Raw genomic sequence first — 89,296 nt, 5'->3', positions numbered from 1 at the left:
ATCGATACCTAAAATGTGGATGGTAGACATATGGTTCACCTCGTTTTGAGAGCCTACTCTAAGCGTAGGGCTTGAGAGTGAGGCGGACCATATAATTAAGGCTGCATTGTGCAGCCTTTTATCGTTTTAAATCGCGTAAATGAGGATTACGCTTCTTTTGCTAGAATCGCAAAACAGCGATCTGCTGCTTCTAGAGTTGCTTCAATCTCTTTGCTGCCATGAGCTAGAGAAGTAAAGCTTGCCTCAAATGCAGAAGGCGCTAAGTAAACGCCGTGATCCAGCATTAGGTGGAAGAAGCGCTTGAAGCGTTCAATATCACACTTCGTCACGTCTTCGTAGCTAGTGATTGTCTCTTGCTCAGTGAAGAAGAAGCCAAACATACCGCCAACCTGATTAACCACTAGTGGAATACCATGATTATCGGCCAGTGTTTTAAAGCCATCTGCAAGTTGTTTTGTCTTTGACGCTAGGCGTTTTTCGTTACCTTCTTCTTTTAGAAGGTTCAAACATGCAAAGCCTGCAGCCATTGCTACTGGGTTACCTGAAAGTGTACCTGCTTGGTAAACTGGGCCTGTAGGTGCGATGTATTGCATCACTTCTTTACGACCACCAAACGCGCCCACTGGCATACCACCACCGATAACTTTACCCAGAGTCGTTAGGTCTGGCTTGATGTTGTAATAGCCTTGCGCGCCACCTAGAGCAACACGGAAACCTGTCATTACTTCATCAAAGATCAGCAGTGCACCTTCTTCATCACAAATCTGACGAAGACCTTCGTGGAAACCTTCTACTGGTGGAATACAGTTCATGTTACCGGCAACTGGTTCAACGATAATACAAGCGATCTCACCTTTGTTTGCTGCAAACAGCTCACGGACAGAGTCTAGATCGTTAAATGTTGCTGTTAGAGTGTGCTTAGCAAAATCAGCCGGAACGCCAGGAGAGCTTGGCTGACCTAACGTTAGAGCGCCAGAGCCTGCTTTTACCAATAGGCTATCTGCGTGGCCGTGGTAGCAACCTTCGAATTTCATGATCTTGTCGCGGCCAGTGTAGCCACGTGCTAGGCGGATTGCGCTCATTGTTGCTTCTGTACCAGAACTTACCATGCGGATTTGCTCCATTGACGGTACTAGTTCAGAAACAAGCTCAGCCATAGCGATTTCCATCTCTGTAGGCGCGCCAAAGCTTAGACCACGTTGAGCAGCATCAATCACAGCTTCACGAATTACTGCATGGTTGTGACCTAAAATCATAGGACCCCAAGAGCCTACGTAGTCGATGTACGCTTTGCCGTCAGCATCAAAAATCAATGGGCCGTCTGCACGCTCAACGAAAATTGGTGCGCCGCCAACACCATTAAAAGCACGTACAGGAGAGTTCACCCCACCTGGGATTGTCTGTTGTGCTTTTTCAAATAGATCTGCTGATTTGGTCATGGGATATCCTCTTTTGATTGCTCGGACCAATTTGGCTCGCATTGTACCTGCCCAACTCGTTTCAATAAAACGCTTTGACCCACATTCTGAGTACTTTGACATCAAATAGAAGAGAAAATGCGTAAAAATTGGCTTCAAAAGTGGCGAATACTTGAACGCTTCACTCAGGTATTAGATAATCGACCTAATATTAGAAGATAAAACTCCAGATGGTTAACGCGGTCTGGAAGTAGACGACTGAGAGAGGTCATCCGTGAGCGACGCAAATATCCCACTAACATTTTCAGATGCAGCCGCTAATCGAGTAGGCGCTTTGATTGCTGAAGAAGAGAACCCAGAGCTAAAACTGCGTGTGTATATCACAGGTGGTGGCTGTAGTGGTTTTCAATACGGCTTTACTTTTGATGAGAACGTAAACGAAGGTGATACCACTATCGTCAACAGCGGCGTGACGCTAGTCGTAGACCCAATGAGTCTGCAATACCTTGTCGGTGGTCAGGTTGATTACACGGAAGGCCTAGAAGGCTCACGTTTCTTCGTAAATAACCCGAATGCAACAACAACTTGTGGTTGTGGTGCATCATTCAGTGTTTAATCACTGTTAATTATGACTTTCTAAGGCTGCTTTCTCGCAGCCTTTCTTTTACCTGTCCATTTTTCCTTGAACTCTGCTTAATTCCAGAAATTGAGACCTAACCTAGATTACTGTCCAACTGTATTTTATTTTTGGTTGGTTAATTTATATTCTGATATGTGACAGTGATTTAACTTTTTGTCGCAATAAATACAACGGATGATTGCTTAGCGATATCTAACTCGTAATCGATAACGCGCAGCAACACTAAGGACAGTTATGGCTAGTTTCTCTCCACTGCGATTCTTCGCAGTTCGCCCCTATTTGGTTTCTCTTATTCTGGTCGTAATCCTGACTTGGTGGCTAGGCATGGGAATGCTCAATGCAGAAGAGGCCCCTGCCCAAAACAAAACGGAAGCGATTCCTTTAGCCAAAGTGGCTTACACCACCTTTACTGCTCAGCCGACACATAAGTCGATTGACCTTTACGGTCGCACTGCACCAGATAAACAGGCCAAACTTGGTGCTGAAATCGCGGGGAAAATTATTCAGCTTAAGGTACGCAAAGGCGACAGTGTCAAACAGGGGCAAGCCATTGCTTATATCGACAAAGGCGATTTAGAGATTCAGCTACAACGCGCTGAAGCAATGCTGAAAGTAAAACAGAAAGAGTTTAAAGCCGCACAGTCTTTGAAGAGTAAAGGGCTTCAAGGTGAAGTGGCTTATACCAATGCACAAGCTGGTCTTGTTGAAGCAAAAGCCATGGTGAGCAATGCCAAGATTGCGCTTCGAAATACCGTGGTGACGGCTCCGTTTACTGGCATAGTTGATCATCTCTTTATCGAAAAGGGGGATTTCGTCGGTGTGGGCGACCCTGTGGCGAGTTTGCTGGATCTACAAAACATCATTATTGAAGCGGATGTCAGTGAGCGTCATATTCAAGATCTTGTGCTCAATCAAGAGGCGAGCGTGCGCTTTATTAACGGCCAAGAAGCGACAGGTAAAGTGCGCTACATTTCTCGCGTTTCCTCCTCCTCAACCAATACTTTCCCAATAGAGATTGAACTGCCTAACCCTGAGCAAAAAACGCCAGCAGGGATTAGCGCGGAAGTCACTCTGAACTTGCAGGATCAACAAGCGATCAAAGTAACGCCAGCCATGCTTGCACTTGATGAGGCGGGGAATTTAGGTGTGAAAACATTAGTCGGTGAAACAATTGAGTTTGTGCCAATTCAGTTGGTGAAAGCAGAGCAAGACGGAGTTTGGCTAACGGGATTAGGGAGTAGCGTCAAGATCGTTACGACTGGTCAAGGTTTTGTGCGCAATGGCGATCAAGTGATCGCGGTTGAGCAGCAAAAGTAGGGGGCTGAACCAATGTTTGCACTGATTGATGCGGCGCTGTCTCGTACTCGGACCATGATGGTTCTGCTGATTTTTATTCTGCTTGCTGGTGTCGGGACCTATATATCCATCCCGAAAGAGTCTAGCCCAGATATTACCATCCCAATTATCTACGTATCGGTAGGTCACCAAGGTATCTCTCCATCTGATGCTGAGCGATTGCTTGTCAGGCCGATAGAACAAGAGTTGCGAGCGATTGAGGGGGTGAAAGAGATGACTTCGACCGCTTCTGAGGGGCATGCTTCGGTGATGTTGGAGTTTAGCGTAGGCGTTGATCTCAACAAAGCGATGGCCGATGTGCGTGAGGCGGTTGATCTGGCTAAGCCGAAACTGCCAAGTGACAGTGATGAACCAACGGTCAATGAAGTGACTTTGGCATCAGAAGAGCCGGCGTTGTCTGTGGTCCTCTACGGTACTGTACCTGAACGCACGATAGTTCAAATCGCAAGGCAGTTGAGAGATAAGCTTGAGGGTTATCGTCAGATTCTTGAGGTCGACATTGCTGGTGATCGCGAAGATATTGTTGAGATCATTGTCGATCCACTACTCATGGAGAGTTATGGGCTCGATCAAGGTGATATCTACAACCTCATTGCGCTCAATAACCGAGTAGTTGCAGCTGGTTTTGTTGATACAGGCTATGGGCGATTTTCAGTAAAAGTCCCGTCTGTTTTTGATTCATTGAAAGATGTGTTGGATTTGCCTGTTAAGGTCGATGGTAAACAGGTTATTACCTTTGGCGATGTTGCGACGGTTCGGCGCGCATTTCGAGATCCTGAAAGTTATGCTCGCCTTGATGGCAAGTCAGCAGTAGTCCTAGATGTGAAAAAGCGAGCTGGCGAAAACATTATAGAGACAGTTGAGCTGATTAAAGCGGTGTTGGTTGAAGCTCAAAAGCGCCCTGAATGGCCAAATAACTTGTTGGTTAAGTACACTTGGGATCAATCGAAAGATGTCAAAGTGATGCTTAACGATCTGCAAAACAACATCTTGTCGGCAATCATTTTGGTTGTCATCGTTATCATTGCTATTTTGGGTGTACGCACGGCATTTTTGGTTGGTGTTTCAATACCTGGATCGTTTTTAACGGGTCTATTGGTGCTTTCCGTGTTTGGCTTGACGGTCAATATCGTCGTTTTGTTCTCCTTAATTATGGCCGTTGGCATGCTGGTGGATGGTGCCATTGTGGTGACCGAATTCGCTGACCGTAGGATGCAAGAGGGCACACCTCGCCGAGAAGCGTATCGAGATGCGGCCAAACGAATGGCTTGGCCGATCACTGCTTCGACTGCAACCACGCTGGCTGCATTTGCGCCGCTGCTGTTTTGGCCGGATGTCACTGGCGAATTTATGAAGTATCTGCCTTTAACCTTGATTGCGACCTTGAGTGCTTCTCTTGCAATGGCGTTGTTGTTAGTGCCGGTTCTGGGTAGTTTGATTGGCCGCCCTCAGCATGTGACTCGCTCTCAGCGTGAAAAAATGGTCGCGTTACATGAAGGGGATTTTTCGAAAGCGACGGGGTTAACCAAGCTCTATTTCCACACTTTAGATATTGCGTTAAAGCACCCACTCAAAATCCTATTAAGTGCAATCTTGCTTGCGGTTGGTGTTGGCTTTACTTACGCCAAAGCGGGGCTAGGAGCTGAGTTCTTCCCAGAAGTCGATCCTCCATTCTTTACGGTGAAAGTGCGCTCTTATGGTGACTTATCTCTGGATGAAAAAGACGTCATCATGCGCGACATTGAATCGGTGATGATTGGTCATGATGAGTTTGAAAGTGTCTACACCAGAACCGGTGGTGATGATGAAATTGGTCAGATTCAAATTACACCCGTGGATTGGCAATACCGTCGCAAAGTAAAAGAGATTATTGAAGAGCTCAAACAGCAAACGGATGACTACGCAGGGGTAGAAATTGAGTACAAATTCCCTGATGCAGGGCCACCGGTTGAGAATGATTTGGTGATTGAGATGTCAGCTCGTATTCCTGACGAGTTAGACAGTGCCGCGAAACTGGTTAGACAATGGGCTGACAGTTACGACGCCTTTACTAACATCAGTGATACGTCGAGCAAGGAGGGGATAGACTGGCAGATAGATATCCGCCGTGATGATGCCTCTCGTTTTGCTGCAGACGCAACCTTGGTCGGTAATACTGTCCAGTTCGTGACTAATGGCCTCAAGATTGGCGATTATCTACCGGACGATGCCACTGAAGAAGTCGATATTCTGGTTCGTTACCCACAAGATAAGCGTGATATTGGCCGATTTGATCAGCTGCGAGTGAAGACGCCTGCAGGTCTTGTCCCTATCACCAACTTTGCCAATATTGTGCCTGAACATAAGCAAGACACGATTCGACGCATTGATGGCCACCGAGTGATTAACATTATGGCGGATATGAAAGAGGGCTATAACCTAGCGCTTGAACTACCGAAAATTACCAAAGCGGTAGCTCAACTTGGTTTGCCGTCGAGCGTTGAATTTAAGATCCGTGGTCAAAACGAGGAACAAGAGAACTCATCTGCCTTCTTGCAGAACGCATTCTTAGTTGCGTTGGTGGTGATGGCACTGATCCTGATCACCCAGTTCAATAGCTTCTACCAAGCATTTTTGATCTTAAGTGCGGTGCTGTTCTCTACTGTCGGTGTGTTTGTTGGTCTGCTTATTTTCCAAAAGCCGTTCGGCATTATCATGTCAGGTATTGGGGTAATAGCGTTAGCGGGTATCGTGGTAAACAACAATATTGTGCTGATTGATACCTATAACCAGCTGCTTAAGCGAGGTTTAGATAAACGCGAGGCTATTTTAAGAACGGGGGTTCAGCGTCTTCGCCCAGTGATGCTAACAACGGTCACGACGATTTTAGGTCTTCTGCCTATGGTGCTTGAGATGAATATCGATTTGATTAACCAGAAGATTGAGTTTGGTGCGCCAAGTACTCAGTGGTGGTCACAACTGGCAACAGCAGTGGCTGGAGGGCTTGCGTTTGCAACGGTGCTGACACTGGTGCTAACACCGTGTCTGCTGATGTTAGGGCGAGTGCAGAAAGTAGAAGAGCAAGCGAATACCGTGATAGAGGCAGAGTAGTTTCGTATCAATTAAAAAGACCCGCGATAGTGCGGGTCTTTTTATAGGTTAAGGAGTCGCGAGTAATTTACCGTAGCGATCCAGCTTCTCTAACCTCAACTTTGCATTGGCGATAAAGGTAGTCTTTGCTTTACCAGTCAGTGATTTAGATTGAGGTAGCTTCACTGTTCTTGGGTTCTTATGTACCCCGTTAACTAAGAATTCATAGTGGAGGTGAGGGCCTGTTACGCGGCCGGTACCACCTAAAGTACCAATAGTCTGCCCTTGTTTAACACGTTGACCGGTTTTAACGGTGCGTTTGGTTAAGTGCAGGTATTTAGTGATGTATGTATTGCTATGCTTGATGAAGACGTAGTTACCGTTAAATTGGTTGTAACTCGACTTTTGCACAATACCGTCACCTGCTGCCCATATTGGTGTACCGACAGGGGCGGCATAGTCAGTGCCTCGGTGCGCACGAACTTTACCCGTCACTGGGTGGCGTCTCGTTGGGTTGAAGTTAGAAGAGACACGACGGAAATCAAGAGGTGAGCGTAAGAAAGCCTTCTTCATAGCTCGGCCATTCTCGTCATAGTAATTGCCAGTCTTATCATCCAAAATCGCTTTAAAGGTATCGCCTTGGTTGGAGAAAATCGCAGCGATGATTTTTCCGCGTCCGACAACTTCCCCTTCGACGACTTTTTCTTGGTAGAGGATTTTAAAACTATCGCCGCTACGAATATCTAAAGCAAAGTCGATATCCCAACCAAAAATCCCCGCGATCTCCATAATTTGGTTAGCGGTAATCCCTGCTGTTATACCTGCGTTCCAGAAGTTAGAGGTAATATCTGCTTCAGCATAGTTATATTGGTAATGAACTTCTTTCTTATCAATCGAAGAGGTGTAGCCTTTATCTGACTTCGTTACCAAAAAGGATTCATAAGGGCTAATCTGACGTTTGATTTGAATGAGCTGGTTATCAGTATCAAAACCTAGTTGAAACGAATCCCCTGGTCTGACGCGAGTCAATTGGCGTGAAATCTCTTTGCTGGTGGACGTTAATTCATAGAGTAAGCGTGAAGAGAGCCCTGCACGTTGGAATAGCAGAGCCATGCTGTCACCTGAGCCTATGGTGTGTTTTTCCCAGCGTAGTACAGCCATGCTTGGTATCGGGGTTTGCTCAGTTAAAGCTTCAATATCAATTGGGAATGGGTAAGACTGACCTACCTGATAGTTGCTCTCCTCTGGACGAAGATCTTTTGGTGCAGGAAGAAACAGCGCGATGACGATAAATGCGCTAAAAAAAACGATAAGAGCTCGGTGCATCCATGGAAGTCGAGCGAAAAGAGACAACATCTTATGTCCGTTCTAAAAAATTCAGTAAAAAAGCTAAGCTGTTTAGTCTAACTGGTTTCAAAAAGCATCGCTATTCAAGTAAGATGGCAAACTAACAAATTTTTGCCAAATCTGTGGGAGTGAACAAGAATGGCGAGCATTGAAGCTGCACTAGCCGAGATTAAGCGCGGTGTTGACGAATTAATTCCAGAAGAAGAACTGATTGCTAAATTGAAAGAGGGTCGTCCTCTTCGCATCAAATTAGGTGCCGATCCAACAGCACCGGATATTCACCTTGGTCATACGGTTATCTTGAACAAACTACGTGCGTTCCAAGAACTAGGCCATGACGTGACTTTCCTAATCGGTGACTTCACTGGCATGGTTGGTGACCCAACTGGTAAGAACACAACTCGTCCACCTTTGACTCGTGAAGACGTACTGCGTAATGCAGAAACGTATAAAGAGCAGGTGTTTAAGATTCTTGATCCAGCAAAGACTAAGATCCAATTTAACTCTGAGTGGCTATCTGAACTAGGCGCTGAAGGTATGATCCGCCTAGCTGCGAACCAGACTGTTGCTCGTATGCTAGAGCGTGATGACTTTAAAAAGCGTTACACTGGCGGCCAGCCAATTGCTATCCATGAGTTTATGTATCCACTCCTACAAGGTTATGACTCAGTAGCAATGGAAACGGACGTAGAGCTTGGCGGTACAGACCAGAAGTTCAACCTACTAATGGGTCGTGAATTGCAAAAGGCACATGGTCAGAAGCCACAGGTTGTTCTAACTATGCCTCTTCTAGTTGGCCTTGATGGCGAGAAGAAGATGTCTAAGTCTGCGCACAACTACATCGGTGTAAGCGAAGCGCCAAGTGAAATGTTTGGTAAGATCATGTCTATCTCTGATGAGTTGATGTGGAGCTACTATGAACTGCTATCTTTCCGTCCTCTTGAAGAGATCGCAGAGCTGAAAGCTGGCGTTGAAGCAGGCAAGAACCCTCGCGACGTGAAAGTGGCGTTAGCGAAAGAGATCATTGCGCGTTTCCACAGCGAAGCGGATGCAGATGCAGCGGAACAAGAGTTCGTTAACCGTTTTGCTAAGAACCAAATCCCTGACGAAATGCCAGAATTTGATTTTGATGCAGATCTACCAGTAAGCAATATTCTTAAAGAAGCAGGCCTTTGTGCTTCAACGTCAGAGGCAATGCGCATGGTTAAACAAGGCGCAGCTAAAATTGATGGTGAGAAAGTCGCTGATTCTAAATTCGCACCAGAAGCGGGTACTTACGTATTCCAAGTTGGTAAGCGTAAATTTGCACGTATCACTATCAAATAATTGATACGAAAAGAATAAAATATTCTGTGATTAGAAGCGCCTTTTTAGGCGCTTTTTTTATATTTAATACCAACCTAAATAAATATTTGGTCATTCTTGCTGGCTAAAATCGTTCATAGCTTCGTTATAGATTTTGTAGGTAGGTCAACTAGCTAGCTGCAATCTATGCCTTGCTCTAAACGATTTTTTCTGCGCAATTATCTGATCACCTATTTATCCAGATTGGTATAAGAAACCATAACTGGGTCAAATATCGCAGATCTTGACCTTAAATTGACGGTTTTTTCTCGCCAATTTTGTTATTATCCCCGCGCTGTCAGTACGACAGTTTTTTCGGAGACTTTTATGAACAATATCGACCATCCTCCTAGTATCAAGGGAGAAAAATAGTCCACAACGGTATTGTCACTTCATGTCTCTGCCTTTGTGGTAGAGCAATCTTCTTTTCTTCGATTCCTCTCATTTTTCTCCATGAAAACTAGAACCTAAATACTGCTCGCTATAGTGCCCCTTTAGGCAGATCGCGCGGATGTGATTCTGCTCAGTTACATTTTGCCTATGCGGTATTTGATGGTCGTTACCTATTGCCAATCGGGAGATTCGCCATGACGGTAATGAACAATACTTTTATTGAAAATGCACCACACTTTTCACAAGAAGAGATTGGTGCCGCGCGCAATGCGTTTTTGCGTTATGACCAGCAACAACAAGTACACCTCTTAACGGTTATGCCCGTTGAAGAGGCAGTGGCTATTTTGCACCATTGCTCCGTCGGTTATGTGCAACAGCTTATTTCGTTATTAGAGAATGATGGATATGACAAACGTGCTCGCCATTTTGCGCATCAGCTTGGTTTTATCCATTCTGAGGTAGAAACGCCGAGCAGTTATCTTGATACGTCTGTTTTAGAGCATGTTAAACAACGCATCGGTTGGATTATTGCACTCGCTCTACTTGGGATAGTGTCTGGACTGATTATCGCTCAGTATGAAGATACCTTGAGTCAGCTTGTTCTGCTGGCGATCTATATGCCTGTTATCGCTGCAGCTGGAGGTAACACAGGGACACAAGCGGCGACACTGGTGATAAGGGCGTTAGCGACAGGTGAGCTGAAAAAGCGCCAGTGGTTAGCGGTGTTTTGGAAAGAGAGTCGTGTTGCGCTTTGTCTCGCTCTTGCGATTTCTCTGGTGATCGTGGGGCGTATCTTACTATTCAGTGACAGTAGCGCTGCAGGAGGCTTTGACCTGAATACCATCGCACTTGCAATTGCAGTCGCCTTATTTATTCAGGTCACGATGTCGACCACGTTGGGTGGTTTACTGCCTATTTTGGCGAGAGCTTTCAAGCTTGATCCAGCAGTGCTAGTGAGCCCTGTATTGGCCTCGATCGTCGATATCTCTGGTATGTGGATCTACTTTACAGTTGTGAACTACTTCTTAGGTATCGCCTGACTGAATTTGACGACATCTTTGTAAAACAAGGTTTCAAACCGAGTGATTGGGGCGACGGTAGGTTTATCGTCGCCCTTAATTTTAGGTGGGTGGTAGTCGGCGACAAATTGAACAAACAGCGTGCTTGGTTGGCCGTTTGCTCCTAATCCAAAGCCCGCCATATTTGAGCTGCCGTAAAGAGATCCGCTCTTGGCAATTAATTCTCCCTTTATTGGCGCTTTGCGCATACTGCGTCGATACTTCAGCGTCCCATCTGTGCCAGAGGTTGGCATCAAGGCGATTAAGCCTAATTGTTGCTCATTTTGCCAAATGTAACGCAGTACGGCAGCCATGTTTTGGCTCGTAAAACGGTTATTACGAGAAAGGCCTGAACCGTCGGCAAGGGGGGTATGTTCGAGGTCGATTCCTGTTTTGGCAAACAGTATCTGTTTAATTGCTTTCGTACCGTTACCAAAGCTGCCAGGCTGATGATAGAACTGAGCCCCAATGGTTTTTGTTAAATTGTCTGCGATGAGGTTATCCGATTTTTTGAGCATAACCTCAAGTAAATCAGGCAGTGGCGCGGATTGGTGACTGGCTAAAGTTTTACCTTGTTTGTTGTATTTCCCAATTTTGATTTGCCCAGCTAACTTGATGTTTTGCTGTCTGAGCAATGTATTTAGCACACGCTGAGTGTAAAGCGCGGAGTCTTGAACAGCGAACTTGAGCGGTAGAGGCTTGCTACGGCTCTGCAAGCAGCCTTGAAGCTGGTAGTGGTTATCAGGTGAGGAAAGAAGCTCTAAATCGCACTGAGTGCTCTCTTGCTCGATCTTAGATACGGATTTGGCCAGAGTAGTGACATAAATTGGTTGATGTTCAGGGACATAGACGCGAGTTTTACCGTTAGTTTCGGTATAGATTGACGCTTGAACGCAATTGTCATCCAACGAAATGGCACTGGCTGGCGCGCTGTAACAAACACCAAGAATATCCCATGGCCACCCTACTGCGCGGTCGTAACCCGTAAACGCACTGTTATCAAGCCAAAGGTCGCCTGTAATCTTACTGATTCCGCTTTGTTTTATTGTCGTCAGAAGCTGTTTTAGATTTGGCGTTGTTAATGTTGGGTCACCACTAAAACGAATAACGACATCGTCTTTGACAGACTCAATGGAGGTTTGGTAGCGAAAGTCATCGCCTAGTTCCAGTTTTGCGGCAAGCGCGGTGACTAACTTCAAGGTACTTGCTGGTGGAAAGAGCTGGGTTTGGTTGTCAGTTTCAGCAAAGTTGGTGTTTTGCGCCAACGCTTGAATCTTTAATGCCGCGCGGCTTCCTTGTGGCAATTCATTGAGAGGTGCATAGGCGAAAGACGCCTTAGAGCAAATAAGAGCGACAAAAATAAAAAGAGTAGAGGAGAGTGAGCGCATCATGATTTGCCATTTAAGAACAAGGAGATGTCAGTATAGCGAGTAAAAAAAACGCCCGCTAGAGAGCGGGCGTCTTAGATTCATGACATTAAGCCACAAATTAGAAGTCGTAACGTAGACCTAGTGCTAGCTCGTCTTCAGCATCTGTTTTAGAGATGTATGACTTGCTGTCATCTAGCAGGTTGAAGTTGTACGAGATGTAAGTGCGGAAGTTAGGCTTGAAGTAGTAAGTTGCATCGAATGCTAGGTTGTCAGCTGCGTCTTCTTTAACGCCTGCTTCTTTTGACTCTAAGTAGTTGTAAGTCATTGTGAATGCAGTTTTCTCTAGCTTGTATGCTGCTGCGAATTCGTAACCAGTTAGGTCAGTCTTAGTACCTAGATCTTTCTCTTCACCGTCAACGAAAGTACCTGCGAAGTAGAAATCGCTGATAGCGTAAGAAGCCGCTAGCATGTACTGGCTTTCAGATGCGTTTGCACCTGTATCAGAATCTGCGTAACCAGCACCTAGCTTAACGCCAGTTTCGCCGATTGCGTAGATTGCAGATAGAGAGTAGCCGTCTGTTTTGTTGTCAGAGTAGATGTCGTTGCCTTGTGCATCTGTAGTTTCGATGCGGTCAGCAAAGCGGTAGCTAGCTTTAACGCCTAGGTCAGCAAATTGGCCTTTGTATGAAACCATGTTGTCTGTGCGGTCTGCAACAGCAATTTTGTATGCCGCTGAGTTACCGTGGTAAGACATGATATCAGTAAAGTCAGTGATAACGCCTAGCGCACCGTCGTTTTTACCGTAAGTTACTTCACCGAAGTCACCGCCGATACCCGCGTAAGCGTAACGGTTGTCTAGTGAGTCAAATGTAACTTTGTTGCCGTTAGTGTCTGTAACTGTTGCAGGGTTAGTTACGAATTCACCTTCGTAGAAGCCAACACCGTACAGACCGTCAGTGATTTGAGTCTTACCTAGGAAGTTTAGACGTACACGAGTTTTGTCTTCAGCTTTGCCGTCTTTAAGAGATAGACGAGCTTCCGCACGACCACCGATCTCTAGAGAGTTACCGTTTGAGCTGTATACAGAAGTACCTTCGATACCGCCTGCTTGTTTACCGTCAGCCGCTACTGCGCCTGTCGCCACTGCTGCAGCTGAAACTGCTAGAGCAATCAGAGTTTTGTTCATCTTGTTAGTCCTAATTTACTGTCCATAAATAGTTGTTTTTGCGAGTAATGATCCACGAATGAGTCATCCTCTTATTATTACTTCGGTGAATCAATGTTCATATGTAAGACTTATGTCAAAAATATGAATGAATCTTAATTACGGCCGAGTAATCGGTGAGCAATGTTGTACCGCTAAAGTTCCATTACGAGGTAGTAAAACGATATAAAACCAACAAATGAACAGTGTTTTATTTCGTGTGAATAAATATCAAGTTGTTGTTTTTAAAGTGACATAAGTCATTTTTGGTAGTGCTGTGATTAATTTTTTTTTTATCTTTTTTTATTCATAACGCTTTGTTTGTTACGTTTTTTAGATTGGTTTATCTAATGGCTTTGTAGACAGTGATCACGCTTTTTTGAGGGGGATGGATTTAAGGTGATTTAGTTGCCAAGTTTGTTTACACTAGAAGAAATCGTTAGTTAACTCACTACCTAATCCAGCGGATTGGGTAGTTTTGTTTTGGCCAAAGATTGCTTTGGCAAAGAGGTACAAAATGGAAAAAGTCCCAATGACTCTACGTGGCGAACAACAGCTACGTGTAGAACTAGAACGCCTATTAAAGCTTCGTCCACAGATCTCAGAAGCAATTGCTGAAGCTCGAGAACTAGGTGACCTGAAAGAGAACGCTGAGTATCATGCAGCGCGTGAAGAGCAGGGCATTTGTGAAGCTCAAATCCGTGATATTGAATATAAGCTTTCAGTGGCTCAAGTAATTGATGTTACTAAAATGGATAACTCAGGTAAGGTTATCTTTGGTTCGACTGTGACTCTAATCGATGTTGATACAGAAGAAGAGAAGACTTACCAAATCGTTGGTGATGACGAAGCGGATATTAAAGCAGGTCGCATCTCGGTAAGTTCACCAATCGCTCGTGGCCTTATCGGTAAGATGGAAGGAGATGAGGTTGTTATCTCTACTCCGGGTGGCGATCGCGACTTTGAAATCGACAGCGTAGAATATATCTAAACCGATACAAGTCCCAGATATCAAAAAAGGTCGCAGCTGCGACCTTTTTTATTGCTCAACGAAGTAGAATTACTTACGTGGTAGCTCGATTTTACGCTCTTCGCTTTGGCGGAATAGTACGAGTGTTTTACCGATAACTTGTACTTTTTCTGCCTTAGTTTCACGAACAATAGCTTCAATGATCAGGTTTTTTGTGTCGCGGTCTTCAGACGCAACTTTCACTTTGATCAGCTCGTGGTGGTTAAGAGCAATTTCGATTTCCGCTAGAACAGCTTCAGTTAGTCCGTTAGCGCCCATAAGCACAACAGGTTTTAGACTGTGCGCTAGGCCTTTTAGATGCTGCTTTTGTTTGGTGCTTAGGTTCATTACGCGGCCAATTTTCTTTACTATTAGGGTTGAAAAATACCATTTTAACGCCATCTATCCCTGAAGACTATAATTTATTGGGTTAGTTGTTCCCTCTATCTATTAGGACACCAATGAGTAAACAGAAACACTCAGCCAGTTCAGGTCGCTGGTTAAAAGAACATTTTGATGATAAGTACGCCAATGAAGCTCGTAAAAAAGGCTACCGTTCACGTGCTTACTTCAAAATAGAAGAGATCCAAACTAAGGATAAACTACTAAAACCTGGTATGACTGTTGTCGATTTGGGTGCAGCTCCAGGTGGTTGGTCTCAATATGCTGCTAAGATATTAGGTGACGATGGGCAAATCATTGCATGTGACCTGTTACCGATGGACCCTATCGCTGGCGTGAGCTTCCTTCAAGGTGATTTCCGTGATGAGGCCGTTCTTGATGCATTACTTGAAAGAATCCAACCGTCGATGGTGGACGTAGTAATGTCTGATATGGCACCTAACATTGCGGGCAACAACTCTGTAGACCAGCCAAGAGCTATGTATTTAGTTGAATTGGCTTTAGATATGTGTCGACAAGTTCTAGCACCTAATGGTAGCTTTGTTGTAAAGGTTTTCCAGGGCGAAGGCTTCGATCAATTCGTGAAAGAAGTACGTGACACTTTCAAAGCTGTGAAAATCAGAAAACCAGACTCATCCCGAGCGCGCTCGAGAGAAGTCTTCGTTGTAGCCACCGGTTACAAAGGTTAACTATTTTAGCCTTTTACGGGCAAGTTAACACTATAGCTACAGGCTATAAACTGTAGTACCCTACCTTTAATTACAATTAGTTATCGAGAGGCTTGCACCTTGAGTGACATGGCAAAAAATTTAATTCTGTGGCTTGTAATCGCCGTCGTACTTATGTCGGTATTCCAGAGCTTTGGCCCTGGAGAGAGCAATGGCAGAGCGGTGGATTACACCACGTTTGTACAGGAAGTTGGCCAAGGCCAGATTCAGGAAGCAACTTTTAAAGACGGTGAGATTACTTTCACTCGTCGTGGCGGCGGCTCGCGTTATGTTACTTACATGCCGGTCTACGACCAGAAGCTACTTGATGACCTAATTAATCAAAATGTAAAAGTACAGGGCACACCTCCTGAGGAGCAAAGCCTACTTGGTACTATCTTCATCTCTTGGTTCCCAATGATCTTACTGATTGGTGTATGGATTTTCTTCATGCGTCAAATGCAAGGCGGTGGCGGTAAAGGCGCTATGTCTTTCGGTAAGAGCAAAGCTCGAATGATGAGCGAAGAGCAAATTAAGACAACTTTTGCTGACGTTGCTGGTTGTGACGAAGCAAAAGAAGATGTTAAAGAACTAGTAGATTACCTACGTGATCCAAGCCGATTCCAGAAACTTGGCGGTAAGATTCCAACAGGTGTTCTAATGGTTGGTCCTCCTGGTACCGGTAAAACCTTACTTGCTAAGGCTATTGCTGGTGAAGCGAAAGTACCGTTCTTTACAATCTCAGGTTCTGACTTCGTAGAAATGTTTGTTGGTGTCGGTGCATCTCGTGTACGTGACATGTTCGAGCAAGCGAAGAAAGCGGCACCATGTATCATCTTTATCGATGAAATCGATGCTGTAGGTCGCCAACGTGGCGCTGGTGTTGGTGGTGGCCACGACGAACGTGAGCAAACACTGAACCAAATGCTGGTTGAGATGGATGGTTTTGAAGGTAACGAAGGTATTATCGTTATCGCTGCGACTAACCGCCCAGACGTACTTGACCCTGCACTACTTCGTCCTGGTCGTTTTGACCGTCAGGTTGTGGTTGGCCTACCAGATGTGCGTGGTCGTGAACAGATTCTTAAAGTTCATATGCGTAAAGTACCTCTAGCTGGCGATGTAGAGCCTTCTCTGATTGCTCGTGGTACTCCTGGCTTCTCTGGTGCAGACCTAGCTAACTTAGTAAACGAGGCGGCGCTATTTGCTGCTCGCGGTAACAAGCGTAACGTTTCTATGGTTGAGTTTGAACTGGCGAAAGACAAGATCATGATGGGTGCAGAGCGACGCTCAATGGTTATGTCGGAAGAGACAAAAGAGTCGACGGCTTACCACGAAGCGGGTCACGCAATCGTTGGTCGCCTAGTACCTGAACACGATCCAGTATACAAGGTGTCGATCATTCCACGTGGCCGTGCACTTGGTGTAACTATGTACTTGCCAGAGCAAGATCGCGTGAGCATGTCTCGTCAGCACCTAGAGTCAATGATCTCTAGCTTGTATGGCGGCCGTCTTGCTGAAGAACTTATCTACGGTAAAGAAAAAGTGTCTACGGGTGCGTCAAACGATATCGAACGTGCAACTGATATTGCTCGTAAGATGGTAACGCAGTGGGGTTTCTCTGAGAAGCTGGGTCCTCTTCTTTACGCAGAAGAAGAAGGCGAAGTGTTCCTAGGTCGCGGCATGAGCCAAGCTAAGCACGTTTCTGATGACACGACTAAGCTTATCGACCAAGAGATTCGTACGCTTATCGATCGTAACTACGACCGTGCTAAGCAGATTCTTGAAGACAACATGGATATCATGCACGCAATGAAAGATGCGTTGATGAAGTACGAAACGATAGATGCAGGTCAGATTGATGACCTAATGGATCGTAAGTCAGATATCCGTGAACCAGCTGGTTGGGGTGACAACCCTTCTAATAAATCTGAAGCTAAGCCAGAAGCGAAAGCGGAAAGCAAGGATGAAGAAGAGAAGCCAGCAGAGCAACCAGTAGAAGAGAAAGCTTCTTCTGAAGAAACTCAAACTGAAGCGCCAGAGAAAAAAGACGCTGAGTAATTGACTGTTTAATACTAAACCCCGGGGAAACTCGGGGTTTTTGCATTTATTATGATCTTAAAAGCTAACAATAAAACACTCGACCTATCTAAGCCTCATGTAATGGGGATCCTCAATGTTACCCCTGATTCCTTCTCTGATGGCGGTAAATATAATACGCTCGACAGCGCCATGGAGCAGGTAGCTCGGATGATTGAGTCGGGTGTCACTATCATTGATATTGGTGGTGAATCGACTCGTCCTGGTGCGCCTGATGTGGCGCTTGAAGAAGAGCTACAAAGGGTTATTCCCGTTATTAAAGCCATCCGAGCTAAATACGATGTATGGATCTCGATTGATACCAGTAAAGCTGAAGTCATGCGCCAAGCCGCAGAGGCAGGAGCTGATCTTATTAATGATGTTCGTGCGTTGCAGGAGCCTGGTGCTTTGGAGGTCGCGGCAGAGTCTGGTTTACCTATCTGTCTGATGCATATGCAGGGACAGCCTCGTACAATGCAATCCAATCCGCATTATGAAGATCTTGTTAAAGAGGTGGGTGAGTTCTTACAAGAGCGTATTGATGCTTGTGAAAAAGTAGGTATCAAACGTGAGCAATTGATTCTAGATCCCGGTTTTGGCTTTGGCAAAACATTAGAACATAACTATCATATGCTTGCTCATTTAGACGCGTTCCATGAGTTTGGTTTGCCAATCCTTGCGGGTATGTCTCGTAAGTCGATGTTGTTTAAACTTCTAGATAAAGCCCCGGCTGAGTGTGTTGCAGCGAGTGTCAGCTGCGCCACTATTGCAGCGATGAAAGGTGCTCAGATTATTCGTGTTCATGACTTTGAACAGACGCTTGATGCTATGAAAATTGTCTCAATGGTCAAAGCGAACCAGTGAGAAAGAAAAAAGATAAAGGATTCATTATGTCTAATAAAAGACGTTATTTTGGTACCGATGGTGTACGTGGCAAGGTAGGTAAATACCCAATCACACCTGATTTTGTACTAAAGCTAGGTTGGGCGGCTGGTCGCGTTCTTGCGAAGCAAGGCACCAAGAAAGTAATCATCGGTAAAGATACGCGTATTTCAGGTTACATGCTTGAATCAGCGCTAGAAGCTGGTCTTGCTGCTGCGGGTCTAAAAGCAACGTTTACTGGCCCAATGCCAACGCCTGCGGTTGCTTACCTTACTCAGACCTTCCGTGCTGAAGCGGGTATCGTGATTTCTGCGTCTCATAATCCATACTACGACAACGGTATCAAGTTCTTCTCGTCAGAGGGGACAAAACTGCCTGATGATATCGAACTTGCGATTGAAGCCGAGCTAGACAAAGAGATTGAGTGTGTCGAATCTGCGCAACTTGGTAAGGCAAGTCGCCTAAATGATGCAGCAGGTCGTTACATTGAGTTTTGTAAGAGCACGTTCCCATCTGAGCTAAGCCTTGCGGGTAAAAAGATTGTTGTCGATTGTGCTCACGGCGCAACTTACCATATTGCACCAGCGGTCTTTGGCGAACTAGGTGCAGATGTGATTGCGATGGGCGTTGAACCAAACGGAACCAACATCAACCACGAAGTTGGCGCAACGGACGTCCGTGCGCTGCAAAAGCGTGTTGTTGAAGAAGGCGCTGAGCTTGGTCTTGCATTTGATGGTGATGGCGACCGAATTATTATGGTTGATCACCTTGGCAACAAGATTGATGGTGACCAAATTGCTTACATCATCGCACGTGATGCGTTGCGTCGTGGTGAATTAAAAGGTGGTGTTGTTGGTACGCTAATGACTAACCTTGGTATGGAAAATGGCTTAAAACAACTAGGCATTCCATTTGTTCGTGCCGCTGTTGGTGACCGCTATGTGATGGAGCAGTTGCTCGCTAAAGGTTGGAAGATCGGCGCTGAAAACTCAGGCCACGTCATTTTGCTAGATAAAGTGACTACAGGTGATGCGATTGTTGCAGCGCTGCAAGTGCTTGCATCTGTTGTAGGCAGTGATATGTCTCTGCACGACCTATCACAAGGTATGACACTTTACCCACAAGTACTTGAAAACGTACGTTTTGAAGGTGACTCAAATCCACTTGAGTCTGAAGCGGTTAAAGTGGCGACACAAGAAGTTGAAGCGGAGCTTGGTGAAAAAGGTCGAGTACTTCTGCGTAAGTCTGGTACTGAGCCGTTAATCCGCGTGATGGTGGAAGGCGAAGACGCCGAGCTTGTTCAATCTTCAGCGCTTAAGATTGCTGACGCTGTTAAGGCGAGCTTCTAAGTTATCCAGATCGTTTAATGATGTTATAGCGGTGTCTGCTTGTGTTAGCATGACACCGCTTTTTATTTTCGCGAACTACCAACTATGTCGAACCAAGAATTGACTTACCTAGATGAAATGGGGATTCAGGCCTACCAACTATCCCATCCTGACCGTTTGCACGGTTACAGTTTTGAAGGGATTACCTTACCTACTGAATGTAAGTTGCTTTTGGTTTCGCCTCAGTTACCTAGCGGAGCAACCGCTAAGCTGTTTGAAAATATTCTTAAGACGGTCAATCTGACGCTAAATGATGCTCGTCATCTTGAACCTGAACAACTTCCTCAGTTAAACAATCACAGCCTAGATTGGGTGTGGTTTGCCGATTGTGCGATTCAAGAAGGTTTGAGTGATAAGGTATTACACTCAGCAAGTTTAGCGAATATCGATGGTAATCAAGCCGAAAAGCGAGCCCTTTGGCAGCAAATTCAAGCGTTAAAATAGTATGTCTCTACGTATAGAATCTTTGGCTGAGTCTCATCTAGACTCGGTCTATTCCATTGAAACTCTGGCTCATAGTCACCCTTGGTCAGAGACCATGATCCGCGATGTAAACAGTCGAGGTGCATGCCATCATGTCTTACTCGATGGTGAGCAGGTTGTCGGCTATTTCTACGCACAAAATATTGTTGGAGAAGTCACTTTACTAAACATTGCGGTTTCCCCAAATATGCAAGGAAAGGGCTATGGAACGCGACTAATCGAGGCGTTTCTTGAGGTCTGTGAGCAGGCTCGTGCAGAAAGTGCATGGCTTGAAGTTCGAGAGAGTAACGTCCGTGCTGCATCATTATATGAAGCTGTTGGTTTCAATGAAGTGGATAGAAGAGTGAATTATTATCCTACTGAAACAGGCAAAGAAGATGCAATCATTATGAGTTACATCTTCTTTTAATCCAATCTCACCTTGTTTTACTTTTGTACAGCCTTAATGATGGTTAGCTCTTCGATAGGGTAGTAGTTTTGCTCGAATCGTTGGACTAGCTCTGAAGCGGGTAGCGGTTTATCAAATAGGTAACCTTGGAACTGATCGCACTTGAGATGTTTCAATGCTTGAAGCTCATTAGCGTCCTCGACACCTTCGGCAATCACCTCTAAGTTTAATCGTCTTGCGGTCATTATGATGGTGTCGACAATCGCTTGGTCACTTTCATCAAGATGAAGCTGAGTGACGAACGAGCGATCGATCTTTAAAACATCGACTGAAAGGTGCTTGAGGTAGCGCAGTGATGAGTAACCTGTACCAAAATCATCTATCGATGTTTTTAAGTTGTGTTCTTTGAGCTCCTTCATCTTTTGCACTGCCCCTTCTACATTCTCTAGAAGAAGGTTCTCTGTAATCTCCAGTTCAATATGTTCACCATCAATACCTGCTTGAGCCATTGAGTCGACAATATGTTCGACAAACGAGCTTTGCGAAAATTGGAGTGGGCTGATATTGATAGCTAAGCGACGAAAGGTGGGTGGCAATTGATTGTTCTTCTTCCAACTAGCGTATTGATAGCAAGCTTGCTCAATGATCCAATTACCAATCTGAAGGATCTGTCCTGTCTCTTCAGCAATCGGCATAAAGACGCCCGGCGGTAACAATCCCTTTTCTGGATGGTTCCAACGAATCAAAGCCTCAACGCCAATAATGTTGTGTTTGCCATCGACCTGTGGTTGATAGTAGAGCTCAAGTTGCCCTTTGTTGATTGCTTCATGCAGGCCTTTCTCTATCTCTAAAAACGACTCTACTTGCGCCTGCATTTCTGGCTCATAGAACATGTATTTGTTGCGCCCTGCGACTTTTGCTCGATAGAGAGCAGTGTCAGCCTGACGAAGTACATCAATGTTAGTGCTGCCGACAGAAGGGAAGACTGCAATCCCAACGCTCACAGAGCAGTAAAGTTGGTGATCGTCGATAGAGTAAGGGTTAGAGATCAGGGCAAGTAATTGCTGAGCCAAATCATGTGCTTGCTCAGAACTTGTGTTAGGTAAAAGGATTGCAAACTCATCGCCACCGATACGCGCGGCAGTAAAGTCTTTGATCAACCATGCTTCGATGCGTTTTGAAATCGCTTTAAGTAAGTTGTCCCCAATGGTATGTCCTAGGGAATCGTTGATGGTTTTAAAACGGTCGAGATCGAGGTAGAACAAGGCGCCCGCTTGCTTACTTTTGTTCGCATGCTCGATGGCGTCTTCTAACATCTGAAGCAACAAACTTCGATTAGCAAGTCCAGTTAAAGAGTCATAATAGGCGAGTTGATTGAGCTGTACTTCGGCGGCTTCTCTGTCTTTCCATAAGGTGTGAAAAGTCTTAGCTAAATGGCCAAGTTCATCGTCTCGATATTGCGTTGGTGGTGGGACATCTCGCTCGTTGTTTTGTAGCGAACGAACCCAGTCTATGAGTGTGACAAGGGGCTTGGATAACTTCTGATAAAAAAACAGTAATAAGATCGTGGTCAGTAGGATGTTTCTAAACAGATCGAATAGAAGGATCTGGGTGGTCTTGGCGATAAAGTCTTTCGCAATATAGGAGCCGTTGACCGAAAAGCTTAGTGTCCCCACCACAACGTGTGAGTTTGGTTGGTGAAGATCGGAAGTATAAATCGGGTTGGTTGGAGTGAGATACCCAGATAAGGCTTCAGTAAAATCCCCTTGCAATGAAATGTTGCGCTCTCTTTCTGTTAGGGTGTCGCCGAAGTCATCAACGATTTGCACTTTGTAGATGGCATTATCCATCATCAAGCTAGAAGCAACTTGTTCTGCAAGCAATTGGTTGAGGTGATAAGCGGCTTGGCTTGCATTGGAGTAGTTTTGTAACAACTTAAACTGGTAATGTTCTTCAATGCGCTTCTGTTCCTGATGAACATCCACCAAGATATGATAAAAACTAAAACATACCCCTAAGATGACAGAGACTAGGAAGACAGTCTTAGCTTGTCTAAACGCTAATGAGTTTATTTTTTTGCTTTCAGGCATAGTTATGATTAGTTCCCTCTACTCCTTTAGTTATAGTCCATATTTATTGATAATTTAATTTGTTGCTAGTTAGAAACTCTTTTTGCGCCAATTTCGTTGCGGAAGTTGCCCCCTCGACCAATATAAGCGAAAATACCGCGCAAAATTGAATCGAACCGCTAGAGCCGTGTTTTATGGCTCATAGACAGAAGAAGAATCCTTTCATGTCAAATACTCCTTTTCTAAGCGAAGTGTCTAAACGTAGAACTTTCGCGATTATCTCGCACCCAGATGCGGGTAAAACCACCATTACAGAAAAAGTCCTGTTATTCGGAAACGCAATCCAAAAAGCAGGTACGGTTAAAGGCCGTGGTAATGCAACACACGCTAAATCTGACTGGATGGAGATGGAGAAAGAGCGTGGTATCTCTGTAACGACTTCTGTTATGCAGTTCCCATACAATGACTGTCTTGTAAACCTACTCGATACCCCAGGACACGAAGACTTCTCAGAAGATACTTACCGTACATTGACGGCTGTTGACTCATGTCTAATGGTTATCGACGCTGCGAAAGGTGTCGAGGACCGTACTCGTAAGCTAATGGAAGTAACTCGTTTACGTGATACGCCAATTGTAACCTTCATGAACAAATTGGACCGTGACGTACGCGATCCAATGGAAGTATTAGATGAAGTAGAAAGCGAACTGGGTATGGCATGTGCGCCAATCTCTTGGCCGATCGGTTGTGGTAAAGAGTTTAAAGGTGTTTACCATATCCACCGTGACGAAACGATTTTGTATGAATCAGGCCACGGTCATGAGATTCAAGAAGTTCGCATCATTAAAGGGTTAGACAACCCAGAGCTTGATGAGCAAGTCGGTGCGGACTTAGCAGAAAGCGTTCGTGATGAGCTTGAACTAGTGATGGGTGCATGCCCAGAGTTTGACCTTGAGTTGTTCCTTGCGGGTGAGCTAACGCCAGTTTACTTCGGTACTGCATTGGGTAACTTCGGTGTTGACCACATGCTAGATGGCTTAACAAAGTGGGCGCCAGAGCCTAAGAACCGTCAAGCAGTAGAGCGTGATGTTGAAGCTACAGAAGAAGAGTTTTCTGGCTTTGTCTTCAAGATCCAAGCAAACATGGACCCGAAACACCGTGACCGTATTGCTTTCATGCGTATCGTTTCTGGTACGTATAAGCAAGGCATGAAGATGAACCACGTTCGTACCGGTAAGAAAGTCAGCATCTCAGATGCAGTTACCTTTATGGCGGGCGACCGTTCTCGTGCAGAGAACGCATACGCAGGTGACATCATCGGTCTTCATAACCACGGTACCATCCAGATTGGTGATACCTTCACTCAAGGTGAAGCGCTTAAGTTCTCTGGTATTCCAAACTTTGCACCAGAACTGTTCCGTCGTATTCGTCTAAAAGATCCACTGAAGCAGAAGCAGCTGCTAAAAGGTCTGGTTCAGCTTTCTGAAGAAGGTGCGGTACAGGTATTCCGCCCTCTACAAAACAACGACCTAATCGTAGGTGCTGTTGGTGTGCTTCAGTTTGATGTGGTTGTCGCTCGTCTAAAAGCGGAATACAACGTAGAAGCAATCTATGAAGGTGTTAACGTAGCAACAGCACGTTGGGTTGAGTGTGGTGACGCGAAGAAGCTAGATGAGTTCCAACGCAAGAACCAAGCGAACCTAGCACTAGATGGCGGTGATAACCTATCGTACATTGCGCCAACGATGGTTAACTTGAATCTAGCGAAAGAGCGTTTTCCAGAGGTTGAGTTCCGCGCGACTCGCGAACACTAATACTCTTCATATTTGAAGCTCTGGCAGCGTTAACTTCACTCATCTGCCCCAGTCACATAGCGTACTATGTTCCTGGGGTCAGATTCGTTCGTTGCCTTGCCATAGCTCCAACTATTTTGAGTATCTTGTGGGTTTAAGCTGAGTTTACTTGTCGCCTTGCTCTCACAACAAATGCTTTTAAGAACTGCTGAGAAAATACCGCCTTTATTAAGATTAAGGCGGTATTTTTTTTTGCAAAAAGAAAGGGTTGATGCTTTCACATCAACCCTTTGAGTTTTGTCGAATCAAGAGATTACTTTTTCTTCTTCGCGCCTTTCTTTTTACCTTTTGCCGCTACCTTTTTCTTGTCGTCTTTCTTTTTCTTCTTGAACACAGGTTTTTTGTGTTTAGGACGCATCTCTTTGATGAAGCGCTCTTTGATGTCTTCTTTAACATAGCGAGCAACGCGATCGAGCATTGGTTGATCGTGCGCTTCTACGATTGAGATCGCATTGCCTTTCTTACCTGCACGAGCAGTACGACCGATGCGGTGTAGATAAACATCAGCACTACGTGGCATGTCGTAGTTAATTACGTGGCTAACGTCTGGCAAGTCGATACCACGAGCAGCAACGTCAGTCGCAAGAAGGACATTAACTGTGCCATCTTTAAAGCGGGCGATCGCGTTGTTACGACGATCTTGAGGCATTTCACCCTGAATCCAAGCACATGGAATCTGCGCTTTCTCTAATTCAGTGCGAAGCTCAGCAAGACGCTCACGAGTTTTTAAGAACACGATAGAACGTTCTGCTTGATCAGTAATGATCTTCTTTAAAAGCTCTAGTTTGTGTTTGGCGTCGTCAGCACGGTGATACCACTGAGCGATCTTCTTGCGTTCACGACGTGAAGGCTCAGCATCAATTTCAGCAGGATCTTTAAGTAGATCCGCAGTGAAGCCTTCAACACCTTTACCCTCAAGCGTTGCCGAGTATAGGTGTGTTTGTTTACGCCAGCGACACTCAGAAGATAAGCGGTCAACCGTTGGGCCAAATCCCATATCCAACATACGGTCAGCTTCATCTAGGATCAGCCACTCAATCGCACGGCAATCGAAACGCTCAGCGTTGATGTACTCCATCAAGCGTCCAGGAGTTGCTACGACGATATCTTGTGTTTTGCCTAGAATATCCGCGTGCTCTTGGTATTGAACCCCACCAGTGATGGTAAAGATATTGAGCTTGGTGTGTTTAGCCAGTGCGCGCGCTTGCTCAGCAACTTGCATAGCGAGCTCTCGCGTCGGCGTTAGAATCAACACGCGAGCAGGCCCTGGCTTACGACGAGGGAAGTCTTGTAGGTATTGAAGTGCTGGCAATACAAATGCAGCGGTCTTACCTGTACCTGTCGGTGCAGAAGCAAGGATGTCACGGCCATCTAATGCTTGCGGAATGGCTTCAGCCTGAATTTGTGTAGGGCGTTCATAACCCATTTCTTCAATGGCGAGGAGTAGGTTAGGGTCTAGCTCTAATTCAGCGAAATTTCTGATCACTATGATGTCTCCACAAGCGTGTTGGTGTGAGCAATAATTTTAAGGGGTCGTATTATAGAGTGTTCGGTGATAAGGATCACACCTTATTTTCTACATCTTCAGATAAAAGTCTTTGGTCAGCGCGATAAACTCCGCACTGTAGCCACCTTGGTCATGAATAGTGAGTAAGCCAATCTCTTCGGGTACAGGAAGCTTCCCTAGCTGGAATAATAGTCGATTGACCTCTTTTCCTTCCGTTGGCTTAACATAACAAATTCGTTGAAGTGACCAACCTTGATCTTTCGCGAGTTCGATGAACTGTTCCCCCTCAACTTTAGGTAATACAAACGTCGCGCTACCTTGATCACTTAATAATTCCCAGCAGCGATTGAGAAGGGCGCTATGACTCAGTGTATCCGTGTGTCTTGCCGTTGCTCTAGAGCTGGTGTGAGATTGCTCGCCATTATTGAAATAGGGTGGGTTACAAATGATCGCGTCAAAGTGTCGTTCAAATTGATGCTCAAGTACGTCACCAGAAATCAAATGAAGGCGCGCTGACCAGTCGGATTGGGAAAAGTTCTTTTGTGCGGCTGCCAGAGCATGTTCATCGATATCAACTGCGGTAATGTCAATTGTCAGACTTCTTTGGGCGCTCATTAAGGCGAGTAACCCTGTTCCTGTCCCGATATCTAGAAGGTAACCACTACTCGGTAAATGACTCCAAGCTCCGAGCAGAACTCCGTCTGTGCTGACAGGCATTCCTGAGTAGCCACCATCAATTTTAAACTGTTTAAACTCAAAGCTTTTTGTCTTTTTCATAAAATTTTATGTTCATCGGTGATCGTGTGAATTTTGAGTTAAATGATCTGTTGTTAACTTACTGTTTGGTTTTTTGTTCTATCTGTTTTGTTAATGTAACAAAGAATGATTAGTTGATTGGGCTGGTTATTTTTGTTGAGATAGTGATATATGCTGCATTTAAACGTTTATTGTAAATTTATATGGTGTTTTTTGTCTGTTACTTGCCACTCAATTAGGATTTCGTCATTATGCGCGCCTAAATTTTATAGAGTAGACAGTAATTTTGTACTACTCAGCATACACAACATTGAATAAATAATAAGTAAAGGGTCGACAGTGAATCAGACTTTAAAATTAACAGATATTATTGCGGTAGGCTTTATGCTTTTCGCTTTCTTTTTAGGTGCAGGAAACATAATCTTTCCACCACTCGCAGGTCAATTAGCGGGTGAAAACTTAGTCCCTGCAATGACGGGCTTCTTACTTACGGCAGTCGGTCTACCTCTTATTACTATCGTTGCGATTGCTGTTGCTGGTGGTTCTTGGGAGCACTTAACCAAGGATTTGCCAAAGCGCGTAGCAATGACTATTGCTGTACTGATTTTCATCATCATTGGTCCTGCATTTGCAGCGCCTCGTACAGGCCTTGTCGCTTACGAAATGGCAGTTAAGCCATTCTTTGTCGATGCGGTGCAAATGCATTTGACGGTTTTCTCTATCCTATTCTTTGTTGCCGCGATGTTTTTTGCATGGTCTCAAGGCAAGTTGATCGATGTCATTGGTAAAATCCTGACTCCAGTTCTTTTCTTAGGATTGATTGTGCTTGCAGCTGCGGTATTTATTGATCCACAAGGTGAAATGATTGCTGCGCAAGGAGAATACCTAACGCATCCTCTACAAAAAGGTTTCCTAGAAGGTTACAACACCATGGATACTTTTGCCTCGCTGATGTTTGGTGGCCTTATCGTAGATGCATTGCGTAAAAAAGGTGTGGCTGATCAAAAGGCGACCGCGAAGTACCTGATTAGTGCAGCATTTGTCGCTGCAACTGGATTGGTCTTTGTCTATGTATCTCTTTTCTACCTAGGTGCGACTAGTGCTGCGGTCTCTGCTGGTGCTGACAACGGTGGTGCAATTCTTAGCCTATACGTTCAGTCCCTGTTTGGTCCATACGGTCAAATTGTATTGTCTGTAATTGTGCTGCTTGCATGTTTGACGACGGCAATCGGTATTATCTCGGCATGTTCTGATTACTTCAGCTCTATTACGCCAGTCTCTTACAAAGCGTGGGTTGTTATCATTGGTGTTGCTTGTGCAACTGTGGCAAACGTCGGTCTATCACAGCTGATTTCTCTGTCTGTGCCAGTTCTATTTGCTCTATACCCAGTGGCGATTGCGCTAGTAGCACTGACGTTTATCCGCAAAAAGCTACCAAACCCACAAGTTGCTTACCGTGTCGTTATCTTGGTTTCACTACTGTTTGCCTTGATTGATGCGGCGAAAGTTGCGGGTGTTGACGTATCAGCACTGAGTATGTTGCCTCTGTTTGATGTTGGTATGGGTTGGTTGATGCCAACGGTGGTTGCGATGATTGCGATGTTCTTTGTTGGCAAATCTGAAGAAGCCGCTTTAACGGAAGAAACCGCATAAAGCATCAATTTGATTGAAAGATTAATCCCCTGTCAGGCAAGGCTCGGCAGGGGATTTTTTGTTTCGTTACTCTGTAGTTCAATTTCAAAAAAAATCTGTATCTTCGTCACACTTTTGAGTACAATTCTTCGGTTAAAATCTACTCATAAATGTTGAGCAAACATGTTTGAAATCAATCCAATAAAAAACCGCCTAAAGGACGTGTCTGAGCGCACAAATGTCCTGAGGGGGTATCTTTGACTATGACGCTAAGCAAGAGCGTTTAGAAGAAGTTAACGCAGAATTAGAACAACCGGACGTGTGGAACGAGCCTGAACGTGCACAAGCGTTAGGTAAAGAGCGTTCAGCACTAGAAGCGGTTGTAGAAACAATCAACCAATTAGAGCAAGGTGTTGAAGACGTAGATGGTCTTTTAGAACTTGCGGTTGAAGAAGAAGATCAAGAAACATTCGATGAGATTGAACCTGAACTGGCTGAGCTAGAAGCTAAGCTGGAAAAGCTAGAGTTCCGTCGTATGTTCGCGGGTGATCACGACGCATCTGATTGCTACATCGACCTACAATCAGGTTCGGGTGGTACAGAAGCGCAAGATTGGACTTCAATGATGCTACGCATGTACTTGCGTTGGGCTGAAGCGAAAGGCTTTAAGACCGAGGTTATTGAAGTGTCTGAGGGTGAAGTTGCTGGTCTTAAAGGGGCAACGGTTCGCATCTCAGGTGAGTACGCTTATGGCTGGCTACGTACAGAAACGGGTGTACACCGCCTAGTTCGTAAGTCTCCATTTGACTCAAGCGGTCGTCGTCATACTTCATTTGCTTCTGCGTTTATCTACCCAGAGATTGATGACAATATTGATATCGACATTAACCCTTCTGATCTACGTATTGACGTATACCGAGCATCTGGCGCGGGTGGTCAGCACGTAAACACCACGGAATCGGCGGTTCGTATTACTCACGTTCCAACCAACACAGTGGTGCAATGTCAGAATGACCGTTCTCAGCATAAGAACAAAGACCAAGCGATGAAGCAGCTTCGTGCAAAACTGTTTGAATTAGAGATTCAAAAGCAGAACGCAGAGAAGCAAGCGAATGAAGACGCTAAATCTGACATCGGTTGGGGTAGCCAAATCCGCTCTTACGTACTGGATGACTCGCGCATCAAAGATCTACGTACTGGCGTTGAAAACCGCAATACTCAAGCGGTTCTTGATGGCGACCTAGACAAATTTATCGAAGCTAGCCTGAAATCAGGTCTGTAAGCTTTTCACCGAAAAACAATTTTCACAAAGAAAGACAGGATACATCGAAAATGACTGATGCTGTTCAAAACGAAAACGCACAAGAAGAGAATAAGCTAATTGCTGAGCGCCGCGCTAAACTGGATCATATCCGTAAGAGCTGCAAAGCAAACGGCCACCCAAATGACTTCCGTCGTGAGCACCTAGCTGGCGACCTTCAAGCGGAATTCGGTGAAAAGACTAAGGAAGAGCTAGAAGAGTTAAACCACGTTGTTGCAATCGCTGGCCGTGTAATGGCTAAGCGTGGTCCATTCCTAGCTATTCAAGAAACATCTGGCCGTATCCAAGCATACGCTGCAAAAGATGTTCAAAAAGAGCTTAAAGAGAAATACCAAGGTCTAGATATCGGTGACATCATCGGTGTTAAAGGTGCACTTCACAAGTCAGGTAAAGGTGACCTTTACGTGAACATGGAGTCTTACGAGCTGCTAACTAAAGCACTTCGTCCACTTCCAGAGAAGTTCCACGGCCTGACTGACCAAGAGATGCGCTACCGTCAGCGTTACGTTGACCTAATCGTAAACGAAGACTCTCGCAACGCATTCATCGTGCGCTCTAAGCTTGTATCTTCAATCCGTAACTTCATGAGCTCAAAAGGCTACCTAGAAGTTGAAACGCCAATGATGCACGTGATCCCTGGTGGTGCGACTGCTCGTCCATTCATCACTCACCACAATGCGCTAGACATCGACATGTACCTACGTGTTGCACCTGAGCTTTACCTGAAGCGTCTAGTAGTGGGTGGTTTTGACCGTGTATTCGAGATCAACCGTAACTTCCGTAACGAAGGTCTTTCTCCACGCCACAACCCAGAATTCACAATGATGGAATTCTACCAAGCATACTCTGACTACAAAGATCTAATGGACCTAACAGAAGAGATGCTAAGCACAGCAGCGATGGACGTTCTTGGTTCGACGTCTATGCCTTACGGTGACGAGACTGTAGAGTTCGGCGGTAAGTACGCGCGTATGAGCATGTTTGATGCAATCAAGCACTACAACCCTGAGCACGCTGAAATTCAAGCGCTAACAGAAGCAGACCTACAAGACCGTGAGAAGATGGTAGCTATCGCGAAATCTGTACACGTAGAAGTAGAAACGTTCTGGACATGTGGTCAGCTTTTAGAAGAGATCTTTGGTGAAACGGCTGAGCCTCAGTTAATTCAACCAACGTTCATCACGGGCTACCCAGCGGACATCTCTCCTCTAGCACGTCGTAGCGATGACAACCCGTTCTTTACAGACCGTTTTGAGTTCTTCATCGGTGGCCGTGAAGTAGCAAACGGCTTCTCTGAGCTTAACGATGCACAAGATCAAGACGAGCGTTTCAAAGCGCAAGTTAACGCGAAAGATGCAGGTGATGACGAAGCAATGTACTACGATGCAGACTACATCACAGCGCTTGAGCACGGCCTACCGCCAACAGCAGGCCAAGGTATCGGTATCGACCGTCTAGCAATGCTGTTTACTAACACGCACACAATCCGTGACGTGATCCTATTCCCAGCGATGCGTCCACAAGCGTAAGCGAAATAGGTTTGATACTGAAAGCCACCTTCGGGTGGCTTTTTTTGTATTTGGGAATTGAAATGGAGTTACTTAGCATTTCTTGTTTCTTGTTTCTTGTTTCTTGTTTCTTGTTTCTTGTTTCTTGTTCGTAACAAAACTCTTGTAGTTATTTTACGGTTGGTTATTCTGTAATTTACTTAGTTAATATAGATATGGATTATCAATTATGTTTCGTCAGCACAAGGAAAGCTTCGATAAAGCCTCTCGTCAGTCATTATTCAATGCGCTACTTAAATTACGAGCAACGCGTAATAAATTCGCATCAATTAAGAGGTAGTGTTCCGTAAGTTACTGAAAGCCAAGATAACGGTGCAAATTTCTTTGATTCCACTCCCACAATACTTGGAAATTGTGCAATTGGGCGACTAGTCTTATTATTGAGACAGATTCTCTGCGCGAGTCTCTATAATGTAACCCCATAAATTTTTATGTGCTTTCGTATGCACACTATTTACGTTATCAATAAAAGGAACTAGTTGCATGGGTAGTCAATTCCGAATGGATTCTGTTCCAGGTTCTTTGGTTGTAGTAGGAGGAACCTACGAGCCATGGCTTTCAGTTTTGGAACAAGTAGGTTGGAGATGCACCCAGTGTGGGGACTTGCGTAAGGCGGATGCTCTGTTCACGGAAACCGGGCCTTGTATTGGCATTGTCGATCTTAGCCACGATGAATTCAGCCTCAACGGTATTGCCAATTTAGTAAGTAAGCATAAGCAAGTCCGCTGGTTAGCATTTATTCGGGAGTCGCAACTTAGCTCTGATACTATCTGTCAGTTCATTGTTAACTTCTGTATCGACTTCTTTACCGCTCCAATTCCAGATGCCCAGCTTTTGAGTACGATTGGTCACCAACTTGGGATGCTCAAATTAGAGAAAAAAGTGTGGCCTCACTATGGCAACCAGAGTGATATGGGGCTGATTGGTGATTCTATTCCGGTGAAGCGTCTTCGGGATCAAATTAAGCGAATTGGGCCAACAGACGTCAGCATTCTTATCTATGGGGAGAGTGGTACTGGCAAAGAGACGGTAGCACGTGCTGTCCATCGAACCTCAGCAAGAGCCAATAAAGAGTTTATTTCTGTAAACTGTCGCGCTATGTCTGAGCGTCGTATTGAGAGTGATCTATTTGGGATTAATCGAGACGATATCTCTTTGCCGTCGATTCTAGAGAAAGCTGACGGCGGTACCATCTTGTTGAATGACATTTTAACCTTGCCTAAATCTCAGCAATTTAATCTATTACGATTCTTGCAAGAGGGGATGGTGGACACCTCTTCAGGACGAAAAGAGGTGGATGTTCGAGTACTTGCTGCAAACTCTGCGGATATTGAAAAAGCGTTGATTGATGGTGACTTCAACGAAGAGCTTTATCACTATATCAACGTATTGAGAATTAATGTTCCGAGCCTAAAAGAACGAGCAGGGGATATCGCGATTCTCGCACGCCACTTCTTACAAGAGTATTCGAAAGAATATAATGCACAGGCTAGAAGTTTTACTGAAGAAGCGACACGTGCTTTGACCCGCTATCATTGGCCAGGAAACGTTCGAGAGTTGATGAATCAGATCAAACGAGTGGTGTTGATGTCTGAGACGGTTATGCTCGATGAGCCTCACTTAGATCTCCCTAAACGCAGTGACAGTCGCCGAAGCTTGAAGAGTATTCGAGAGAGAAGTGAAAGAGATGCGTTGCTGCTGGTTTTAGAGTCTCATTCCGGCCAAGTATCAATGGCTGCAAAAGAGCTCGGTGTATCACGTGCAACAATGTATCGTTTGTTAAACAAACATAATCTCATTTCAGACGTTCCTGTCTAACTCATTGTTTTGAAAACAACAGCCACGCCATTTTATGCGTGGCTTTTTTATAAAAGGCCAAATATTCTTCCAGAGCATACCTATAACTAGGGCGAATATCTTATTCCTATTGTTTTATATTGGTTAATTTTAGGTGAAAAAATTGTTTTCAATCGACGCGATAAAAAAGAGTTGAATAAATAACCATCAAGGTTAGAATTTAACCATGAGCTCAGGTTCATACCCACATTTCTTTGGATTAATACATTTGCTAGGAGGCACACAATGAAACGCATTACTGTTCAATCATTTACTTGTGTGTCTGTCGATCAAGCCATGCCAGCTCTACATACCCGTAGTGTCTCTGCTAACGCCGATCGAAAACTAGATAAACCAATGTAATTAATCCGTACCCAACTTTTATTTAATTGGCTGCGGAAAGGCAGCGAATTAAACATATCTTATCTTTAGATTCGTTGATCCTTCCCCAGCACACACTCAACTGGAGAAAACTCATGAGTCATTCTGTTTACCTAAAACTTGCCACAGTACTTGTTAAAGCCGATCTAAAACGAGAAGAGCGCGAATGGAAGCGTAAAGTTCGCCGCAGCGCTTATGATATTCCTTGGAATAATGCGCACTTACTACGAGATATTGGCTTAGAGCAAGACGGACGTCCTGTTGGTTTTACTGAGCCAGATAGCGTCAAAGCTGAGCGCCGTATTCGTCATCTTCGTCGTGTTTTAAGTGCGCGAATACTGACGTAATCACAAGGGGCAGGTCGCTTCACCTGCCCCGATACTTCTGTAACGACAGATTATGGACAAGGGTTGGAGTAAGTCGTCCCAATTTCTTGAATCCCTTGAAGCAACTCATCCGTTAACACGACATCCAAACTATCAATATTTGATTTCAGTTGTTCCAAATTTGTCGCGCCAATAATGTTGGACGCGACAAAAGGACGCTGATTAACGAAAGCTAAAGCCATCTGTGCTGGATCAAGCCCATGCTCTCGCGCAAGGTTTACATAAGCTTCAGTCGCTTGTACGCCTTGAGGGGTAAAGTAGCGTACGAAGCGTTCAAATAGTGAACAACGAGCACCGTCAGGTTTTGCGCCATTGAGGTACTTACCGCTTAAACAGCCAAATGCGAGTGGTGAGTAAGCCAGTAGCTGTACACCCTCGTAGTGACTGATTTCTGAAAGTCCAACTTCGAAACTACGATTGAGAAGGTTGTAAGGGTTTTGAATCGAGACAATTCTTGGCAACTCGTGTTTTTCTGCCAATCTGAGAAGCGTCATGACTCCCCAAGGCGTTTCATTAGACACCCCGATATATCTCACTTTTCCTGCTTTTACGAGCTCAGCAAGAGCATCAAGAGTTTCAATCAGCGTGACTTCTTCTTGTGCGTCAGGGTAAGGGTAATTGAGTTGCCCAAAACAGTTGGTTTGACGTTGTGGCCAGTGCAGTTGATACAAGTCGACATAGTCTGTTTGTAAGCGTTTTAAGCTGTCGTCTATCGCTAGATGAACATTCCTTCTATCTAGACTCATATTGTCACGGATATAAGGGAGGTTTCTCGGTCCTGCTATTTTGGTGGCAAGAACGACTTTTTCTCGTTTTCCTGATTTTGCCAACCAATTTCCGATGTATTGCTCAGTGAGTCCCTGGCTTTTTGCATCAGGTGGCACTGGGTACATTTCTGCTGTATCTATGAAATTCACACCACGCTCAAGTGCGTAATCAAGCTGGCTAAATGCTTCTTGCTCGGTATTTTGAGCGCCGAAAGTCATGGTACCAAGACAGATCTTACTCACTTCAAGTGTTGAATGAGGTAACTTATTGTATTGCATCGATCTTCCTTGTCTTCACTGTATAAGTTACCCCACTATAGGTGATCTATTTGGGGTTAGAAAAGGTACCAGATAACAAATTCGCAAATTTTGTTAAGTTGGCTAATACTCATTTATGGAGGTGAGCTATGCAAAAAAGTCAGTTAGACAAATGGATACACGGGCATCACAAGGATACCTATCAACCACCAAAAGTTTTCGTTATTGGGTGCTCAGATTTGTCCCAATACTTGCTTGCTGTGGAATACAAACACAGATTAGAGCCGATAAAAATCGACGACGAACCTGTGCACTTCCACTCTTTAGAATTGGTTAAGGATGAACTCGTTAGATTGGGTGTGGAGAGGGCGTACTTACGTTTGCATAATGCGTATGACGAATTCGGCTCAAGTGATAGCCCTCTTTATCACGATGTGGAGTTATCACTCACCACCCACTAAACAAAATTGTTCTCTAGTATGGCAGCGGTGAACTGAGTTCTTAGATAAAAGCCTCTTGGTAGGGTTTTGATTGGTTTTCCGCTTGCCCCATACGCTTCTGTTAGGACTCGGCTATTGGCTGCTTTTGGTCTAAGTTGCAGTACCTCTCCGTGTCGGGCTGTGATCTGTTCTACTTCTCCTAAAACTATCAGCTCCATGAGTTCTTCCCAATCTGTTTTGAGTTGAAGTTCCTCTTCTGCACTAGGAGACCAAATCAGCGGGGATCCTACTCTTCGCTCTGCTAGGGGAATCTCTCGTTCGCCTTCTACGGGCACCCAAAGCACTCGAGAGAGTTTGTTGCGTACATGGCTAGTTTCCCATGTTAGACCGTGCACTCCCACTAGTGGTGCTACACAAACAAACGTCGTTTCTAGCGGTTTGCCTGAATAACTGATTGGAATGGTTTTTAGTTCAATGCCCAGTTGCTCGAAATCTTGAGTCGGTTTACTGCCAGCCGTTGCCCCCAAGTGCCATTCAAGCAGTTGACCAACCCAGCCTTTATCGCGGCGAAGATCCGGTGGAACATCAATATCTGCCTCGCGAGCTAATTCTTGAAAAGTCATCCCGGCGATATCCATCGCACGATCTAACAGCTCTTGTTCTGACTGGGGTTCCGGTTTCATTATTCGCTTCTGCATTTTTGTTATTAGCATCATTGTAGCGAATCCAGTCTTATAGCGATAATTCAATGATGATCGTTTTGATGAAAAGATCATCATTTGATGGGTTATCCACAACTCGTGATTGAAAATAATCGTATTTGTTGAAGTATGTATGAATTAACAGTGGTTTTGAGTGAAGGAAATACTTGTTTTTTCAAGTTATTCGCCGTTTGACCTACCCGGCGTGTGGATAAAGTCTAGAGTGGTTGATCTTTGAGCGATCTGTGTTAACAGTAAAAATGAACGTTCCTTTGCTTGAATGGAATAAGGTTAATGCGTTTAATTTGTTGTTTTTTATTGGTTTTATCTTTGTTTGGAAAGGGCTTAATTAGTAAGTAGTTAATGATTGTTTGTTTATTGATCACTTTCTCATTGATTCTTCACACACTTATACACAGAAAAGGTGAATAAATGTGGCCTATGTCTCACTAGTCTGTGTGTAACCTCTTTTCTGATTAAAAGTTATCCATCGAGCGAACGTGAAGCCAGTTTTTCTGTGTGAGTCACACTAGTAAGTTTGCTCCTGCTGGGGATATGTGGAAAAATCACTGTAATTAAGAATTTATTTGAGGTTGGCCAGTGATAGATGGCGATGGTTACCGCTTAAATGTGGGTATTGTAATCTGTAACAGCCATGGTCAGGTCTTCTGGGCTAAACGATACGGACAACATTCTTGGCAGTTCCCTCAAGGGGGCATTGATGAAGGTGAAACGCCTGAGCAAGCTATGTACCGAGAGTTGTATGAAGAGGTTGGTCTTACTAAAAAAGACGTAAAAATCGTAGCGACAAGTCGTCATTGGTTAAGGTATAAACTACCAAAGCGCTTGGTTCGTTGGGATTCAAAACCTGTATGTATCGGCCAAAAACAGAAATGGTTTCTACTGCGCTTAGATTGCGATGAGTCGCGAATCAATATGCAGCGAGGTAGTTCCCCTGAATTTGATGGTTGGCGTTGGGTCAGTTATTGGTACCCAGTGCGACAAGTCGTTTCTTTCAAACGCGATGTATATCGTCGTGCAATGAAGGAATTTGCTTCGATGGCAATGCCATTTAAAGAACGCAGAATAAAAGGTAAGCGTAAACACCGAAGAGGATAGACATGCTTTCTCAACTAAGGGAAATAGTTGAACAGGTATCTAAAGTAGAAGATGTTCATCAAGCTTTGGATATTTTGGTTAAACAAACATGCGGTGCAATGAGCACTGAATGTTGCACTGTCTATCTTGCTAATGAAGAACGACAGCGTCTTGAGTTAATGGCGACTCAAGGCCTGCGCTTCAAAGGTGATAAAATCCATATTCGTTTCAGCGAAGGCTTAGTCGGCCTTGTAAAACGTAGCGCAGAGCCGTTGAATGTCGCTGAAGCTTCAAAACATCCTAACTTTAAGTACTTCTCAGAGCTTGGTGAAGAAATTTACCAGAGCTTTCTTGGTACGCCTATTATCTACCGCAAGCAAGTCCTTGGCGTCTTGGTTGTTCAGCAAAAAAATCCACGCTCATTCAATGAGATGGAAGAGTCGTTTCTTGTCACCCTCGCCGCACAGATAGCGGTCATCATTGCGCATGCTCAAACTCAAGGCCAATGGCGCTTAGAGAAAAAACAGCAGGCGATTCGTGGTGTACCTGCTTCATCAGGCGTCGCTATTGGTGAATTCTGGTGGGATGATACGCAACCTGAACTCAGCAATGTATACCCAGCGTCAACGCTAGATATAGAAGCTGAACAAGAGTGGCTTTTGCTTGCGATAGAAGAGGCGCTGAATGATTTTCGTCGGATGCGTAAAAAGCTCGACAGTGAAATCAATAAAGACGCATTGGCGATTTTTGACCTCTTTACTCACCTTCTTAACGATCCAATGCTGCGCAAAGATCTTAAAGCGCAGATTTTAAAGGGTGATCGAGCTGATTGGGCGTTGCGTCAAGTGGTTGAGTCATACTCCAACCGATTTGCGCGTATGTCCGATGTCTATTTGCGTGAACGTGCGCAAGACATTCGTGAATTGGGGCAACGTTTACTTTTTTTCTTACACAATACAGCGCAAGATCGCCCTGCAATTGAAAAGCCAATCATCCTAGTTGTTAGAGAATTGACTGCGAGCCTTTTGGCTTCGATTCCGAAAGATAAGCTGCTTGCGGTGATCTCTTTGGAAGGTGCCGCGAACTCACACGCTGCAATCTTATCGCGTGCTCTGGGCATTCCTGCGGTAATGGGGGTTAGCCTTAACCTTAAAACTATCAATGGCAAGCAGGGAGTTGTTGATGGTTACAGCGGTAAGATTCTGGTCTCACCTAACCGCCAGATCTTGCGTGAATACCGTTCTTTGGCCAGCGAAGAACGTGAGCTGGCCAATATGGTCAATCAGCGCATTGAAGAACCAGCAAAGACTAAGGATGGGCAACGTATTGAAGTAATGCTGAATGCGGGATTGAGTGCTGACGCAAATATTGCGGTCAACCAAGGCGTTGATGGGGTGGGGTTGTACAGGACTGAGATCTCTTTCTTATTGCAGCACCGCTTCCCGTCTGAAGAAGAACAAACGCAGCAGTATCAAGCTGTACTTTCTACCTACCCAAACAAACGTGTGGTGATGCGTACCCTAGATGTTGGGGGGGATAAAGCTTTACCGTATCTACCTATTGAAGAAGACAACCCGTTTTTAGGCTGGCGTGGTATCCGCTTTACGCTTGATCACCCTGATATTTTCTTAATGCAAATCCGAGCCATGATGAAGGCAAGTGCTCAGCATCATAATCTAAGTATCTTGCTACCTATGGTTTCTGGAGCACAAGAGCTAGATGATGCCATCGAGTTAATCGAACGCGCTTACCAAGAAGTCGCTGAGCTGGATGATCGTTTAAGAATGCCTAAAATTGGCGTCATGATTGAAGTCCCTTCGATGATCTACTTGCTGCCTTTGATTGCGAGTAAAGTCGATTTTGTCTCTATCGGTACCAATGACTTAACTCAATATCTGTTGGCAGTCGACCGTAACAACGCACGTGTAGCCGATGTGTATGAGTCGATGCACCCATCGGTCATCATGGCATTAAGACATATTTTTGATAGCTGCCAACAGTTGGATCTTCCTGTCTGTATTTGTGGTGAACTTGCCGGTGACCCGATAGGCGCCCTTTTGATGGTGGGACTCGGGTATCGTAGCCTCAGCATGAACACTTCCAATGTCGCTAAAGTCAAATACCTGCTGCGCCATACTGAAGTTGACGAGCTTAAAGATCTTGCTGACAAAGCCCTGATGCAACCTTATGGTCGTGACATATATACTATGATGCAATCATTTTTCGAGAGTAAAGGCTTTGCTGGCTTTATTCGTGCGGGTAAGAAGTAGGGGCCTTTGTGCTGGTTGAATTAATTGTATCTTTTATGGCGCTGGGGGCTGTCGTTGGCGTGATGGCTGGCCTTTTGGGTATTGGTGGTGGACTGATTGTTGTCCCTGCTTTGTTGTATTTGTTACCTTGGGCCGGAATCGATCCTGCCATTAGTATGCAAATCGCTTTGGCGACTTCACTCTCTACCATCATCGCGACTTCCGGCTCCTCAGCACTAAATCATTTCAAGCTTGGCAATGTTGATATGTACGTTGTGAAGTGGTTGATGCCAGGAGTGGTCGTCGGTGGCTTTTTAGGGGCCAATGTTGCGGAGTGGATTCCTGCGACTTACTTGCCAAAAGTCTTCGGTGTGATTGTCCTGTTACTCGCGATTCAAATGCTGTTTTCTATTCGAACCAAAGCCTCTAAGCCGATGCCTGGCAATATTGCTACAGTCACCTATGGAGCAGGCATTGGGGTTGTTTCGAGCCTTGCAGGGATAGGGGGGGGCTCTCTCTCTGTACCGTTCTTAAACCGTCATGGTGTTGAAATGCGCAAAGCAGTCGGGTCATCGTCTGTATGTGGATGCATGATTGCGATTTCTGGCATGATTGGTTTTATACTTCATGGCTACAAAGTGGAGTCGCTACCAAGTTATAGCTTAGGTTATGTTTATCTTCCTGCCTTGATTGCCATTGCTTCCACGTCAATGCTGACCACTCGCATTGGCGCTAAACTCGCAACTTCTTTACCTACACCTACGTTGAAAAAGATATTTGCACTCTTTTTGGTGTTTGTCGCTGGAACTATGTTGCTGTAACGTACTCTCATCTATACGCTTTATCATTATCTAAATTAAAAGAGTTAATCGCCCATGTCTCAGGGATATCTTACATTTCCAAATATTGACCCGATATTAGTCTCCATCGGGCCGTTGTCTATTCGCTGGTATGGCTTAATGTATTTAGTCGGGTTTGCTTTTGCTCTGTGGCTAGCAAATCGACGTGCAGATAAGCCTGATAGCGGTTGGACGAGAGAACAAGTCTCTGATCTTTTGTTTGCTGGTTTCTTAGGTGTTGTCATCGGTGGCCGTGTTGGTTACGTGCTGTTTTACAACTTCGACCTTTTCTTAGCGGATCCTCTCTATCTCTTCAAAGTATGGACTGGTGGTATGTCATTCCACGGCGGTTTACTTGGTGTGATCACCGCGATGTTCTGGTATGCAAAGAAGAACGGTCGCACTTTCTTCGGTGTTGCTGACTTTATTGCACCGCTGGTTCCATTTGGGTTAGGCATGGGGCGCTTGGGGAACTTCATGAACAGCGAGCTATGGGGACGCGTGACGGATGTGCCTTGGGCCTTTGTCTTCCCTAATGGTGGCCCACTGCCACGTCACCCATCTCAATTGTATGAAATGGTTCTAGAAGGCATCGTTCTCTTCTTTATCTTGAATTGGTTCATTAAGAAACCTCGCCCTCTTGGGGCAGTATCAGGGTTATTCTTGGCAGGATATGGTACATTCCGTTTCCTAGTTGAATACGTACGTGAACCAGATGCTCATTTAGGTCTATTTGGTGGGTTTATCTCAATGGGACAAATCTTGTCTCTACCTATGGTACTTATCGGTGCTCTAATGGTGGTTTGGGCTTACAAGCGTGGTCACTACAAAGACGAATTACCGCAACAAACGAAGTAAGGAATTGGTGTGAAACAGTATTTAGATCTCTGTCAGCGAATCGTTGACCAAGGTGAATGGATTGAAAATGAGCGTACGGGCAAACGTTGCCTGACCGTTATCAATGCTGACCTGACGTACGACGTAGCAAACAACCAATTTCCACTTGTTACAACACGTAAAAGCTTTTGGAAAGCGGCAGTAGCAGAGTTACTTGGTTATATTCGTGGTTACGATAACGCTGAAGATTTCCGTAAACTTGGCACTAAAACATGGGACGCGAACGCGAACTTAAACGATGCATGGCTGAATAACCCTTATCGTAAGGGCGAAGATGACATGGGACGAGTTTATGGTGTTCAAGGACGTGCATGGGCGAAACCAGATGGTGGTCATATCGATCAGCTACGTAAGATTGTGGATGATTTGACACGCGGTGTGGATGACCGTGGAGAGATCCTAAATTTCTACAACCCAGGTGAATTCCATATGGGTTGCTTGCGTCCTTGTATGTACAGCCACCACTTTTCGCTGCTTGGTGATACTCTGTATCTAAACAGCACTCAGCGTTCGTGTGACGTCCCACTTGGCCTAAACTTCAATATGGTTCAGGTGTATGTCTTCTTAGCGATTATGGCTCAGATTACTGGCAAGAAAGCGGGTCAGGCATATCATAAGATAGTCAATGCTCACATCTATGAAGACCAGTTAGAGTTAATGCGTGATGTTCAGTTGAAACGTGAGCCTTTGCAAGCGCCAACATTCCACATCAACCCAGAGATTAAGTCTCTTGAAGACTTGGAAACTTGGGTTACGTTGGATGACTTCTGGGTAGAAGGTTACGAACACCATGACGCGATTAAATATCCGTTCTCGGTATAAGCGATAACGAACAATAGAAACGTTAAAGGTCAGCCACACGGCTGACCTTTTTATTTGTCTATCGTTTTGGACTAGGACTAACAGCGTCTAGTCTTGAACATCGTTTAACTTGCAGACATAAGGCAAGTTACGAAATCTTCCTTTCCAAGGTAATCCATAGCCGATCAGAAGATCATCACTGTCCATCTCATAGGCGAAGTAGTACGGTGCGTCGATTTCGACTCTTCCAGGTTTCACAAACAGAGTGGCAATGGAAAGTGAGGCGATAGGGTGGTTATCTTTTATAAACTGTACCAGTCGCTTCATCGTTCCACCAGATTCAATGGCGTCATCAATCATAATCACATGCTTGTCAGTGAGTTCGATGTTGTTATCAAACGTAATGGACGACGCATTGTGGCGGTCGCCTGGGGTGTGAGGGCAAGATATGAAATCCATTTCGAGTGGAAAGCTTAACTTCCTCACCAAGTCAGCCGTAAATAGAGTACCGCCAGGGATGACTGTGATTACGACGGCCTGTTTAAATACTCGGTTTAGCTTCTCGGCAACGATTTCAACACCTTGCTCGATTTGTTTCGCGTTAAGCACGACATCGCCAATCTCTTCGCTTTGCATATCTATCCCCTTTTATTGATGGGCTCATTATAGGCAGTAAAGGGTAGGGCAAATAGAGATGACTTTGTTGGGTGTTTGTTCCGCTTTTATGAGCATAAAAAAGCCCCCAACTTTCGTTGAGGGCTTCGCAAGCGATGGTGTATTTGAGCTTCGATTATGCTGTCAGGGCTAGGATAGAACCTGGTAGCACAAGGAATACTGCAACTAGGTATCCAGCAACTACAGCTTTATTCTTAACGGCCATATCTGAGATATAGTCTGCTGCTTTTACTGGTAGTTCACGTAGGAACGGAATACCGAAGATGAATACTGTTGCTAGGATGTTGAACACTAAGTGTACGAGTGCAATCTGTAGAGCAAATACTGCGAACTCACCTGATACTGCTGTTGCCGCTAGTAGTGCTGTAATACACGTACCGATGTTAGCGCCTAGTGTGAATGGGTACACGTCACGTACTTTAAGTACACCTGAACCTACTAGTGGAACCATTAAGCTTGTTGTCGTTGAAGAAGACTGAACAAGTACAGTAACAATAGAGCCAGAAGCGATACCGTGTAGTGGACCACGACCAATTGCGTTCTTTAGGATTTCACGAGCACGGCCAACCATTAGGCTCTTCATTAGCTTACCCATTACAGTGATTGCAATGAAGATAGTCGCGATACCTAGAGCGATTAGAAGGATGCCGCCAACCTGGTCACCAAATGTTGCTAGAGGCTCTTTAATCGCGCTCACAACAGGCTTAGTGATTGGTTTGATGAAGTTTAGACCTTTGATGCTCATATCACCCGTTGCTAGCATTGGTGATACTAACCAGTGAGAGATCTTCTCTAAGATACCAAACATCATTTCTAGTGGTAGGAAGATTGCTACCGCCAGCAGGTTAAAGAAGTCATGAATTGTTGCACTTGCAAATGCACGTTTGAATTCATTGTTACAACGAACGTGACCAAGACTAACAAGAGTGTTGGTTACGGTAGTACCGATGTTCGCACCCATGATCATAGGAATAGCGAGTTCTACAGGTAGACCACCTGCCACTAGACCAACAATGATGGAAGTCACTGTACTAGATGATTGAATTAGAGCGGTTGCTGTTAGACCGATCATTAGGCCTGCAACTGGGTGAGAAGCGAATTCAAAAAGAACTTTAGCTTGATCGCCAACTGCCCATTTAAAACCACTACCAACCATAGATACTGCAAGTAGTAGTAGGTACAACATGAATGCCAAGTTAGCCCAGCGCAACCAGCGAGTAGTGCTCGAAATCGGCGCTGCTGTAGAAGTAGCTTGGTTCATAATCATTTTCTCCGTGGACCGTGAATGTCTTTGTTTTGGTCTGTTGTTGAAACTGAGGGCGATGTTAGAGGGGAAATATTTCAGTAATATTACAGTTGTGTGTAATGAAAATATTTTTATCAGGCAGGGTTATTTTTGGCTGTAATTTGAAATTTACAATGATTTTAAGGTTATGAATTAAATGACTTTTTGTTAGCTTATGAGTTGCTTGATTTATCGAAAAAAAATCACTAAAAATCACACTTTTTTTTCCAATCTCAGTGACTTTGTTACATTGCATTGTCATATTATAAAATTAATTATCGGTAAAACTTATCAAATGGCATGTTTAATAAGGTTTTGCCGAGTTATTGTTGTCATGCGACGCTTCTGCTATAACCTCTGTATCTGTTTATGAAGAGTATTTTTCCATGTCGCACTTAAACTACAACCACCTTTATTACTTCTGGATGGTTTGTAAGCAGGGCTCTGTTACTAAAGCCGCCGATGCCCTGTTTCTCACGCCCCAAACAGTGACCGGCCAGATTAAAGCGTTGGAAGAGCGAATGGATGGCAAGTTGACTAAGCGTAACGGTCGTAGCCTTGAGCCGACCGAGCTTGGTCAATTGGTGTTTAAATATGCCGATCGTATGTTTGGGCTAAGCTACGAGATGCTCGATATTGTTAATTACAGTCAACGCTCGAATATCTTGTTTGATGTTGGTGTCGCTGATGCCTTGTCGAAACGATTGGTGAGTAAAATATTGCTGACTACCGTACCGGAAGATAACAGTATTCATTTGCGCTGTTTTGAGTCGACTCACGAAATGTTATTAGAACAACTTTCACAGCACAAATTGGATATGATTCTATCAGACTGTCCGGTGGACTCGAGTCAAAGCCCTGGCTTGTTTAGTAAGAAGTTAGGTGAATCGAATATGAGCTTCTTTTGCTCTGGGAATGTCGATAACGTCAGCTTCCCAGCGGTACTTGAACAGAGAAAACTTCTGATCCCGGGCAGTCGCACCTCTATGGGTCGGAAAGTACTGCAATGGTTCGACCGACAAGGCCTTAAACCGAACATTCTGGGTGAATTTGATGATGTCGCATTGATGAAGGCATTTGCCCGTTATCACCACGATGTCATTTTCTTAGCTCCCTCCATTTATATGTCGGAAGTGGAAAGTGATCTTCCGCTTCAATTGATTGGCCACATCTCGGAGCTAAAAGAAGAGTACTACGTAATTTTTGCGGAACGAATGATTCAGCACCCAGCGGTGAAGAATGTTTGTGATGCAGACTTCACATCCTTGTTTAATTAGTACGCATTTCGATTTGATGACATAGATTAGTTGAATTAATTCGATTACCATTTGACATAATTCACTTAAAATTCATTGCTTCCTATGTGGGTATTCTAGTAATGAGAGAAGTTTGTCGATGTATGGTTGTATAAGAGGTTGTCGCCTATGAACTTACAAGAGATGGAAAAAAACTCTGCGCAGGCGGTTGTACTACTAAAGGCGATGGCAAACGAGCGACGTCTGCAAATATTATGCTTGCTGCACAATCAAGAGCTGTCGGTTGGAGAACTGTGCAGTAAGTTAGAGCTGAGTCAGTCGGCGCTATCGCAACATTTAGCTTGGTTACGTCGAGATGGCCTAGTTAATACGCGCAAAGAAGCACAAACGGTCTTCTACACATTAAGCAGTGAAGAGGTGAAAGCAATGATCCAGCTTCTGCACGATCTCTACTGTAAAGAATAAGGCTACTGGATGGGGAAACAGAGCATTTCCCTGAAATTTGGATATAAAAAAACCGGCGTAAGCCGGTTTTTTCTTTCACTGAGTAATCAGAGTTCTAATTAAAGAGCTTTGATTGCAGCAGCGAAACGAGACTTATGACGAGCAGCTTTATTCTTGTGAATAAGGCCTTTAGTCGCCATGCGGTCTAGGATTGGTGTAACTGTAGCGAATGCTTCAGTTGCAGCAGCTTTGTCGCCTGCTTCGATAGCAGCAACAGTTTTCTTCATGTAAGTACGCATCATTGAGCGACGGCTAGCGTTGTGCTGACGACGTTTCTCAGCCTGGATAGCGCGCTTCTTAGCAGATTTACTATTTGCCAAGGGTCTAACTCCCAAAAACTTAGTTCAGTGACAATTTAAGGGCGAGGAATATCCCTCATTTGCGCTTAAATGTCAAATAATTTGTGCAAAAACCAATCTAGCCAAACAAATTTTGGATTGAAAGGTCTTCACGGTTAAGATGGCGGGGATTCTAACAGTATTTTTTTTTCAATGCTAATACTAATCTGCTCTGGTTATGACATTCCTGATGTAAAGTAGGGCGAAATTTTAAATTTCTGAGGTTATTGTGAGTAAACGTCTACTCAAGTCGGGCATGATAGTGAGTGCCATGACGTTGATTTCTCGTGTTTTAGGCTTAGTACGAGATGTCGTAGTGGCTAATTTGATGGGGGCAGGGGCAAGTGCTGATGTCTTCTTTTTTGCCAATAAAATTCCAAACTTTTTACGACGTCTTTTTGCTGAGGGGGCGTTCTCTCAAGCGTTTGTCCCTGTTTTAACAGAAAGTCATGCCGCAGGAGACATGGATAAAACGCGAAAGCTGATTGCACGAGCCGCCGGTACTTTGGGTGTGATTGTCTCTGTTGTGACACTGCTTGGCGTTTTAGGCTCGGGTGTCGTGACGGCCATGTTTGGTTTTGGTTGGTTCTTAGACTGGATGAATGGCGGCCCATCTGCAGAAAAGTTTGAACTTGCCAGCTTGATGTTAAAAATCACTTTTCCTTATTTATGGTTCATTACTTTTGTTGCGCTCTCTGGCGCGATTCTAAATACGCTGGGTAAGTTTGCCGTATCCTCTTTTACCCCAGTGTTCCTCAATGTCATGATTATTCTGTCGGCTTGGTTGATAGCTCCGCAATTAGCTCAGCCTGAAATTGGTCTTGCTATTGGTGTTTTCCTTGGTGGGTTAGTTCAGTTTCTATTTCAGATCCCATTTCTCATTAAAGCTGGCGTAATGGTGAAGCCAAAGTGGGGTTGGCGCGATCCAGGCGTTGTCAAAATCCGCACTTTAATGATTCCTGCTCTATTTGGTGTTTCGGTTAGCCAAATTAACCTGCTATTTGACACTTTTATCGCGAGTTTCCTACAAACGGGTTCGATCAGTTGGTTGTATTACTCTGACCGTCTACTTGAGTTTCCACTGGGCCTATTTGGCATTGCCATCGCGACGGTTATTCTGCCTGCGCTTTCTCGTAAACACGTTGATGCGCAAAGTGATGGTTTTGCCCAAACCATGGACTGGGGAGTACGAATGGTGACGCTGCTGGGTGTACCTGCGATGCTTGGTTTGATTGTGCTATCTAAACCAATGTTGATGGTTTTATTCATGCGAGGTGAGTTTACGCAGCAAGATGTTGAATTTGCTTCCATGTCTTTGATGGCTTATGCGTCAGGCCTGCTCAATTTCATGCTAATTAAAGTGTTAGCACCGGGCTACTACTCGCGCCAAGACACAAAAACACCGGTGAAGTACGGCATTATCGCCATGGTAACTAACATGGTATTTAACGCGATTTTCGCTTGGTTTTACGGGTATGTAGGTTTAGCTATTGCGACCGCATTGTCTGCGTTTGTGAATATGTCTCTTTTATATAGAGGTCTGCACCTTGCAGGCGTATATCAATTGACCAAAAAAACCTTACTGTTTATGGCTAAGCTAGTGGTTGCTGGTGGCTTGATGGTTGCTGCCATTGTTTGGCAATTAGAAGAGATGAGCGTGTGGCTAAGTTGGAGCTTACTCGAGCGCGTGATGTGGCTTACATTGCTTATTGGTTTAGGGGCCGGTGTCTACTTGGTGACCTTACTTCTGCTTGGTGTTCGTTTAAAAGATTTAAAAGCAGCGACAGAGTAAGTGTGATTAGTATATAATCCGTCAGTTTCACGCACGATGTCTCTTTTTGAAGAGAAGTTCATATAAAGATAGGTTTTTAGCGCTTTCCAATGGAATTGATCCGCGGTATTCACAACATCAAGCCACATCATCAAGGGTGTGTTTTGACGATCGGAAATTTTGATGGTGTTCATTTAGGGCATCAAGAAGTTTTACGCCAAGTATCTGAACAGGCTCGAGTATTAGGTTTACCTTCTACGGTAATGACTTTTGACCCTCAGCCATTGGAGCTATTTGCTAAAGATAAAGCGCCAGCCAGATTAACGCGCTTGCGAGATAAATACGTTCAATTGAGCAAACTTGATATTGAGCGCCTGCTTTGTGTGAATTTTAATCATCAGTTTGCTAACCAAAGTGCTGACGAGTTTATTAGTGACTTGTTGGTGAAGCGTTTGGGTGTTAAGTTTCTCGTCGTAGGCGATGATTTCTGCTTTGGAAAAGGCCGAAAAGGTAACTTCTCCATGCTACAAAAAGCGGGAAAAGTGCATGGCTTTACAGTCGTTAGTACCCAAAGCTTCTGCTTACAGCAACTGCGTGTCAGTAGCACCGCAATTCGTGAAGCATTAGCGCAAGATAAGCTTGATGCAGCTACAGAAATGCTTGGGCGTGACTACAGTATCAGTGGGCGTGTATCACATGGCCGAAAACTAGGACGAACCATAGGTTTTCCTACGGCAAATATCCCATTGAAACGGTGCGTATCTCCGGTGTCTGGTGTTTACACTGTTGAGGCTCTTGGCCTTGGCGGAGAACCCATCGGAGGCGTGGCAAATATAGGCAATAGACCGACGGTCAACGGCGTTCGCCAACAACTAGAAGTACACCTATTCGACTTTAAAGCGAATTTGTATGGCAAACAGCTAGAAATCGTACTTTTAGATAAGATTCGAGATGAGCATAAATTTGAGTCATTTGAAGCTTTAAAACAACAAATTGAATTGGATGCTGAGGCAGCAAGGGTGTGGCTGCAGCAGCGTAAAGTCCAAGCGGTTTAGTTCGCTGCTTGGCATAATGTCTAACTGTCACCCAACACAACGGAATTAAGAATCGATGAGTGAGTATAAAGATACCCTGAACCTTCCTGAAACAGGGTTTCCGATGCGTGGCAATCTGGCAAATCGTGAGCCAGAAATGCTTAAGCGTTGGTATAAAGAAGACCTTTACGGCGCAATCCGTGAAGCGAAGAAAGGCAAAAAATCTTTCGTTCTACATGATGGCCCTCCATATGCGAATGGTGACATTCACATTGGTCACGCACTAAACAAGATTCTTAAAGACATTATTATTAAATCCAAAACACTTTCTGGTTTTGATGCACCGTACATTCCTGGTTGGGACTGTCACGGTCTACCTATTGAACTAATGGTAGAAAAGAAGAAAGGCAAACCAGGCCAAAAAATCTCTGCGGCTGAGTTCCGTGAAGAGTGTCGTAAATACGCGGCTGGTCAAGTTGAAGGTCAAAAAGAGAGCTTCAAGCGCCTAGGTATCATGGGTGAATGGGACAAGCCTTACCGCACTATGGATTTTGCTACAGAAGCAAACATCATTCGTGCACTTGGTAAGATTGCAGACAACGGCCACCTACTGAAAGGTTTCAAACCAGTTCATTGGTGTACTGACTGTGGCAGCGCGCTTGCTGAAGCGGAAGTAGAGTACAAAGATAAAGTATCTCCTTCTATTGATGTTCGTTTTAAAACAGCAGACGAAGCTGCACTTCTGTCTAAGTTTGATCTAAACGAAGGTCATGAAGGTGAAGGCGATATATCGATCGTTATCTGGACGACAACACCATGGACAATGCCTGCAAACCGCGCAGTATGTCTACGTGATGATCTAGAGTACGTACTCATCCAAGTAGAGGGCGAAACGAAAGAGCGTATCATCGTTGCATCTGAACTAGCGAAAGACGTTATGGACCGTGCGGGTATCGAGCATTTCCATAACCTTGGTTTTGCTAAAGGTGCCGACCTTGAACTTTCTCAGTTCCAACACCCTTTCTACGACTTTACTGTTCCTGCGATCCTTGGCGATCACGTAACAACGGAATCTGGTACTGGTGTTGTTCACACTGCACCTGGCCACGGCCAAGAAGACTTCGCAGTTGGTAATAAATACAACCTAGAAGTAGCGAACCCAGTCGGTTCAAACGGTGTTTACCTACCTGACACTGAGCTATTTGCTGGTCAACATGTATTTAAAGCAAATGATGCCGTAGTAGAAACGCTAAAAGAAAAAGGCGCGCTGCTACATCACCATGCTTACGAGCACAGCTACCCACATTGTTGGAGACACAAAACGCCAATCATCTTCCGTGCAACACCACAGTGGTTCGTTTCTATGGACCAAGCTGGCCTACGTGCAAAAGCACTAGAGTCAATCAAAGGTGTTGAGTGGATGCCTGAGTGGGGTCAAAGCCGCATTGAAGGTATGATTGAAGGTCGCCCTGAGTGGTGTATCTCTCGTCAACGTACTTGGGGTGTGCCAATTGCTCTATTTGTTCACAAAGAAACAGCCGAGCTTCACCCGAATACGATTGAACTGGTTGAGCAAGTTGCAAAGCTAGTTGAAGAAAAAGGCATTCAAGCGTGGTGGGATCTAGAAATCTCTGATCTACTAGGCGAAGAAGCAGACAAGTACGAAAAAGTGCTAGATACGCTAGACGTATGGTTTGATTCAGGTGTGACTCACTACTCTGTAGTTGATGCTCGTGAAGAGTACAACGGTGCAAGCGCTGACCTATATCTTGAAGGTTCAGACCAACACCGTGGCTGGTTCCAGTCTTCTCTCATTTCATCAATTGCGATGAAAGATGAAGCGCCATACAAGCAAGTACTCACACATGGTTTTGTGGTTGATGGTCACGGCCGTAAGATGTCTAAATCTATCGGTAACGTAGTTGCACCAAAAGATGTAACGAACAAACTAGGCGCAGATATTCTTCGTCTATGGGTTGCGTCGACAGACTACACGGGTGAAGTTGCAGTTTCTGATGAAATCCTAAAACGCTCTGCTGATGCGTACCGTCGTATCCGTAACACAGCGCGTTTCTTCCTAGCGAACCTAAATGGCTTTAACCCTGCAACAGATATCGTTCCTGCAGAAGAGATGGTTGCTTTAGACCGTTGGGCTGTTGGTCGTGCACTTGCTGCGCAAGAAGAGATTGTTAAGGCTTACGAAGAGTACAACACACACGGTGTGACTCAGCGTCTAATGCAGTTCTGTTCTATCGAAATGGGTTCATTCTACCTGGATGTAATCAAAGACCGTCAATACACAGCTAAGCTGGGTGGTCACGCTCAACGTAGCTGTCAGACTGCGCTTTACTACATCGTAGAAGCTCTAGTTCGTTGGATGGCGCCAATTATGTCGTTCACTGCAGATGAAATCTGGAACGAAATGCCAGGTGAGCGTGAGAAGTTTGTCTTCACAGGTGAGTGGTTCGAAGGTCTATTCGGTCTGGCTGAAGGTGAAGAGCTAAACAACGAGTTCTGGACTGAAATCCAAGCGGTTCGTGGTGGCGTAAACAAACTTCTAGAAGACGCTCGTAAAGAGAAGACTATCGGTGGCTCACTACAAGCAGAAGTGACGCTATACGCTGAAGATGCACTAGCAGCGAAAATTAACAAGCTAGAAGATGAACTGCGTTTCGTTCTTCTAACTTCTGCTGCAACAGTGAAGCCTCTAAGCGAGAAATCTGATGCAGCGCAAGCAACTGATGTTGAAGGTCTGTTTGTTGAAGTGAAAGCAGCAGAAGCTGAGAAGTGTGACCGTTGTTGGCACCACTCTCCAGACGTAGGCACAATCGAAGGTCACGAGAAGATCTGTGGTCGTTGTGTGTCTAACGTTGATGGGGAAGGTGAAGTTCGCAAGTTCGCATAATTGCTCGTCATTCTTGGCACTGTAGCTGTGTTGACTGCACTGACTCGCTCCATCACATAGGAAAACTATGTTCAGGAGTCTCGCAAGCTTGTCGCCTTGCTACAGCACCAATAATTTAGAGCAAGAGTTCTCGGAACTTTATTTAAATATTATAGCCCCAGTATCTACTGGGGTTATTTTTAGGGCTTAATTCTTTAAGGGATAAGATGTCAAACATTCCATTAAAACAATCAGGTGTACGTTGGCTGTGGTTGGCCATTGTGATCTTTTTTGCTGACATTGGTATCAAACTATTTGTCATGGACAGCATGGGTTATGGCTGGGCGAATCGTATCGAGGTCTTGCCTTTCTTTAACTTACTTTACGTTCACAACTATGGCGCGGCATTCAGTTTCTTAAGTGATCAGTCTGGATGGCAGCGATGGTTCTTTACTGGTATCGCTTTTGTCGTAACAGGCATGCTGACTTACTGGATGAGTAAACTGCCAGCCAAAGAGAAATGGAATAATATCGCTTATGCCATGATCATTGGTGGCGCTGTGGGTAACGTCTTTGACCGTGTCGTGCATGGTTTCGTGGTCGACTACTTAGATTTCTTTTGGGGTGATTATCACTGGCCAGCCTTTAACCTTGCAGATAGCACTATCTGTATCGGCGCGGCAATGATCATTCTCGATGGCTTTCGTAAGAAAGATGAAGCGAAAGCATAATTCGTGATAAATTGAATAACCTTAAGCGTCGTCCGTTGATTCGGGCGACGCTTTTTATTATGTTGGAGCGCAACCTGCGCGTCTTCGTACAATAATGCTAATCAGCGCAGGATAATCGCATAACAAGGAAGCAGTAACGTGACTACAATCGCCCAAGACTCAGCAGTAACTCTGCACTTTACAATCAAGATGAATGACGGCTCTGTTGCGGATAGCACCCATAACATGGGCAAGCCCGCTAAACTGGTTATCGGTGACGGTAGCCTGAGCGAAAACTTTGAGCAGTGTTTGATTGGTTTGAACTCTGGAGATAAAAAAGCGATCGAGCTAAAAGCAGCTGACGCTTTCGGTATGCCAAATCCTGACAATATTCATTATATGGATCGCGCTAAGTTTGTTGGTGACGCCGAAGTGGAAGTGGGTACTATTATGGCCTTCAGTGGTCGTGATGGTATGGAAATCCCGGGCATTATTACAGAGATTGCTGGTGACTCGGTGACGGTTGATTTCAACCACCCTTTAGCAGGGCAAGATGTGACTTTTGAAGTTGAGATTTTATCAGTAGAATAAGCGCCCAAAGAAGATAACGACGCCATGAGCAATGAAATGAAAATTAAGTTAGCCAACCCTCGCGGTTTTTGTGCCGGTGTAGATCGTGCGATCAGTATTGTTGAACGTGCATTAGAAATGTACCAACCACCAATTTATGTTCGTCATGAAGTCGTACACAACCGCTTTGTTGTTGAAGGTCTAAAGCAACGCGGGGCTGTCTTTGTTGAAGAACTACACGAAGTCCCTGACGACAATATCGTTATTTTCTCAGCTCATGGTGTGTCTCAGGCGGTTCGTAAAGAAGCGAAAGCACGTGACCTGACAGTCTTTGATGCGACTTGCCCGTTAGTGACTAAAGTTCATATGGAAGTGGCTCGTGCAAGCCGTAAACATATGGAAGTGGTACTGATTGGCCATGCAGGCCACCCTGAAGTTGAAGGGACAATGGGGCAGTACGCGAGCGATGAAGGTGGTATGTACTTGGTTGAAAGACCTGAAGATGTCATCAAGCTAAAAGAGACAGTGAAAGATGCGTCAAACTTGCATTACGTGAGTCAAACAACGCTTTCTGTTGATGAAACTGCCGATGTGATTGAAGAGCTGCGTCGAGTGTTCCCTGATATTCAAGGTCCACGTAAAGATGATATCTGTTACGCAACGCAAAACCGCCAAGATGCAGTTCGTGAAATGGCAACAGACGTAGATGTTGTGATTGTTGTGGGTTCTAAGAATTCGTCTAACTCTACTCGTTTGAAAGAGCTTGCTGAAAAGCTCGGGACGCCAGGTTACTTAACAGATTGTCCTGAAGACATTAAACCAGAGTGGTTTGACGGTAAGACTCAGGTTGGCGTGACAGCTGGTGCCTCAGCTCCAGAAGAGCTAGTCAATCAGATCTTAGATCGTGTTAAAGAGCTAGTGGGCACTCGCTCTGTTGAAGAGATTCAAGGCCGAGAAGAAAACATGTTCTTCGAAGTGCCAAAAGAGCTGCAGATTAAGCAAGTCGATTAAGACTAACCTTTGCAAAAAGACCAGCGTTATCGCTGGTTTTTTATTGCACTCAAAAAGAGAAAGGCTCCCGAAGGAGCCTTTTGTTTAGCAAGCAAAGATATCATTGTTTACGCAGTTTCTGAGACTGCTTGTGGTTTCTCTTCGTCAGCAAGGTCTGTTTCACCTTTCCCTTTTGATTTTTTGATAACGTAAGCCGTTACCGCTAGAGAGAATAGGATGCCTGATACTGTAGAGATGTTCATTGGTAGACCAAAACCAAGTGAGCTGTTGTTTAAGATGAACGTCGCACAGACTGTTGTCATAAACATGGCTGGAATTGTGGTAATCCAATGCAGCTTGTTGTGACGCAATAAGTAAGCCGATGCAGTCCAAAGCATCATCACTGCAGTCGATTGGTTAGCAAAGCCGAAGTAGCGCCAGATAATGCCGAAGTCTACTTGAGTTAAAATGCCACCAATAACAAATAGTGGTACGGCCATCATCAGGCGGTTACGCAGTGCTTTTTGGTCAACGTTGAAGTATTCAGCAAGAATCAGACGGCTAGAGCGGAACGCTGTGTCACCAGATGTGATAGGAAGAATAACCACACCTAGGAAAGCAATGACACCACCAAATACACCAAGTAGTCCAAATGATGCACTGTAGACAACATTACCTGGGCCACCGTTGCTAACCGCGTCAGAAAGTGCGTCTAGGTTGCCAAAGAACGATAGAGCGATCGCACACCAAATCAGGGCAATCACACCTTCACCAATCATTGCACCGTAGAAAACAAAGCGGCCATTCTTTTCGTTTTCCATACAACGCGCCATCAATGGTGATTGTGTTGCGTGGAAGCCAGAAATTGCGCCACACGCAATGGTGATGAATAGTGCTGGCCATAGAGGCATATCATTCGGGTTTAAGTTAGAGAACATATCTGAAACTTGGAAATCACCCATCACCGTATGCTCGCTAGAGAAAGCAACTGCAGTCATTAGGCCAACCGACATAAAGATAAGCAGAGCGCCAAATAGCGGGTAGAAGCGACCAATGATTTTATCGACAGGAACAATCGTCGCGATAATGTAGTAAGCAAAAATAGCAATAACCATGGTTGTCATGCTGACGCTTAGGCCGGTCTGGTCATTGATTAGGTTAGTAATCATCCCTGCAGGTGCAGAAACGAAAACGACCCCAACCAGTAGTAGTAGGACAATGGCAAAGATATTCATAAAGTGTTTTGCGCCATTTCCTAGGTAACGACCAGTAATTGTTGGAACCGATGCTCCGCCATTACGTACTGACAACATGCCTGAGAAGTAGTCATGTACCGCACCGGCAAAGATACAGCCGATAACGATCCATAGCATCGCAGCAGGGCCGTACAGTGCCCCCATGATTGGGCCAAAGATTGGACCCACACCTGCAATATTAAGCAATTGGACTAGGTAAACCTTCTTTGTTGACATTGGCACATAGTCAACGCCATCAGTTTTCGTATGGGCAGGTGTCTGACGCTTTTCATTGATACCGAAAATCTTTTCAACGAATGCACCATATATAAAGTAGCCGCCAATTAGGGCTGCAACGCAGGTGAGAAACCACAACATAGCACTTGTTCCTTAGTGAAATTTTATAAGCTCACTGTGGATAGTATTGAACCTATTGAAAACAATCATTCGCTTAGTCAGTGAGTGGTCGTATAACGAAATGAGTGGTTTGCTGAGAAACTAAATGGTTTTTATCAATCCTAAGTGGCAATTATGAGAATTTAGTGGTTTGATTATGAAGTACAGATAAAACAAGGAAAAACAATGAGAAGCATCGTTGTCGTTGCCACAGTAGCTCTATTGGCTGCATGTGCGAGTAGCCCGCAGCAGTTAGCTCAGGAAGGAGATTGGTATCAAATTGGTTATCAAGATGGCGTGAGTGGTCATACTCAGCGATCATTAAAAGACTTGGCAAGCTTGGGCAGTGTAAAACAATCAGATTATGATCAGGGTTATCTGGAAGGGGTTGGAGAGTACTGTAATCCTAACTTTGCTTATCAGATCGGTCTGTCTGGTCAATATTACGAAGGGGTTTGTGAAGGGACAGAAAACGCGCAGAAATTTCGTATGGAATGGAAGCGAGGTTGGGATAGTTTTTCAAACAACAAATAACGCGTTCACACCAATATAGAGAATATTTCGTCTTTCTATTGATTAACGGGGTGATGTACCTTATCTTGGCTGGAGCATATCTAGCTAGGAGAAAAGGATGCCTCTTAAGCCGTATTTTTATCATGCAGGCAAGCTGTCTATTCGAGGTCGACTAGCACTTGTCTCTCTGCTTATCGTAACATTGACGGCCAGTGCTGTAATCGTCAATTCATTTACCCTTGGGCGACTCGAGCAATCTCTGCAAAGCACTCGTGCTGATGTTGCCAGCCGCCACGATACCTTAACGATGTTGCAAGAACATATGGGGTATGGTGGTGCAATTCATCATTTCAAAAATTACGTTTTACGCGGTAAAAAACAAGATGCGCAATTGGCTCTTGACGGTTTTACTCATGCCGCAAATCTTATCGAAAACTATCATAGGTTCACGCTCTCTTCTGACGAAAAAAAGGCGTTGCTCGCGATCAGTGGTACGTTAAAACAGTACCAAGAACATCTAGAACTTGAAGATTTGAAACACTTTGATTTGGCGAATATTTCCTCTAACGACCGCTTGGTTAAAGTGGATGATACGCTTGCACTAAGAGGTTTTCAGCTACTACAGCAAGAACTAGAAATGTTGCGTTCGAAGCATCGTTTGGACAGTGATCTTTATCTAGAAAGATCCATCAATACGGTTCTAGCCGCAGGTGTACTTATTTTCCTAGTGTGTGTTGTAGGGTTACTTTGGGTATATCGCAGTATTGTTGGGCGCATCAACGTTTTTGCTGACTATAGCCAAAAGCTCAAACACTCGCCTCATCTGACAGATGAAACCATCGACTGGGATGAGTTTGGTGATATCGCCAAAAACTATCAAGAAGTGATTGGCTTATTAGAGCAAGAGAAGGAAAAGGCAGAGCAGTCAAACCGCTCGAAATCGGCTTTCCTTGCCACTGTCAGTCATGAAATTCGTACGCCAATGAATGGTGTGCTCGGGCTTGCTCAGTTGCTTGCTAAGAGTGAGTTAACTACCGAACAGCGTGGTCATTTGATTCACTTGATGGAGTCGGGTGAGCATATGATGGCGCTGCTAGATGAGGTGCTTGATTACTCGAAAATTGAAGAAGGCAAATTGGATCTTGATATGTCCGAGTTTGCATTCAGTAGCATTATTGGCACATTGCAGAGTCTTTATTATCCGCTGGCTGAACAGAAAGGTTTGCAGTTCTATATTAACTCAGACGTTGATGAGCAGCGCTGGTATAAGAGTGATAAGCGTCACTTGCGTCAAATGCTTTATAACTTAGTCAACAATGCCATTAAGTTTACACCTCATGGTTGTGTGGAAGTGAACTTCCAGGAATGGGTGAAAGAAGGTAGGACTGAGCTGCATGTGGAAGTACGCGATACGGGTGTTGGCATTGACATTGAAACACAGCAGCGCATTTTTGAGCCTTTTGAACAAGCAGACGGAAGTACGACGAGGAATTATGGTGGTACAGGCTTAGGTTTAGCGATTGTTAGACGACTGGCTAAAATGATGAGCGGTGATGTTGCGGTATCGAGTGTGCCGGGGGCGGGTAGCCGTTTTACATTGACCTTAGAGCTTGAATCTATCGAGCCTAAAGCGAGTGAGATAACCTCAGTTAAAACGATGGATTACAGTGGCCTAGAAGTCTTACTTGTTGAAGATAACCAAGTTAATATTCTGGTACTAGAGAATGTGCTTGAGCAGATGGGCTTCAAGGTGACTGTTGCGACGAGAGGAAAGTACGCGGTCGATCTTGCCAGACGCAATGCCTACAACTTGATCTTGATGGACCATCATATGCCAGAAATGAGTGGGTTGGAGGCGACAAGGTTAATTCGACAAATTAGCCTAAATGAAAAAACCGTTATCTTAGGCTGCACGGCCGATGTTTTCGCTGAGACGAAAGCAAAAATGATATCGGCGGGTGTCGATAGTGTTGTGGCTAAACCTCTAGATCAAAGAGAGTTCCATGAAACGATTGCGACGTATTCATCGCGTATTTTTGTCGAGTCAGATAAGCGACAAAGAAGCAATGAACGGGTGGCTCATGTTAAGCGGCTACCACCAAAGAATATCATGCTAAAAACAGAATCAGAGTTTAGCTTTGATTTTCTTGAAGATATTAATGTTGCGGATATTGCGAGGAGCTTATCTATCTCGAAGGAGCTGTTTCCAACATTTGCCTCTACAATTATTAATGACTCAAGCAACCAACTTGAAGCATTAGAAAAGGCTCTCCAACGTGAGGACACTGATCGTATATTGCTTCATGCTCATACGTTAAAAGGGACTTGGCGTAGCTTAGCGATTTGGCCAATGGTTCGAATGGCGGAGAGAATACAAAATGAAGTGAAGCAAGAACGATTGCAACCAGAGACTGTTGCTCGATTTAAGAAAGCCAACATAGCGACTTTAGATCATTTGCAAACGTTGTTTGACCACAGAGAAATATCATAATCGTAATAAAGGGGCTGTTTAGCCCCTTTTATTGTATTCGTTATTCGCTATTGGTTAGATTCCACTGCTCGGCGCAAAAAGCCTTTTTGATGGCCTAGTTGCTCTCTCGCAGTATTGACGTCTAAATCAGTGAGAATCATTAGAATAGCCAATTTTACATCATAGTCCGTTTGTTCAAGCGTCGTTGTCGCTAGGTCTTTATCACATTCCGTTGCTTGCATCACGATGCGAGCAGCACGAGCGACGAGCTTTTTATTGGTGGCTTTAACATCCACCATTAGGTTCTGGTAGCTTTTGCCTAGACGAATCATGCTCGCCGTTGTGAGCATATTGAGAACCAGCTTCTGCGCGGTACCTGACTTGAGTCGTGTTGAGCCTGTCAGTGCTTCCGGGCCAACAACAGGGCTAATTGCAATATCAGCGATAGCGGCAATCGGCGAGTCTGGGTTACAGGATAGGGACACGGTTGTTGCACCGAGTTCGTTGGCGTATTCAAGTGCACCAATTACATAAGGTGTTCGGCCACTGGCGGCAATGCCAACAACGACATCATTATCCGTAAACTCAATCGACTTTAGATCAGCTTCCCCAAGTTCTGGTGAATCTTCCGCGCCTTCTTTGGCTTTTAAAATTGCCTCAGGACCGCCTGCAATTAGGCCGATAACCATCTGATCTGAAACACCAAATGTAGGTGGACACTCAGAGGCATCTAATACGCCTAGGCGTCCGCTTGTTCCTGCGCCCATGTAGATCAATCGTCCGCCTGACTTAAATGCTTCCGTGATCTTATCAACGGCTTTCGCGATCTCGGGAAGCACTTTTTCAACCGCTAAAGGTACCTGCTGATCTTGTTGGTTAATGCGCTGAACGATCTCAAGAGAAGGCAATAGATCAATATCCATGGTCTCAGGGTTGCGGCCCTCTGAAACAAGATGAGAAAGTGCAGCAATGAGTGCGTCATTAGTCATAATGGTCCTTATTTATCAGCAAAGTACATCACACCAAGAGAAGCGGCTTTGCTTGCTCCGGTGACTTCTGGCAGATTGCTTGGCAGATTGTGAATGCGGCGATAGGCAAGCCAAGCAAAGGCCATCGCTTCCATATTATCACTGTCGACGCCTTTTTCATTGGTCGTCGTAACGTGCCAATTGGGTAATAGAGTTGTAAGGCGTTCCATCAATAGTGGGTTTTGAGCACCGCCACCACAGGTCAATAGTTCTGGATTATCACCACAACGATATTTCTCGACCTCGTTCGCGATGGTCATCGCGGTGTATTCACATAAGGTGCGCTGTACATCTTCAGGCGATAATGTGTGGTTAGCTAAAATGGTTTCGAGCCAAGGTAAATTAAACAACTCTCTTCCTGTGCTTTTAGGGGCAGATTTACTTAGGTAAGGTTCATTGAGCAATTCATTGAGCAAAGCCTTGTTTACACGACCTTGTTTAGCAAAGTCGGCATCTCGGTCAAATGGAGTGCTGATGTACTTCATACACCATGTATCCATTAACATGTTGCCTGGCCCAGTATCATAGCCAATGACGGCTTTATCTGGGTGCAGCACTGAAATGTTAGCGATACCACCAATATTTAGTACAACGACACTAGACTCTTCAGAATTAAAGATTGATTGATGGAACGCAGGGACCAAGGGTGCCCCTTGTCCACCTAATGCCATATCTTTACGTCTAAAGTCTGCGACCGTATCGATTCCGGAGCGCGCGGCAATGATATTGGCGTCTCCAAGCTGCATGGTAAACGGGCTGGCAGAAGAGGGCTGGTGGAACACGGTTTGGCCATGATTGCCAATTGCGGTGATTTGATCAGCCCGATAACCGGATTTAGCCAGCAAAGCTTGGACAGCCTCTGAGTAAACAAGGCCAAGTTGGTGATCAATTTCACCTACTTCAACTACGCTCGCGGGTTGCCCAAGGCAGATATTGAGGATACGTTGCTTGAGCTGACTTGGAATCGGATAATCATTGAATTCGAGAAGGTGTGGTTGATCATCGCGAAACTCGACGAGTGCGGTATCAATGCCGTCTAAACTCGTCCCTGACATGACTCCAATATACAGTTCTTTATTCATTGATGAGTTCCACCTGTTGCTTGGCCAGTAAGATTGCTCCATCGAGGGCAGTCCCTTTGGGTTGAATCACTCTATGCTGCCAATGAGTTTTAAGATGCTTTTGATAGTATGCGCCCAAACTTCCTAGAAAAGCGATGTCTAACTCATTATTTTTGCAGCATTTTGTAATGAGATTATCAATGTGATGATGCGCTTGAGCCAAAATAGATTGGCTAACACTGCAGTCTTGCTCTGCACACTCAATCACGACTGGCGCGAATTGAGCAAAATCTGAAGCTTTGGCTTGTTTTAACCATTGAAGCAGTGACTTTCGATCTTGGCCAAAATGCTCAGTTAAATAGTTGGTCAGTGGGGAATGTTTCTGGGTTTCAATGGCATCGATGAGCGCACGGACCGCTTGCTGCCCAAGCCAAGCGCCGCCAGCTTCATCCCCAATAGGAAATCCCCATCCCCCGAATAGCGAGACTTCACCATTGGATTCAAGCGTTGTCGCAACGGCGCCAGTACCAATCGCTACTGTATTGACGGCCTCACCATGCTTTGCCCCCAATAGAGAAGTATGAGCATCCGTGGTGACGAGGAAATGAGGATATTGCACGAGTGAATTTTGTAATTGTTGTTTGAGTTCTTGGTTACCCGCCCCCGCAACACCAATGACGATAAAGACATTGTCAGCCTCCAGTTGGCATTGGTTAAGACAGTGCTCAATAGCGTGGTTGATGGTGGCTATGGCAACACTGCCTTGTTGAGTAAGGGACGACGGACCGGATGTTAAGGTGAAAAGCGGGTCCGTCTTTAGGGGTTCCAGAGTTGTAAGACGTAGGGCGGTTTTTGTCCCGCCCCCGTCGACAGCAAGAAGGTGCGTAATCATTATTGTGCAGTCTGTAATGTATTCTGTTCTTGTGACTGAGTCTTACCGCATAAACATACACAGAGTGAAACAAGCGTACCAATACATAGCTGGTAAGGGAATGCCAGGCGTACACCAACCCACTCAGGATTGATTGCCCCCATGACTGTATCCCAAATGTATGCTTGCAGTAGAAGCGTTGTTAGGAAACCTGCGACTAGCGCACTTGCCACGGACGCTTCACTGCCACGGTTGGTAAAGATAGCCGTGAAATAAACACCTAGAAGACCTGTGTAAGCAAAGACCATAACGCTCAGTGCAAAAGAGAGCAGCGGCATATCAGTGTATTGCTGCCAGTAGTAACACAAGATACCCATGCTACCCAAAGCAATTGCCGCTACCGCCATACCAAAGCGACCGGCTTTTACATAGTGGAAGTCATCTTGTTCACCATCTTTCGCTTCTTTCCATGGCTTGTATAGATCTTGAATCGCGACCGAAGACATTGAGTTAAGGCCAGAGTTTAGAGTCGATAGTGCAGCGGCGACGACTCCGACGGTAACTAATCCACGTAAGCCCGCAGGCATTTCATTCAATACGTAATACATGAAGATAGTGACATTTTCGCCATTAAAGTTTTGCACCACATCTTTGCTTTCTACGCCCATCAGTTCAGGACGTTGGTAGAATACATACAGCAGTAGGCCAATCGTCATGAAGACCAGCACAACGGGAATAGAGAACACAATGGAGTTGATCATTGCTTGTGAACCTTGCTTCGCATTCTTACACGTCAGCACACGTTGCGTCATATCTTGGTCTAGACCGAAAGCACCAATATTTAGTAGAACAAAGCCAGTGATACAAGCCCAGAAACTGAACGTGCCTGCTGGTGAGAAGTCCAAGCTAAAATCGAGTAGCGTCAGTTTTGAAGCTTGTTCATCACCTGGGTTTTGCAGCGCATGAACGATTTGTCCCATGTCGGCAGGGATTTGACCTAGTAGGTAAACGATGACAGCCAGAGCCGCGCCAACATATACCACCAGTTGGATTAGGTCACTCCAGATAACAGAGCGAATTCCGCCCATATACGTGTAGGCTAGACCAACGACAACCAATATAACAACCGACGCGACTACGCTAGAAGGATCGATATTGGTAAATAGGATCATAGAGACGGCAATCGCTGCCATGTAAAGGCGTGAACCAGAGGCAAATACTCGACCAACAAGGTACATCAACCCCGCACGTTGCTTGGTCTTTTCACCGAAGCGAATTTTGAGTAGTTCATAGACGGTTGAGACTTTGTTCTGATAGAAGCGAGGAATGAGAACCCAAGCAACAAACAGAGCGCCCATGATGCCACCAATGTTGGTTGCGAGGTAAGTTAGGTTTCCTCGATAACTGGATTCAGGACCGCCAAGAAACGTAGCAGCGGATTGTGAGGTTGCAAGAACCGAAACCGCAACGACCCACATTGGCATGCTGTTTCCACCAAGGAAATAGTCGTTGGTTGAAGTGATTTTGACACGGCTGAAGTGCCAACCAGTGTAAGCAATTAATGCGAAGTACAGCGCAAATACTGCCCAATCTAGTGAAGTAAATAGAGAATTCATAGCAGCTCCATAGCATGAATTGTGTAGGGTATATTGTTCTAGTTTTGTACAGTGTGCTGTAGGGAATAAATAATTCATAAGTCTATTCCTTGATGGAATAATGACCGCATTTGTTCTTTGATCAAGATCCCAATAGATGGCGGATTCTATTCCAAATGAGTAAATTTGTTGGAATAGCTATTCCAGTCAATAGGCAGCGTCAGTAGACTAGCGAAGGTGAAAAGGAGCCTGAAATCATGAAAGGTTTAGCCCGAATACAAGCATTGCTGCCACAGTTGTCGCCATCGGATAAGTTGATTGGCCAATTTCTGTTAGAGCACCCTGAACAAGTCAAGCAACTCTCTTCACCGGAACTTGCGAAAGAGATCGGTGTAAGTCAGTCAACGATCGTGAAGTTCAGTCAAAAGGTGGGTTTTAAGGGGTTTTCTGAGCTGAAGTTGAAGCTATACGAAAATGAGCTTGCGTATCAACCGAGTTCACGAAAAGCGATACATGGTTCAATTTCGCGTAGTGACGGTATGTCCGTCGTGATGGATAAGCTACTCGCAAGTAAGCAAAGCTCTTTGGAGCGCACACTGGTTCTTAATGATGGAACGAATATTAAATCTGCGACATCAATGCTTCACCATGCGGGTAAAATACAAATTGCCGGTGTGGGTGCGTCATCGCTGGTGGCGAAAGATCTCAGCTATAAATTGATGAAAATTGGCCATGCTGTTCATTGCGAACATGACGCTCATATTCAAGTCGCTAACGCTTCTGCTTTGAATGAAAATGATGTGTTGATAGCTCTCTCATACTCAGGTCGAAGCCGAGAAATTTTACGTGTCGCGCAGATTGCTAAAGGCCGAAAAGCCAAGGTGATTACCATCAGCCAGTTGGCGCCGACACCATTAGACAAGTATGCCGATATTAAGCTGATGACGGCAGCGGATGAGGAGCAGATCCGAAGTTCTTCCATTACCGCACGAGATAGTCAGCTACTGGTGACTGATCTACTCTTTATCGCGTTAACTCAGCAAGAAGAGAGTGCCGACCAGCTCATAGAACAAAGTAAGTCCGCAGTTGCGGCACTAAAACAATAAGGAATAAACATGGGACCGTTATGGCTAGATGTGGAAGGTTGTGAACTGACTGCTGAAGACAGAGAGATACTGCAGCATCCAACCGTGGGGGGCGTGATTTTATTTGCGCGCAATTACCACGATAGTGAGCAACTGCTTGCGTTAAATAAATCAATTCGTCAGGCAGCAAAGCGTCCTATCTTGATTGGTGTTGACCAAGAGGGTGGACGAGTACAACGCTTCCGTGAAGGCTTTTCGTTAATCCCAGCGGCGCAGCAATATGCGCAGCATCCAAACAGTGAACAGCTTGCTGAGCAAGGCGGCTGGTTGATGGCGGCTGAACTTATCGCTCATGATATTGATCTTAGTTTTGCGCCTGTGCTCGACAAAGGTCACGAGTGTAAAGCGATCGGTAACCGAGCGTTTGGTGAGGATGTGGAGTCTATTCTTCGTCACAGCACGGCTTACATGAAGGGAATGAAGTCAGTCGGCATGGCAACGACAGGGAAGCACTTTCCTGGTCATGGTGGCGTGATTGCGGATTCTCACCTAGAGACGCCTTTTGATCATCGTGACAACATCTTTGAGCAAGATATGGCGATATTTAAAGCTCAGATTGAGTCAGGGATTCTTGATGCGATGATGCCAGCGCACGTTGTTTTTCCAAACTATGACGATCAGCCGGCCAGTGGTTCTCAATATTGGCTAAAGACAGTGTTGCGTGAACAGCTTGGTTTCAAAGGGATCATTTTCTCTGATGACCTTACTATGGAGGGGGCATCAATTATGGGCGGTCCTGCTGAACGCGCTCATCAATCATTGGTGGCAGGTTGTGACATGATTCTGGTATGCAACAAGCGTGATGCTCAGGTAGAAGTGCTTGATAACTTGCCTATCATGGAGACGCCAGTTGCCGAGTCTCTGCTGAAAACTCAAAGCTTTACCTTGTCTGATTTGCAACGCAGTGAACGATGGAAGCAAGCATCATCGGCTATGCAGCGAGTGATTGGTGCATAAAACACAAAGAGCCACATCGTCGTGGCTCTTTTTGATCGTGGCTTAGTAAAAGCCGAGCATCTCTTTCAATGTCTTTAGATAACGCCGACTGACTGGCAACGGGTGATTACTAACGGTAATGATCTCTGCCAATCCATTCTCTAGCAACTTAATCTCTTTGATGGACTGAATGTTCACAAGATACTGGCGGTGGCATCGAATCAGTGGCGTTTTCTCTTCCAATACTTTTAGAGTGAGCTGTGAGTCGGCTTTTTGGTCGTGAGTTTGAACGTGTACCCCTCCAATATCGCTGTAGGCAAATTCCACATCTTTAGTTGGAATAATGACGATACGATTTAAGCCAATACAAGGCACTTGATCGAGAGTCTGTGGCGCCACTGCCGACACCTGCTGAGCCGATGTCGGCTGGGATTTTAACAGTCGTTTAACGGTTTTGTTTAAACGACAAGGGTCAACAGGTTTAAGTAAATAATCAAAGGCGTTTTCTTCAAATGCTTGAATCGCAAATTCGTCGTAAGCGGTGACAAAGACCACTTTAGGCATGGTCTCAGGATCGAGCATACCCAATAGTTCTATCCCGGTGATTTGTGGCATCTGAATATCAAGGAAAACCACGTCAGGCTTCAACTGATTAATCTTTTTGAGTCCTTCGATGGCGTTGCTTGCTTGATCTATAACCTCGATATGTCCGCTCTCCTGGAGCAGATCCGTTAACTCTTCTCGGGCAAACAGTTCATCATCAATAACTAAAGCAGAGAGCATAGTGCCACCTTAATACGTGTTTTCATCAGGAATGATAAAGCTCATTTGGGTTAACTGGTTAGGTTTTACCTCAATATTGAGAGCCGAAACGCGGCCAAATTTATTGGTTAAGCGCTTATCAACGATTTGCATCCCCAGCCCTGCATGGTCCTGCTTAGGTGCTTGATAGCTGCCAGCATTATCTTCGACAATGACCCGAGCTCCCCCTTCAATTATTTGGCTGTAGATTCGCACTTCGCCACCTTCTAGCAGGTTCGAAACCCCGTGCTTAATGGCATTTTCCACTAGAGGTTGCAGAGTAAAGGTAGGCACCTTGCGTGTGAGCAATGTTTCATCAATATCAATGGTTACTTCAAGCCGGTCAGTGAAACGAGCTTTTTCAATAGAGAGGTAAGCATTCACATGTGCCAACTCTTCCTTTAGTGTCACGGTCTCAATATCTTGCTTTAAGTTACTGCGGAAAAAGTGTGACAGCTGCTGAATCAGCTCTCTTGCCTTAGGAGGGTCTCGCCGTACAACGGCACTAATGGTGTTGAGTGCATTGAATAGGAAATGCGGGTTTACCTGTGCATGCAGCAACTTGATTTCTGCTTGAGACAATAAAGTCTGCTTTTGTTGATAATCACCGAATAGAATTTGGCTAGAAAGCAGTTGCGCAATCCCTTCGGCCATCGACATATTGATGGTCGAAAAGAGTTTACGTTTAGGCTCATACAGCTTGATTGTGCCAATCACTTTGTCGCCCGTACGCAATGGGATGATCAGTGCGGAACCTAGCTTACAGTCACTCGACAAAGAGCATTGATAAGGTCGATCTTTGCCATCCAAATAGATGATATCGTTTTTTAGAATCGCATCTAAGGTGCTCTGAGACGAGATTGGTGTGTTTGGCTTGTGATGATCATCGCCAATACCGACAAACGCGAGAATCTTATTGTCATCTGTGATGGAGACCGCGCCTACATTGGTCTCCTCATAGACGATACGAGCAATTTTCTCAGCGTTTTGAGTATTGAACCCAGACGCAAGGATACCGACGGAGCGCTCAGCAATATTTAGCGCACGTCGAGAAAAGGTCGCAGAGTATTCTTCAAATATGGTCTTTCGATCCTGCAAGATACTCATAAACAGTGCAGCCCCAACCGAATTGGCAATGATCATCGGCGCTGCAATGGCGGAGACTAAGCTATAAGCCTGATCAAATGGTTTGGCGACGATCAAGATGATCGCCATCTGAGCAATTTCAGCGACTAGGGTAATCGCAAACACGACAGTTGGGTTGAAGAGTTGTTCGGCTTTGCCTTTTCTGACGAGATAGACATGAAACAGCCCCCCAATGAGGCCTTCAGCGGTTGTGGAGATTGCGCAAGCTAAGTCGGTAAACCCACCTAAAGAGTAGCGATGTAACCCGCCAGTCAGACCGACAAAAAAGCCGACAACAGGGCCACCAAATAGTCCTCCCATGACGGCTCCGATCGCTCTCGTATTGGCAATCGCGTCATTGATCTGTAATCCGAAGTAAGTCCCCATGATACAGAATAGCGAGAACAGCACATAAACGCTCAACTTATGGCTGAAGCGATTGGATATGTTGAGTAGGGGTAAGAAGATTGGTGTCTTACTCAGCATATAGGCCAGCATCAAGTAGACACACATCTGCTGTAATAGAGAAAGAATCAGTTCCATAAAATAAAATCCGTATTCATTAACGACTATTTTAGAAGAGAACGCTTGGAGAAAACATGCTTTACTCTCGTTTCTTGGATAAAACTAACCAAACCCAGGGGTGTAAATATAAATGTACATTGGTGTTTTTTATTGTTTACATGTTGCAATCTGATTTTAGGCTGTTAAGGTAGGCTTATTCCAACCAAAGTGACATGGATTTACCTTGGTGTAAAAAAAAATTTACAGGTTAAAGTTATGCAAAAAAGTGAATTAAGCAATATCAATATCAGTGACGAACAAGTTCTTATCACACCAGAAGAACTGAAAACTAAATTGCCACTAAGTGATAACGCTCGTCGCTTTATTCAAGAGTCTCGTCAAACTATCGCTGACATTATTCACAAGAAAGATCACCGTCTTCTTGTGGTTTGTGGCCCTTGCTCAATTCATGACGTTGAAGCGGCTAAAGAGTACGCGAAGCGTTTGAAAGCACTGTCTGAGAAGCTTAGCGATCAACTGTATATTGTTATGCGTGTTTACTTTGAAAAACCTCGTACAACGGTAGGTTGGAAAGGTCTAATCAACGACCCGCACCTTGATGGTACGTTTGATATCGAGCATGGTTTACATGTTGGTCGTGAGTTGCTGGTGGAACTGGCTGAAATGGAGATTCCTCTAGCGACAGAAGCGCTTGACCCAATCAGTCCGCAATACTTAGCGGATACGTTTAGCTGGGCAGCAATTGGTGCGCGAACTACAGAATCACAAACTCACCGCGAAATGGCGAGTGGTCTGTCTATGCCGATTGGCTTCAAAAACGGGACAGATGGCAGCTTAGCGACGGCGATCAACGCGATGCAAGCAGCGTCATCTAGCCACCGTTTCATGGGTATTAACCGCGAAGGTCAAGTTGCGCTTCTTACTACTCAAGGCAACCCAAATGGCCACGTCATTCTGCGCGGTGGTAAGCAGACGAACTACGATTCAGTTTCTGTCACTGAATGTGAGCAAGATATGGCGAAACATGGTCTTGATGCATCATTGATGGTGGATTGTAGCCATGCTAACTCGCGCAAAGACTTCCGTCGTCAGCCATTGGTAGCAGAAGATGTGATCCACCAAATCCGTGAAGGCAATAAATCCATCATTGGTTTGATGATTGAAAGCCATATCAATGAAGGTAACCAATCATCAGATATTCCGTTAAGTGAGATGCAATACGGTGTTTCTATTACCGACGCCTGTATCAATTGGGATACAACTGAGGCACTATTACGTCATGCACACGAAGAGCTAGTTCCTTTCCTAGAAGATCGTTTGAAAGGCTAAGTAGAGAGCACAAGGAATATCAATGGCAGTTGAGTTGAACGGATTGCGTGATCAAATTGACGCAGTCGACAAGCAAATTCTAGATTTATTGGCGCAGCGACTTTCTCTTGTTGAGAAAGTCGGTGAGGTAAAAAGTGAACATGGTTTACCTATCTATGCGCCAGATCGTGAAGCAGCAATGCTCGCATCACGAAGAGCTGAAGCTGAGAAAAAGGGTGTACCTCCTCAGCTAATCGAAGACATTTTGCGTCGCACAATGCGTGAATCCTACGCTAGCGAAAAAGATTCAGGGTTTAAGTGTCTTAACCCAGAGTTACGTTCTGTTGTTATTGTCGGTGGTAATGGTCAATTAGGCGGTCTATTTGGCCGTATGTTTAAGCTTTCTGGTTACGATGTAAAAGTGCTAGGAAGTAAAGACTGGGATAGCGCAGATGAAATTCTTGCCGATGCAGGCATGGTTGTCGTTACTGTGCCTATCCACTTGACTGAAGGTGTTATCGAGAAGCTAAGTAACCTACCAAGCGATTGTATTCTGTGTGACTTGACCTCGATTAAGTCAAAGCCATTGCAAGCGATGATGAAAGTTCATCAAGGGCCAGTTGTTGGGTTGCACCCAATGTTTGGTCCAGATGTGCCAAGCCTTGCTAAGCAGGTCATTGTTTACTGTGATGGCCGAGGTGAAGAGCAATATCAATGGTTACTGAAGCAATTCTCAATCTGGGGTGCAAGCTTGTGCCAGATTGATGCTGGTGAGCACGACCACGGTATGACTTTGATTCAGGCACTGCGTCACTTTACTTCGTTTGCTTATGGCCTTCACCTTAGCCGTGAAAACCCAAATATCGATAAGCTGCTTCAGCTGAGTTCACCGATTTATCGCCTAGAGCTCGCAATGGTTGGACGACTGTTTGGTCAAGACCCGAATCTGTACGGTGACATTATTCTCTCGTCTCAAGAGAACATCGATATGATCAAGCGCTTCCATCGTTGTTTCGGAGAAGCTCTCGACATTCTAGATGGCAAAGATAAACAAGCGTTTGTGGATAGTTTTGACAAAGTCAGTGACTGGTTTGGTGATTACTCTAAGCAGTTCCTAGATGAGAGCCAGAACTTGTTAAAACAAGCCAATGACTCGATTCACAGAGGCTAAGCCTTTCTAAATGCAAAAAGCGCGACCAAGTTGGTCGCGCTTTTTTATGTTTTCAGCATTATTGAACCGAGGTGTTTGTACTCAATTCTTCAGCTTCGTTCTTTACCGTCTCTACCGAGTTATCTTGGTAAGGGTTATTGGTTAGGTTAATTTGCAAACGAACCGTGTTGTCAATCAACTGTACCAAAGGTGCCCATTTTACTTTTTTCTCTTTCTCGAAGAGGTAGTTAAAGTTCTCTGGTGTCCAATCCATGGTGTATTGTGGATTGAGTGAGCGACCCAAGAAACGTACTTCATAGTGAAGGTGTGGTCCGGTTGAGTTCCCTGAGTTACCACAGGTTGCAATTAAGTCGCCTTTACTGACGAACTGTCCGCTACGCACTTTAAACCTCTGTAAGTGAGCATAAGAACTCATGAACCCAAATGAGTGTCTCACGGTAAGGAAGTTACCAAAGCCTTTCTTACTAGGACGAACGGTTTCCACAACGCCGTCAGCGGGCGCGTAAATTTCTTCGCCTCTCTTACAGGTTAAGTCGATACCCGTGTGAGTATGACGTTTGCCCGTAATTGGGTTGGTACGTCGTCCATAAGAGGATGAAACACGTAAATAATTGAGAGGGGAATCGTTCGGGATCATGCGGAACATAGTTGCGCGAACCGCCGAGTCAATTGCCGCGGCATCAAGGCGATGTTCTAGGTTACTTTCATCAACCGATGTTTCATTTGCCAAACCGAGAACTGACTCGACATCATAGACGCGCTGACCAAGAATATTGATTTGATCTCGTTTCTCTTCAAGCTCTTGAGATAGGTTATGAGTTTCCTGAACCTGTTCTTGATAGAGTAGATTTAGGCTCTCTCGTTGATTACGAAGTGAATGCAATTCACTTGTTAGTTGGGCAATCGTCGTTTCTTTATGATAGCCATAGCCGACTCCCGCAGCAATCGCGGTAGTGATAGAAGCCAAGGAAAGCAATAGCGTTTTGCGAGAGACAAAAAAGTGATGCATCCCTGAAGGTGCAGGGACAGAGATTGTAATTTTCTTAGACATAAATAGTTAGATTAGGCGTACTCACCTAGGTCGGATAGATGCTCGATGTTTCTATGTAACAGTTCATCATCACCAACATTTAATTCAATCAATCGCTTTAAGTGTCCGATACTTTCAATATCAATATGATCAATGGCTATACGAATCACATTGTTATTAAGTCCAACAATATTCCCTACGAGTTGGATCGTGACATCACTTCCTGAAAGCGAAAACTCTACGTTGATTTGTTTATTGATATCGAGCACATCAGCGTGATCGCTTGAAGCTAACAGGCCATGCAAGGAAAGGTCATTGACTGACGCATCGACTTGAGTGGACTCTTGTGTAATAACGGCTTGCGCTTGATAAACAATGCGTGAAAAACGGCGTCGTTCGATCATAATATTCTCTCTTACTTCGAACTCAAAAGAGTATCAAAACTAGTGTAATAACAGTGCGCGGCAGCTCGCATTCTTTCTACCAATCAATACGGTGATTGACCGTACTGTGATCGATACAATAAAGGCCGCTTATCATAGCGGCCTTTGAACGAAATTCAAGCAGCAATATTACTTAGCAATACGCTTGTACTTGATACGATGCGGTTCCGCAGCTTCAGGACCCAGAGTCTTCTTCAACCATTCCATGTATTCAGTATAGTTACCTTCGTAGAAGTTAACCTGACCTTCGTCACGGTAGTCGATGATGTGAGTTGCGATACGGTCTAGGAACCAACGGTCGTGCGAGATAACCATTGCACAACCAGGGAACTCAAGTAGTGCTTCTTCTAGTGCACGTAGCGTTTCAACGTCAAGGTCGTTGGTAGGCTCATCGAGTAGCAGTACGTTACCGCCTGCTTTAAGAAGCTTAGCAAGGTGTACACGGTTACGCTCACCACCAGATAGTTCACCGATGATCTTCTGCTGGTCTGAACCTTTGAAGTTAAAGCGTGAACAGTATGCACGAGCAGGGATTTCGAAGTTGTTGATCTTGATGATATCAGCGCCTTCAGAGATCTCTTGGTAAACCGTCTTGGTGTCGTCCATTGCATCACGGAACTGGTCAACAGACGCAAGTTTAACGGTATCACCCATTTCGATCGTACCAGCATCAGGTTGCTCAGTATCACTTAGCATCTTGAAGAGAGTAGATTTACCCGCACCGTTGGCACCAATGATACCTACGATCGCACCTTTAGGGATGCTGAAAGATAGGTCATCAATTAGGACGCGGCCATCAAATGACTTAGTTAGGTTATTCACTTCGATAACCTTGTCACCTAAACGCTCACCAGGTGGGATGAACAGCTCGTTGGTCTCGTTACGCTTCTGACGATCACCGCTTTGCAGTTCTTCAAAACGAGCCATACGCGCTTTAGATTTAGACTGACGACCTTTCGGGTTTTGACGAACCCACTCAAGTTCTTTCTCGATAGTCTTTTGGCGAGCTTTCTCTTGTGATGCTTCTTGTTGTAAACGTGCATCTTTTTGCTCTAGCCAAGACGTGTAGTTACCTTCCCATGGGATACCTTCACCACGGTCAAGTTCAAGAATCCAACCAGCGGCGTTATCTAAGAAGTAACGGTCGTGGGTGATGGCTACAACGGTACCTGTGTAATCAACAAGGAAGCGCTCTAGCCAAGCTACAGATTCTGCATCCAAGTGGTTGGTTGGTTCGTCAAGTAACAGCATGTCTGGCTTAGAAAGTAGCAAACGACAGATAGCAACACGACGGCGCTCACCACCAGATAGATGTTCGATCTTCTGATCCCACTCTGGTAGACGAAGTGCGTCAGCTGCACGCTCAAGAGCATTCTCAAGGTTGTGACCTTCTTTCGCTTGAATCAGCGCTTCAAGTTCACCTTGCTCTTTTGCTAGTGCGTCAAAGTCTGCATCTGGTTCAGCGTAAGCTGCGTATACTTCATCAAGACGCTTCATTGCACCAGCAACGTCAGAGACCGCTTCTTCAACGATTTCACGTACTGTTTTTGATTCGTCTAGAACAGGTTCCTGAGGTAGGTAACCTACGTTCAAGCCAGGTTGTGGACGTGCTTCACCATCGATATCAGTATCGATACCCGCCATAATGCGTAGAAGTGTCGATTTACCTGCACCGTTAAGACCCAAAACACCGATTTTTGCGCCAGGGAAGAAGCTTAGGGAGATGTCTTTAAGAATTTGTCGCTTTGGTGGCACAATTTTGCTCACGCGCGACATGGTATATACGTATTCAGCCATTGCCGATCGTTCCTAAATAATCAATTTACGTAAATGGTTATTTTATACTAATAGCGCTCAGTTTGTTACCAGAGAAACGGGTCTCGTGATGGAGAGCTCTACTACTGATGGATTAGTAGTCAATGGTAAGGAAAAAGTCGGTGAAACGTCACAGTTGCGTGAATTTATTATTATTTACATCTGTGGGCTTTACAGCGCTGATTACAATGAGCATTAATAGGAAAACGTATTATTAAATCTCAGGATGAGACTCTTATGAATCTGACTTTCTTCAAGTCGCTGTATCGCATTCCTTCATCGTTTACTTTCTGTTCTACGATGGTTTGCAGCGCATTATTTACTACGTCAGTTACCGCATCGGACTTGCAAACGCAACGTGAACTGTACGACCAAGCCCAGTCATTGCTAGATTCAAGACAAGTGGCGGAGTACCAAGCTCTGCGTCCCCAAATTGCCAGTTATCCCCTCACTCCCTATGTTGATTATCGAAGTTTCCTTGTCAAACTAGGAGCGCGTTCCCCTCAAGAGGTCGAAAACTTTATTGAGAGCCATCAGTCTTTTCCTTTTTCTGGTCGAATACGTGCTCCTTATATTGACGCACTCGCTGCAAAAGAGGATTGGCAGCAGATCATTGAGTTTCAGAGAGTAGAGCCAAGAGGCGAAACATACCAATGCCACTACTACAACGCTCATGCTCAGGTGGGAGATAAGAAACTCGCATTTGAAGGCGCAAACAAGCTTTGGCTCTCTGGACAAAGCATTGCTGATGCGTGTGACCCACTGTTTGAAGCTTGGGATAAAGCAGGACTGAAAAGCGACGACAAGATATTAGAACGCATGTTATTGGCGTTTGAAGATCGCAACGGGCGTATGGTCAGTTATCTCGCTAAACAAGTGAAATCTGAGCAAGCTAAGCAGCAAGCTCAAAAAATGAAAAATGTGTTTAATCAGCCTGAGTCGGTTGCGAGTTTTGCTAAAAAAGGTGTTGTGAATGACTTCAATCGTGAGCAAGCGGTTTTAGCATTAAAGAAGCTAGCTCGAAAAGATGTGAGACAAGCGCAAAGCGTATTTGAGGATGTTGTCAAAGCTCAGCAGCTAGATAAAGAAACGAGCCAAAAACTCGCGGACTATATCGCTTTTCGCTTGATCAATACTGATTCGGAAGAACTCGCTAAGTGGCGTGATACGCAGATTGAGACCTCCAATAGTACTGTGCTGATTGAGCGTCGAGTGCGATTAGCGATTCAACATGCGGACTGGGAGTCCGTCGCGAATTGGATTCAGAAGCTTCCTCAATCTAAGCAAGAGAGTTTACGTTGGCAGTATTGGTTAGGACGAAGCGAAATGGAAGTGGGTAGTCGCACCGCAGGTAAGCAGCGAATGGAGGCTATCATTGGCCAGCGCAACTTCTACAGTGTGGCGGCGGCAAAAGAGTTAAAGCGCTCCATTGAATACCCAACGTCAGTTATCTCCCTCAATAAAGCTTTGATTCAAGAGTATCAAACAGACTTAGTTCGTATCGAAGAGCTGGTTGATAGAGATAAGATTGCTGCAGCCAAAAGTGAATGGACTTGGCTATTACGCCGAGCGGATAAAGAACAAAAAGAGATGTTAGCTGCGTTTGCCTCTTTTAAAGGCTGGCATAACCTAACGGTGACAGCGAGCATTAAAGCGAAAATGTGGGATAATTTGCATATTCGTTTCCCAGTAGCTCATCGCTGGTGGTTTAACTTTTACGCCGACAAGCACAGCATTGACCCTATCACGTTAATGTCTTTAGCAAGGCAAGAAAGTGGCCTCGATATTGAAGCGCGATCCCCGGTTGGAGCTCGAGGTATCATGCAGATCATGCCATCGACAGCCAAATATACGGCGAAGAAGTATAAGCTGACGTATCAAGACAGCGGTGATCTTTATGAGGTGGGTAAGAATATCGAGATCGGCAGTCACTATTTTGATGGACTTCTTGAGCAATACGATAACAATCGAATTTTCGCTTTGGCAGCGTATAATGCAGGACCTAATCGAGTGAAAACTTGGCGTTCACGAACCCAAGGTAAATTAGATGCTTATGCGTTTATTGAAGCGATTCCATTCAAGGAGACTCGAGGGTATGTTCAGAATATCCTGATGTTTGAAACCTATTATCGAGAAGTTCTCGGTGTGGATGGCGCATTCTTAAATCAGCATGAGATTAACACCAAATATTAACGAGCAGCTGATAGATGTCATTGGAACCAGAATATAAAGACTGGCAGCAGATCTTAGATTTGATAGGCGACAGTAAAGAGTCAGACCAGCATGAGATGCTATTGACGATGTTATTAACCCCTGATGAGCGTGATGCCTTGGTCGCTAGAGTGAATATCTTCCGCGAACTGCTTAAAGGCGATTTATCACAAAGGCAGATCAGTCAGATGCTTGGTGTAGGTATTGCGACGATAACTCGTGGCTCTAATGAGTTGAAGTCAAAGAGTATCGAAGAAAAACAAGAGATCGCTCAGTTGCTTGAGCAGAAATAGAAAAGAGGTGCGATTAACGCACCTCTTTTTTTGTTATTCGTTACTAAAGATTCGCAGGAAAGTGCTCTGGATTCACAAAAGGTATGAGCGCCAGAATCAAAGCTTGGTGATAGACCGAGCTACGCGTAAGCAGGTCATGAGTAAGCAGACTGATCGCTCCGCCTTTTTGCTTGATGTTATCAGTAGCAAACACTTCATCCATAACATCGCCAAGTTCGTTGGCATGCTTGAGCTTTTCAATCACAATCGGAGGAAGCATTAAGCTGGCTGAGCGAGATTCTCCGCGATGTGTATTAGACTCAATTACCATCCAAGCAAAGGTTATAGATCCTTCAATGCCTGCCTCTAATCCCACGTAGAAATCTCCGCTATCATCAGTCGCTTTTGCATTAGCAACACGATTGATAGCACCTGCGTGAGTTTCCTCATTGGTCATTGGTTGATCAGCGACACCACTAGGTACACTGAGCCCAACAAATTGAAACTCTTCTTTACGAAATGAGGCCTCAAATGCGCTCTTCACAGCATTGATTTTGGCTGGGTTAAGCGAAGCTACAATAACCTTCTTCACTGACATCAAGGTTTCCTTTATGACTACTTGGTTGAAACTTTAACTGGGCTAAAGAGAGTGGAGGTGATAAGTGATAGCCTTGCATATAGTCACACTTATTATCCGCCAACCACTGATGCATCTCTTTTGATTCAATGCCCTCGGCGGTTACCATCATAGATTGAGAGTGGCAAAGGTCAACCAAAGGCTTAACCACTTGTTGATTACCGGTTTTGATCAGTGTCTCTAAGAACTCTCGGTCAAATTTAATTTTTTGCACTGGGTACTCAACAAGCTGAGTGATAGATGTATATCCCGAACCGAAGTCATCAATGGTTAGTTTGAATCCCATTATCGACAGCTCGTGCAGCAGAAGGTAGCTCTGAGAGTCTGACGCAAAGGTTTCGGTAATCTCAAAATCGATCAACTCAGGGGTGATCGGATAGAGCTCCATCATCGATTGGATATCACTCGCCAGCTGCAAAGAGTCGAGTTCAGCAGAAGAGAGATTGATCGATAGATTGATCGGGTGCTCGAAACAATCTTGCAGCTTGTTAAAGTCTTTGAATGCTTGCTTAATTACCCAGCGGTCAATCGTACCAAACAGGCCTATTTGTTCGGAAATAGGGATAAATTCACTGGGTGTAACTTTTCCTAGCTTTGGAGAATCCCAACGTAGTAGAGCCTCGACACCTTGTATGGTCTCACCACTACGGTCGAAATAAGGTTGGTAGAGAAGAGTAAACTCGTTTTCTAGATCGCCATTACGCAGTGCACGTTCGACTTGAGTGCGTCGTCTAACAACTTCATCCAACTCTTTTGAGTAGTGAGCAATTTGGTTTTTACCTGCACGTTTCGCTTGATACATCGCAGTATCTGCATGAGAGAGTAGCTTAGCAAGGTCTTGGCCATCTTCAGGGTAAGAAGCAATGCCAATACTCGCGGTGACAGGAAAACGACCGATAGAAGCATGTGCATTGTTTTGAATCGGCTCGAGCACTGAGATTGCGAGTTCGTCTGCATATTGAGATAGATGATCAGAGGCAACAAAAATAGCAAACTCATCCCCGGATAAACGAGAAGCCAAACATTTAATGCCGTATTTCTTCTCGCTTTCCATGCTGATCTCTTTGATGTGTTCAGCGAAGTTTACCAGTAATGAGTCCCCGACATGGTGGCCGTACTTATCGTTTACGTACTTGAAGTTATCAAGGTCGATGTAAAGGATTGACGCGTGTCTATGGTGCATTTTATTCGCAAGAGTACGCTCTACATAGACCTGAAATTGATAGCGGTTTGCTAACTGAGTGAGGTGGTCATTTTCCGCCATCGCCTTGGTTTTTTGATAGCTTGAGTTTAGCTCTTTATACATGTCGTAAAAGCGTACAGAGAGTCGTCCTATTTCGTTGTCGCTCTTCAGTTTTTCAATATTGGAACGTCGGTGTTGCTCAACATCCTGAAGCTGCCTATCTAAGTGTGTAATGGGTTTGATGACATGACGATAGAGGAGAAACAAGAGGATCAACACCGTGACCAGTGACGACGCTCCAAACGACATTAAAAGCCTTTGTTCGATATTGGCCAGCTTCTGTGTTGTGAGGTATTGGGCAGGGTCTAAAATCGCATAGAGCCCAGGCTTAAGCTCGACAGATTGCGCAAGCCCTGACTTGATGACGGGCTCTGCAGAAAAGAAAATGCTGCTGTCATTATCGAATTCCAGAATGTGTTTAAGCTGGTCGAATTTTTCCAAAGAGAGAGAAACAACAATAAAAAAGATCTCATCTTTGTTGTAGCTCAAGGGAGAAACGAGTGTGCTCTTATCTAGCACGTCATAGCGCACTAAGATACTTTGCCCTTGGTAGCTTTTGGCATACCCGGTGTGCGAGGTTTTCCCCGTGCGCTGATAGATGTGGTCGACGTACTTCAGGACGTTGTCATCCAAGGTTGAAAAAGGATCGCTCTGATTGTCGGCGTAGAATTTAACATCTCTATTATGATCGACGATCGCGACGGCAATATCATCTTGCTTGTTGGGCTGCAAATTTGCGATGGTCGCTTGCAGATTATCGATTAGCTTCATTTCTCGGTAAGGGTTTTCAGGCTGACCGAAATAGTTTCTGATGATATCGCTTTTTGTTAGCGTTAATGAGTAGCTGTTGATCAGTGCCATGGATTGACGAAAGTGACCGGCAAGCTTTTCCATTGAGAGTTGCAAATAGCTATTTTCGCGCTTGATGAGTGCGTCTTTTTGACTGATGTATATGCTATAACTTGAAACGGCTGCACTAAGCAGAATCACGGGCGCAACGAGTAACAAGACTCTAGTATTTAGCTTCATGGCGTTTGAGTAACTGATTAATTATCTTGGTTCTAAGGCTTATATTTTCTGCCGAGAGTTCACTATCTATTCTGGCGTTATTGATGCGCTCTTTTGATGGGAACAATGATGAATCATTTAGATACCAATCCGGTAAAAGTTTTATCGCACTTGCATTCGGAGTAGCGGCTTTAATATCGATTGCATTTTTTGCAGCAATTTTGGGATCCATTAGGTATTCCAAAAATGCCTTTGCTGCGCCTTTTTGCTCAGAGTGAGTACTGATCGCTAAACAATCCACCCATAGAAACATCTCTCCATCTGGGATAGTAAAGTCCCATAAGTCATTGCCGAAGAAGCGGTTCAGTGAGTATTGGTCTCCGCTATAGGCTAGAGACATCTGAAGCTGATTTGGATTGGATTGGCTGCGAATATAACTGAGGATATATTCGTAGGTAAGGACGGTATCGCTAAAAGACATCACTTTTGAATAAGCAGACTGCATATCTGCCGGATTTTCCGTTGTCGGGGGGATTCCTAGGCTGTAGAACACAGGAAGAAAGGTTTCCGTGCTGTCATTGATCATGCCTATTTTTCCAACCAGTTCGTCTGGTGGATGGATGAAGTCAGTCCACGTTTCAGGTGGCGAGTGTACAATGTCTTTACGATAAGCGACGCCAACGCTGCCCCAAAAGTAGGGAATCGCATAGTCACCGCAGGCTTGATTCCATTTGGCGTCATTGTGTGAACGATTGTCCAAGTGCGTTAAGTTTTCAAAAGCGCCAAGCCGTCCGTATATCTTTGCTGAAACGTTATCTAAGACGACAACATCAAAAGGCAATTGGACACTTTTCATCATCAGCAGGCTGCGTTCGTCGTCGTTATCAAAATGAGACAGAAGTAGAGGGGTGGCTGTTTTAGATTCCCAATTGGCTCTGATTTCGGGAGATAGAGTATCTTCCCACATATAGATTTTGAGAGGGGTTTCGGCAGCAAAGAGTTTGCTACTGGCAAAAATTAATAGTGATAAGAACGAAACTCTCATACTGACTAGGACTTACCTTATAGATGGGCTGGAGTGTGAGGCTTATCAGAGTCAGGAAAAAACGGCTGACACAACACTAATATGCAACTTAATATCTGTAAGATAGTAAGAATATTAATAAATTGTGTCAGCTTTGGTGTTGGATTTATTTGAGCTGTGTAGATTTATTTATTGTAATTTTACTGTCGTTGGTTTCACATTTTCAGTTGGGTAACAACCTAGAACTTTCAAATGTTTAGTGATTTTAGTCAACTCATTGAGTGCTTGTTGCATCGCCTGCGAGTCTAAGTGTGCCTCGAGATCGACATAAAACATCTCTTCCCACGGGTTCCCCATAATTGGACGAGACTCTAGTTTTGTCATGTTGATACCGTAACGTTGCAAAACAAGTAGGGTTTCCACTAGAGAGCCAGCTTGCTGGGACGTTGACATGATCAACGTTGTTTTCGCAGGAATTTGCGCAGACACTTCTACTGGTTTACGCGCAACAATGATAAATCGCGTATGGTTTTCTGTTTGATTCGCAATATTACCTTGGATAGCTTGGAGGCCATACAATTTACCACTTGATGCGTTACCAATCGCAGCGACATCAGAACGATTCATCTCTTTAACTTTCTGCATGGCATCCGCAGTGCTTGCGCAAGACTCAAGGGTTACCCCATCTAATTTGCTCAAGAATTCACTGCATTGAGCGTGAGGTTGAGGGTGTGAGTAGAGCGTTTTGATATCTTCAAGGCGTAGCTCTGACGTTGCAACCAGACAATGTTCAATAGGTAATGTCATTTCACCGACAATATAGAGAGTCGTGTGTTGCAGTAAATCATAGACTTCATTGATTGAACCTGAGCTTGTGTTCTCAATCGGGAGTACACCATAGTCAGCATGTCCAGATTCTACCGTATTGGTTACCTCTTTGAATTGGCTACAGTTCAACTCGATAAGCTCAGTATTTTTTCGGCTGAAGTATTCACGACTTGCGAGATGTGAATACGATCCTTTTGAACCAAGGAAAGCGACACGAGCAAGAGGTTTACGGCTCAACTCGGGGTTGGCTAAGTTTTGTAGGTAAGACTGCTGCAGTAGTACGGAGTCTTCGATAATAGTGTGGAATAGCTTAGTGATGTATTGAGCGTCAAGTTGGTACTTTTGTTGCCCATTATTGATCAGCTTAACCAAAAGTTGCTGCTCTCGCTCTGCATCACGTACAGGCTTAGAGGTTTGAACTTTACTCTTTGCTACTTCAATACTCATTTGACGACGCTCAGATAGGAGTTTTAGCAGTTGATCGTCGAGCTCATTTAAGCGTGAGCGTATTTCTTCAAGCGAGTATTTTTGGTCAGTCATCCTAGTATTCCTCATAAAAAAAGCCTCCCTTTGGGAGGCTTTCTGTTCGTTTTTGACTTATCTTTCGAAAACGAGAGAGCCTCCAAGCCTAGTGGAGAAAAAAGAAGTCAAAAAAGAACAGAGTGGTGTTTTGCATAACAATTGGCTTTGTAGTGAATCTTTAAACACAATAAGCATCCGAGTATGGAGCGTCAAGCAAAAAAATAGCGCCGTTTGGCGCTATTTTTTGAATCCTTCTCGATTTGAGTTTTATTCTACTTCTTCTTCAAGCTCTGGTTTCTCTGCTCGGCGAGCTTCAGGCTTGTGGCGTAGCTTGTTTAGCTGACGTTCTAGTTTCTGTTCTACCTCGTTAACGGCAGCATATAAATCTTCGTGTGTCGCTGAAGCGATAAGTTGGCCTTTTGGTACCGTAATGACAGCTTCGAATTTCTTCTGTTTGTTCGGCTCCTCGCTGAAGCTTGCCTGACAGCCAATAATGTCTACTTGCCACTTTTCTAGCTTTTTAAATTTGCTCTCAATGTGAGTGCGGATTGCAGAGGTGATTTCGATGTTTTTACCAGTGATGTTTACTTTCATAGATGTTTTCCTCTGTGTCTTCCCTCATGGGTTAACTCCAGATTACTTATCTGATGGTAAAATAATGTGATCCAAATCACCTTATTGCGGGTGGTTTTTATGGTCGAATTTAAACGTGATCTATCTCAAATCTTGTGTCTATTTTCACTAGAAAAAGCTTGTCTCGCTAGAAAAACTCATTAGATTGGTAGAGGTAACTTACTAAAAATCAACTGCTTTTTAGGGGGCTTATACGACCTTATAAAAATAGATGGTCAGTATCTATACACCCCGTAAATGTGAATTGAATTCCAAATCTTCTCGCGATTTATTTCTCACCTTCAAAGTCTATATGTTTTATTAATCTTCAATGCCGGAAGTTAACTTTACTGGGCTGTTTTTCGATGTTTGCTGTTCTCGGGTTTGTTTTAGCGCATCGAGTTGCTTGTAAATGACAAAGTAACGATTGATGTTTGATACATAGTGGACAGGCTCTCTACCAATATTTCTTCTCGTAATGATTTCTACATTTCGAAACCAACGATTTGGATCGTAGCCATTTTTTTCTGCAATCCGTCTCATCTTGCGAATATTGGCTGGACCTGCATTGTACGCGGCGAGAGCAAAATAGACCTGATCTTCAGGCAAGATATTCTCATCACTGAAATAACGATCTTTGATAAAACGCATGTATTTCACCCCAGCATGAATATTGTTCTCTACTTCATATATGTCGGGAATATTAACGTTGGGGTCTTTGGCGGTACTTGGCAAAACTTGCATAACCCCAACCGCCCCTTTATGCGAAACTTTACTTTGATCTAATCCCGACTCTTGAAACCCTTGTGCCGAGATCATCAACGAGTCGAATTCATATTGATCAGAATATTGTTCAAATATCGGCGTTAATGCTTCGAGTTTATTGACCTGCTTGGGGTTCAATACTCTCTGCAGCCAAGTTGTGCTGTTGAGGTACTTACCGTAGATAACATTGCCGAGTAATGTCCCCGATCGGTAATTTTTCAGGTACTGGTTAACATAGGCTTTTAGTTTTGGGCTGTCTTTTCGCATCGCCCAAGCTATCTGCCCGTTTTCTCTTAACGGAATATTGTCGTGGAGCTGGATATTGGTCATAACTTTTAACCACAATTCTGCTTTGTGACTATCAAGCACTGTTCCTGAAATGTGCTCTTGATTGACCATTTCGACTAACTCAATATCCTGAAGTGTCTCTTCAACGAAGCGGATAATGACTGGCGGCAATCCTTTTTGATCGAGCTGTTGATTGAGCTTTTGTAAACTTTCGAAGTAACTAGAGCTAGGTCTAACCCACAGTTCTTTACCACTGAGTTGATCAAGGCTTTCGATAGGAGGGGAGTCTTTATGGGTAACCACTAGTTCTTTTACTTTACTCAGAACAGGATTGCTGAAGTCCACACTCATTGTTCTTGCTGGTGTGATTGTCAGGTTTGCCACGACCAAGTCTCCAAACCCATTTTCTAATGATGGGAGCAGTTCGTCTCGATGAACCGGGATGACTTGCAAATTAAAATACGATGAACGCTGGCGGAGTTCTTTTTCAAAATGATAGGACAGTTCGGCCAATATACCTTTGGGTTTGCCCCCTTCGACATAGTAAAAACCTAAATCAGCGGCGACTAATATTCTAATGGCGCCTCTTTTTTCGAGTTCAGGCAGATCACCGAAGTAGGGCTTTTTCTCTAGCGGTGAAAGAGATAGCGCCCAAACGTGGCTAGCACAAGTCAAAAAGAGAGAAAGAAAGAGAAGAAAACGCAGCATAGAGCACCTCTGAACAACATGATTAAAATGTAGTCACAAAGTCCAGCGGGTGCAAAATTACCCAACAAAAAAACGCCTCACGTAATGAGGCGTTTTATCTTATGTTGTAACAAGTTACTGAGGGTTTAGTTCAATCATCTTCTCAGTGCGCTGAATGGCATCTTCAAGATTGAGTTGCTTGTAAGCTTCAAGCTGAATGTCTAAAGACTTACGTGCCGCTTCAGTATCTGGGTAGGTTTTCTGTAACTCTTGTGTACGGTTGATCGCTGCAATCCACGCTTCGCGACGCAGATAGAAATCCGCAGTCGCCAAATCATATTCGGCTAATCGGTTTTTTAGAGCGTACATACGTTTTTGCGCATCTTCTGCATAAGGGCTGGTTGGATAGCGCTCCAATAGCCTTTTGAAATCAGCGAATGCTTTTTTTACGGGTTCAGGATCTCGATCACTACGGTCTACGTTGAAAATATCATGCATGAAGTTACGATCTTGCGCCATATGCGTTAACCCTCGCATATAGAGAACCCAATCAAGCTTCTCATGGGTTGGGTTTAAGCGAGTGAAACGTTCAATCGTAGCTAGTCCCAGCGCCAAATCGTCATTTTTGTAGTAGGCATAAATAAGATCGAGCTGTACCTGTTCTGAGTAGGCACCAAATGGATAGCGAGAATCCAGAGCTTCAAGTCGTTCGATTGCGGTTAACCAGTTACCACTTTGAAGCGATACCTGTGCTTCTGAGTAGAGCTCAGATGGTGGCACGTCTGGAACAATTTCTTCGCTGCTTGAGCAGCCAACCAGTACGGATAATGCCAACAAGCCAGATAAAGTATGCTTTTTCATGTCAGGATTCGATTCCTTGAGATAAATATTTCAGTTGCTGCCGTTACTTTCTAATCAGTAACAGATACAATGTTCAATAGTATATTTTTCCACAGTAGTGACAATTAGTCTCACTGTTTTTAAAAAAGTTCGATATGGCTCAGCAGATCACATTAACAGACACAGTAAAAAGCAGCCAGTTAGGTCAACGTTTAGACCAAGCTGTTGCTGAACTCTTTACCGATTTCTCTCGTTCTCGTATTAAAGAGTGGCTTCTTGGCGGCAAAATCCAAGTAGATGGCGAAGTTGTTACTAAACCTCGTATCAAGGTTATGGGCGGTGAAGAAATCATCCTGCAAGCGGAACTTGAAGATGAAGAACGCTGGGAAGCACAAGATATTCCTTTAGATATCGTTTATGAAGATGACGATCTCTTGGTGATCAATAAACCACGTGGTTTTGTTGTCCACCCAGGTGCGGGTACTCCAGATGGTACCGTGCTTAATGCACTGCTTCATCATTATCCAAATATCGCTGAAGTACCGCGTGCAGGTATCGTTCACCGCCTAGATAAAGACACGACAGGCCTTATGGTGGTAGCGAAAACAGTACCGGCACAGACGCGCTTAGTTCGTGCTCTACAGAAGAAACGTAACTTTATACGTGAGTATGAAGCTATCGCTATTGGTCGTATGACGGCTGGTGGTCGAGTAGAACAACCAATCGGTCGTCATTCGACTAAGCGTACTCTCATGGCTGTTAGTCCAATGGGTAAACCAGCGATTACGCACTACCGAGTAGCAGAGCATTTCCGCGAACATACACGTATCCGTCTGCGTCTAGAAACGGGTCGTACTCACCAAATCCGTGTTCACATGTCTTACTTGCAGCACCCGCTATTAGGTGACACTGCTTACGGCGGCCGTGCTCGTATCCCTAGTGGCGCATCAGAAGAGCTAGCGAACCATATTCGTAGCTTTGATCGCCAAGCGTTGCATGCCGTTATGCTGAAATTTGAGCATCCTATTACAGGTGAAGACGTAGAGTTTCATGCTCCTGTGCCAGATGATATGGTCGAAATGGCAGAAGCACTTCGTCAAGATACGCAAGAGCACGGCTTAAAAGACGAGTTTTAAGTATGGAAATCATTATCCCTAACTGGCCAGCACCTAACCGAGTAAAAGCGTTTGCCTCGACTCGTTGTGGTGGTGTTTCGCAAGGTGTCTATCAAGGGCTTAACCTTGGTACTCATGTTGGGGATGATGTTCAATCCGTGCAACAGAACCGTTTATTGCTTCAAGAATATGCAGATATGCCTGAAGCGCCTATTTGGCTTAACCAAACACACTCTAATGTTGTTGCTCAAGTTGATGCACCAACGATAGAGGTGCTTGATGCTGATGGCGCGTTTACTGCCGCGTCAGGTGTTGTTTGCTCTGCTATGACGGCGGATTGCTTACCTGTGCTACTAACGAATACTCAGGGTACTCAAGTGGCCGCTGTTCATGCAGGCTGGCGCGGCCTAGCTAATGGTATTGTTGAAAATGCGGTAGAGAAATTCGACAGCGAAGTCATGGCTTGGATTGGCCCTGCCATTGGGTTTGATGCTTTTGAGGTAGGTGAAGATGTTGTCTCTGCTTTTACCTCGATAGTGCCTCAAGCTATTGATGCTTTTAAACCGAGAGAGCAGCAAGGCAAATGGCTAGCGGACATGAACTTGCTCGTTACTCAGCGTCTTGCGAGATGTGGCGTGACACAAGTCTATTACAGCAATCTATGTACATACGAAGATGCTGAAAGGTTCTACTCCTATCGCCGAGACGGTATCACTGGCCGACAGGCAACTTTTATTTGGATTGAAAACTGATCATCTATTTTCATAATAGAATCCAACCTTATCCCCTTGAAAATCTCCCTCTGCGTATCCATCTTTCATACTGATTAATTATATTTTCTCAGTTGAGGTAGGAAGGTAGGTATGCGTCTTGACAGATTTACTAGCAAATTCCAAATCGCTATATCTGACGCTCAATCACTCGCGTTAGGGCGCGATCATCAATATATAGAACCAGTGCACCTAATGGTGGCATTAATGGATCAAAACGGCAGCCCAATACGTCCGTTATTGACCATGTTGAATGTCGATATCACGCATTTGCGCTCTAAACTTAGCGAAATTCTAGATCGTTTGCCTAAAGTCAGTGGTATTGGTGGTGATGTTCAGCTCTCAAGCGCAATGGGCACGATGTTTAACCTGTGCGATAAAGTGGCTCAAAAACGTCAAGACTCCTATATCTCTTCTGAAGTATTTCTCTTAGCTGCTCTAGAAGATAGAGGGGCATTAGGTTCGCTTCTAAAAGAGTTAGGCCTAACAGAAGCTAAAGTGACTGAAGCGATTGATAAAGTTCGTGGCGGGCAAAAAATTGATGATCCTAATGCCGAAGAGCTGCGCCAAGCACTAGAGAAATTTACTATCGACCTGACCGAACGTGCAGAGCAGGGCAAGCTTGACCCTGTAATTGGTCGCGACGACGAAATTCGACGAACAATTCAAGTGCTGCAGCGTCGTACCAAAAATAACCCTGTCATTATCGGTGAACCTGGTGTGGGTAAAACCGCGATTGTTGAAGGCTTAGCTCAACGCATTATAAACAATGAAGTGCCAGAAGGGTTGCGCGGTCGTCGAGTACTTTCATTAGATATGGGTGCGCTGGTGGCAGGTGCTAAGTATCGTGGTGAATTTGAAGAGCGATTGAAATCGGTATTGAATGAGTTATCTAAAGAAGAAGGCAACGTCATTCTATTCATCGATGAAATACATACGATGGTTGGCGCCGGTAAAGGTGAAGGCTCAATGGATGCCGGTAATATGCTAAAACCTGCATTGGCTCGTGGTGAGCTTCATTGCGTTGGTGCAACAACATTAGATGAATACCGCCAATATATAGAAAAAGATCCGGCACTGGAGCGCCGATTCCAAAAAGTCATTGTCGATGAACCAAGCGTGGAAGACACCGTCGCTATTTTACGTGGGCTAAAAGAGCGATACGAATTACACCATCACGTGGAAATTACCGATCCAGCTATTGTGGCTGCGGCAAGTTTATCGCACCGCTACGTGTCTGACCGTCAGCTACCAGATAAAGCCATTGATTTGATTGATGAAGCGGCTTCAAGTATTCGCATGCAGATTGACTCTAAGCCAGAGTCCTTAGATAAGCTTGAGCGTAAAATCATCCAGCTGAAAATTGAGCAGCAGGCATTAACGAACGAGCATGATGAAGCGAGTGAAAAGCGTCTTACGATCCTAAATGAAGAGTTAGTGGAAAAAGAGCGCGCTTTTGCAGAGCTAGATGAAGTTTGGAATGCTGAAAAAGCCGCACTCTCTGGTACTCAGCATATTAAGGGAGAGTTAGAGCAGGCCAGAATGGATATGGAGTTTGCGCGACGTGCAGGTGATCTTAACCGAATGTCTGAACTGCAATATGGCCGTATTCCAGAATTGGAGAAGCAGCTCGACCTCGCGACTCAAGCGGAAATGCAGGAGATGACACTGCTGCGCAACAAGGTGACTGATAATGAAATCGCCGATGTGCTGTCTAAGCAAACGGGCATCCCAGTGTCAAAAATGCTTGAAGCTGAAAAAGAAAAACTGCTGCGAATGGAAGAGGTTCTGCACAAGCGGGTAATTGGGCAGACTGAAGCGGTTGAAGTTGTTGCAAATGCGATTCGTCGAAGTCGAGCTGGTTTATCGGATCCGAATCAACCGATTGGGTCATTCCTATTCTTAGGCCCAACAGGTGTTGGGAAGACAGAGCTTTGTAAAACGCTGGCGACCTTCATGTTCGATAGTGAAGACGCGATGGTTCGTATCGACATGTCTGAGTTTATGGAGAAACATTCTGTAGCGCGATTAGTGGGTGCGCCTCCTGGTTATGTTGGCTACGAAGAAGGTGGTTACTTAACTGAAGCGGTCAGACGTAAACCTTATACTGTGATTCTGCTTGATGAAGTAGAGAAAGCTCACCCAGACGTGTTCAATATATTGCTACAAGTGCTCGATGATGGTCGATTGACAGATGGTCAAGGTAGAACGGTCGACTTTCGTAATACAGTAGTCATCATGACATCAAACTTAGGGTCTGCCCGTATTCAAGAGAATTTCTCGACACTTGACTATCAAGGAATGAAAGAACAAGTAATGGAAGTTGTCGGCAAGCATTTCCGACCGGAGTTTTTGAATCGAGTTGATGAAAGTGTGGTATTCCACCCGCTCGGACAAACTCACATCAAGTCTATCGCTTCTATTCAACTGAACCGACTTTCAAAACGTATGGAAGAGAAGGGATACTCCCTAGAGGTTTCAGATAAAGCACTCGATTTAATCTCGCAAGTTGGCTTTGACCCAGTGTATGGTGCACGACCATTGAAAAGAGCGATCCAGCAAAGTGTTGAGAACCCGTTAGCGAAAGCGATATTGGCTGGCAAAGTTGTACCGAATAAACCCGTAAAACTGTTGGTTAACAACGACCAGATTATTGCGCATCAATAAAATTCGATGTTAAGGAATAAGATAAAGGGGCCTATTTGGCCTCTTTTGTTTTAATTTTACCCTTATTGGTTGTTTGGTGAGCGAACAAATCAAAAAGCGCAGTTATTTGAAATATAGGGGTTGCGCTTCAATCCTAACTCCCTATAATGCGCCTCCGTTGTCACGGGAAACCGAGCGAATTAGCAATGACAATTGAGACGGTGAAAGTTAGTAACTAACTTTCGAAGAAATAACGAAAAAAGTGTTTGACACTGTGAGTTATCTCGATAGAATGGCCGTCCGTTTTGAGTAAAGCCCAAAACGAAGTTCTTTAAAAATATAGACCTATCAATCTGTGTGGGCACTCGTTGATGATAATCCAATTAGATACTTCGGTATCAAATTAGGTTTCAATGAAACGAAGTGACCAACGAGTCGCAAGACTCA

The 89,296-nt window shown here is 44.7% G+C and carries 73 protein-coding genes and 1 other annotated feature; of the genes, 43 read left to right on the top strand and 30 right to left on the bottom strand.

Annotated elements, in window-relative coordinates:
* Positions 1 to 146 precede the first annotated feature (146 nt).
* On the bottom strand, positions 147 to 1,439 hold the full coding sequence (gene hemL / locus F0231_RS16250; protein ID WP_171760754.1) for a glutamate-1-semialdehyde 2,1-aminomutase: 1,293 nt from the start codon (positions 1,437 to 1,439) through the stop codon (positions 147 to 149).
* 253 nt (positions 1,440 to 1,692) lie between these two features.
* Here hemL and erpA point away from each other — a divergent pair, with 253 nt between their 5' ends.
* From erpA to F0231_RS16235, 3 genes are all read left to right on the top strand, one after another.
* A complete protein-coding gene (gene erpA / locus F0231_RS16245) occupies positions 1,693 to 2,034 on the top strand; it encodes an iron-sulfur cluster insertion protein ErpA (protein WP_171760753.1) in 342 nt (113 codons plus the stop codon).
* A gap of 258 nt (positions 2,035 to 2,292) precedes the next feature.
* Complete coding sequence (locus tag F0231_RS16240; RefSeq protein ID WP_171760752.1) at positions 2,293 to 3,375, top strand: efflux RND transporter periplasmic adaptor subunit; 1,083 nt, start codon at positions 2,293 to 2,295, stop codon at positions 3,373 to 3,375.
* Positions 3,376 to 3,387: 12 nt separating this feature from the next.
* Positions 3,388 to 6,504, top strand: coding sequence for an efflux RND transporter permease subunit (locus F0231_RS16235; protein ID WP_171760751.1), 3,117 nt, complete (start codon positions 3,388 to 3,390; stop codon positions 6,502 to 6,504).
* A 48-nt stretch (positions 6,505 to 6,552) separates the two neighbouring features.
* Here the strand turns inward: F0231_RS16235 and F0231_RS16230 are convergent, their stop codons facing one another.
* Positions 6,553 to 7,839, bottom strand: coding sequence for a peptidoglycan DD-metalloendopeptidase family protein (locus F0231_RS16230; protein ID WP_171760750.1), 1,287 nt, complete (start codon positions 7,837 to 7,839; stop codon positions 6,553 to 6,555).
* Between the two features lie 129 nt (positions 7,840 to 7,968).
* Between F0231_RS16230 and tyrS the strand changes: the two genes are divergently transcribed.
* Both tyrS and F0231_RS16220 read left to right on the top strand, forming a co-directional pair.
* Positions 7,969 to 9,156 (top strand): tyrosine--tRNA ligase, encoded by a 1,188-nt coding sequence (tyrS, locus tag F0231_RS16225; protein WP_171760749.1) that lies wholly within the window; start codon positions 7,969 to 7,971, stop codon positions 9,154 to 9,156.
* Positions 9,157 to 9,761: 605 nt separating this feature from the next.
* The gene (locus F0231_RS16220) at positions 9,762 to 10,607 is read left to right on the top strand and encodes a magnesium transporter (RefSeq protein WP_171760748.1); all 846 of its coding nucleotides are present in this window, start codon (positions 9,762 to 9,764) and stop codon (positions 10,605 to 10,607) included.
* Here the strand turns inward: F0231_RS16220 and dacB are convergent.
* Positions 10,586 to 12,016: a serine-type D-Ala-D-Ala carboxypeptidase gene (gene dacB, locus F0231_RS16215; protein WP_171760747.1), complete on the bottom strand. Its 1,431-nt coding sequence runs from the start codon at positions 12,014 to 12,016 to the stop codon at positions 10,586 to 10,588. The two genes, F0231_RS16220 and dacB, sit on opposite strands and share 22 nt — an antisense overlap.
* A gap of 97 nt (positions 12,017 to 12,113) precedes the next feature.
* Positions 12,114 to 13,181, bottom strand: a complete 1,068-nt coding sequence (locus F0231_RS16210; protein ID WP_171760746.1) for a porin — start codon at positions 13,179 to 13,181, stop codon at positions 12,114 to 12,116.
* 535 nt (positions 13,182 to 13,716) lie between these two features.
* Between F0231_RS16210 and greA the strand changes: the two genes are divergently transcribed.
* Entirely contained in the window at positions 13,717 to 14,190 is a 474-nt protein-coding gene (gene greA / locus F0231_RS16205) for a transcription elongation factor GreA (protein ID WP_171760745.1), read from the top strand.
* Between the two features lie 69 nt (positions 14,191 to 14,259).
* Here the strand turns inward: greA and yhbY are convergent, their stop codons facing one another.
* Entirely contained in the window at positions 14,260 to 14,556 is a 297-nt protein-coding gene (gene yhbY / locus F0231_RS16200) for a ribosome assembly RNA-binding protein YhbY (RefSeq protein ID WP_171760744.1), read from the bottom strand.
* 113 nt (positions 14,557 to 14,669) lie between these two features.
* On the opposite strand from yhbY, the gene rlmE reads away from it, so the two are divergent.
* The 6 genes from rlmE to rimI all read left to right on the top strand — a co-directional run bounded on the left by rlmE (position 14,670) and on the right by rimI (position 20,558).
* Positions 14,670 to 15,299 carry a 23S rRNA (uridine(2552)-2'-O)-methyltransferase RlmE gene (rlmE, locus tag F0231_RS16195; protein ID WP_171760743.1) on the top strand — a complete coding sequence of 210 codons (630 nt, stop codon included), beginning with the start codon at positions 14,670 to 14,672 and terminating at the stop codon, positions 15,297 to 15,299.
* Between the two features lie 108 nt (positions 15,300 to 15,407).
* Complete coding sequence (gene ftsH, locus F0231_RS16190) at positions 15,408 to 17,378, top strand: ATP-dependent zinc metalloprotease FtsH (RefSeq protein WP_171760742.1); 1,971 nt, start codon at positions 15,408 to 15,410, stop codon at positions 17,376 to 17,378.
* A 51-nt stretch (positions 17,379 to 17,429) separates the two neighbouring features.
* Positions 17,430 to 18,260: a dihydropteroate synthase gene (gene folP, locus F0231_RS16185; RefSeq protein WP_171760741.1), complete on the top strand. Its 831-nt coding sequence runs from the start codon at positions 17,430 to 17,432 to the stop codon at positions 18,258 to 18,260.
* A gap of 26 nt (positions 18,261 to 18,286) precedes the next feature.
* A complete protein-coding gene (gene glmM, locus F0231_RS16180) occupies positions 18,287 to 19,627 on the top strand; it encodes a phosphoglucosamine mutase (RefSeq protein ID WP_171760740.1) in 1,341 nt (446 codons plus the stop codon).
* A gap of 84 nt (positions 19,628 to 19,711) precedes the next feature.
* Positions 19,712 to 20,110 (top strand): DNA polymerase III subunit psi, encoded by a 399-nt coding sequence (locus tag F0231_RS16175; RefSeq protein WP_171760739.1) that lies wholly within the window; start codon positions 19,712 to 19,714, stop codon positions 20,108 to 20,110.
* A 1-nt stretch (position 20,111) separates the two neighbouring features.
* On the top strand, positions 20,112 to 20,558 hold the full coding sequence (gene rimI / locus F0231_RS16170; RefSeq protein ID WP_171760738.1) for a ribosomal protein S18-alanine N-acetyltransferase: 447 nt from the start codon (positions 20,112 to 20,114) through the stop codon (positions 20,556 to 20,558).
* Between the two features lie 17 nt (positions 20,559 to 20,575).
* On the opposite strand, the gene F0231_RS16165 is transcribed toward rimI, so the two are convergent.
* Positions 20,576 to 22,627, bottom strand: a complete 2,052-nt coding sequence (locus F0231_RS16165) for a bifunctional diguanylate cyclase/phosphodiesterase (protein ID WP_171760737.1) — start codon at positions 22,625 to 22,627, stop codon at positions 20,576 to 20,578.
* Between the two features lie 203 nt (positions 22,628 to 22,830).
* Between F0231_RS16165 and prfC the strand changes: the two genes are divergently transcribed.
* Positions 22,831 to 24,420 (top strand): peptide chain release factor 3, encoded by a 1,590-nt coding sequence (prfC, locus tag F0231_RS16160; RefSeq protein ID WP_171760736.1) that lies wholly within the window; start codon positions 22,831 to 22,833, stop codon positions 24,418 to 24,420.
* Between the two features lie 292 nt (positions 24,421 to 24,712).
* Here the strand turns inward: prfC and srmB are convergent, their stop codons facing one another.
* Together srmB and F0231_RS16150 are read right to left on the bottom strand one after the other, a co-directional pair.
* Positions 24,713 to 25,945, bottom strand: a complete 1,233-nt coding sequence (gene srmB, locus F0231_RS16155; RefSeq protein WP_171760735.1) for an ATP-dependent RNA helicase SrmB — start codon at positions 25,943 to 25,945, stop codon at positions 24,713 to 24,715.
* 90 nt (positions 25,946 to 26,035) lie between these two features.
* Positions 26,036 to 26,743 (bottom strand): tRNA1(Val) (adenine(37)-N6)-methyltransferase, encoded by a 708-nt coding sequence (locus F0231_RS16150; protein WP_171760734.1) that lies wholly within the window; start codon positions 26,741 to 26,743, stop codon positions 26,036 to 26,038.
* Between the two features lie 318 nt (positions 26,744 to 27,061).
* Here F0231_RS16150 and brnQ point away from each other — a divergent pair, with 318 nt between their 5' ends.
* The 5 genes from brnQ (at position 27,062) to F0231_RS16125 (ending at position 33,807) form a co-directional block, all read left to right on the top strand.
* Entirely contained in the window at positions 27,062 to 28,375 is a 1,314-nt protein-coding gene (gene brnQ, locus F0231_RS16145; protein WP_171760733.1) for a branched-chain amino acid transport system II carrier protein, read from the top strand.
* A 162-nt stretch (positions 28,376 to 28,537) separates the two neighbouring features.
* Positions 28,538 to 29,636 (top strand): peptide chain release factor 2 gene (prfB, locus tag F0231_RS16140; RefSeq protein ID WP_171760732.1). Its coding sequence is split into 2 segments (ribosomal slippage): positions 28,538 to 28,612 and positions 28,614 to 29,636, totalling 1,098 coding nucleotides; the frame shifts between segments, so codons are not numbered across the junction.
* Positions 29,637 to 29,686: 50 nt separating this feature from the next.
* A complete protein-coding gene (gene lysS, locus F0231_RS16135) occupies positions 29,687 to 31,204 on the top strand; it encodes a lysine--tRNA ligase (RefSeq protein WP_171760731.1) in 1,518 nt (505 codons plus the stop codon).
* A 522-nt stretch (positions 31,205 to 31,726) separates the two neighbouring features.
* Positions 31,727 to 33,061 carry a cyclic-di-GMP-binding transcriptional regulator VpsR gene (gene vpsR, locus F0231_RS16130; protein ID WP_171760730.1) on the top strand — a complete coding sequence of 445 codons (1,335 nt, stop codon included), beginning with the start codon at positions 31,727 to 31,729 and terminating at the stop codon, positions 33,059 to 33,061.
* Between the two features lie 494 nt (positions 33,062 to 33,555).
* Positions 33,556 to 33,807, top strand: a complete 252-nt coding sequence (locus F0231_RS16125; RefSeq protein WP_171760729.1) for a DUF1127 domain-containing protein — start codon at positions 33,556 to 33,558, stop codon at positions 33,805 to 33,807.
* A gap of 50 nt (positions 33,808 to 33,857) precedes the next feature.
* Here F0231_RS16125 and F0231_RS16120 read toward each other — a convergent pair whose 3' ends face one another.
* Complete coding sequence (locus F0231_RS16120; protein ID WP_171760728.1) at positions 33,858 to 34,892, bottom strand: NADP(H)-dependent aldo-keto reductase; 1,035 nt, start codon at positions 34,890 to 34,892, stop codon at positions 33,858 to 33,860.
* Between the two features lie 128 nt (positions 34,893 to 35,020).
* Here F0231_RS16120 and F0231_RS20980 point away from each other — a divergent pair, with 128 nt between their 5' ends.
* Complete coding sequence (locus F0231_RS20980) at positions 35,021 to 35,332, top strand: DUF6482 family protein (RefSeq protein ID WP_253825817.1); 312 nt, start codon at positions 35,021 to 35,023, stop codon at positions 35,330 to 35,332.
* Here the strand turns inward: F0231_RS20980 and mutH are convergent.
* A complete protein-coding gene (mutH, locus tag F0231_RS16115) occupies positions 35,329 to 35,994 on the bottom strand; it encodes a DNA mismatch repair endonuclease MutH (protein WP_171760727.1) in 666 nt (221 codons plus the stop codon). The genes F0231_RS20980 and mutH overlap by 4 nt on opposite strands.
* Before the next feature lie 618 nt (positions 35,995 to 36,612).
* On the opposite strand from mutH, the gene rppH reads away from it, so the two are divergent.
* From rppH to F0231_RS16090, 5 genes are read left to right on the top strand one after another with little or no spacing between them, the layout of a single operon-like run.
* Positions 36,613 to 37,131: an RNA pyrophosphohydrolase gene (rppH, locus tag F0231_RS16110; RefSeq protein ID WP_171760726.1), complete on the top strand. Its 519-nt coding sequence runs from the start codon at positions 36,613 to 36,615 to the stop codon at positions 37,129 to 37,131.
* A gap of 2 nt (positions 37,132 to 37,133) precedes the next feature.
* Positions 37,134 to 39,380: a phosphoenolpyruvate--protein phosphotransferase gene (ptsP, locus tag F0231_RS16105; protein WP_171760725.1), complete on the top strand. Its 2,247-nt coding sequence runs from the start codon at positions 37,134 to 37,136 to the stop codon at positions 39,378 to 39,380.
* Between the two features lie 35 nt (positions 39,381 to 39,415).
* Positions 39,416 to 40,180: a sulfite exporter TauE/SafE family protein gene (locus F0231_RS16100; protein ID WP_171760755.1), complete on the top strand. Its 765-nt coding sequence runs from the start codon at positions 39,416 to 39,418 to the stop codon at positions 40,178 to 40,180.
* A 54-nt stretch (positions 40,181 to 40,234) separates the two neighbouring features.
* The gene (gene lgt, locus F0231_RS16095) at positions 40,235 to 41,056 is read left to right on the top strand and encodes a prolipoprotein diacylglyceryl transferase (protein WP_171760724.1); all 822 of its coding nucleotides are present in this window, start codon (positions 40,235 to 40,237) and stop codon (positions 41,054 to 41,056) included.
* Between the two features lie 9 nt (positions 41,057 to 41,065).
* Positions 41,066 to 41,917 carry a thymidylate synthase gene (locus F0231_RS16090; RefSeq protein WP_171760723.1) on the top strand — a complete coding sequence of 284 codons (852 nt, stop codon included), beginning with the start codon at positions 41,066 to 41,068 and terminating at the stop codon, positions 41,915 to 41,917.
* Between the two features lie 87 nt (positions 41,918 to 42,004).
* Here the strand turns inward: F0231_RS16090 and F0231_RS16085 are convergent, their stop codons facing one another.
* Both F0231_RS16085 and F0231_RS16080 read right to left on the bottom strand, forming a co-directional pair.
* Positions 42,005 to 42,532, bottom strand: coding sequence for a phosphoribosyltransferase (locus F0231_RS16085; protein ID WP_171760722.1), 528 nt, complete (start codon positions 42,530 to 42,532; stop codon positions 42,005 to 42,007).
* A 154-nt stretch (positions 42,533 to 42,686) separates the two neighbouring features.
* Positions 42,687 to 43,835 (bottom strand): Na/Pi symporter, encoded by a 1,149-nt coding sequence (locus F0231_RS16080; protein WP_367613481.1) that lies wholly within the window; start codon positions 43,833 to 43,835, stop codon positions 42,687 to 42,689.
* A 407-nt stretch (positions 43,836 to 44,242) separates the two neighbouring features.
* On the opposite strand from F0231_RS16080, the gene nhaR reads away from it, so the two are divergent.
* Positions 44,243 to 45,133, top strand: coding sequence for a transcriptional activator NhaR (gene nhaR, locus F0231_RS16075; RefSeq protein WP_171760720.1), 891 nt, complete (start codon positions 44,243 to 44,245; stop codon positions 45,131 to 45,133).
* A 147-nt stretch (positions 45,134 to 45,280) separates the two neighbouring features.
* On the top strand, positions 45,281 to 45,577 hold the full coding sequence (locus F0231_RS16070; protein ID WP_171760719.1) for a helix-turn-helix transcriptional regulator: 297 nt from the start codon (positions 45,281 to 45,283) through the stop codon (positions 45,575 to 45,577).
* Positions 45,578 to 45,675: 98 nt separating this feature from the next.
* Here the strand turns inward: F0231_RS16070 and rpsT are convergent, their stop codons facing one another.
* Positions 45,676 to 45,936 carry a 30S ribosomal protein S20 gene (gene rpsT, locus F0231_RS16065; protein WP_004410238.1) on the bottom strand — a complete coding sequence of 87 codons (261 nt, stop codon included), beginning with the start codon at positions 45,934 to 45,936 and terminating at the stop codon, positions 45,676 to 45,678.
* A 247-nt stretch (positions 45,937 to 46,183) separates the two neighbouring features.
* Here rpsT and murJ point away from each other — a divergent pair, with 247 nt between their 5' ends.
* From murJ to ispH, 6 genes are all read left to right on the top strand, one after another.
* Complete coding sequence (gene murJ / locus F0231_RS16060) at positions 46,184 to 47,746, top strand: murein biosynthesis integral membrane protein MurJ (protein WP_171760718.1); 1,563 nt, start codon at positions 46,184 to 46,186, stop codon at positions 47,744 to 47,746.
* An 89-nt stretch (positions 47,747 to 47,835) separates the two neighbouring features.
* Complete coding sequence (gene ribF / locus F0231_RS16055) at positions 47,836 to 48,780, top strand: bifunctional riboflavin kinase/FAD synthetase (RefSeq protein WP_171760717.1); 945 nt, start codon at positions 47,836 to 47,838, stop codon at positions 48,778 to 48,780.
* 55 nt (positions 48,781 to 48,835) lie between these two features.
* Positions 48,836 to 51,664 (top strand): isoleucine--tRNA ligase, encoded by a 2,829-nt coding sequence (gene ileS / locus F0231_RS16050; RefSeq protein ID WP_171760716.1) that lies wholly within the window; start codon positions 48,836 to 48,838, stop codon positions 51,662 to 51,664.
* 206 nt (positions 51,665 to 51,870) lie between these two features.
* Positions 51,871 to 52,374, top strand: coding sequence for a signal peptidase II (lspA, locus tag F0231_RS16045; RefSeq protein ID WP_171760715.1), 504 nt, complete (start codon positions 51,871 to 51,873; stop codon positions 52,372 to 52,374).
* Positions 52,375 to 52,512: 138 nt separating this feature from the next.
* Positions 52,513 to 52,944: an FKBP-type peptidyl-prolyl cis-trans isomerase gene (fkpB, locus tag F0231_RS16040; protein ID WP_171760714.1), complete on the top strand. Its 432-nt coding sequence runs from the start codon at positions 52,513 to 52,515 to the stop codon at positions 52,942 to 52,944.
* A 24-nt stretch (positions 52,945 to 52,968) separates the two neighbouring features.
* Complete coding sequence (gene ispH / locus F0231_RS16035; protein WP_171760713.1) at positions 52,969 to 53,934, top strand: 4-hydroxy-3-methylbut-2-enyl diphosphate reductase; 966 nt, start codon at positions 52,969 to 52,971, stop codon at positions 53,932 to 53,934.
* 107 nt (positions 53,935 to 54,041) lie between these two features.
* Here the strand turns inward: ispH and F0231_RS16030 are convergent, their stop codons facing one another.
* Positions 54,042 to 55,526 carry a carbon starvation protein A gene (locus tag F0231_RS16030; protein WP_171760712.1) on the bottom strand — a complete coding sequence of 495 codons (1,485 nt, stop codon included), beginning with the start codon at positions 55,524 to 55,526 and terminating at the stop codon, positions 54,042 to 54,044.
* 204 nt (positions 55,527 to 55,730) lie between these two features.
* On the opposite strand from F0231_RS16030, the gene F0231_RS16025 reads away from it, so the two are divergent.
* Positions 55,731 to 56,078, top strand: coding sequence for a DUF2799 domain-containing protein (locus F0231_RS16025; RefSeq protein WP_171760711.1), 348 nt, complete (start codon positions 55,731 to 55,733; stop codon positions 56,076 to 56,078).
* A gap of 97 nt (positions 56,079 to 56,175) precedes the next feature.
* Entirely contained in the window at positions 56,176 to 58,548 is a 2,373-nt protein-coding gene (locus F0231_RS16020) for an ATP-binding protein (RefSeq protein WP_171760710.1), read from the top strand.
* Positions 58,549 to 58,595: 47 nt separating this feature from the next.
* Here F0231_RS16020 and murQ read toward each other — a convergent pair whose 3' ends face one another.
* From murQ to F0231_RS16000, 4 genes are read right to left on the bottom strand one after another with little or no spacing between them, the layout of a single operon-like run.
* Complete coding sequence (gene murQ / locus F0231_RS16015) at positions 58,596 to 59,516, bottom strand: N-acetylmuramic acid 6-phosphate etherase (RefSeq protein WP_171760709.1); 921 nt, start codon at positions 59,514 to 59,516, stop codon at positions 58,596 to 58,598.
* Positions 59,517 to 59,524: 8 nt separating this feature from the next.
* The gene (locus tag F0231_RS16010) at positions 59,525 to 60,637 is read right to left on the bottom strand and encodes an anhydro-N-acetylmuramic acid kinase (protein ID WP_171760708.1); all 1,113 of its coding nucleotides are present in this window, start codon (positions 60,635 to 60,637) and stop codon (positions 59,525 to 59,527) included.
* Complete coding sequence (locus tag F0231_RS16005; RefSeq protein WP_171760707.1) at positions 60,630 to 61,508, bottom strand: BadF/BadG/BcrA/BcrD ATPase family protein; 879 nt, start codon at positions 61,506 to 61,508, stop codon at positions 60,630 to 60,632. The genes F0231_RS16010 and F0231_RS16005 overlap by 8 nt, the downstream gene beginning before the upstream one ends.
* Positions 61,508 to 63,103 carry a sodium:solute symporter gene (locus F0231_RS16000; protein WP_171760706.1) on the bottom strand — a complete coding sequence of 532 codons (1,596 nt, stop codon included), beginning with the start codon at positions 63,101 to 63,103 and terminating at the stop codon, positions 61,508 to 61,510. Before F0231_RS16000 ends, F0231_RS16005 begins: the two co-directional genes overlap by 1 nt.
* A 236-nt stretch (positions 63,104 to 63,339) precedes the next feature.
* On the opposite strand from F0231_RS16000, the gene F0231_RS15995 reads away from it, so the two are divergent.
* Positions 63,340 to 64,188, top strand: a complete 849-nt coding sequence (locus F0231_RS15995) for a MurR/RpiR family transcriptional regulator (RefSeq protein WP_171760705.1) — start codon at positions 63,340 to 63,342, stop codon at positions 64,186 to 64,188.
* A gap of 9 nt (positions 64,189 to 64,197) precedes the next feature.
* Positions 64,198 to 65,184 carry a beta-N-acetylhexosaminidase gene (gene nagZ, locus F0231_RS15990; protein ID WP_171760704.1) on the top strand — a complete coding sequence of 329 codons (987 nt, stop codon included), beginning with the start codon at positions 64,198 to 64,200 and terminating at the stop codon, positions 65,182 to 65,184.
* A gap of 42 nt (positions 65,185 to 65,226) precedes the next feature.
* Here nagZ and btsR read toward each other — a convergent pair whose 3' ends face one another.
* Positions 65,227 to 65,946 carry a two-component system response regulator BtsR gene (gene btsR / locus F0231_RS15985; RefSeq protein ID WP_171760703.1) on the bottom strand — a complete coding sequence of 240 codons (720 nt, stop codon included), beginning with the start codon at positions 65,944 to 65,946 and terminating at the stop codon, positions 65,227 to 65,229.
* Positions 65,947 to 65,955: 9 nt separating this feature from the next.
* On the bottom strand, positions 65,956 to 67,632 hold the full coding sequence (locus tag F0231_RS15980) for a sensor histidine kinase (protein WP_171760702.1): 1,677 nt from the start codon (positions 67,630 to 67,632) through the stop codon (positions 65,956 to 65,958).
* A 237-nt stretch (positions 67,633 to 67,869) separates the two neighbouring features.
* Between F0231_RS15980 and F0231_RS15975 the strand changes: the two genes are divergently transcribed.
* Both F0231_RS15975 and tyrA read left to right on the top strand, forming a co-directional pair.
* Positions 67,870 to 68,943 (top strand): 3-deoxy-7-phosphoheptulonate synthase, encoded by a 1,074-nt coding sequence (locus tag F0231_RS15975; protein WP_171760701.1) that lies wholly within the window; start codon positions 67,870 to 67,872, stop codon positions 68,941 to 68,943.
* Between the two features lie 22 nt (positions 68,944 to 68,965).
* Complete coding sequence (tyrA, locus tag F0231_RS15970; protein ID WP_171760700.1) at positions 68,966 to 70,093, top strand: bifunctional chorismate mutase/prephenate dehydrogenase; 1,128 nt, start codon at positions 68,966 to 68,968, stop codon at positions 70,091 to 70,093.
* Between the two features lie 58 nt (positions 70,094 to 70,151).
* Here tyrA and F0231_RS15965 read toward each other — a convergent pair whose 3' ends face one another.
* The 3 genes from F0231_RS15965 to ettA form a co-directional block, all read right to left on the bottom strand.
* Complete coding sequence (locus tag F0231_RS15965; RefSeq protein ID WP_171760699.1) at positions 70,152 to 71,144, bottom strand: M23 family metallopeptidase; 993 nt, start codon at positions 71,142 to 71,144, stop codon at positions 70,152 to 70,154.
* Between the two features lie 11 nt (positions 71,145 to 71,155).
* Entirely contained in the window at positions 71,156 to 71,527 is a 372-nt protein-coding gene (locus F0231_RS15960) for a PilZ domain-containing protein (RefSeq protein ID WP_171760698.1), read from the bottom strand.
* Between the two features lie 168 nt (positions 71,528 to 71,695).
* Positions 71,696 to 73,363: an energy-dependent translational throttle protein EttA gene (ettA, locus tag F0231_RS15955; protein WP_171760697.1), complete on the bottom strand. Its 1,668-nt coding sequence runs from the start codon at positions 73,361 to 73,363 to the stop codon at positions 71,696 to 71,698.
* 255 nt (positions 73,364 to 73,618) lie between these two features.
* Here ettA and sltY point away from each other — a divergent pair, with 255 nt between their 5' ends.
* A complete protein-coding gene (gene sltY / locus F0231_RS15950) occupies positions 73,619 to 75,574 on the top strand; it encodes a murein transglycosylase (RefSeq protein ID WP_171760696.1) in 1,956 nt (651 codons plus the stop codon).
* Positions 75,575 to 75,588: 14 nt separating this feature from the next.
* Positions 75,589 to 75,885 carry a trp operon repressor gene (trpR, locus tag F0231_RS15945; RefSeq protein ID WP_171760695.1) on the top strand — a complete coding sequence of 99 codons (297 nt, stop codon included), beginning with the start codon at positions 75,589 to 75,591 and terminating at the stop codon, positions 75,883 to 75,885.
* Between the two features lie 43 nt (positions 75,886 to 75,928).
* Here trpR and yjjX read toward each other — a convergent pair whose 3' ends face one another.
* The 7 genes from yjjX to bamD form a co-directional block, all read right to left on the bottom strand.
* Positions 75,929 to 76,462, bottom strand: a complete 534-nt coding sequence (yjjX, locus tag F0231_RS15940; protein ID WP_171760694.1) for an inosine/xanthosine triphosphatase — start codon at positions 76,460 to 76,462, stop codon at positions 75,929 to 75,931.
* Positions 76,428 to 78,773 (bottom strand): bifunctional diguanylate cyclase/phosphodiesterase, encoded by a 2,346-nt coding sequence (locus F0231_RS15935; protein WP_171760693.1) that lies wholly within the window; start codon positions 78,771 to 78,773, stop codon positions 76,428 to 76,430. The genes yjjX and F0231_RS15935 overlap by 35 nt, the downstream gene beginning before the upstream one ends.
* Entirely contained in the window at positions 78,757 to 79,797 is a 1,041-nt protein-coding gene (locus F0231_RS15930) for a spermidine/putrescine ABC transporter substrate-binding protein (RefSeq protein ID WP_171760692.1), read from the bottom strand. Before F0231_RS15930 ends, F0231_RS15935 begins: the two co-directional genes overlap by 17 nt.
* Positions 79,798 to 79,965: 168 nt before the next feature.
* On the bottom strand, positions 79,966 to 81,144 hold the full coding sequence (gene pheA, locus F0231_RS15925) for a prephenate dehydratase (protein ID WP_171760691.1): 1,179 nt from the start codon (positions 81,142 to 81,144) through the stop codon (positions 79,966 to 79,968).
* 13 nt (positions 81,145 to 81,157) lie between these two features.
* Positions 81,158 to 81,278, bottom strand: a sequence feature (Phe leader region).
* Positions 81,279 to 81,393: 115 nt separating this feature from the next.
* The gene (gene raiA, locus F0231_RS15920) at positions 81,394 to 81,720 is read right to left on the bottom strand and encodes a ribosome-associated translation inhibitor RaiA (protein WP_171760690.1); all 327 of its coding nucleotides are present in this window, start codon (positions 81,718 to 81,720) and stop codon (positions 81,394 to 81,396) included.
* A gap of 339 nt (positions 81,721 to 82,059) precedes the next feature.
* Entirely contained in the window at positions 82,060 to 83,499 is a 1,440-nt protein-coding gene (locus F0231_RS15915; RefSeq protein WP_171760689.1) for a lytic transglycosylase F, read from the bottom strand.
* 114 nt (positions 83,500 to 83,613) lie between these two features.
* A complete protein-coding gene (gene bamD, locus F0231_RS15910; RefSeq protein WP_171760688.1) occupies positions 83,614 to 84,339 on the bottom strand; it encodes an outer membrane protein assembly factor BamD in 726 nt (241 codons plus the stop codon).
* Positions 84,340 to 84,473: 134 nt separating this feature from the next.
* Here bamD and rluD point away from each other — a divergent pair, with 134 nt between their 5' ends.
* The 3 genes from rluD (at position 84,474) to clpB (ending at position 88,870) form a co-directional block, all read left to right on the top strand.
* Entirely contained in the window at positions 84,474 to 85,454 is a 981-nt protein-coding gene (gene rluD, locus F0231_RS15905) for a 23S rRNA pseudouridine(1911/1915/1917) synthase RluD (RefSeq protein ID WP_171760687.1), read from the top strand.
* A gap of 2 nt (positions 85,455 to 85,456) precedes the next feature.
* Positions 85,457 to 86,185: a peptidoglycan editing factor PgeF gene (gene pgeF, locus F0231_RS15900; RefSeq protein ID WP_171760686.1), complete on the top strand. Its 729-nt coding sequence runs from the start codon at positions 85,457 to 85,459 to the stop codon at positions 86,183 to 86,185.
* A 111-nt stretch (positions 86,186 to 86,296) separates the two neighbouring features.
* Positions 86,297 to 88,870 (top strand): ATP-dependent chaperone ClpB, encoded by a 2,574-nt coding sequence (gene clpB / locus F0231_RS15895; protein WP_171760685.1) that lies wholly within the window; start codon positions 86,297 to 86,299, stop codon positions 88,868 to 88,870.
* The last annotated feature ends 426 nt before the right edge of the window (positions 88,871 to 89,296 follow it).

The organism is Vibrio sp. RE86 (genome assembly GCF_013114545.1).
Lineage (GTDB): Bacteria > Pseudomonadota > Gammaproteobacteria > Enterobacterales > Vibrionaceae > Vibrio.
The sequence above is the reverse complement of the archived record's forward strand: the minus strand, read 5'-3'. Positions and strand labels throughout refer to the sequence as shown.

Excerpts from the sequence above, each read along its gene's own strand:
- hemL (WP_171760754.1), bottom strand. The coding sequence starts at position 1,439 with ATGACCAAATCAGCAGATCTATTTGAAAAAGCACAACAGACAATCCCA.
- F0231_RS16240 (WP_171760752.1), top strand. The coding sequence starts at position 2,293 with ATGGCTAGTTTCTCTCCACTGCGATTCTTCGCAGTTCGCCCCTATTTG.
- F0231_RS16235 (WP_171760751.1), top strand. The coding sequence starts at position 3,388 with ATGTTTGCACTGATTGATGCGGCGCTGTCTCGTACTCGGACCATGATG.
- F0231_RS16230 (WP_171760750.1), bottom strand. The coding sequence starts at position 7,839 with ATGTTGTCTCTTTTCGCTCGACTTCCATGGATGCACCGAGCTCTTATC.
- tyrS (WP_171760749.1), top strand. The coding sequence starts at position 7,969 with ATGGCGAGCATTGAAGCTGCACTAGCCGAGATTAAGCGCGGTGTTGAC.
- F0231_RS16220 (WP_171760748.1), top strand. The coding sequence starts at position 9,762 with ATGACGGTAATGAACAATACTTTTATTGAAAATGCACCACACTTTTCA.
- dacB (WP_171760747.1), bottom strand. The coding sequence starts at position 12,016 with ATGATGCGCTCACTCTCCTCTACTCTTTTTATTTTTGTCGCTCTTATT.
- F0231_RS16210 (WP_171760746.1), bottom strand. The coding sequence starts at position 13,181 with ATGAACAAAACTCTGATTGCTCTAGCAGTTTCAGCTGCAGCAGTGGCG.
- greA (WP_171760745.1), top strand. The coding sequence starts at position 13,717 with ATGGAAAAAGTCCCAATGACTCTACGTGGCGAACAACAGCTACGTGTA.
- yhbY (WP_171760744.1), bottom strand. The coding sequence starts at position 14,556 with ATGAACCTAAGCACCAAACAAAAGCAGCATCTAAAAGGCCTAGCGCAC.
- rlmE (WP_171760743.1), top strand. The coding sequence starts at position 14,670 with ATGAGTAAACAGAAACACTCAGCCAGTTCAGGTCGCTGGTTAAAAGAA.
- ftsH (WP_171760742.1), top strand. The coding sequence starts at position 15,408 with ATGGCAAAAAATTTAATTCTGTGGCTTGTAATCGCCGTCGTACTTATG.
- folP (WP_171760741.1), top strand. The coding sequence starts at position 17,430 with ATGATCTTAAAAGCTAACAATAAAACACTCGACCTATCTAAGCCTCAT.
- glmM (WP_171760740.1), top strand. The coding sequence starts at position 18,287 with ATGTCTAATAAAAGACGTTATTTTGGTACCGATGGTGTACGTGGCAAG.
- F0231_RS16175 (WP_171760739.1), top strand. The coding sequence starts at position 19,712 with ATGTCGAACCAAGAATTGACTTACCTAGATGAAATGGGGATTCAGGCC.
- rimI (WP_171760738.1), top strand. The coding sequence starts at position 20,112 with ATGTCTCTACGTATAGAATCTTTGGCTGAGTCTCATCTAGACTCGGTC.
- F0231_RS16165 (WP_171760737.1), bottom strand. The coding sequence starts at position 22,627 with ATGCCTGAAAGCAAAAAAATAAACTCATTAGCGTTTAGACAAGCTAAG.
- prfC (WP_171760736.1), top strand. The coding sequence starts at position 22,831 with ATGTCAAATACTCCTTTTCTAAGCGAAGTGTCTAAACGTAGAACTTTC.
- F0231_RS16150 (WP_171760734.1), bottom strand. The coding sequence starts at position 26,743 with ATGAAAAAGACAAAAAGCTTTGAGTTTAAACAGTTTAAAATTGATGGT.
- lysS (WP_171760731.1), top strand. The coding sequence starts at position 29,687 with ATGACTGATGCTGTTCAAAACGAAAACGCACAAGAAGAGAATAAGCTA.
- vpsR (WP_171760730.1), top strand. The coding sequence starts at position 31,727 with ATGGGTAGTCAATTCCGAATGGATTCTGTTCCAGGTTCTTTGGTTGTA.
- F0231_RS16125 (WP_171760729.1), top strand. The coding sequence starts at position 33,556 with ATGAGTCATTCTGTTTACCTAAAACTTGCCACAGTACTTGTTAAAGCC.
- F0231_RS16120 (WP_171760728.1), bottom strand. The coding sequence starts at position 34,892 with ATGCAATACAATAAGTTACCTCATTCAACACTTGAAGTGAGTAAGATC.
- F0231_RS20980 (WP_253825817.1), top strand. The coding sequence starts at position 35,021 with ATGCAAAAAAGTCAGTTAGACAAATGGATACACGGGCATCACAAGGAT.
- mutH (WP_171760727.1), bottom strand. The coding sequence starts at position 35,994 with ATGAAACCGGAACCCCAGTCAGAACAAGAGCTGTTAGATCGTGCGATG.
- ptsP (WP_171760725.1), top strand. The coding sequence starts at position 37,134 with ATGCTTTCTCAACTAAGGGAAATAGTTGAACAGGTATCTAAAGTAGAA.
- F0231_RS16100 (WP_171760755.1), top strand. The coding sequence starts at position 39,416 with ATGGCGCTGGGGGCTGTCGTTGGCGTGATGGCTGGCCTTTTGGGTATT.
- lgt (WP_171760724.1), top strand. The coding sequence starts at position 40,235 with ATGTCTCAGGGATATCTTACATTTCCAAATATTGACCCGATATTAGTC.
- F0231_RS16085 (WP_171760722.1), bottom strand. The coding sequence starts at position 42,532 with ATGCAAAGCGAAGAGATTGGCGATGTCGTGCTTAACGCGAAACAAATC.
- nhaR (WP_171760720.1), top strand. The coding sequence starts at position 44,243 with ATGTCGCACTTAAACTACAACCACCTTTATTACTTCTGGATGGTTTGT.
- F0231_RS16070 (WP_171760719.1), top strand. The coding sequence starts at position 45,281 with ATGAACTTACAAGAGATGGAAAAAAACTCTGCGCAGGCGGTTGTACTA.
- ribF (WP_171760717.1), top strand. The coding sequence starts at position 47,836 with ATGGAATTGATCCGCGGTATTCACAACATCAAGCCACATCATCAAGGG.
- ileS (WP_171760716.1), top strand. The coding sequence starts at position 48,836 with ATGAGTGAGTATAAAGATACCCTGAACCTTCCTGAAACAGGGTTTCCG.
- lspA (WP_171760715.1), top strand. The coding sequence starts at position 51,871 with ATGTCAAACATTCCATTAAAACAATCAGGTGTACGTTGGCTGTGGTTG.
- ispH (WP_171760713.1), top strand. The coding sequence starts at position 52,969 with ATGAGCAATGAAATGAAAATTAAGTTAGCCAACCCTCGCGGTTTTTGT.
- F0231_RS16030 (WP_171760712.1), bottom strand. The coding sequence starts at position 55,526 with ATGTTGTGGTTTCTCACCTGCGTTGCAGCCCTAATTGGCGGCTACTTT.
- F0231_RS16025 (WP_171760711.1), top strand. The coding sequence starts at position 55,731 with ATGAGAAGCATCGTTGTCGTTGCCACAGTAGCTCTATTGGCTGCATGT.
- F0231_RS16020 (WP_171760710.1), top strand. The coding sequence starts at position 56,176 with ATGCCTCTTAAGCCGTATTTTTATCATGCAGGCAAGCTGTCTATTCGA.
- murQ (WP_171760709.1), bottom strand. The coding sequence starts at position 59,516 with ATGACTAATGACGCACTCATTGCTGCACTTTCTCATCTTGTTTCAGAG.
- F0231_RS16010 (WP_171760708.1), bottom strand. The coding sequence starts at position 60,637 with ATGAATAAAGAACTGTATATTGGAGTCATGTCAGGGACGAGTTTAGAC.
- F0231_RS16005 (WP_171760707.1), bottom strand. The coding sequence starts at position 61,508 with ATGATTACGCACCTTCTTGCTGTCGACGGGGGCGGGACAAAAACCGCC.
- F0231_RS16000 (WP_171760706.1), bottom strand. The coding sequence starts at position 63,103 with ATGAATTCTCTATTTACTTCACTAGATTGGGCAGTATTTGCGCTGTAC.
- F0231_RS15995 (WP_171760705.1), top strand. The coding sequence starts at position 63,340 with ATGAAAGGTTTAGCCCGAATACAAGCATTGCTGCCACAGTTGTCGCCA.
- nagZ (WP_171760704.1), top strand. The coding sequence starts at position 64,198 with ATGGGACCGTTATGGCTAGATGTGGAAGGTTGTGAACTGACTGCTGAA.
- btsR (WP_171760703.1), bottom strand. The coding sequence starts at position 65,946 with ATGCTCTCTGCTTTAGTTATTGATGATGAACTGTTTGCCCGAGAAGAG.
- F0231_RS15980 (WP_171760702.1), bottom strand. The coding sequence starts at position 67,632 with ATGGAACTGATTCTTTCTCTATTACAGCAGATGTGTGTCTACTTGATG.
- F0231_RS15975 (WP_171760701.1), top strand. The coding sequence starts at position 67,870 with ATGCAAAAAAGTGAATTAAGCAATATCAATATCAGTGACGAACAAGTT.
- tyrA (WP_171760700.1), top strand. The coding sequence starts at position 68,966 with ATGGCAGTTGAGTTGAACGGATTGCGTGATCAAATTGACGCAGTCGAC.
- F0231_RS15965 (WP_171760699.1), bottom strand. The coding sequence starts at position 71,144 with ATGTCTAAGAAAATTACAATCTCTGTCCCTGCACCTTCAGGGATGCAT.
- F0231_RS15960 (WP_171760698.1), bottom strand. The coding sequence starts at position 71,527 with ATGATCGAACGACGCCGTTTTTCACGCATTGTTTATCAAGCGCAAGCC.
- ettA (WP_171760697.1), bottom strand. The coding sequence starts at position 73,363 with ATGGCTGAATACGTATATACCATGTCGCGCGTGAGCAAAATTGTGCCA.
- sltY (WP_171760696.1), top strand. The coding sequence starts at position 73,619 with ATGAATCTGACTTTCTTCAAGTCGCTGTATCGCATTCCTTCATCGTTT.
- trpR (WP_171760695.1), top strand. The coding sequence starts at position 75,589 with ATGTCATTGGAACCAGAATATAAAGACTGGCAGCAGATCTTAGATTTG.
- yjjX (WP_171760694.1), bottom strand. The coding sequence starts at position 76,462 with ATGTCAGTGAAGAAGGTTATTGTAGCTTCGCTTAACCCAGCCAAAATC.
- F0231_RS15935 (WP_171760693.1), bottom strand. The coding sequence starts at position 78,773 with ATGAAGCTAAATACTAGAGTCTTGTTACTCGTTGCGCCCGTGATTCTG.
- F0231_RS15930 (WP_171760692.1), bottom strand. The coding sequence starts at position 79,797 with ATGAGAGTTTCGTTCTTATCACTATTAATTTTTGCCAGTAGCAAACTC.
- pheA (WP_171760691.1), bottom strand. The coding sequence starts at position 81,144 with ATGACTGACCAAAAATACTCGCTTGAAGAAATACGCTCACGCTTAAAT.
- raiA (WP_171760690.1), bottom strand. The coding sequence starts at position 81,720 with ATGAAAGTAAACATCACTGGTAAAAACATCGAAATCACCTCTGCAATC.
- F0231_RS15915 (WP_171760689.1), bottom strand. The coding sequence starts at position 83,499 with ATGCTGCGTTTTCTTCTCTTTCTTTCTCTCTTTTTGACTTGTGCTAGC.
- bamD (WP_171760688.1), bottom strand. The coding sequence starts at position 84,339 with ATGAAAAAGCATACTTTATCTGGCTTGTTGGCATTATCCGTACTGGTT.
- rluD (WP_171760687.1), top strand. The coding sequence starts at position 84,474 with ATGGCTCAGCAGATCACATTAACAGACACAGTAAAAAGCAGCCAGTTA.
- pgeF (WP_171760686.1), top strand. The coding sequence starts at position 85,457 with ATGGAAATCATTATCCCTAACTGGCCAGCACCTAACCGAGTAAAAGCG.
- clpB (WP_171760685.1), top strand. The coding sequence starts at position 86,297 with ATGCGTCTTGACAGATTTACTAGCAAATTCCAAATCGCTATATCTGAC.